Here is a 106,832-nt window from a genome sequence, read left to right as displayed (position 1 = left end):
CACAAATTCATGAAGATCAAGGTAATAGAAAAGTATATCCAGGTGATTTTGCACTTATTAATTCAGCTAGTGTTCATGAACTTGAAAGAACTGATTCAGATTATATCTACCATGGATATGCGATACAGATTTCATATCCATATCTATGTTATTTAATCGAGAATTTTGAAGAAATAACATTCACTCATGAATATTTAGAAGAAGATAAAAAGAAGATGACAGAACTATTGTGTCAACTTATAAAGGCATATGATAGTAACCTAGTGACTAGAAGATTAATTGTTATGACTGCACTGAATCATTTTCTAAGTATTTTATGTAATCGATATATGATTCAAAAAGAGAATAAAATCATCCCTAACGCTATAGATTTAATTACAAATACAATGCATTATATGTCGATACATGTATTTGAAGTCTTCAATGCAAAGAAGACGGCAGAAGCGATGAATGTATCATACGGTTATCTTTCAAGAAAGTTCAAAGAAGTATCTGGGTTTTCGTTAGGGGAGTACGCGACAAGAATTCGTCTACAAAAAGCAGAAGCTGAATTATTAGGAAATAGACATACAATTTCAGAAATTAGTGATATATGCGGATTTGCGAATGTAAAGTCCTTGGAAAGAGAATTTAAAAAGAAACATCATTGTAGCCCAACCAAATGGAAACAAGAACATCAATCGTTATAATTTGACTAATAATGGTTATAAAACAACTATAAGTAATCGCTTACATTCAATACACTTAACTACAGGAGGGTATTTGAATGAATAATACTTTTAAGATGATTCTTGCATGCGCATTGATGTTACCAATCGCAGGATGCGGTGCAGACAAGAAGTCTTCCGTAGCAGGAAGCGATGTAATTACAGGAGAATACGATATGACAATTACAGGATATGATTGGGGATGTGGAACAGATAGTATCATAATGAATTTAGATCATCCATTAGATGCAGTTTCAACAGATTCATTTACAGTAACAGAACATAAGCAAGCAACAAATTTCATGGCAGAGGGATTCCCAGTAGAGGAAGTTGATGTGCCACGTCAAGTTACGAATGCCTATCTTGTGGATGAGAGTGGTAAGAAGACAACAGAACCATCAACTCGTGTAAAGCTTGAACTCTACGTTTCACCAAATGATGGATCACCACTACTATTCTCATTTCCAAGCATGATGAATACATGGTCAAAACCATATACATTAACAGTTACAAAAGCAGATAATGCAAAGCTTACTAGCAAAGGCACAGAAGTAAAGGACTTTACAATTAGCGTTGATCCAGCATCTAAAACAACTTCTGCAGATAAATTTAAGTTGGATACCTTTAAGGCAAAAGATGGTGTAACGTACCAATACGCTTCCTATAAACCAGAAGGTGGAAGTAAAACATTGGTTGTTTGGTTACATGGTCTTGGTGAGGGTGGAACAGAAAATACAGATCCTTATGTAACACTGCTTGCAAATAAAGCGGCAGTTCTAGGGGATGAATCATTCCAATCAACAGTAGGTGGTGCAAATGTTCTTGTGCCACAATGTCCAACATACTGGATGGATAATGATGGTAAGATGACAAACTTTAGTGGTGGTGGTATTCAGGCAGATGGAACATCACACTATTTAGAATCCTTACATGAACTTATTGCAAAGTATAAAGAGGAAACTGGTTCTACAAAGGTTGTAATTGCAGGTTGTTCAAATGGTGGATATATGACAATGTTAATGGCGCTAAACTATCCAACAGAATACGATGCATATGTACCAATTTGTGAAGCACTTCCAAATGCATTAATTACTGATGAACAAGTGAAAACATTAGCTGACTTGAAGATGTATTATGTTTATTCTCAAGATGATACAACAGTTGTACCAGAACTTCATGAAGTACCACTTCTACAAAGACTAGAAGCAGCTGGAGCAAAACACACATATGCATCAGTAACTGAACATGTTGTAGATACAACAGGAACATACTACGCAGATGATAATGGACAACCAACATTAGAAAACACAGGAAAGCCATACCAATATATGGGACATTGGAGTTGGATTTATTTCTTCAATAACACATGTGATGCTAATGGCTTAAAGGCATGGGATTTTATTGCGAATGCTGTAAAATAAGCATTAATTTTGGATAAAAATATCTATTAACAAGGAAACCGATCTGAAAATGGTCGGTTTTAATCATTTATTTGTGGAGTCTGGCGTATTTTTTGTATAGAAATATTCTTACAATCAGAAATATAGAAGGGAGGTCTTTATTCGATATAAATATAGGAAACTATCAAAACGTTGTACAACGAATTAAGCAATCTGCTATCTTATCTATTTCTAATAAATTACATCAATTGTAGTAATTAGAGGTTTATGAGTTTTTTAAGGATTTCTATTTTTCAACAGTAGTATATATACCCAAATTATCAAAATCTACCCTCGCGAGAAAAACAGGGTGTTGTGTGCAGGAGGATAAAATTGTGCACAACAAAATAGATGAAATGGTATTGACTGTTCCCTTAGGGAACAGTACTACAGTTGAGATTGTAGAAAGCCAAGAAAAAGTGTTATCTGTAAATGAAGTATGTAAAATTGCGAATATCAGTCGTAAAACACTGTTTTATTACGATAAGATTGGTTTGCTATTACCAAAGAAAAGAATTGGTTCGCAACATACAAAAATGTATGACAAAACTGCAATCTATAAATTGCAGCAGATTCAAATGTACAAAAATGCTGGTCTATTATTACGAGAAATAAAGGAAATTTTGAATGATTCAAAAGAGCATACATACAAACAATTACAGAAAGCAAATGTCAGATTAACAAAAGAACTAGAGAAAATTAAGATACAAAAAGAGAATCTTAAGAAATTACTTCAGGAAACAAGGGGAGAATAATTATGACAAAAGGTTTAATTACTAAAATCATCGTATCTGTATTAACTATCCTAGTACTTGTACTAGGATACAAAATTGTACTTTCACCACGAGATGGAAAGATTACAATGACTTCTACAGAAATCAAAAATTCATTTAAAGAGATTGGCCAATTAGCAGTAGAGGAATATAACTTTACAAATGTCGGAAAGTTTAGCCAAGAAAATATGTCTGCATTTGGAATTTCTATTCCATTTACAGATAAGTCATTCTTAATGACTTATAGTGGTGTATGTAAAGCAGGTATCAAGGATATCTCTGAAATCAACATTGAAGTCAATCAAGCAGAAAAAAAGATAATCGTAGACTTACCAAATGTTGAAGTGTTAGATACATATATCGATGTAAATAGTATTGAAGTTTATGATCAAAGCTTTAATCCAATCAATCAGATTACTGTAAATGATGTGAAGAATTTCCAAGCTAATGAAACAGCTAAAGCTGAGGAAGTTGCAATCAAGAATGGTTTATTAGATAAAGCAAAAGTACGCATGGAAGAAGTTGTTAAGAGCCAAGTAAAGATGTTATTAAGCAACACAGAACAATCAGAATACGAAATTATCATTAACTGGAAGTAAATATTCATATAAAAATATATAAAGAGGATTTTAGAACTAGGAATTTAGAAAAATCCTCTTTAATTTTATTTATTATTACTTAATTTATGGTATGCATGATTGAGCATAAATGCTTTTGATAATTACTTATTTGTCATATTGTGACTTTTGTTATATTTCAATTTAAGTAAACTATTGTATGATATTAAAAGTGAGGGGACTAAAGTATGGAATACTTAGTAGAGACAAAGGGAAATGTAGAAGAGCGGATTTCCAAAGTATATTCAATATCTGCAAAAAATAAGAATGAAGCTGAACTCATTGCAAGGAAGCAGTTTAGAAATGAATATAATTCAGAGGTATTTGCTGTTGAACAGGTAAATGGAAAAACAAAGAATTTGATAGTCTCATTTATTCTTTTGGCTTTTCCGGTTTTCTTATCCTTGATTACATGGAGAAATGGAATTACAGCTGTCAAAATTAGTCCGGATTTTTTGTCAACAATATATGCAGTATTTATATATGGAGCATATTTCTTCCGGTTTAAATCAAATCATAGTTATGGGAGTGGGATAAAGATCAGGTTTGGAATGATGGATGGTATTTCTGCAGCATTGTTAATTGCATTATTTTCTTCTTTTGTTCAAATATTTTTGGCGGAAATAACAGTACCGTTTATTTCAGTTAAGGTAAATACGCAGTATTTACTTATCGTTTCGATTATTCTGATGTATGGTGGTATGAAACGGATAAGTGCTCTTTCATTTGTTGTTATCATGCTTATTGCGATGATTAAAATTGCTACTCTCAATACAGCAATGGGATTGTGGGGTTTTGTATATGTAATTACATCATTTTTAGGGTTGTTAATATTTATGATGGCAGAACCAGCATTTATAGAATTCACTAAGAATTTTGGACGTGGGACAACCTATATATTGAAGGAGAGTGTCAAAGTAAGTGGTAATACAGTTAAACAAGTTGCAACTTCTGCTAAAAATAAAATAGAGATGATGGCAGATGGAGTTAGTGATCATGAATAAATTATTTCGTAGAGTTACTATCATATTTGTTTTGTTAGTATTTATCCTTCCTGTTTTAGGTTGTAAGAAAAAGGATACTGCTACAAATCAAGAGGCAGAAAAGAAGAAGGAAGAAGAATTGTATCTAACAGTAATTAATGATACAGGGAATATTCTTACCAAAGTGGTTGTGACCATTGGGGAAGGCACTGAGATTCTTGAAACTGAGGATATAAATACAAATAGCTTTTCCTTATTAATTCCTGAAGAATTTAAAAATGAGGGTACTTTTAATATTACCTGTATAGATAATTATGAATTTAAATATGGAAAATCAATTGATGTAGAAGATAATCATGGACGCTATGAAGTGAAAATATCGAAAGATAATCGTATCCCTCAGGACGGTGACTGGTGGCGTGAGGTTGAGCAATTCTTTAATCAAAAATAAAGTTAGTTGTTTTTATTTCTTTTGAAGTGTTATTATGGTGGTGGCGAAATACTACGTGTGGACCGCTAAATTGGTCTGCGCTTGGTATTTCGCTTTTTATGCTTACAACTTATAAATTGTGTAGAATTTTTAAATATTACAAATTACAAATTTTATTTAAAATTGAATCATCCAAATTAATAAGAGGTGATAGTACTATTGCTATCACCTAAGATAAAGTGCTTTGAATGTACTGGTTCGCCACATCTAGGTATTTGCTTGCTTTACAAGACTAACGGTCACATAGCGATTTCTTCCGTCTCTACATTCTTGATAGTAATTATAGTATTAATAATTGTAGTTACAATAAACTACTAATTTAGCTTCTTTAATGAATATAATTGGTTAATAAAATCCTCAATTATTTTGTTATTTTTGAAACCTGGCGTATTTTTTGTATAGCACGATAGATAAAATATGAACTAATGATGAGAGTGTTTTTTGGAATGAAGAGAGAGATAAGTTTGTTATTACCAAGAAGTCATTAAATATTCAAATTTTAAAAGTTAAATTGAGTTACTTGTGACAAAAACACTTAGGTCTGACCACTTTTTAGACAAGGAAGGTATATTGTATTGTGGGGGTAGAATTATGAACAAGAAAAAACACACAAAAGCTGAGCGAAAAAGAGCATGGGATTGTTATGTTCGTAGACTGACATCGCCTATTGAAATACATCGTCCTACAAAAGAAGAAAAGGAAATGCTCAAAAAAGCAGGTTATATTATTAAATAGAAATTATATAGAATGATTTCTTGTCGAAGTGGGGGTTCTTTTCTCATATGTTTTGGCACCATCGAAATTTTTGCTAGGCTACAATGAATGATTATGGAGAAAATATTCATGTATTTATTTTGATAATTAAGTCATGGAAAGGATAGAAGATCATGGGAAAAAATATTTTAAATGATGAAACATTGAAACACATCCATTCACAATTAAAGAGATTAAAAAGTTTTGATATATTTTACTGTCAAGAATGTTATATAAAAGCTGGTAAAGTTGCAGGCAATATATATACATATGACTTTGAAAATTTAACAATTACCAATGACCGCAAAGATATTGAAATAAAATTTAATACAGAACAAGAAATGATTGCGCACAGGTTCAAAGATAGTACGTGTTTATTAGACTATGTGAATAAACATGGCGAAGTACCAGAAGGAATCTGGTTAATTGATGATATAAAAGTTTTTTTTGAGGAGGAGGAAGATGAAGATGAAGAATAAATCTTAATTGGCGGTGATTCTGCGAGTATCGAAATTTATGCCGGGCTACAACAGACTTGTTTTTCTAATTTTGAAACTTAATAGAAAGACTTCTCTTGCTGACTTGTATTTGACTTTTCAATGTGTTATATAATGAGTGAAAAGCAGTCATGGTCTGCGAAGCGTTTACCGCTTAGACCTACGGTTGCTTTTTGTTTTTTCCGTATCGATTCTTATTTTTGTTATGCCATTATAATTTTTGATTCTTATCACAATAATAAAAACTCGGTTGATCCGAGTTTTTTTACTTTTCAATATTTAATCTGTGTTTGCCATGGTATGTGATAGCCATGAAGTCTGGACCTACATGGCTTCCAATGACCGGTCCTAATTGCATGATGGAAATCTCTGTATCCTTGAACTGTGGATAGGTTTTGATAAAGTCATCACGGAATGCGACTGCATCTTCGTATGCATCTGCGTGGATAATTGAGATTTCTTCGTCTTTTGTATAATCGGCGATGTCATCTGCACATGAATCGATTAATGAATGCAGTGCTTTCTTTCTACCGCGTACTTGTTTAAAGGAAACAAGCTTTCCACTATCTGGAATATAGATGAGTGGTTTGATGGATAGAATTGTTCCAAGTAGGGCAGAAGCGTTGGATAATCTTCCTCCACGTCTTAACCATTGTAAGTCTTCAACCATGAAACGGTGAATGTACTCAAACTTATGTGCATTTCCCCATTCCACAAGTTGATCATAATCCCATCCTTCTTCATGACGTTTTACTAATTGCTTTAGGAAAAGGGCTAGACCACCTGTAACACAATAGCTATCTAATAGACTAATCTTACGATCAGGGAATTCTTCGCTTAGGCTCTTGATTGCGCGCTCTGCGTTATTAATAGAAGAGGATAAAGCGCGAGTCATATCAACAAATAGAACATCATTACCTGCATCAAGAATTTCTTTTAAGAATTCATAGTATGCATATTCTGTGATTTGAGATGTATTTGGTTGCTTACCTGCACGCATGGAAGTCATTAAGAAATTACGACTTTCTTCTGTGCAATCATCTATATAAACTTTATCGTCAATTGTGTATGTGTATGAGATAAAGGGGATATTGTGTTCTTTTAGGTACTCTGCTGGCAAATCCGAAGTAGAGGATGTTGCGATTACATATTTATTCATAGGGCCTCCAAGTATCATAAAAGTATTATAAATAATTAGAGATTTTTGTCTATTGAATTCAGACAAAATAATTAAAATGTCGTGAAATTTTCACAAAAGAATTATGTGAAAAATATCAATTAATTTTACTGAAAACATTGACAATGTTAGTTAGTGAGTCTAAACTAACATTAGTTAGAGTGCTCTAACTTTTGTTCATTTTTGTAAGGAGGCAAGCGATGATACCATTAGCTTTAGGAGTAATTGGTCAAGAATATAAGATTGTTAAAATTGGGGGGAGTGCGGAAGTGAAACAACACTTAGCAGACCTCGGTTTTGTCGTTGGTGGCTCTGCCACAGTTGTCTCAGAAGTCGGTGGAAACCTAATTGTAAACGTGAAAGAAACACGTATTGCGATTGGGAAAGAAATGGCTATGAAAGTCATGATATAAGGAGGGAAGAATGAATACATTAAAGGAAGTTACGATTGGCAGTTCTGCAAAGGTTTTGAAGCTTCATGGTGAAGGCGCTGTAAAGCGTAGAATCATGGACATGGGCATCACTAAAGGAGTTGAGGTTTATGTTCGTAAGGTTGCTCCATTAGGTGATCCAATCGAAGTGACTGTAAGAGGCTATGAATTATCCATCCGTAAGGATGACGCCGCAATGATTGAAGTCGAGTAATTCATAGAGAGATAAGGAGAAAGTAGAATGGCAAACGAAAGATTGAAGATTGCCTTAGCGGGTAATCCAAACAGTGGTAAAACGACCTTATTCAATGCCTTGACTGGTTCTAACCAGTATGTAGGTAACTGGCCAGGAGTAACTGTAGAAAAGAAAGAGGGTAAACTCAAGAAACATCCAGATGTAATTATTGAGGACTTGCCTGGTATTTATTCATTATCACCATATACATTAGAGGAAGTTGTTTCTCGTAACTATTTGATTGGTGAACATCCTGATGCGATTTTAAATATTGTAGATGGTACAAACTTGGAGCGTAACTTATATCTAACAACACAGTTACTTGAAATTGGTGTTCCAGTTGTAGTAGCTGTCAACATGATGGACCTTGTTAAGAAGGCTGATGATAAGATTAATATCAATGCTTTGAGCGAGAAGTTAGGCTGTAAGATTGTTGAAATCTCCGCTTTGAAAGAAACGGGCATTATGGAAGCTGCGGAAGCTGCGATTGCGGCTGCTGAAGCAAAATCAGCTACATCAGTTCATAAGTATGAAGATAAGATTGAAACAGCTCTTTCTAAGATTACAGATTCTGTATTAACTGATGTACCTGCTGATCAAAAACGTTGGTATGCAATCAAAGTATTTGAAAGAGATGAAAAAGTACTTGCAAGATTGAATCTCAATGAAAGCCAGATGGCTGAAGTAGAGAAAATTGTTTCTGCAGTAGAGAAGGATTTGGATGATGATGCGGAATCTATCATTACAAATGCTCGTTACACATTTATTACTGAAACACTAAACGGTATCTATACAAAGCAGAATGCTGGTAAGCTCAGTGTTTCTGATAAGATTGATAACATCGTTACAAACCGTTGGTTAGGTTTACCTATCTTTGCGGTAGTTATGTTTATTGTATACTTCGTATCTATCCAGACATTTGGTACAGGTGCTACTGACTGGGTAAATGATGGATTATTCGGTGATGGTTGGTTCTGGTTTGGCTTAGGACGTGCAGAATTTGATGAAGATTCTGGTACATATAAAGCAGACCAAGAAGCAAACCAAGCCTTCATTGATGAAGCAATTGAAAAGGGTTATATCTCTTCTAGCGAAAATGACGAAGGTGAAACAGAAATTACAGTTCTTAAACCAGAGCAGTTAGAGAACTTGGTTGTTTCAGCTGATATTCATAATGATGAAGGTGATGTAGAGGAAACTCGTGAAGTAACTTACTCTGATTATGAAATCTATTCAGCAGAAGAAGAACCTGAAGCTGCTACATATGGACCATGGCAAGATGGTTTACCAACAGTCATTGGTAACTTCTTGAAGTCAATTGAAGTTGCTGATTGGTTACAGAGTCTTATCCTAAATGGTATTGTTGCTGGTGTAGGCTCAGTTCTTGGTTTCTTACCTCAGATGTTAGTATTATTCTTCTTCCTAGCATTCTTGGAAGGCTGCGGTTATATGGCTCGTATTGCGTTCGTTATGGACCGTGTATTCCGTAAGTTTGGCTTATCTGGTAAGAGTTTTATCCCAATGTTAATTGGTACAGGTTGTGGTGTTCCTGGTGTCATGGCTTCACGTACAATCGAGAATGAGCGTGACCGTCGTATGACAGTTATGACTACAACATTTATTCCATGTTCTGCGAAGTTACCAGTTATCGCTTTAATCGCTGGTGCTTTCTTCCAGAAGTCTGGATTAGTTGCGACAAGTGCTTACTTCTTAGGCATTGCGGCTATCGTTATTTCAGGTATTACATTAAAGAAGACAAAGATGTTTGCTGGTGATCCTGCACCATTCGTAATGGAATTGCCTGCATATCACTGGCCAACTCCTTCTAATATCTTACATTCTATGTGGGAGCGTGGTTCTTCCTTCGTTAAGAAGGCAGGAACAATCATCTTACTAGCGACTGTACTTGTTTGGTTCATGCAAAGCTATGGCTTTACTGAAAATGGATTTGGTGCTGTAGAACAGTCTGAATCTATGCTTGCGGTAATTGGTAATGCAATCAAGTTTATGTTTATTCCTTTAGGTTGGGGTGATTGGCGTGCAGCTGTAGCTGCTATTACTGGACTAGTTGCGAAGGAGAACGTTGTAGGTACAATGGGTGTTCTCTATGGCGCTGGTGAAGTTGCTGAAAATGGATGGCAGATCTTTACATCTATGGCAAATGCATTCAACAATAACCCGATTGCAGGTTACTCATTCTTAGCATTTAACTTACTATGTGCTCCATGCTTTGCGGCAATTGGTGCTATCCGTCGTGAGATGAATAATGGTAAGTGGACATGGTTTGCAATTGCTTATCAGTGTACTTTAGCATACGTAATTGCACTCATTATCTACCAGGTAGGTTCTGCAGTTACAGGTAATATCCACCCAATTGGACTCGTTGTTGCGATTGTATTAATTGCAGCTATCATTTGGGGACTTGTACGTCCGGGTTACAAAGAAAAATAATGATTTACTATAAGGTGCAGGGCAACCTGTACCTTATTTAGAAAGGTGTATGTATAATGTCTATACACGAATTAACAGCAGCGAAGATTAAATATTTAGTTACATTACTTCGCTTAGATCCAAGTGGTAGAGGCGTACGTAGCGTAACACTGGCAAAAGAATTAAATGTTTCTAGACCAAGTGTATGTGCCATGTTAACCAAACTAGCACATGAAGGATATATCAACAAAGAACACTATGGCATTGTATACCTTTGTGAAAAAGGAAAAGAAATAGGTAAAACCTATAGTGCAGGTTAACTGCATTTAGAAAGAGGTAGTATGGGAACAATAGTAGTAGGTGGCGTATTAGTAGTTGTACTTGTAGTTGCAATCCGCTCCGTTATTAAAAGAGGAACTTCTGGTTGTTGTTCATCCGGTGGATCGTGTGGTGGAGGTTGTGGCTGTCATGCAAATGTAAAGGTTACAGATAAGAATCTTGCACATTATCCATTTGAAGCAGTACTTACTGTGGATGGTATGACTTGTGGACATTGCGCTTCAAAAGTTGAAAATGCATTAAACACAATAGAAGGTGTATACGCAGTAGTAGACTCTGATTTAAAGAAAGCACATGTTCATATGAAGTCTAAAGTAGATGAAACAGTATTACGTAAAGCAGTTAATGACTTAGGCGAATATACTGTACTGAGTGTTGATTGGATTAAATAAAAAAGTGGTCACTTCAATAGAAAGTGACCATTTTTTTAAAGCCAGGTTATTGGATAGAAGAGTGGAAGTAAGTAAAGGAAGAGAATGTAGTTTGTTACAAATGATGTAGTTATAAACTGAATTAAATTAAACTTCTTATGCATACGAATGATAATCAGTATAAGAGAAATTAAGATTGAAACCAGTAACCATAAAGCAATCACTCGACGTTCCGTATAGCCGTAGGTAAAGAAGTACAGGCCTAGTTTTAAACATGCAAGCAAGTTGAAACATAATGTTGTGAATAACAATATATATGTTTCTAGCTTTGTGTTTGTAGTATCTTCTTTTCTGACTAGGAAGTTTAATGCCAAAATTAATAGGATGTTTAATCCCATGATACGGAAGAAATTCCAAAAGCCCCGTACTGCATATACACATGAACTCTCTGCGCTAGGTGCAGCTAATACAGTAGGTAACTCTGATAACTGGAACATAAAGAATACAAGATAGAGTATAAGTAATACCAAATTTGTGATACGAATAGAAATAAGCGGAATCACTTTTTTCTTTAGGAAGAACTCTCTACAGCCATCATAGGATATAAAGGGTTTCTCACTCAGAATACAACTACTGATAAGTCCAAATAGATAGGCACCAACTGGTAAACTCCAAATGATACGGAAGAAATATATTGAATTTAGTGGATGGAAGATAAATCTAAAAAGACTTGTTGTTAGGTTTGCAAAGTTTTGGTCGATTGCGGATAGTTGTCCTAATGCGAAAAGTACAAGTGGAATTAAGATAATCAAACTAAATACTACTGTTTTTAGTTGCTTTGAATGAATGTATGTGCGTAGGTATTTGATGATATGTATGATACGTGCAAATAGATGTGAGAATGGCTGAATGATCCACCCCTCAAAAAAATCCAATAGGATTGTTTCACTTGTATTTGGAAGTGATAATTTCTGAAAACGACATAACGTATAGTAGATGACATTCGCGTGTAGTATCGCTACCTTTTCGAATTCAAAAGAACGATCAAATCCAAGAAGAATACCTTGAAATAATAGTAGACATGCCCATAGGATAGATTCTTTTGTGCGCTCTTTGTGAAGGGAAGCTGCGCTAACTTCTACGATCAGAATGTATAGTGCTGCTAACTTTGCAAAGGCAAAGTAGATTACAAAAAGTGAAGCATATAGATATCCAAATATATAAGTTGCAATTGCGATACAGAATAAGAGTGTATCAGGTGCAATCATCGTTTGTTTATTCTGGTTCATAGCTGAGTATATCTCCTGGTTGGCAATCTAGGGTTTTGCATAACGCCTCTAGCGTAGAGAAGCGGATTGCCTTTGCTTTTCCATTTTTTAGAATTGATAGATTTGCTGGTGTAATATCAATCTTTTCAGCAAGTTCACCTGCACTGATATGACGTTTTGCCATAATGACATTTAAATCAACATTGATAGGCATAAGTCACCTCATATTGTTAGGTCTAATTCGTCTTTCATACGAATTGCCTGTTGGAAAATATTTTGAATAATACGAATAATCAAAGCAAAGAAGATGGCCGCAAATACAATACTGTAGAATAGCTTAGACCAAATCGCTGCAAGTATAAAAGCAAGTACACTTCCTAACAAGCAACAAACACTTGCATGTCTTAATAGATTTATATTCTCTATAATAAACACATTTTCTTTAGAGATATTTACGAGAAGCTGATTGATAATGTATAGAAGGCGAAGTAATACTACAAAGCCAATATAGCCAATCCCGCAGGCGAGAATAATTTGATTCTGTGTAGATATTGAGGTGATATTTCGACTGTCAATAAACTCTTTGGCGATTGAAACACTATTGATGATGATATAGATTGCGATAAGCGCAATGAGTAATATCAATATGCGTGTAAGTAATATGCTGTTACGTATATGTTTTGAACTAGATTCCATAATCAAGTCCTCCTTGTGGAAGTATCATAGTATATATATTTCTGTAATTCAATAATTATTTATCGAAAAACAATAAATAATTATTATTGACAGGTGCATATTACTGTATTAATATAATACTGTATTAAGACAGTAATACAGAAGGAGAAATGATGAGTTGGGAATTTAGAAGTGATCAAGCAATTTATCCACAACTAGTCAGTATTATCAAACGAAGAATTGTGACGGGTGTATATCCAGCAGGTTCCAAGTTACCATCTGTTCGTGAATTAGCAGAAGAATCTGGAGTCAATCCAAATACGATGCAACGAGCACTGATAGGACTTGAACAAGAAGGGCTTGTATATACACAACGTACTGCAGGACGTTTTGTTAGTGAAGATAAATCCATGCTTGATGGTATCAAGGGTGAAGAGGCTAAAAGCCTAACCGCGGAATATTACGCAAAGCTAAAAAAGCTAGGATATTCCAAAACACAGATGATTGATTTTATTAATATGCAAGGAGAAGAATGATGAGTGTAATGTTTGAATGCAAAGGTTTAACAAAGAAATATGGTAATAAAGTAGCGTTAAATCATGTTGACCTTTCATTGGAGTCAGGACGTATCGTAGGTTTACTTGGTCCTAACGGTAGTGGTAAGACAACAATGTTAAAGCTTGCAAATGGCTTATTAACCCCAACAGAGGGCGGCATCTTTATCGATGGTAAAAAGCCAGGGATTGAAACTAAGGCGGTTGTGTCTTATCTACCTGATGCGGATTATCTATTAGATTGGATGAATGTTGGTGAACTGTTAAAGATGTTTAGAAGTTTCTATGATGACTTCCGTTATGATCGAGCACTAAAGATGTTAGATGAGTTACATATTCAACTAAAAGATAAGCTTAAGAATTTATCAAAGGGTAATAAAGAAAAAGTACAACTTGTACTTGCAATGAGTCGTGAAGCAAAAGTTTATTTCTTAGATGAACCAATTGGTGGTGTTGACCCAGCTGCTAGAGATTATATCTTACGTACGATTATCGGTAATTACAGTGAAAATGCATTGGTAGTCATTTCTACACATTTGATTGCGGATGTAGAGCCTGTATTAGATGAAGCAATCTTCATCCGTGATGGAGAAATCGTATTCCATCGCACGATAGATGATATTCGTGAAAAAGAAGGTAAGTCAGTAGACGCATTATTTAGAGAGGTATTCGCATGCTAGCTAAATTAATTCATTTTGAATTTAAATCAACATATAAATTATTTCTAATCTTGATTGGTGCTGAATTCTTATTATCCATCGTACTAGGTGTATCAGTGAACACCAATCTTAAAATCATGTCAGATAGATTGGCATATGATCCATTCTACACAAGTAACTCTTCGACAGTTTCGTTCATTTTGGTTTTGATGGTAGTAGGAATTGTATTTGCGACATTTATGATGATCTTTGGGTCTTCTGTACAGCGTTTCCACAAGAATCTATTATCTGGACAGGGATATTTGATGCATACATTACCAGTAACCACTTGGCAGCTTGTATTAAGTAAGGTTATTACATATATGATCTATGTTGTACTATTTGTACTCGCACAGCTAGCATGCCTAGTTGGTATGATTATCGGTACAGGTCAATTTATCGATTTTATTCGCAGTCTATATTTAAATTTTGATTGGCTACTTCGTGCAGTAAAGATTATATTAGATTTAGGATTTATAGAGTTATGTGCAACGTATCTATTCTCAGCTTCACAGTTCTTATTACTGATTTATCTATGTTATTCAGTTGGTAACTTATTCCCAGAACATCGTTTACTTGTTGGTATCGCTACATTTATTATCCTAGGTATTGTGGTTCCATCTCTATTCCAAGTTCCTTCTATCTTTGTAGTGACATTTGGTGCAGTGCAGGTTATGAATGCTCTTAACCAAATGAGTTATCAAACAATGACATTAATTTATTCAATTATTATGAATGTTATCTTCTTTGCGGCTAACGTATATATCCTACGTTACCATCTAAATTTGGAGTAATGATATATGATTCGACATATTGTAATGTTTAAACTTCAGGCTTTAAATCATGAAGAAAGTTTAAAAGAGGCAGTAACTCTTGCTAAAACACTTACAAGTTTAAAAGAAGTGGCTAGTGGTGAAGTAGTATGCAATCACAAGGATGCAGATCCAACAAATTATGATTTTGCCTTAGTGTTTGACTTTGTATCTTTTGAGGCATTAAATGCATACCAGGTTCATCCAGAACACTTAAAACTAAAAGCTTTATTAAAAGATAAGATTCAAGCTCGCTCTTGTATCGATTATGAGATTTAGAAGAAATTTTTCTAAATAAAATGAAATAGTGGTTTCGTAAACTCCCACTCTAAAATCAATAATAGGTTTTGAATAGTAGTACTGAAAGTTCATTTGAAGGATTTTGATAGCTATTGCGCAATGAATGTAGCAGTGATGAAGGATTAGTTGCTAGTTTGAGATCAATTTTACTGATAAAAAAGTCATATTAAACAGAATTATTAGAAAATTTGAAAAGAAAGTATATTGTTTGCTTGTTACATAAAAAGTTTAACAGTATACAAAATTGGAGTAATTAATATGCTAAAAATACAAAACTTAAAAAAATCCTATGGGAAGAGAACAGTATTAGATAATGTCAACATGAATATTCCGAAAGGTAAAGTTTATGGTTTGATTGGCCCAAATGGTGCTGGAAAATCTACTATTATGAAGATTTTGACTGGTTTAATTAATAAGACAAGCGGTTCTATTATTTTTGAAGGTAAAGAATGGTCACGTCGTGATCTTGAGAAAATTGGGAGTATCATTGAAGAACCGCCACTTTATAAGAATTTGAGTGCCTATGATAATATGAAAGTAGTAACAACAATGCTTGGGATTTCAGAAAGCACTATACTTCCATTGTTAAATAAAGTGGGTTTAGGAAATATTGATAAGAGACCAGTAAAACATTTCTCTCTAGGAATGAAACAAAGATTAGGTATAGCTATTTCTTTAATCAATTCACCTAAATTACTTATATTGGATGAGCCTACTAATGGCTTAGACCCAATTGGTATTCAAGAGTTAAGAGACATAATAGAGTCATTTAAATCTGAAGGAATGACAATCATGATTTCGAGTCATATTCTATCGGAAATTGAACATATAGCTGACTTCATTGGTTTTATCTATGAGGGAAAGATTGTACTAGAGAAAGAATATGATGGTTCCGAGAACCTTGAAGAGTTATTCAATAATCAAATATTATTGGAAAAGGGGAGAAAGGAATTATGAAACGAATATTTCTATCAAACTTGTTAAAAATAAAAAATACAAGTATTAATAAATTGATTATTCTTTTTCCCCTTATTTGTGCTTTGATATCCTTATTATTTTCGTCGCTGGGTGGTGAAAGCGTTCTAAGTTTAACTGTAGAAACAGCAGTGAATCAGTGGGGAGTTATTTGGATTAATGTTATTATTGCGGTAGTTTCTGGTTTACTAAATAAATTGGAATTAGATTCAAATAAGTATTCTATTTTCTTATCAAGAGATGTTGATTTAAAGATGGCAGAATTTTCAAGAATTATACTAGTAGCTTTTTTGAGTTTAGTAATTAGTATCATTCTGGGGTTGATACTTATTGTAATTAGCTTATTTTTACCGACACCAAGTCTTACAAGTCTAAGTAGAATTCTACTAACTGTTTTATTAATTTGGGTTACAACTTTATGGCAGATTCCATTTACTTTATGGCTTTCAAGAAAGACGAATCTTTATTTTTCTATGATTATTAATACTATAGCTCCACTGATTATTGGTACAAGTTTTTCTCTCTTAGATAACTGGTATATTTTCCCTTATGATTGGTCGCTAAAGTTGCTAGAACCAATGACGAAAATGAAAATAAATGGTATTCCTTTTGGGACTGAATATGTTCCTGATTATTCAATGATTTATATTTCATTATTCTTAGGAGTTATTTTATTCATTATTCTGTCAGAAATTTCTGCTATATCTTTTAAAAAACAGGTGAAATAGTTATGAAGTCGAATATATGTTCTAGTTTTTTGAAAATTAAAAATACGTCTTATTTACTAATACATGTCTTAGCAGCATTACTATTTCCTCTACTGTTATTCTTATATTGGAATCATCGTGGAGATTTACAAAGCAGGACAATATTATTTTCTTATTTTCAAATAGTAGGTGTACTTCTTCCATTTGCTTCTAGTATTGTCTGTATTCAATTGAAAAATTTGGAGGAATCGGCTGGTAAATATAAATATTTATTAGGATACTCGAAATCGAATTATAAGCCATTTTTTGTGGAAGTGATATTTCTATGGATTTGTTACTGTATAGTATTGGCGGTTTCAATTACTGTTTTGAGCTTTTTGTTGAAAACTGTAGGAGTAGATATATCGATTAGATTCATTATTTTAAATGTCTTATTCTATACTATTTTTTCTTTTGTTGTATATATGATGAATCATATTATCAGTTATTTATTTAGCACAGGAGTAGCGTTAGGTATTTCGATGGTAGGCGTTGTTGTAGCAGCATTATGTGAAACGAGTCTGGGTGATAAGATATGGTTTTTTATCCCATGGGCTTGGTTATTAAGGGTGTCGGATACTCTATTTCATCAACAGGAAATTACTGTCACTCCATTTATAACTGTATTTATTGTTTCTATCATAATAGGATTATTTCATATTTGTGTATTTAAAAGATGGAATCAGGATTGTCTAAAAACTAGTTGAATATGATTACTTCATCTATAAATCGTAAATGAGATCTAATTTATCCTACTAAGGATAAATACGAAATTTTACAGGTATTACAACTATATGTAAGGGTTTTATGTCAACGGGTAATTGATCATTTTTATCAAAAACTCTTTTATTTCATTTTATAGGTTTGAGCATATTCCTTGAAAATAGAAAACATTTCAACTATCTTATAGGTGACTACAGTCATAGGAGGAACTCGTTATGGAAAAGAAAGTTTCAAAACTAATCAACGACCAGATTAACAAAGAAATGTACAGTGCTTATTTATACCTGGAATTTGCAAACCATTTCACTGAAAAGGGATTAGATGGTTTCGCTAACTGGTATAACATCCAAGCTAAGGAAGAAATGGACCATGCGTTAAAGTTCATCGCTTATTTACATGACAATGATGAAAAGGTTACTTATGAAGCAATCGCTAAGCCAGAGTCAAAGTCAAAAGAAGATATTGATGTGTTAAAGGCTGCTTATGCTCATGAGAAGTTCATCACAGCATCTATCAATGCAATCTATGCTGAAGCAAGCAAGGTAAATGATTACCGTACAACACAGTTCTTAGATTGGTTTATCTCTGAACAGGCAGAAGAAGAAAAGAACGCTGCTGACTTAATTCAAAAGATGGAATTATTTGGAAGTGATCCTAAAGCCCTATACTTATTGGATCATGAATTCGCATCACGTTCCTATAAATCATCAGCCCAATAAATATTAGGAGGAAAGAGTGAACATGAAATTTTTTATTAACAGAACAACAAAAGAAATTATCGAAGTGGTATTAGGAAACGATACAACATTTACATCTGAAGGTAGCGAGATGGTTGAATTAAAGGCTAATTCAACAGATGCTGCAGGTGAAAAGCATGTACCAGTTATTACAGTTGATGGTAACAAGGTTCATGTGGTTGTTGGTTCTGTCATTCACCCAATGACGGAAGAACATTCTATTCAGTTCATCGCTTTAGAAACAAAGCAGGGTGTACAGCGTAAGGCACTATTACCTACAGATCAACCAGTTGCTGACTTCGTATTAGCTGAAGGTGATGAAGTTGTAGCAGCTTATGAATACTGCAACCTACACGGCCTTTGGAAGGTAGAAGCTTAGTCAAATCTATGAAGGAGAGAAATCTCCTTTTTTCATTGTATGAAAGTGATAGAATAAAGATGAAGTAGGTGGTGCTATGAAGAAAAAAGTAATGTTCTTATTCAATCCTGAAGCAGGTAACAATGCAATCGAAAAGATTGTCTTTGATATTATCAAGAATCTAACAATCTTTGATTGTGAAGTAACGGTGTTTCCAATCATGCCAGATAAAGGCTTGGGTTCTGAAGAGATATTAATTACTCACGCAGCTGAATTTGAAATAATAGTTGTATATGGTGGAGATGGGACACTCAACCGTGTTGTGAATATTATGATGCATCAAGATATTCACTTACCAATTGGTTATATTCCAGGTGGTACAACCAATGACTTTAGTAAAGCAATTGATGGAGAAGGCACAATTGAATCCTATTGTCGTACGATAGCCTTTGGTAAGCCATTCTCTTATGATGTAGGTTGCTTTAACGGTAAATATTTTAACTACGTAGCTGCTTTTGGAGCATTTACCGCAACGAGCTATGAAACATCTCGTGAATCCAAGAAGATACTTGGATATGGCGCATATGTACTCAATGCGTTAGGAAATCTTCCGGCAAGTCTTTCGAATCATACAAAGATGAAGTTTATTCATGATGGAGTTGAGGAAGAAGGTACATTTGTCTTTGGCGCTATTTCTAATTCACCATCTGTTGGTGGATTTAAGCTTCCATTCTATGAAGATTCCACACTAGATGATGGAAAGTTTGAAGTATTGTTAGTCGCTGCTTTAGATAATCTTGAAGTATTACATAACGTATTAACTGGCGTAGCGACAGGCAATATTGATCCTAAATATGTACATGCATTCAAAACAGATAAGATTGAATTTATCTGTGAAGAAGATACTGCATGGACATTGGATGGAGAGGACGGTGGTAAACATCGCGCAGTCACTATTGAAATTCATCCAAAATCAATGACAATTATGACAAGTAAGTCATGATAATGTATAATATGGACATTGGAGGGTTAGATATGGATAAAATTATTCGTATTGAAAATCGTATTGTATCCGTTGGTAAGACTGATGGAAGCTTAGAAGAATTCGATATTGCATACTTTAACTTCTCACCAAGAATTGGTGATTATGTTAATATCTATCGCAATGATGATAGTATCATTATCACTAAGGCTGAAAGTATTTTTACTAACCAAACGAATGGCCGTGGTGTCAATAAAATTGTGTACGCTCTTCTTGCGTTCTTCTTAGGTGTTTTTGGCGCCCAAGAATTCTATGCAGGAAATACGCGTGCGGGTATGCTTTCACTTATTTTCTGCTGGACAGGTATCCCAGCAATCTATGGAATTTATAAATTCATCATCGCGCTTTCTAAGCCGGCTGATGAGAATGGCTATATTGAAATGTAAAGCGGTATTCTTTGAATGCCGTTTTTCTGTTTAAATTGTTTATCAATCGTGTTTCATTAAGGAGGAGAACATTATGAAACAATATGCACCAATCAAAGAAGGCAAAGTACGTGAAATCTATGACGCTGATGATGCCTTAATTATGGTGGCGACCGACCGTATTTCTGCATTCGATGTCATTTTAAAGAATCAGGTAGTAAACAAAGGAATTGTTTTAACACAAATGTCACGTTTTTGGTTTGATCTAACAAAAGATATTGTAAAAAACCATATGATTACTACTGATGTACAACAGATGCCAGAATTTTTCCGTAATGAGAAATTTGCAGGTAGATCAATGATGTGTAAGAAGTTGGAGATGTTACCAATTGAATGTATCGTAAGAGGATATATCACAGGTTCTGGGTGGGTAAGTTATCAAAAGGATCAGACGGTATGTAATATTAAATTACCAGATGGTCTAAGAGAATGCGATCAACTTCCTGAGCCAATCTATACTCCATCTACTAAAGCAGAGATTGGTGAACATGATGAAAATATTAGTTATGAAAAGTCTGTGGAAATCTTAAAGAAGGCATACCCAGAACGTGGTGAAGAGTATGCACAGAAGTTAAGAGATTATACGATTGCACTATATAAGAAATGTGCTGAATATGCACGAACAAAGGGCATTATCATCGCTGATACCAAGTTTGAATTTGGCCTTGATGAACATGGCGAGGTTGTATTAGCTGATGAAATGTTAACACCGGATTCTAGCCGTTTCTGGCCAGTCGAAGGTTACGCTCCAGGGAAAGGACAGCCATCCTTCGATAAACAGTTTGTTAGAGACTGGTTAAAACAAAATCCAAATAGTGATTACTGCTTACCACAAGAAGTAATTGATAAGACAATTGCGAAGTACTTGGAAGCGTACCATCTATTAACGGGTAAAGACCTAACTTTTTAGCTGAGTGAAACTCAGCTTTTTCTATGGGAATCTATATGTAATCGTGTATAGAAAAAGTGGAGGGTCAGTATGTGTAGAAGGAAAGATTATTTTAGGGATATATGCAAAGCGTATCCACTACAAAAACAATTGCAACAAGCACTAGAAATGAAAATGAAACAATCATCAGATGAAATGCTTCAGAAACAATATCAAGCAGTTTTAAAACAAGTTGAACAAGTAGAGAAGATCATGCATTACATGAAAGTGGTACATGGGAAGATGGCAATGGATATGTTTGTGTCTTACTACATTGATGGAGTTAGACAAAAAGATATTGCATACCAGTATCATATGTCCTTGCGGACATTACAAAGACGTTTTCAAAACTATCGTTCTTTATTAGAAGAAGTATTTCGACATCGTATCGATTGTGCGTAGGAAGTGATATAATCCTGTCATTAGAACAGGAAGTATATATGAACAGAAGAAATCGTTTGATCGAACAATTACAATATCGTCTTAGAAGAAGTTACGGTATGGATCGTCTCAATACACATTTACTCATCATGATGGTAATAATCTTGGTATTGGGTTTATTTGTAAAAAATAGTATTCCGGTGTTACTTGCATTTGTGATCTTTGGCATATTTGTGTATCGCTTTACATCAAGAAATATCACGAAGCGCAGTATTGAAAATCGAAAGTATCAAGACACAAATCGTTTTGTGACAAGACAGTTTAAAGCAGTCAAAAATAATATCACAAATAAAGACTATAAGTACTTTGTATGTAAACGTTGCTATCAACTTATTCGTATACCAAGGGGGAGAGGAGAAGTTGTGATTCATTGTCCACATTGTAAACAGGAGTTTTCTGCAAAAAGTTAAGAATTTGTCAGTGTTTATTAATTGAAAAATAGATGAGTTAGTTATAACATACTACATAGAAAGAAGGTAATTAAAATGTCTAATATGAATCCTGTAACATTACAGAAAATTGATACATTACGTGAGAATTATTTAAAAGATGAAAAGGCAAGAGTTGTTCGCAATGCCTTGGTGAAGAATGATATCGGTACAATTAGTCGTAATTTTGATGCAGAAAGAAATAATCCTAATATCTTCTCAATTGATTTAAAAACAATGCCAGTCACAAATCAATACCAATCTGGTCGTTGTTGGATTTTCTCTTCCATGAATGTTTTAAGAGAACTGATTGCAAAGAAATATAACATGGCTGAGTTTGAGTTATCACAGAACTATATTGCTTTCTACGACAAACTAGAAAAGGCAAACTGGTTTATGGAGTGTACACTACAGGAAATTGATGGTCCTGTAGGAAGCGATAATATGCGTTTCTTATTAGAGTGGGCTGTTGGTGATGGTGGCCAGTGGAACATGTTAGTAAGCCTTGTTAAGAAATATGGTATTGCGCCAAAGAGTGCGATGCCGGATACTTACCAAGGTTCTCATACGTCTAAGATGAATGCAATTCTTAACCGTCGTTTACGTAAGTTTGCGGTGGATAGTCGCAAGTTAGCTCAAGCAGGTAAGAAGGATGAAATTCCAGCATTAAAGGAAACAGCACTCAAGGAAATCTATGGTTTGATTGCGTCTTGTTTTGGCTTACCACCAAAGGAATTTACATTCGAATACAACGATAAAGATGGTAACTATCATGCGGAATATCATGTAAAGCCATTAGATTTCTATGCAAACTTAGGAATTGATTTATCTGATTATATCAGTGTCATTCATGGGCCTACTGCAGATAAGCCATTCCATAAGACTTATACAGTTAAGTACTTAGGGAATGTCGTTGATGGAGAACAGGTAAAGTTACTGAACTTACCAATGGATGAATTAAAAGCAGCTGCGATTGCACAGATGAAGGATGGTTGTCCGGTATGGTTTGGTTGTGATTGTGGTAAGGATGCTGATCGTGATACAGGTCTTTGGGATAATGCACAGTATGACTATGCCAATACATTAGATATGCAATTGGATATGACAAAGGCTGAGATGCTAGACTATAAGGAATCCGCAATGAACCATGCGATGGTATTAACTGGTGTAAATCTTGTGGATGAAAAACCAACTCGTTGGAAGATTGAAAACTCATGGGGAGAAAAGATTGGTAACAAGGGTTACTTCATCGCATCTGATTCATGGTTTGATGAATATACATATGTTGTTGCTGTACATAAGAAGTACTTATCTGAAACTTCTCAAAAGACACTTTTAGAAGAGCCAAAGGAACTGTTACCATGGGATCCATTTGGTACATTAGCTGACTAATTCTATCGTAATGATTATTGACCAGAAGAAATTCTTCTGGTTTTTTCTTTCTGGTGCATTCATAAGCGATTCATAGTGTATAATAAAAATAATGAATTTTATTTGATCTGGAGGATGTATGAAGACATATATTGGAATTGACTTAGGTGGTACAAATGTACGTGTTGCGAAAGTAACTGAATTTGGTGAAGTACTATCTCAAGTAAAGGGACCATCATACGGTATGGAAGGGCCAACAAAGGTCATGTCTAACCTCAAAGAAATGGTAAGAGAGATTCCAGGATGGAAAGATTGTTCTGCGATTGGTGTAGGTGTACCAGGACCGGTTGATAAGAAGTCTGGAAGTATGGTATTAAGCACAAACCTAAAGGGATTTACAGGTTATCCGTTTGCGGATGAACTATCCAAGGAATTTGGTATGCCAGCATTTGTGGATAATGACGCAAACGTAGCAGGACTTGCGGAAGCCTTGGTTGGTGCAGGTAAAGATAAGAGTGTTGTATACTATGTAACGATTTCTACTGGTATTGGTGGGGCATTAATCGTTGATGGAAAGACAGTAAGTGGTAAGCATGGCTTTGGTGGTGAGATTGCAAATATCATCATCGACCGTAACCGTGAAAAGATTAATAACTTAAATGTTGGTGCAGTAGAAAATGAGGCAAGTGGTACTCATATCACACGCAAGGCAAAAGAAGTGATTAAAGATAAAGAAATCCTGCATGCAGGTAGTGTATTTGATTTAGCTGATGCAGGAGATGAAAGAGCTATTAAGATTGTTGATGAAGCCACAAGAGATTTAGGTCAAATGTTTGCGACTATTGCATGTGTATGTGACCCAGATATCTTTGTTATCGGTGGTGGTATGACAAAATCTGCAGATAAGTTCTTGCCAGCAGTGATTGAGAATTATAAATCAATGTCACATACAGCTTTGCATAACACACCATTTGTGATTGCGACGCTAGATGAACCTGGCATTATCGGTGCAGCAATGTTACCGATGAGTGAGGGTATTTAATAGAGGAGTTTTATGTTTCATATTTCTGATTTTAAGAAATATACGCGCTGTACCCGCTTATTTCTAAACGAAATGCAAGCGGAAAAGAGAAAGTTTCAGCCATTTGTAAGATTGGATGAAGAGGTTAGTGAGCTGGCTTGTGTGAAGCTAGGTGTAACTAACCATTTTCTTGGTAAACAGGGTGATGACGCAAGCTTAGCCATGAATGCTTTACAGGAGTATGACTGGCTTGTTAAAGCTCGTTTTGAGTATGAGCAGCTACGTATTAAAGCACCATTCTTACATCGCAATCAAGATGGATGGGATCTGTATTTTCTATTTGTTGGTTTATTTCCACATGCGGATGATATGCAGTTCTATTGTGATACGGTATGGGTATTAGAGGGATTAAATATTAGAATCAAAGATATTTATATGATCCATCTCAATAAAAACTACCGTAGAGGAAAAGAATTAGATCCACATGAATTATTTATCGTCAGTACATCTTTCTATAATGATAAAAATAATCCAACAGTAGATATCAAAGAAGCCATCTATGATAACTTACATGATTTGCATTATTTATTACAGCAGATGGAATCCTGTACGTTTGAAACGGTAGGAGAACCAATCCGGAAACCACAATGTATGACACGTCAAAAATGTTTATACTATGATGATTGTTTCCCACACGAAAAACAGTTACCGGATAATTCTATTTTGACACTGATTGCTTCAAGATTTAAGCGACAGATGTATGAAGAAGGAAGATTATATCTTAGAGATGCAGATCCAGAACGTATCGAAGGTTCTTCTCAACAGTTTGCGCAAATCCAAGCAGACCGAAATGGTGGACAATATGTTGACTACAATGCCTTGGCAAACTGGTTAGGTTACATTCATTATCCGATTACCTGTATTGATTTTGAATGGGAGCGTTTTGCGATTCCACCATATGAAGGAATGCACCCGTATGATGTATTGCCATTTGAATATTCTCTACATATCATGCATGAAGATGGTAGAATCGAGCACGAAGTCTATCTCAATATCCATGATAACCGTAAGGACATGGCAGAACATTTAATTCATTCGATTCCTAAGGAAGGAACGGTACTTGCTTATAACGCAGAAGGTGCTGAAAAGATTCGTATTCAAGAGTTAGCAGATATGTATCCAGAATACGCAAAGGACCTATTACACATCAATGCACGCATGGAAGATCTACAGTTGCCATTTTCAACAGGTATCATTTACGATACACGGATGAAGGGACAGTGGTCATTAAAAACCATTATGGCAATGATGGATGATCCAGGCTATCATGACCTAGATATCCAACAAGGTATGGATGCGGTATTTGAATGGCGTAATCTAGATAAGAATGTTGATACTGAAGATGTAGAAAAGAGTATCGCTGACTTAAAGGCATATTGCGGTATGGATACCTATGCGATGACAGTTGTACTAAAATGGCTATTTGAATTGGTTCAAAAAACTTCACTGTAAAAGGTGAAGTTTTTTATCACGGAATATTCACATCGAATACAAAAATAATTGTATTTATGTTGTATAATATAGGCATAAATACAAGAAGTGCAAAAGGTATCATTGAAAACATTAGTAGTTGTTTTGAGTGTATCTCGAGCACATACAGGAGGTATTTTATGAGATTTGAAATTGTAGGTAAGAATATCGCTGTTACACCAGCAATGCGTACAAAGATTGAGGAGAAATTATCTGCTTTAGATAAGTACTTACTCATCGATGAAAACACGATTGCGCGTGTACTTGCCAGAGTTTATCCAAACTCTCAGAAGGTAGAAGTTACAATCCCATCACGTGTAGGTATTTTAAGAGCAGAAGTTGTAAATAATGACTTCTATGCTGCAGTAGATTTAGCGATTGATAAGTTAGAAGACCAAATTCGTCGTCAAAAGACTAGACTGAATAAGAAGCATCGTGAACACCTTGCAAATGCATTTATTGATACAGATCTTGCGGAAGAAGAAAACTCAATTCCTGTTAAGACAAAGACTGTGAATGCGGAAGAAATGGATCTTGATACAGCCATCATGAAGATGGAACTCAGTGGACATAACTTCTACATCTATACAGATGATGAAACAGAAACTGTTTCTGTTGTATATCGTCGTTCCAGCGGTGGATATGGCTTACTAGAAGTTAGTAAATAACAAGTTTCAAAGATCGGGAGAAATCCCGATTTTTTGTTTAAAGAAACTACAGTCAAACTAGAACTTTAGAATAAGAGCAATAGGAATACTGGAAATTTAAACACTGTCGTAGGAAACTCCTTCATACTGTGTATATAGATTTAAGGGGATCTATGTCACATGAAATTACAACGTTTACCATACGATGAGAAAGTTAAACTATTAGAGAGTTTAGGAAGAATCTATCGCCGGGAGAAAACGCGAGAGTTAATTGGCGATAGTCATGAAGTTCATGAAAGAACAGTTGCTTATGTTCAAAGGGGAATAGGGCATATGATTGAACATGTCATGGAGAATTGTTCGTCGGATACTGTGTGTATCATCAAGCATGATTTTCTAAATCAATCACCAAGAAACTGGTACTGTAACTACTATGCAAAATCATCATATTATCGACTAAAAAAGGAAGCAGTTGAAGAATTCGTTCGTTGCCTAGATATTTGAAAAATGTTAAAATGAACTACAGATATAGATGTTCAAAAGGCTGTATTCATGCGGAAATTTTTACTTTTTATTTTGAAATAAAATGTAACCGTTTCCATTCTTGCAAACAGATATATCCTATACAACAAGGAGGTTCTAAGACATGTTGAAAGGTATAGCAGCATCACAGGGGATTGCAATTGCAAAAGTTTATAAGTTGGAACAACCAGTTCTCAAGATTGTACAGACAAGCGCAAATCCAGAGGAAGAATTAAAGAAGTTGGATAGTGCATTTACAAAGACAATCGCAGATATTGAACAGATTAAAGAAGTCGCATCAAAGACATTAGCAGAAGAAGAATTAGCTATTTTCGATGCACATCTTATGATGATAGGTGACCCAGAATTCCGTGCTTCAATTGAGAATGAAATTACATCAAATTCAGTAAATGCTGAATACGCAGCTGATTGTGTATCAAAGATGATGATTTCTATGTTTGAAAGCATGGATGATGAATACATGCGTGCAAGAGCAGCAGATATTAAAGACGTATCATTCCGCTTACTCTGCAATATCACAGGAAATGAAATTCCTAACCTAAGTACATTAAATGAACCAGTAGTTGTGGTTGCAAAAGACTTAACACCATCTGATACAGGTTCCTTAAATAAGGAATTCGCAAAAGGCTTTGCGACTGAAATCGGTGGACGTACAAGCCACAGTGCTATCATGGCACGTTCCTTAGAGATTCCAGCAATCGTTGGTGTAAATGAAATTCTAAATACATTAAAATCTGGTGATTTAGTAATCTTAGATGCTATCAATGGTGAAGTAATCACAAACCCAACAGAAGAACAGATTGCGGATTATACAAAGCGCGCTGAAGAGTTCCGTGCAAATAAGGAAGCTTTAAAGGCTTTAAAAGATAAACCATCCGTATCTGTTGATGGCCATAAGGTTGAACTGGTTGGTAATATCGGTTCACCAGCTGATGTTGATGCAGTAAACGCAAATGGTGGTGAAGGTGTAGGTCTATTCCGTACAGAATTCCTCTACATGAAGAGTGAAAATGATTTCCCTAACGAAGACATGCAGTTTGCGGCATATAAATCAGTTCTTGAAGGTATGAATGGCAAGCAAGTTGTTATTCGTACACTTGATATCGGTGGCGATAAGAAGTTAAGCTACTACCAATTTGAAGAAGAGATGAACCCATTCTTAGGTGTACGTGCTGTTCGTTTCTGCTTATCACGTAAGGATATCTTCCGTGTTCAATTGCGTGCACTATTACGTGCTTCCGCATTTGGTAAGTTATGCATCATGTTCCCAATGATTGCGACTGTCGCAGAATTCCGTGAAGCAAAGTCTGTATATGATGAAGAACGTGCAAAATTGATCGCAGAAGGTGTAACTGTCGGTGATGTACAAGTTGGTATCATGATTGAAATTCCTGCTGCAGCAGTACTTGCTGATCAGTTAGCGAAGGAAGCAGATTTCTTCTCCATCGGTACAAACGACTTGATTCAGTACTCCATGGCTGCTGACCGTATGAGTCAACCAGTATCGTATCTCTATCAGCCACTAAACCCATCTGTATTACGTTTAATCAAGATGGCAATCGATGGAGCGCACAAAGAAGGTAAATGGTGTGGTATGTGTGGTGAAATGGCTGGCGATGAGTTAGCTGCACCAGTATTACTTGGTTTAGGATTAGATGAGTTCTCTATGAGTGCTACTTCAATCTTACCAGCACGTAAGATCATTAACTCCTTAAGTTATGCTAAGATGAAGGAACTAGCTGAAAAGGCAGTTGCTTCATCTACAGAAGCAGAAGTTGTAGAACTGATCAAGAATACAATTTCAAAGTAATGTAATGAAAATGCTGTATAAGTGAAATGACCTATACAGCATTTTTTTCTATTATGAAGAAGTGTTATGTTCGATCCGGCTGTAAACTTGGAATATAGAATTCTTTTAAATCATCTAGGCGTAAACAACCTAAGGACTTACCAAATACACATCCACAATCAATATGATAGATTTGTTTATTCTTTCCTATGGCAATTTTTCCACGGTATTCATCGCCATAGCGGAAGGTAGGTGTATGGCCTACAATCATTGTCGTATCGTTGAAGGGATTTGCATCTAAACCTATCTTTTCCCATATTAGGGTGTGATGTGGTACAGAGGCGATGACAGTAGTAGGTTTCATATATTCTTCGCTAAGGCCAGCATGAACTAATAGGAATTTTTTGCCATGAACGGTTAATTCTTTGTAATACGGACAGTTTTCGAGATAAAGTTTAATGTCATAACATTCATGGTAATCTAAGTCCATAAATTGGTCAGAAGTGATGAGTCCTCCATTACGCAATGTCCATCGTAGATAATCATCATCTGCACGCTGTGCGCGAAAATCTCGTTTACAGTCGATCATGTATTGTGCATACTTTAATAGCCATACGTCATGATTGCCCATGACGAGGTGCATATTCTTGCTGGAGATAATCTTTTGTAATAACTCCATCGACTTAGGACCACGGTCACAAACATCACCAACAATCCATAGTTCATCATAGTCACTAAAAGAAATCAGATCTAACATCTGCATAAACTCATCGTAGCAACCATGTATATCACTCATTACATATATCGACATCTGTATTAACTCCTAATGCAAATATCATACCACAAACAGGATATAGGGATGTGGATTATGGTTAGACTTCAATTGTTTTTTCTTCACAATAAGACACAGTTTTGGTATAATATCAACGGCTATTTTTATGAAAGAAGGTATTGAATATGGGAAGAGCGCATGAAGTCCGTGCAGCCTCAATGGCAAAGACTGCTGCAATTAAATCAAAGTTATATTCACGTTTTGGAAAGGAATTATATATCGCTGCCAAGAGTGGTGTTCCTGATCCAGATATGAATCTTTCTTTAAAGAGAAAGATTGCTGAAGCAAAATCCAACCAAGTACCTGCCGATGTTATTAAGAGAGCAATCGACAAAGCGAAGGGTGGAACAGACGAAAACTATACAGAAGCACGCTATGAAGGATTTGGTCCTGGTAACTCTACTGTTATTGTAGATTGCTTAACAGATAATACAAATCGTTCTATGACAGAAGTTAAGACAGCATTCAATAAGTCAAAGGGTGCTAAGATGGTTAACGCTGGTGGTGTTTCTTACAACTATGAATCAGTTGGTCTATTTGTATTTAACTATGCGGATGAAGACGCAATGCTTGAGGCATTATTAGAAGCTGAGGTTGATGTTACTGACCTTACAATTGAAGATGGTGTGATGACTGTTAAGACAGCATTCACTGATTTCGGTAAGGCACAGGATGCGATTGAAAAACTATTGCCAAACATTGAATTTGAAACATGTGAAACAACAATGTTACCAAATGAATATGTAACACTTACAGATCCTGAAGAAATTGAAGCGTTCCATAAGTTAATGGATATGCTCAATGAAGCAGATGATGTAAATAAGGTGTACCATAACGCTATCATTAACGAATAACATGCATGAATACTCTTCCTAGTATGGAAGAGTTTTTCTTTTGTTGGGCTTGTGCTACTATGGATAAAGAGGAAGCGTTATGACGAGAATACTACTTGTGGAAGATGATTTCGCAATTGTTCATTCCTTACAGGAATATCTGAATCTAGAAGGATTTGCTTCAGATCATGCTAGTGGACAAAAGGAAGCGGAAGAACTATTAAAGACAAAACAATACCAATTATTGTTATTGGATGTTTCTTTAAAAGACGGTGATGGCTTTGCGGTATGTGATATGGCACAAAAGACTCAGTTGCCAGTCATCTTTTTAAGTGCGTCTTCAGATGAAGAGACAGTGGTGAGAGGGTTGAACATTGGTGCAGATGATTACATCACCAAACCATTTCGTCCAAAGGAGTTGCTCTCTCGTATCAAAAATGTCTTACGTCGTCATGCAGGACATCAAACAATTATCCTTTTAGATGACATACAAGTTGATACAGAAAAGGCTATTGTAAAGAAAAAGGATACTATCATCAATTTATCTGCACTTGAATATAAGTTACTCACACTCTTTATCGATCATCGTGGCAAGCTACTTACAAGAGATCAACTCCTCGATGAGATTTGGAATATTGCTGGTGATTTTGTGAATGACAATACGGTAACGGTATATATTAAACGCTTGCGTGAGAAAATTGAAAATGATCCTACAAATCCCAAGATTATTAAAACAGTGCGTGGACTAGGATATAGGATGGACTGATATGAAGTATTTACGTAATCAAGATGTTCTTCATGAGTTACTAATTTCTTTTGTGATTGGTATTGTATGCATGGTTATCACATATCCATTTTTTGGTGGATATGCATTCCTATTTCTATTCTTGATGCTTGTGCTTGTAGGAATACATTATTATTTCTCTATCAAGCGTTACGAGCAGATTGCACAGTTAAGTTTATCATTAGATAAGGTGCTACATGGCAGTGCAATCCGTATTGATGAGCAATATGAAGGTGAATTATCTATCCTTAGTGATGAGATTTCGAAGATGGTAATTAAACTCAATGAACAAACCGAACTACTACAAAAAGATAAAGTTCGATTAACTAACGCAATCGCGGATATCTTTCATCAGATGCGAACACCACTTACATCAATTAACTTATCGCTAACTGTTTTAAATGATGATCATCTTTCTAATGAGAAAGCACTCTATTATCGTCGAGATATCAAGAAACAGTTAGAGAAATTACAGTGGCTAATTGAAACATTACTGAAGATGTCTAAAATCGATGCGAAGACTGCTATCTTCCATCGACAAGAAATACTAGTAAAAGATATCTTAACAAAGGCAATAGAACCATTCGCAATTCCGATGGAACTAAAAGAACAAAAGTGTATTCTGAACTGTTCAGATGAAAAGATGTTCGTTGATGATCAATGGACAATGGAAGCTTTCAGTAATCTTATCAAGAATGCGATGGAACATACTCCAGATGGTGGTACGATTCAACTGAATGTCAGTGAAAATCCATTATACACAGAAGTGATTGTGCAAGATAATGGAGAAGGGATTTTGGAGGAAGATATCCCATACATGTTTGAACGCTTTTATAAGGGTAAAAACGCAAAACCGGAAAGCGTAGGAATTGGACTAGCTTTTGCCCGCATGATTATCACTGCTCAAAACGGAACCATCAGTGTTAAGAATCATCCAGATGGTGGTGCTTGCTTTACTGTACGTTTCTATAAACAAATTATTTGATCCTGTGAAAACAGGATTTTTTATCTTACAAAATGTCATCATTGTGTCACATTTGCTTTTTATACTGTAAGTATAAGGAGGGCTTTGATATGGAAGTCTTACGCGTCGAACACTTAACAAAAATTTATGGAAAAGGGGAAAATGAAGTAAAAGCTCTAGATAATGTTTCATTTAAGGTGGAACAAGGTGAGTTTGTGGCAATTATTGGTCCATCAGGATCAGGGAAATCAACACTACTACATATGCTTGGAGGTGTTGATAAACCAACACGCGGAAAAGTATTTGTAGGTGGACAAGATGTCTATGCACAAAATGAAGAACAACTAGCTGTATTTCGCCGAAGAAAAGTTGGTTTAATTTACCAATTCTATAATTTGATTCCTGTACTAAGTGCAGAGGAGAATATCACATTACCTGTGCTAATGGATGGAAAAGAAGTTAACAAAGAACGCATTGAAGAGTTATTGAATGTGTTAGGATTACAAGAAAGACGAAAAAATCTACCAAATCAACTTTCTGGTGGTCAACAACAACGTGTATCCATTGGTAGAGCGCTTATGAACGCTCCAGCTATCGTGCTTGCGGATGAACCGACAGGAAACCTCGATAGTAAAAATAGTCAAGAAATTGTTGAACTATTAAAACTATCAAATAAAAAATACCAACAGACAATGATCATCATTACCCACGATGAAAGTATTGCCTTACAGGCAGACCGTATTATCTCAATCGAAGATGGAAAGATTACAAGAGATGAAAGAATCCGTGAGGTGTAATCATGAGTATATTTACAAAACTTACACAACGCTATCTTTCCAAGAATAAGACAAGAACGATTGTGACTTTGATAGGTATTATTGTATCTATGGCTTTGTTTACTGCCGTTATTGAAGGTGCATACAGTGGATATCAGTTCTTAAAGAATCGTGAGATCGCTGTGACAGGTCAGTGGCAAGTCATCATGAATGATGTAAATCAAGAAGGTCTAGAAGAAGCGAAAACAAATAAACAAATTGATCAATACGAAAATATATATACGCTTGGTTGGGCAAAAGTTGATAATGAAAACGATGGCAAACCCTATCTTCTCGTACAATCCTTGGGTGATACGGAACATGCATTATTCCCAATCAATTTAGTTTCAGGTCATATGCCTGAAAAAGAAGATGAAATTCTATTGCCAGAGAACTTTATTGCGAATGCAAAAGAGAAGTATCAAGTAGGTGATACGATTACTCTAGAAACAGGACAACGTTTTATAGAGAAACAACAACTCTCTGAAAATACACCATACCAGGAAAAAGAGAGTTTGAAGAATACAACCAAACATACATTTACCATTGTTGGTATTATGGAACGTCTACCATTTGAGATTGAAGAATTCTCTTGTCCTGGATATACATGCATTACTAATGGTTTTCATACAGATAGTCAGAAACTATTCGTAACAATTCATTCACCAAGTAAAATGCAGGACTTCTTAATGCGTCAAACAATTTCAGATTCTTATGTTCCACATTCGGATTTATTACGTTTTTATGGTGCATTTAAAGCAAGCGGGGAACGTTCAGTATTGATTGGCTTAACAACAATACTTGTACTTCTCATTGCGTATGGTTCTATTTCACTGATTTATAATTCATTTTCTATTTCCATCAGTGAACGTATTCGTCAGTTTGGAATTATGAGGTCAATTGGTGCTTCCAATCGTCAGATTCGTCGCATGGTTCTTTTTGAAGCATTTCTACTCGCAATCATCGGTATTGTTTTGGGTGTCATTGTTGGATGCGTTGGAATTGGTGTGACACTTGCTTGGGTTCAACATAACTTTATTGTAAATATTGCGAATAAAGTTGGTGTTGGTTTACGTTTGGTGATTAGTCCATTACCAATTTTTATCGCAGTTATGATTTGCCTAGTGACGACGATTGTTGCGGCATATATTCCTGCATATAAAGCAATTCATAAATCTGCGATAGAGGCAATTCGCCAAAGCGATGAAATTATCATTAAACCAAACGAAGTGAAGACATCCAAACTTACTCAGAAAATGTTTGGATTTGCTGGTGTAATGGCTACGAAAAATTTTAAGCGTAATAAACGTAAGTATCGTTCAACGATTCTTTCATTAGCGTTAAGTGTCATTCTATTTATCTCTGCCGCATCATTAACACAGTATGTAAATAAGATGTTGCTGATTCAGAGTAGTAATGACCACAAGATGAATGTCATGTACAATGCATACACTGATGAACAAGAAGATGTTACCCAGCGTTTTAATGTCATTAAGGCAATACCAGAAATTCAAAATATCGCTATCACGCAGAAAATTTTCGATGAAGCCTATATTCAACGTAATTACATTGCGTCTGAATACTGGACAGCAGAGAACCAACAGTATCTTCGCCGTATCAAGGATGCGGTAGGTGTGAATGTTGAACTAGTTTTTGTGGATGATGATGCATTTAAGAATTTGTGTAAACAAAACAAGATAGATTCTTCCAGTTATTTTGATAAAAATAGTCCAAAGGGTTTACTGTATAATCACGTTATCCAACAATTTATTAGAGAAGACAAGGGTATTACGCGTGATGTATCCGTGATAGATACTAACGCAAACAATGTACCAATGTTTGTTCGTGAATACAAACAGATAGAAGGGTATGCAAGTTTACATGAGCCATATATTAAAGATGGTAAGCAGTATTATCTTTTCTATCCGATAGAGTATATTGAAGAAATGAAAGGCTACGAAAACTTAGACATGCGTAAAGCCAAACTCTACCCAGTTGAAGAAATTGATATTGATATTCCACTTGTGGCAGGAGCACAAATTGAAGAGAATCTATTTACATTAAGTCGTAATACAATGCAGCTAATCTATCCAAGAAGTATGGCGACGACACTATTTGAAAATACAGATACGAGCTATATTCAACGATTATCTAATCCAGAGATTGGTATACAAACAGATAATCATGCAAGTGTTGCTCAACAACTTGAAAAGATTCAAAAAGACAATGGTTGGAGTGCGGATAGAATCTATGACTTTGACCGTGAACGTCAAAATAATCGCATGTTTATCTTAGTGATAAATGTATTTTCCTATGGATTCATTCTTCTAATTGGCGTTATATCGATTGCGAATGTATTTAATACCATTTCGACAAACATCATTCTTCGAAGAAAAGAATTTGCGATGTTACGATCGGTTGGTATGTCTGAAAAGGGCTTCCAAAAAATGCTTAATTATGAGTGTTTAATCTATGGAGGTCGAAGCTTGGCCATTGGTCTTCCAATATCGTTTATCATTTCATTCTTTATCCATCATGTGATTAATCAAATGGTACAAGTTGATTACTTTATTCCTTATGTCAGTGTACTACTTGCAATCGCTATGGTATTTGTGGTTGTGTTTATCACCATGTTGTATACAACAAGAAAGATACGCAGAAATAATGTGATTGAAGAATTACGTATTGAAAATATTTAATTAGACACTACTTCTATATACCAGTTTAAGACAGGCTTATTTTGAAATATACCTGTCTTTTAATGTGATGAAAATAAGAAATAATTTTATTGATATTGTGATATTTAGGTAATGTACTATAATTCTTTTGAGTTCAATAATAGGGCCTAAATTTTTGAAATTTAGACTTAGATAATATATCTGGAGACTTTCTTGGAGAGATAGTTGAAGTAAAGATAATTGCTATAAAAATTGAAGTATATGTTCTATTCTGAATTGATATTGAGGGGGGTTATTATGAAATATATGCATTTTAAAGGTGGTTGCTCATATGCTGGTATAGCAAATATGTTGGAACTATCTGGTTATGATACAGAAGACTATATTATTGCAAATAAAATTAAATTACCATATATGTTTGATTATGTTGATGGAACATATCTTGCGGGAACGCGTCTTCAAAACCAAAAGTGGTTTAATTTATTTTTAAACCAGATTGGTTTTAGACTCGTTGAAGTTAAGATCTCTTCAACTGATCTAGTCAATTATTTACAAGAAGATAGACCTACAATGATAGGCATCATTTCTAATGAATCTAAGCATGCAGTTATTTACTATAAACATGATGAACATGATTTTTATTTCATTAATAACAAGTTTGAAAACGAACAGTGCCCAGAGTTGATAAAGATGAGTGCTACAAAACTTATTTCCAGCGTTCCGGACGTGTTGACTATTGGATATATGGAAAAGTGTAAAGTTGAAAATGTAGATATAATATCTCGGTTAATACATTCCGCTAAAACGCTAGAAAAAATGGATAGAGATTTATCATTATATTGTTCTACGTATCACAGTAAAAAAGATATACTGAGTTGTAGAGAGAACTTGTTTAGGGCACTATTTCTTGAAGCACCTATTATGTATCAATTAGAAAGCAACGAATATTTATATCGAAACCTTTGGGAATTACAGCGTAGTTTCATGCATGTATTATCCGTAGAAAATGATATTTTGTTATCTAATTATATTGATATGAAACTATTGAATGAAACAATAAAGTCAATTTTAAATGCTATCCATGACTTAATTGAAAATTCTTAAATATATAACTTAAAAAATAAGAAGTTAAATGAAAAGAACATTAGATATATCTAATGTTCTGAAGAGATATAGTGAGCACCACTGATTTCTAATTTTAGTAGGCGTTTTCTTTCTTCACTTGGTAATACACTGGTATAGAGTAGGGTGCTACGATATTCCAATGTTCTCCATGGGAATGGTACATCCGCAAATTTACTACAGATACGCATATCTTCCTTACGCATGTCATGGAGCCATTTCTTGCCAGTATCGTTGAAGGCAAGGATGCGTAAGTGGTCAAGTGCTGGTAGACGTTGTGCTTCATATTTTGTTAACTGTACCATCGCTTGTAAGATACTACGACGGATGCGATTGCTGGTATAACGATATGTAGTAGCATCCCTTAAGAAGCCTTCATACGTATCGTTATCTGTAGCACATTTACGTAGGTGATTTTCGATTCCTTCGTTAAATAAGAACAAGTCTTCTAATTGCTTGCGAGAAGAAGTTAATAAGTACGTACGCAAGTAAGGATAGAACTGTTCAGGATAAACCAGCGTACTTTTTTTCAGTATTTCTTCCATTGGTGTAGAACTTGCTAGGCTCTCATTATTTTTGAGTGCTTTACGAATTGCTAGGGCACTTGCATTTTCAGATATCTCAGGACTAAGATAACCACTTGTACGCTGTACAATCACTGGTTGAATATTAGATTCTTTTAGATGCTTTAAATAAGAAACAGCTAAGATATCATTTGGCTCCATGGAACCTGTTAGAAGACTATATGCGCGAGGGAAAGACATCCCTGTCTGCATGCTTTCTCTTAAGTTATCAGGATTAAGAGAAGTATCCGCAATCTCTTGTAAGTTTTCTAAATTCGCGCACTCACTACCAAAGGAGATATAGTCAACTTTCGCAATCTTTAAAAGTTCCACTGCACCATACGCAAACTTAGAAGCACTTTGGGTTGCGTAGAAATAAGGTAATTCGATCACTAAGTCTACACCATTTTCAATGGCTGCCTTGGCACGTTTCCATTTATCGATAATTGCTGGTTCTCCACGCTGTACAAAATTACCAGACATAACAGCGATAACCATATCACAACCACTCAGTTTTCTTGCTTGTTCGATTTGATAGCGATGTCCATTATGGAATGGATTATACTCCGCTATGATTCCACATACTTTCATTTCTTAAAATTCCTTTACAGTTGATATGATACAATGAAATCAATCAAACAAGAAAGGATATTTCTTTATGACAGAGTTAATTTATAAAATCATTAAACCTGAAACAGAAGTGAGGGCAACACTAGTCTGTGTACATGGTATGCAAGAACATCATGCCCGTTATATTTCCTTTGCAAGAGAGTTATCTAAGCAGGGTGTAGCGGTACTAATTTATGACTTACCAGGTCATGGGGATGCATTTAAAGATGAACTAGGATACTTCGCAGATCAAAATGGAGATGAAGTATTAATTCAATCAGTAGATACGATGGTTAAGAAGTTACATACAGAATTTCCTGATGTTCCACATTTCTTATTTGGACACTCCATGGGTTCTATCATCATACGCTTATATCTAGAGCGAAATAATGATTTTTCAGGCGTGATTCTTTGTGGTGCACCAAATTATCGGCCAGCAGCTGGCTTTGGTAAGAAACTTGCACAGTTACTAGTCAAGATGAAAGGACCTAAGGCAAAGACAAAACTATTAACAGCGCTTAGTGTTGGTGCCTTTAGTAAGGCTGTCAAGAATGCAAAGACACCAGTTGATTGGTTGTCCTATAACGAAGATAACGTAAACAAATTCTTGAACGATGAATTATGTGGTGTCCCATTTACAGATGCGGGTAACCGTGACTTATTTACAATGGTTGCTCACTTACATCATCCATTTACCGCGAAGAATCCATCTTTACCAATTCTATTTATCAGCGGTGAAGATGATCCATGTACGGGTGGAACACTGGGGTTAGTGGATAGTATTTCAACTTTACAGAAGAATGGATATGCAAATATCGAGAACATTACTTTCCCGAAAATGCGTCATGAGATTCTCAATGAAAAGGAGAATCATCTTGTAATCGAACAGATTATTAAATTTATTAACCAGCATCAATAAAAATTGAAACAAATATTTTCTGAAAGAAAAGGTTAATAGGGTATCTTCCATCATTTTTTCGCTTTTGGAAGCGTTTTTCGGGGGATATTTGATTGACTTTGAAGTGCGGTTTGTTATAATTTATAAGCGTTAACGAGCGAGGAGACTGCCGTGAAGTGGACAAAAACAGAGTTGCTGCGTGATTTGCAGAATGTAGATTTTGACGAAGATGTAGTAATTGAGAACGATGAACTGAAAAATGACACCGGTATCTTATCTGTTGAAGATGTTCATGTAGAAGGTCACGGTTATATCGACGATGAGGATGATCGCTTCTATGTAGATATGCATATTACAGGTACAATGATTTGTCCGGATGCTATCACAAATGAACCGATTGAAGTCCCTCTCGATGTCGAAAGTCAAGAAACATATGTCTTTGAAGAAACTGATGAAGATGGGGTACGCCTCGTTACCAGTGAAGTCGTTGATCTGATGCCTGCGGTGATAGATGCTATCCTGCTGGAGGTACCACTTCAAGTGACTGAAGCAATAGAAGGTGAATATCCGCATGGCGATGGCTGGCAGATATTTACAGAAGCTGAGTATCAGGAAAGCCGGAAAGATCAATTGGATCCGCGTCTGGCAGGACTGAAGCAATTCAAAAATGAATAGTAGGAGGTGCTAGACAATGGCTGTACAACAGAGAAGAAATTCCAAGACGAGAAAGAACAAGAGAAGAACACATTACAAGTTAAATGTACCTACACTCGTAAAGAATGCTGCAGGTGAATACGTTCGCCCACACCATGAAGGTTCTTACGTTAAGGAAACAACAGAATCCAAATAAGGTTGGAAATGAAGATGCTTAATAGCATCTTTTTCTATTGCTATATCAGAAGTCGTTTGATAAAGTCTATTTAAATTAAGGAGTTTCTATGAGTGTAAGAGCGGAAGTATTAAATATATTAGAGCGTGTATTTCGTCAACATGGTTTTGCGTCTTTACTATTAAGAAAGGCAAATATCTCGAAAGAAGAGATGGGCCTAGCAAGTGAAATCGTGTACGGTACGATACGGAATAAAACACTATTAGAAGAACAGTGGCGTCCATTTACAAAGCATGTTAAACCAAGAGTGTCTGCACTTCTTAATATGAGTGTGTATCAGTTACTCTTTTTGGATAGTATTCCTTCCTATGCCGTCATCTTTGAGGCGGTTGAGCTTGCCGGTAAATCGGAGAAAGAGTTTGTAAATGCTGTTCTTCGTAAGGTACAGGAACAGGGTCTAAAAAAGCCTGAAGGAAATACAATTGAAGAACTTGCGGTATTAACTTCTCATCCTCTCTGGATTTTACAGTTATGGAAGGCTCACTATGGTTTTGAAACAATGAAAGAGATTGCCTTACATAATCAAGAGCCTTCACTTGTATACGGTAGAGTGAATACCTTGAAGTGTAAGAAAACTGAGGTTGCTCAAATGCCGAATGTACGTATGCTAGAGGATGATTGTTTCTTCTATGCAGGTGTTTTACAGAGAACAGAACTATTCTCTAAAGGAATGGTATTAATACAAGATCGACATTCACAAAAAGTAGTGCGTAAGCTGGATGTTTTACCTGGTATGCAGGTGTTAGATGCCTGTGCAGCACCGGGCACAAAAACGCAACAAATCGCTTGCTTGATGAAGAATCAAGGTAAGATTATCGCTACGGATTTGTATGAAGCTCGTTGTAACTTGATTGATGAATTAATGAATCGTACAGGAGTATCTATTGTTTCTGCAAAGCAGAATGATGCAACAATCACAGGTAAATTTTCTAAGGAAAGTTTTGATCGTATTTTGATTGATGCGCCATGTTCAGGTCTAGGAGATTTGTCACACAAGCCAGAGATTCGTTGGCATCTAGAGCCCACATCAATCGATGAACTTGTACGTACGCAAGAAGCAATACTAGATGCGAATGCAGATTACTTACGTGTTGGTGGAATCCTTGTTTATAGTACATGTACGTTAAATCGTAAGGAAAACGAACAACAAATTAAAAAGTTCTTAGCAAAACATTCTGACTATGTCTTGCTAGAAGAAGAGACTTTATTTCCGATGATAGATGATGCCGATGGCTTTTATTACGCAAAATTAAAGCGTAACCAATAGGGATATTTGCGCTTGAAACATTGGATAAGATATCGAGAAATTAGTGTGATTGTGGTAATATATTAACTATGCAAAGTATATATGATTTAAATATGAAGATGGCGACAGAAATGCTCGCTGAAAAGGGACAAAAATCTTATCGTGCAAAGCAATTATTCCAATGGCTTTATCGTAAGCGTGTGGGTTCATTCCAAGAGATGACTGATATGCCTGCGAGTCTATTAGAAGATCTTGCACAGGAATATTCGATTGAACCTGTTAAGGAAATTACGCGTCAAGTTGCGCGTGATGGAACTACCAAATATCTTTTCCAGTTGGCGGATGGTTCCTCCGTTGAGACAGTCTTGATGCATTTCCACTTTGGGGAAAGTTTATGTGTAACAAGTCAGCTTGGTTGTAATATGGGCTGTACTTTTTGCGCTTCTGGTTTGTTAAAGAAACAGCGTGATTTAACAGCTGGCGAAATTGTTGGACAAGTTATGTTTGTCCAAAAAGAACTTGATAAAATTGGAAAGCGTGTTGATAACGTCGTTATTATGGGTACAGGTGAACCATTTGATAACTATGATAATGTGATGCGTTTCTGCGAAATTATCAATAGTGACTTAGGTCTAGCAATAGGCGCAAGACATATCACAATTAGTACTTGTGGTATTGTTCCACGTATTAAAGATTTTGCTAAGGGTCATTATCAATATAACCTGGCAATCTCTTTACATGCACCAAATGATGAATTACGTCGCAAATTAATGCCTATTGATCAAGCATATCCTTTGGATGTCTTGATGGACGCATTACATGAATATAGTGAAGGTAATAATCGTCGTATTACATTTGAATACATCTTATTGCATGGTGTAAATGACACGGATACACATGCAATACAGTTAGCGAATTTGATTCGTGGTATGAATGCCTATGTGAATCTCATTCCATATAACCAGGTTGATGAAAACGGATATGTTTCGACGAATGAGAAAGTCGCATTGCATTTTTATGATGTGCTAATGAAACATGGTGTAAAAGCTACCTTGCGTTCTAAACATGGTGATGATATTGATGCGGCTTGTGGTCAGCTTCGCGCAAAACATGAAAAGGGTAAACTTTAAACATGAAGTACTATGGAATAACAGATAAAGGATTGGTGCGTAAGAGCAACCAAGATAGTTATGTCATTGCGACAAATGTGGCTGGTGAAGTATTTGCGATTGTCGCAGATGGTATTGGCGGAAATTTAGGTGGGGATATTGCCAGTCGAATGGCGGTAGCCCATTTTTCGCGTGTATTCTCTGAGACAGAGCAGTTTCAAAATGTAGATGAAGTGAAACAATGGTTAAATCGCGAAGTGAAAATCTGCAATTCCGCAATCTTCGATTACGGTAAGGAACATGTTGATTTAAAGGGTATGGGTACAACACTATGTGCTACTTTGATTACACATATTGGTATCTTTATTGTAAATATTGGAGATTCTCGTGCATATGCTTGGTGGCATGCAGGTAAGATGCAACAGTTAACTGTCGATCATACTTTAGTTAATGACATGCTAATGCATCATGAGATTACACCTGAGGAAGCCAAAACGTTCCCACGTCGTAATGTTTTGACGAATGCTCTAGGTGTTTGGGAAGATGTAAAGTGCGATATTACACATCATATTGAAAAGATGGATGGCATTCTTTTGTGCAGTGATGGTCTGCATGGATACGTACCTGAAAAGACAGTGTTACGGGTTGTGATTGACCCACATAAAGATCCTTCGCTACGTGCACGTAAGTTAATTAAGCTAGCTTTAGAAGCTGGTGGTTTTGATAATACAACAGTCATTTTATTAGACTTTGCTGGAGGCTACACACTATGAACAAAAAGAATGTAGTCGCTAACCGTTATGAAGTTGTACAGCATATTGGTCAAGGTGGTATGGCTGATGTATTTTTGGCTATTGATACTATTTTAAATCGTCATGTCGCAATTAAGATTTTACGCTCTGATCAAAGTACAGATGCGATTAGTATCTTGCGTTTTGAACGTGAAGCACAAGCTGCCACGACTTTAGCACATCCAAATATTGTAGAAATCTATGATGTTGGTGAGTATAAGAATCATCATTATATCGTCATGGAATATGTGGCTGGTAAGACGTTAAAGAAAGTGATTCGCGACCGTGCACCTTTATTGAATCTAGAAGCGGTTGATACGATGAAACAATTAACTTCTGCAGTTGCGGAAGCGCATAAACGCGGTATTATTCACCGTGATATCAAACCACAGAATGTCATTGTTAAGTCTGATGGATCGTTAAAGATTCTTGACTTTGGTATTGCAACTGCCAAGGGTAGTGCACAATTAACACAGGCAAATAATGTTATGGGCTCAGTGCATTACTTAGCACCTGAACTTGCCAAGGGTGAACCAGCATCTCCCCAATCAGATATCTATGCTTTGGGTATTGTGTTCTATGAGATGTTAACGGGGGATGTTCCATTTAAGGCAGATCAGGCTGTACAGATTGCACTACAACATATGAGAGAACCTATGCCAAGTGTACGCAAAGCCAATCCAAATGTTCCACAATCTGTAGAGAATATCATCATTCGTGCAACGGCGAAAAATCCAAAATTGCGATATCAAAGTTGTGATGAAATGTTGAAAGACTTAGAGAAGTGCATGTTGCCAGAACATCAAAATGACAAGCCACTTAGTCTAAATGATCCAATTGATAAGACACCAACGAAACAAGAAAAAGAAGATACAAAAGTAGGGGTGACGAGAAGTACATCTCTTTCGCGCGTTGCAAATAAACGCACCAAAATATATATCACCGCAATCTTAGTGCTATTTGCAATGTTTGCGGTGATTGCGGGTTTATTTTTAGCAGGAATTCTGCCACCGAAGTCAAGGAATGTTACAGTTCCTAATGTATCAAATATGGATATTGCACAAGCAACATCAGCCCTAGAGAACGAAGATCTTGAAGTTGATACGGATAATATTACATATCAATTATCGAAAGATAGTATTGAGGGGGTTGTCATTGGCACAGAGCCTGCTAGCTCTAGTGAGGTAGAGCGTCATTCAAAAGTGAAACTCATCGTATCTAGTGGTGTTGGCGAAGAGATGCCAAATTATGTTGGAAAAAATATTGATGATGTAAAGGCGTCACTTCCTTCTTCGATTCATTTGATTGAGAAAGAAGAACAGAGTGATAAGAAACCGGGAACGATTATTCGTCAAGAAGGTGTTGCGGCTGGTGATCTATATGATACGGCTGGTGAAACAGATGTGACACTATACTACGTACCATATGTAAAAGTTACAATTCCAGCTGATATCGTTGGTAAACCGATTGAAGAAGCAACATCACAACTAGAAGCGATGGGAGTAACTGTTGTACGTGCACACCGTGATACATCCGCGTTATCACAAAGTGAAATTGATAAAATCAAAGTTGGTACAGTCATTGAGACAATGCCAGCTGCAGGTAGCGAATATACACAAAAAAAGGATAGTTATGTCACATTATACTTTTACTAAGGAGTGCCTATGATTGCACGAATCACGAAAATCGTATCGAAGAATTATCGTATCTTAACTTCTGACAAGAAATATTATGATGCGATTGTCATGGGTAAAGTGCGTCGCCAAGATGCGCCTGTTGCGGGAGATTTGGTAGAGTGTGAAGAGATCGATGGTCGCTATGTGATTCAAAAAATCATGCCACGAACCAATCGATTGATTCGACCGGCAGTAGCCAATGTTGACCAAGCACTCATTGTGATGAGTGTAAAAGATCCTGATTTTTCAACTGCTCTAATTGATCGATTAAGTATTCTTATCATGCATGCAGGCGTTGAACCTGTATTGATTATTACAAAATGTGATTTAGGTTTTAGCCAAGAAGTAGAAGAGCAAATTCAAGCATATGAACATGGTGCGATGAAAGTGATTCGTACTGCAAAGGGCAGTTTAGATCCTTCTATTGCAGGTCTTTTGACAAATAAGATTTCGGTATTAACTGGTCAAAGTGGAGCTGGTAAGAGTACATTGTTAAACCAATTAGAACCATCGTTCCATCTTGCGACACAAGAGATTTCTAAGGCACTTGGAAGAGGTAAACATACCACAAGACATAATGAATTACATGAGGTTGCAGGGGGACTTGTAGCGGATACACCAGGCTTTAGTTCCCTGGATTTTTCGCATATTCAAGCTAATGAATTAGCTGAATATGTACCAGACTTTGTGCCATACCTACATGATTGTCGCTTCAATGATTGTGTTCATCAAAATGAACCAGGTTGTAAAATTAAAGAAGCGGTAGAAGCAGGAAAAATATCCAAAGAACGCTATGAAAACTATCTAAGCGTTTTACAGATGATTCAAGAGAGAAGGGAGAAATACTTATGATTGTTGCACCATCCGTATTATCTTTAGATTACAGTCATATGACTGAACAATGTGAACTACTAAATTCCTCCAAGGCAGAGTGGATGCACTTTGATGTCATGGATGGACACTTTGTAAAGAACTTAACATTTGGACCAGACATCCTAAAAGGCTTTGTAAAACTATCACCATTATTCAAAGATGTTCACTTAATGGTTACAGATCCTAAGATGTTCGCCGATGTATTTATGAATGCTGGTGCAGATCAGATTACCTTCCACGTTGAAACAATCTACGACAAAGAAGAAATCAAAGCACTTGCAAAACATATACACGAACAAGGAAAGAAAGTCGGACTTACACTAAAGCCACAGACACCAATTGAAGTATTAAAACCATTCTTGCATGATTTTGACTTATTCCTAATTATGAGTGTAGAACCGGGTTTTGGGGGTCAGAAGTTTATGCCAGAGGCACTAGAACGTATTCGCACACTTCGTACATGGTTAAACGAAGAAGGTCTTGATACACATATTGAAGTGGATGGTGGTATCAACGAAGAAACAGGTGCTTTATGCGCTGAAGCAGGAGCGGATGTACTTGTGGCTGGCTCGTATGTCTTTAAGAATGATATCCACGAAGTATGTGAGAAATTATGGAAACTTCAGTAGCTGTTATCTTAAAACGTTGTACAACAATTCCGACTGCAGAAAACTATATTGGTGTAGATAAAGGGGCATTAACACTTGCTAGAAATGGTAAGAGAATGTTACTGGCGATTGGTGATTTTGATTCTGTGGAAGAAAGTGATTTATCTAGTATCAAGGACTATAGTGATACATTCATTCAATTAAATCCTATCAAGGATGATACAGATAGTGAGGCAGCAGTTATGTATGCCATCGAGAAAGGCTATCAAAAAATCCACCTCTATGGTGGACTTGGTGGAAGATTAGACCATGCGATGATTAATTTGCGTCTGGTATCACGTTTTCCTGAGACAGTATATCTCCATGATCAAAATAACTTTATCTATTCACTAGCTGAAGGTGTTCATTCCATTGATAAGCGTGATTATACATATATCTCATTCTTTACAGAGGATGAGGCAACCATTAGCTTAGAAGGATTTAAATATCCTTTAGATAAACAACAACTTACCAATAAAGATACCTATACCACTTCTAATGAGATTTTAGAAGATAAGGGTATCATCACTGTGCATGCAGGCAAGGTAACTGTTATACAATCAAAAGATGCATAAAAAAAATTCCCTTCGGGGAATTCTTTTTCATATAACCGGCGATTACTCAGCAGCTTTAGCCTTAGCTCCTGCCTTTAATGTCTTTAATGCGCGAGCTGAGATCTTAACTGTCTGTGGCTTGCCATCAACGATCATGTGAACCTTTTGTAAGTTCACATTCCACTTACGACGAGTAGCACGTAGGGAGTGGGAACGTCTGTTTCCTGACATTGCTTTCTTACCGGATACAGCACATACTCTGGACATACCATAACCTCCTTTACTTATAATTTGCTTACAAAAGATATCATAGATTACTTGTAAATGCAACCAAAAAAGTAGTAGTTAGATTCTGTTTTTCAAAGATTCCTATAGAAGATGCAGAAATGAATTATGTAAATTCTATGAAAATAGGCTGTTTATGGGTGGTAATCGACTACATTTTGAAATGTAAATGTGATAAAATACGAATATAACTGAAAGGAGACTTCACGGTGACAGATAAACAGATTTATGCAGCAATTGAAGCTGCTGACCATGAGGTTCGATTAGTAATTGGTGAGTTTTTCAACACCAGATTTAATATTATAAAGGTTGAAAGAGTACCATGTAGCGGACTCTCTTATAATGGCATTACAGACCAGCAGGCTTTGATTGGTTCCATTAAGCAGGCGGCAGCGTCTGCTAAAAAGATGGTGGGTGCTAGTGTACAACAGGTGATTCTTGCAATCCCTGCATTTAATTTGAAGCGTATCTCTTTGAAATCAACAGTTGATATTGAAGGTATTGATGGAACAGTAACAATTCAAGATGTACGTAATGCAATTAAGAAGGCTGAAGCGGTAAATATCGGTAATGATAGTGCTTTGATTCAGACGGTATGCGTGAAGTATACAGTGAATGGTATGACAACACGTCGTATTCCACTTGGAGAAAAGTGCTCTCAGTTAATCGTTGATATTGACTTATTGTGTGCTGATCGTAAATTTGCCTATGATTTAGTTGCTTGTGTAGAAAAAGCCGGACTAAAGGTAATGGATATCTTTGCGGATATCTACGCTGTCGGTAAAGAAGCTGCTTTATTTGAACAGTCCGTTGATCGCCAAGTAATTGTCTTAAAGGTAGAACGTGATGCGACAACATTAGGTCTACTTTATAAGGGAAGATTTGCGGCGTCTACAATCTTGCCTATGGGACTTGGAAATATCGCAAACGCAGCCGTTGAAAAATATGGTATTAATATGAAGAATGTTATTGAGTTAATCAAGTATAGTGCAAGACTTGATCAGACAGTATGTTCTTCGAATATTATCCATATTTGGAACGATAATGGTGAAAATAGAACTATCAGTGAGCAGGAGTTAGTAGACTGCATTAGACCTAATATTGAAACATGGCTGAATGCAATTACAGAAACTTGCGAAGGAATCTTGCAAGCAGGTGAAACAACTGTTATTATTACTGGTGAAGGTGGCGAAACTATAGGGTTAGAAAACCTTTTAAGCAAGCGCCTAAATGTAGAAGTTAGAGATTATATTCCGGAAACATTAGGGGGAAGAAATGCAGCATTAACCGCATGTCTCGGATTGTTCTATGCCTACCAAGATAGATTACCTATTATCGGTCAGACTGAAAACAGCTTAGATCTTGATGCTTTTATCAAAAACGTATCCTACCGCGACAGAAAGGTAGAGACTACGAAAGAAGATACCTTGACAAATAAACTCAAGGGATTGTTTCTCGATGGAAAGAAATAAATTGGAGAGGTAAACGTTATGGCAGAATTAACTTACAACCAGGTAGCAAAAATCAAGGTATTTGGTGTCGGCGGAGCAGGTAGCAACGCTGTAAACCGCATGGTACAGGAAGGCGTTCAGGGTGTTGAATTCTATATCGCTAATACTGATCTTCAGGCAATGGATATTTCTCCAGTTGCTAATAAGATTCAGTTAGGTAAAGAAGGTCTTGGTGCTGGTGGTAACCCAGATAATGGACGTAAAGCAGCTGTAGAAAGCGAAGACGCTATCCGTAAATCTATGGAAGGTGCCGACATGGTATTCCTTACAGCAGGTATGGGTGGAGGAACTGGTACAGGTGCAGCTCCATTATTCGCAAAGATTGCTAAGGAACTTGGATGCTTAACAGTAGGTATCGTTACAAAGCCATTCAATTTCGAAGGTAAGAGAAGAGAAAGAAATGCTGAGCAGGGTCTTGAACAGCTCAAAGAGTATGTAGACTCATTGATTATCATTTCTAATAATAAAGTATTAGAAGTAATTGGACATATTCCATTCCAGGATGCATTTAAGGAAGCAGATAATATCTTACGTCAAGGCGTACAGACAATTACTGACTTGATTGCTGTTCCTGCAATGATTAACTTGGACTTTGCAGATATTAAGAGTGTTATGGAAGGTCAAGGTTCCGCATTATTTGGTATCGGTATGGCTGATGGCGATGACAAGGCTAGAGAAGCTGCTGCACGCGCTATTCAATCTCCATTACTAGAAGCACAGATTGCAGGTGCCAAGAGTGCCATTATCAACGTTACTGGTGGTACAAGCATGTCCGCATTTGATGCATCTGAAGCAGTTGACTTCATTCGTGAAGCAGCTGGTAATGATATTGATATCATCTTCGGTGTAGCTATTAATGATAAGATTGGTGATGCAATTATCGTTTCTGTTATCGCTACAGGTTTCGAATTGTCTGAACCTAAGAAGGAAGAAGAAAAGAAGGTTGCTCCTTCTACAAAGCCAGCAAGTGGTGTTTCATTACAGAATGATGACTCTGCTGTATTTGGTTCTTCATCTTCTGATGCAAGTGACAGTATTCCTGGTTTCTTTAGAAGAGGTTAATTTAAGAGGGCTTATGTCCTCTTTTTTTATATCTATCATAAAGGGGAGGTAGTTATGCAGTACAATCATCATGTATCCGTAAGTGGTTTAATTGTGAATGAAAATGACGAAGTATTACTTGTCAAAAATGCATTCCGTGGGTGGGAGTGTCCAACAGGATTTGTGGCAGAACACGAATCGCTACAAAATGCCTTAGAAAGAATTATCTTTGATGAGACAGGTGTGAATATCACGATTCTTGATCTTGTTGGTATCAACAAAGACCTAACATTTAATAATGTTAATGTGGACTTTATCTGTAAGTATGAAAGTGGAGAACTTATAGCTAGTGGCAGTAGTCAAGAAGTTAAGTGGGTCAATAAAATGGATGCTAAACTCATGGTAAAAGATGCACTTGTACATGAAATGCTTCAAAACATGCTTTACTATCGTGGTAGAGTAGGTTGTTGGAATTTCAAAAAGAATCCATTTGAAATGATTGAAAAAGATGTTTATCCAAAGTTTTAAAAATTGATGAAAGATTAGATTTTACAGTCGCATACTCGCTATGCGACTTTTCATATACTTTTCAAAATGCGTCAAATGATATCCGATATAATGAAAGTGAAAGGTGGGTTTCGATATGGCATCTGGTGTAAAAGTTAATAAAAATGAATCAGCGATGGCATCTTTACAGAAACGATTACCTCATTGGATCCATCATACACGTGTTGATGAAAGTAATGTAAATGGAATGGTCTATTTACCGAAGTGTGATTGTTCGGAATGTGGATATACTGTAAGTTTTGAAAAGCCTATTTGTCCTCATTGTCATGTGAAGATGAACGTCTTTCAAAAGAAATAAATCTGATACATTTTCATGCTTTATTGCATGATTTTTCACTATTGTGGTATAATTCCAACATTAGTAAGAAAGGTGAGTGTTTATTTTGGAGGGTTCATCAGTTCCGCCGGAAGGCAATATATGTATTAAAATGACAAATGAAAGTGAGATCCGCATATGAATCAAGCAGGACAGTATATTCTAGCGATTATTGTGCTTGTTTTCTTTTCGGGTCTTTTTTCGGCTATAGAAACAGCATATTCCGTAGCGAGTAAGATTCGCTTAAAGAATATGTATAGTGATGGTGAGGAAAAAGCAGGTGAAGTATTAAAAGTTCTTGAAAACTTTGATCGCTTTTTAGTCACAGCGTTAATTGGTAATAATGTTGTTAATATTATTACAGCGACTGTAGGTACATTGTTATTTACAATGTGGGTTGGTACAAATGGCCCAACTGTATCAACGGCAGTTATTACAATCCTAGTATTGGTCTTTGGTGAAATCACACCGAAGTCACTTGCAAAGCAATTTCCAGAAAAGGTTGCGATGTATACAGTTGGATTTGTAAAGTTTGTACAAGTATTATTAACACCAATTACATGGTTGATGTTAGGTTGGCAATGGATTGTAAGTAAGGTGATTCATATTGAAGAAGATGATTCCGATATCGCAGATGAATTAATTACGATGGTAGATGAGGCAGAAAAGGATGGGGACCTAGAAGAACATGAGTCTGACTTGATTTCTGCAGCGATTGAGTTTAATGATCTTGAAGTTATGGATGTATTTACACCGCGTGTTGATATTATTGCGGTAGATATAAATGATCCAATTGAGAAGATTGAAGAAGTATATCGTCTGAATTCTTATTCACGTTTACCTGTGTATGAGTCTTCAATTGACCATATCATTGGTGTCATTCATGAAAAGGATTTTTATGAGTTGATTTATCGCAATCAAACATCTTTACGTAAGATTGTTAAACCAGTTGTTTATACAAGTCCAAACACAAAGATTTCTCAATTGTTAAAGAAGCTTCAAACAAATAAGACTCATATGGCGGTTGTCCTAGATGAATTTGGTGGTACAGACGGTATTATTACTGTCGAAGATATCATAGAAGAACTCGTGGGTGAAATTTGGGATGAACACGATATTGTCGAAGAATTCTATACAAAAATCAATGATACAACGTACCTCATTAAAGGTGATGCAGAAGTGGATGATATGTTTGATCGTTTCGACATCGAAGATGATGATGAAGATGAAGGATATATCTCTGTCTCTGGTTGGGTGATTTATCGTCTTGGTCACATTCCTGAAGTTGGAGAGTCATTTGATTATAAGAATCTGCACGTCACAGTAACAGAGGCAGACCAAAGAACTGTGTTACAGGTTAAAGTAACAATTCAAGAAACAGAAACAGAGAAAGAAGACGAGTAATTCGTTTTCTTTTCGATTATGGGAGGAGTTATGCAACAATACTTCAGTGATATACCACTTGTGGTTGGTCAAGAATACATCTTTAATAAGGATCAAGCGCATCATGCTAAGAATGTTGTTCGTTTACATCATGAAAAGATTCGATTGGTTTATGATGGAATTGGGTATTTTGCGGATGCCTATAACAAGGGTAAGGACTTTGTTGCGATGGTCTTAGAGGAAGATGAGCGTATCAATGAGATTGGTGTTGAAGTAACACTTGCGATGGGACTTATCCGTAAGGAGAAGTTTGAACTTGTATTACAGAAGGCTTGTGAACTTGGCGTAACACGTATTGTACCGTTTGAGTCTATGCGTTGTGTTGTGCGTGCTAAGAAAGAAAAAGAAGATAAGCAACAAGCACGTCGAATCGATATTCTCCAAGAAGCGGCAGAACAATGTAAACGAAATCGTATTCCGGAAATTACGCCAATCGTGCAACTAAAAGATTTAGTGAATTATCGTTCTGATGTTAATGTTTTGCCTTATGAAAATGCATACTCTAAATCAAAATTTATGACAGAAGTACTTTCACCAGGACAATCTGTCACATTTGTGATAGGACCAGAAGGTGGCTTTGCGCCAGAGGAAGTAGAGTTTTTAAAGCAGAATGGTTTTGAAGCCATTACATTAGGGAAACGTATTCTAAGAGCAGAAACGGCAGCGATGTATGCATGTGCTGTTATTAGTGAACAAAATGAAGCACATGAGAATATGCTTTAATAAAGGGTAAGATAAATGAAATTGACAGATTTTTTTGAAAACGTACCGGATATTGAAATTAAGAGTTTGATGGATGATAGTCGTAAGAAACGACCAGACTCAATCTTTTTCTGTGTTAAAGGACTTGTAAATGATGGTCATGAACATATTGATGAAGCGATTGCAAATGGCGCAATTGTCATTGTACATAGTGAGCCATTAGAAAAGATAAATCCTGATGTTACATACATCAAGGTGAAGAATGTCGTACATGTCTTTAATCAAGTTGCGGATAGTTTCTATGATTATCCTAGCCATCATATGACGATGTATGGTGTTACTGGTACAAATGGTAAGTCATCTGTAGCTTGGATTATTCGTAATATCTTAAATCAAATTGAACCAAGTGCATATGTTGGTACAATTTCCATTGAATATAACAATGTAAAACTACCACCACTAGTCGCTTCACCAAATATTGATGAAGTACACGGTATCTTGCGAGATATGGTAGATGCAGGAATTAAAAACTGTGCATATGAGGCTTCTTCTATCGCAATCGATCAGGGAAGATTGGATGCGATAGACTTTGATGTCGCAATCTTTACAAACCTGACGCATGATCACTTAGATTATCATGGTACGATGACAAACTATTTTAATGCGAAAAAGAAATTGTTTGATCAGTTGAAAGAAGAAGCAATAGCGATTGTAAATGTTGATGATCCAAGCGGTATGAAGATTGTACAAGATACACAAGCGAAGGTATTCACGTATGGTATTGACCATGAGGCTGATTATCGTGTTACAGATTATCATCTATTGAAAGATAGTACACGTTTTACTTTGCATGTTAATGATCAGGACTATCGTTTAGAGTCAAATCTCATTGCGCGTTTTAATATCTATAACCTTGTAGCTGCGATTGCGGCAGTACATCAAAAGGGTGTATCCATGGATGATATTGCAGGTTATATTCAGCACTTAAACCAGGTTGAAGGAAGAATGGAACGTATTCAAGATGGTCAACCGTTTAATCTCATTGTAGACTTTGCGCATACTGCGGATGGTATTGAAAAAGTATGTCAATACGCTTCTTCCATTACACCAAAGGATTGTCGAATTATTGCGATTACAGGTAGTGCAGGTAAACGTGATACGGCGAAGCGTCCAATATTCGGTGAGATATTAGATCGCTATTGTGATATGATTATCCTAACGGAAGATGACTCACGTGGTGAAAGTGTACGTGAAATCGCAGAAGATATTGCCAAAGGTATACATCATAAGAATTATGTGATTATCGAAGATCGTTATGATGCGATTCGACAGTCAGTTGAACTATGCTCAGAAGGAGATACCATTTTGGTATTAGGAAAAGGCAATGAAAAGTTCATGGCTCGTGAATTTGGACGTGAGCCCTATGAAGGTGATGATGTCATCTGCCATGAAGTATTGAAGAAATATTATTTTGGTGATGAAGGAGGATTAGATGAAACCGAGTAAGTATATCGACCATACAATTTTAAAACCTAACGCAACAAGTAATCAGATTATAAAGTTGTGTGAAGAAGCTGTCGCAAATGATTTTGCGTCTGTATGTATCAACCCATGTTGGATTCCAACAGCTAAGGCTGCCTTAGCAGGATCTGATGTAAAACTATGTGTTGTTGTGGGCTTTCCATTAGGTGCAATGACAACTGAAGCAAAAGTCTTTGAGACAAAAGACGCAATCGAAAAGGGCGCACAAGAAGTTGATATGGTCATCAATGTTGGTAAATTAAAAGACCACGATGATATTTATGTGACTAACGAGATTCGTCAAATTAAGAATGCATGCGGTAATATTACACTCAAGGTAATTATTGAAACATGTCTTTTAACAGATGAAGAAAAGGTACGTGCTTGTAAGGATGCAGAAGCAGCTGGTGCTGACTTTGTGAAGACATCTACCGGTTTTTCAACTGGTGGAGCAACAGTTGAAGATGTAAAACTTATGAAGAAAACTGTTGGTGATCGCTTAAAGGTAAAAGCTTCTGGTGGTATTCGTACGAAAGAAGACTTTAAGGCTATGATTGAAGCAGGTGCTGATCGTATTGGTGCCTCCGCAGGCGTTGAATTAATTAAGGAATAATTTCTATTCACAAAGTTAATAAACATAAAGGCAGAGACCTTACCCAGAAGGAACTCGCAATCAAAGCCGGATTGACCGATGCTGCCATACAAAATTATGAACTTGGAAATAGATTCCCAACAAAAGAACAAATACAAAAATAGTGTAGGCATTAGACTGTGATATTTCTACCCTTATAGACCATGAACCGAACTCCATTCACGACTTTATTCATATTATTTTTGACTATGAAAAAGAAATGCAGCTCAGACTACTGATAGATGAATCCACCAACGCCTTGCTGTCACACGATATGAACTTCAACGATTTTCTTGTAAAATGGGATGAGATGAGAAAAAACATTATAGTGGTGAAATCACAGACAAAGAATTTGAGGATTGGAAGCTATCCTATCTGAAGAAATCAAGATTCTTGAGGAAAAGTTGACTGACAAATAACAGCACCTATCTTCGAATGATTGTAGAGTTATGCAGTATAATATTTTTATATAACAAAAAAATTCAAAAACGCAATTTATGGAGCTATGCAATGGTAAAACTTATTATACTCAGAGGAAATTCGGGTAGCGGAAAAACGACAATTGCGAAAGAACTGCAACGCAAATTTGGCGAGAACACTATGCTTATTTCACAAGATGTAATTAGAAGAGAAATGCTTAGAGTGAAGGATGGACCAAATACACTCGCACTGCCACTTATAAAAGAGCTTTTGTTTTATGGTACTAGCCATAGTGATATTATTATTTTAGAAGGCATTATGTATGCAGATTGGTATAAACCTCTGTTTGAATATGCTATTCAATTATCTGACACCAAAGTATATGCATACTATTTTAATATACCTTTTGAAGAAACATTAAAACGCCACCTAACAAAACCTAATTGCAATGACTTTGGAGAGGAAACAATGCGTAGATGGTGGCGAGAAAAAGATATTTCTGATGTATTAAATGAAGTTTGTATTACAGCTGAAAGAGATATTGAAAATATTGTTAGCGATATTTATAGTGCTGTTATGAATAATTAAGTCAGAACTTACCAAAAATAACAAATCCACACAACAACTTCGCTTCCAAAGACAAAAAAGACCGCAGCACTCATGATTGCGAATATATCTGCTTTTTGATAGGAAATTATATATCGTAATTACGCAAAAAACCTGTGTAATAATCGTATAAATATCTTGCAATGGTGTAATGGATTTGGTATGATACTAATGCTTTATAAAAGAGAAAGGGGGGTTAGGAATGTCTAGAGTCGTCCTCAAAGAAAATGAGAATTTGGATGATGCGCTACGCCGTTTCAAGCGTCAGGTATCCCGCAATGGAACCCTCGCCGAAGCTCGTAAGAGAGAGTACTACGTTAAGCCTGGTGTTAAGAGAAAGCTTAAGATCGAAGCTGCTCGTAAAGCGAGAAGAAGAGGAAAATAAGGAGTGCGTAAGCATTTCTTTTTTTTATATTTTTTTACTATCTTGATTTGAGCTTGTTATAATTAACTTGCGACTAGTATTGAACCATAAATTATAATTTATTTAGGAAAAGGTGAATAATCATGTCTAAGAATGACTCAAGATTTCAGGTAAAGTTTATGTCTTTTATGTTTAAAGGCAAGGAAATTTTCAAACCTTTAAACACAGGTTTTATTGATGATAGAGTAAGTTGTATCCGAGAGTATGTCGCAAATATCTATTTCTATACTAAAGATGGCCATACGATTATGATTGATGCTGGCTATAACTATGATCGACTTGCAGAGAAGATGCAGTGGCTTGGTATCAATTCAAAGGATATTAAAGAGATTCTTGTTACACATCAGGATACTGACCATGTAGGCGCTATTGAACAAGGTAGCGATGAACTTTTTAGAGATGCGACAATCTATATTGGAAATATCGAAAATGAATATCTAGAAGGTCGAAAGCATCGTAAAGTTTTCTGGGGTTTAACAACATTACCACAGGTCATTATTGATAATCCTAAGATACTCATTGAAGATGGACAGATATTCTACATTGGTAATATTAAGATTGAAGCGTTTTTAGTACCTGGGCATACCTGGGGACATCTAGTGTATCTTGTCGATGATTGTTATCTATTTACTGGAGATACGATTTGGCTTGGGGCAGATGGAGGTTACGCATTCTTAAATACACTTGCGGAAGATCGTAGGCTTCAATGTAAATCATTACAGAGACTGAAGGAAATACTAGAAAAACGTAATCTACAATTAAAGATTATCACCGGTCATACAGGGTGGACAGATGACTTTACCTTTGCGTTTGCCCATATTGATGAAATCTGTAATTCACTAAAACGAAAGCCGAAAGTACATGACCCTAAGGCACCATATGATGGGTTTGATGAAAGCGAAGATACAGAAGAAAACGCAAGAAGTGGCTATCTTGCGCAGTGTTATAAAGCAATATAAATAACCTCCGAAATTCGGAGGTTATTTATCTAATAATTCGTTTAATCGTGTTTTATATTCTTCGATTTGTGCTTCTGTTATTTGTACCGTATGTGCATCGTAATCAAGACTTAACATGAAGTCTATCACTTTACCATCACGAATCACAGCTACATATGGAACATAAATCTTATTTGTACCATCACCTGAGACATCACCAAGTAGCTCTTGGAGTTTAACATAGGTCGGATTATTTTCGTTACGTAAATCACTTTCTTTTGTATTTTCTGGACGGACATTAACATACTTGATCTTAACATTCTTTTGGATTGCAACATCGTTTAAGATAGGCATTAAATCTTGACACCAAGGACAATCACGGAAGCCGAGAAATACGATGTGACTTTCTTTATTTTCAATATAGGAAACGACATCTTCCATTGTGGCTTTTTCAAATGGAGTGTTTTTAGCAGCTAGTAAATCCTCGTAGAGTTTAGCTTCGTCTTCGCTAGATTCACATTCCGCAAAGGCTGCACAACCACCAGAATTCTCGTTTGTGCTTGCGTTACTTGTATTTGAAGTATTTGATGTTTGAACGGTCTGTTTTGTGCATCCAGCTAATAACATCAAACTTAATAGAATCGCTATTCTTTTTTTCATTTGGAAGACTCCTTTTGTATTACAGTAGTTTAGCATAAAATCAAACTGAGCGTAAAATATTTTCAACGATGGCGATACCTGTTAAAATATTGTTACTAAGGAGACATTATTTTGGAAAATATAAAATCAATTCACTTAGAGGGAATGAAAGAGCAGATTGCGATGAATATCATTGGTAATCATGATAGAAATCTAATTGTTTTAAGTTCGCAATTTGAAAAAGATATTTCTTATCGAGATAATACATTTTTTGTTAGAAATTGTAGTGATGAAGAACTACTACTAATTCAACGTATTTTAACAGCACTTATGACACTTGCGGAACAGAATAAAGTCATTAGTGAACAAGATGTTATTTATGCAAGTCGCTTACTAGCGAAAGAGCAGACAATTGATTTTTCGCAAATGAGTTCTGAAATCATTGGTAGAACAATGAGTGGAAAGGTAATTGTGCCGAAGACGTTAGGACAGTATGCCTTTGCTAAAGCAATGGATAACGCAGCTGTGGTATTTGCGATAGGACCTGCAGGTACCGGTAAAACATTCTTGGCGGTTACCAAAGCTGTGAGTGCTTTGAAAAAAGGCGACGTAAAACGAATTGTTCTAACACGTCCTGCTGTAGAGGCGGGAGAAAGCTTAGGGTTTCTACCTGGTGATTTAAAGGAGAAGGTTGATCCATACTTAACACCTCTATATGATGCGTTACATAACATGTTGGGGAATGAACAGACAGAGAAGTTGATTGAAAAGGGTACGATTGAGATTGCGCCACTTGCGTATATGCGTGGTCGAACGCTAGATGATGCATATGTCATCTTGGATGAAGCACAAAATACAACTGCATCACAGATGAAGATGTTTCTAACAAGACTTGGTTTTGGATCTCATATGATTATCACTGGTGACGTTACTCAGATTGACTTAAATCATAACCAGACTAGTGGTCTAATTGAGGCTACTCGTATCTTAGGAGGTTTAAGTGAAATTAAAATTATGGAATTAAGTGCGGATGATGTTGTGCGTCATCCTATCGTACAGAAGATTATTGAACGCTATAGCAAAGAAGATGAACAAAGACGTAAATTGTCTTTAAAGAAGTGAGGTTAATATGGAAATCACATATATCAATAAAACGAACCAAGATATGCATGCATATGAGGAATTCTTCCGATCAATCGCAAAGCGTACAGAGAAGGAACTTAAACTAGCAAAAGATTTAGAAATCAGTGTTACGTTTGTTCGCTCTCGTACGATTCATATCATTAACCGTGATTATCGTGGGATAGATCGACCAACGGATGTCATTAGTTTTGCGATTCGTGATGGTTTAGAAGACTTCATCCCAGATGAAGAAAAAGACTTAGGTGACCTTTTTATCAATATTGATTATGCAAGAAAACAGGCGAGAGAATATGGTCACTCTGAAAAGCGTGAAATGGGATTCTTATTCACGCATGGAATTCTGCATTGCTTGGGCTATGATCATATGAATCCAGAAGATGAAAAGAAGATGTTTGCCTTACAGGATAGGATTTTAGATCCGATTATTAGTCGCAATGATAAATAAGTTCTATGTAGCATTTGTAGGTCTTGTATCTTCGTTTAAAGATAAAAGTATACAGATACAGTATGTTCTTGCGATACTGGCATGTATTGCGGCATGGATGATTGGTTGTAATTATTATGAGTGGCTTGCAGTACTTCTTTGTATTGGACTTGTAATCGTAGCCGAAATCTTAAATACATGTATTGAAAAACTATGTGATTTATATTCAACAGAAAAAAATGAAAAGATTAAGTATATTAAAGACTTAGCTGCTGGGGGTGTACTATTTGCGTCGCTCATTGCGCTAACCGTTGGTATCTTGATTTTTGTTCATCATCTATTTTAAAGGGGGTTATTATGACACGTGAAGAATTAATTGAAGAAGCATTTAAAGCAATGGAAAATAGTTACGCTCCATATTCTAATTATCATGTAGGAGCAGCTGTTCTAACCAAAGATGGAAAAGTATTCTGGGGAGCAAATATTGAGAATGCTTCTTTTGGAGCTACCAATTGTGGTGAACGTTCTGCAATCTTTGCGGCCTACTCCAATGGGTATCGTAAAGATACGATTGAAGCACTTGCAATTGTAAGTGATGGTGATCGTATTGCGGCACCATGTGGAATTTGTCGTCAAGTATTAAGCGAACTGATTACTGGTGATACACCAATCTATTTATCCAATCGTAAAGATGAGATGGATACATGCATGAATGAATTATTACCTTACCAATTTGCAACAGAGGATGTATGTCGATGAGAAGCGGTTTTGTTGCGTTAGCAGGTAGACCAAACGCTGGTAAAAGTACTTTAATCAACTCCTTGATTGGTGAAAAAGTGGCTATCGTATCTAGCAAGCCTCAGACAACACGTTCTGAGATTCGTGGTATTTATACAGATGAAAACTGCCAGATTATCTTTACCGATACACCTGGTATTCATAAACCTAAGTTTCGTCTCGAATCACGGATGAATAAAGAAGCTGCAGATGTAATCCAAGGTGTAGATTTAATCTATCTCGTAGTGGATGCGAGTGTTCCATACGCAAAAGGTGATGAGTTTGTCTTAAACATGGTTAAAAATACGGGCTTACCAGTATTTTTGGTCTTAAATAAGATTGACAAGATGAAGCCTGAGAAGATTGTAAAAGTGATTCAACAGTGGCAAGAACGCTATGACTTTGCGGAATACTTCCCATTATCCGCAAAATTTGGACGCTCCTTTGAAGATTTAATCAAGACTACAAGCAAATATCTTCCGGAAGGTGATTTATTATATCCAGCAGAGATGACGAGTGATGGCGCTGAAAACTTCCGTATTGCGGAGTTAATCCGTGAAAAGATTCTTACCCAAACAGAAGATGAAGTACCTCATGCGGCTGCAGTTATTATCGAAAATAAAGAATTCAAAAAGGACAAGGTTTATATCCAAGCAATGATACTTGTAGAGCGTGATAGCCAAAAAGGTATCATGATTGGCAAGCAAGGGCAGATGCTAAAGAAAATTGGTTCTTTAGCACGTGAAGATATCGAAAAATTACTGGGTAAGAAAGTATTCTTGGAATTGTTTGTACGCGTAGAAAGCGAATGGCGCTCACGTGATGCCCGTATTACGGAATACGGCTATGGTGGAGCAAGTCGAGATGAATGATCGTATCACTGGTTTTGTATTAAAGCAGAGTGACTATCGTGAGGCAGATGTGATACTGAGTGTGCTTACAAAAGAGTATGGAAAGTTATCTTTTGTGGCACAGGGTGTACGCAAAATGACTAGCAAAAATGCTGGCTCTATCATGCCTTATACAAAAACAGAAATCTTATTCGATTATAATGAAACAAAGACATTCTTCCGTTTGAAGAATGCACGTTGCAAGGAGTATTATCGCTCCATGCATGAAGATATCATAGCTTCTAGTGCAGCTGCAGTTGCGGCTGAACTCATCGATGTTTTAACACTACAAGCAACGAATGATATGTCGAACAATCATGAGTATGCATTTCTAGATATTGTTTTTTCAAAGTTAGATGAGGGATATGATCCAACTCTAGTACTATCATTACTATTTGTGGATATGCTTAATCTTGCAGGGTTATTACCAGATGTGGATGCATGCGTCACTTGTGGAAATACCCATGTCGTTACGGTAAGTCCGAAGGATGGAGGTTTCTTGTGTCAAGTACATGCAGAAGAACATCATATTCCATTTATGAAGACAGAAGACTTACGCCGCTTTCGTTTGTTATGTAAAGCCGGACTAGAAAAAATCGATATCGTCAACCAGTATATCGAAGGAGATATGAAGGACTTACAGTATTTCATAGACATCTTATATTTTCATGCGGACATTCAATTGAAATCGATGAATTTCTATATGCATTTACATACGATTGTATAGTCGTTTTAACCTCAAGAGAGATTTGGAAAATTTGGCTAAATCTCTTTTTCTTTTGGACTTAAGTATTTCATGAGATAGTATAACGACACTTTTTTACGTTGTGACGTATACTTAAAAGGTGAGGTGAAAATGATGGAAAAGAAAACAATCGATTTATCAAAAAGTGTATATGATATTGTAAATGCAAATCCTGAAGTAAAAGATATTATGTGTGATCTTGGTTTTACAGAAATAGTTAAGCCAATCATGTTAAATACAATGGGTAAGATGATGACTATCCCAAAGGGAGCAAGAGTAAAAGAAATTCCTCTTTCAACAATTATTGATGCTTTCGAATTAAGTGGTTTTGAAGTAATTAATACGCCTGAACAATTACAAAAACAACAGGAAGAAAAAATGAAAGCTTTATCTGCAGATTTAGGGAAGAGTAGTGATTTGAGTTCTAGTGACCGTGAGGCATTATTGAAATCCTATGTACAACGTCTCAGTAATGGTGAAGATATTGAGTCTGTAAGAAAAGATTTTGCAGCTAATTTCTCTGATGTTTCAGCTGTAGAAATTGCACGTGCTGAACAAACTCTTCTTTCAGAAGGTACAAAACTTAGCGATGTACAACGCTTGTGTGATGTCCATTCTGCGTTATTCCATGGCGCAACAAGAAGTGAAAAAATTGCGAATGCGGAGAAGGAAGTAGAACGTTCAGCAGAAGAGGAACGCGTTTTAGATACGATTGCTAGTTTTGATGAACAAACAGCAGATGCTACAACTGTATTAATGCGTACACCAGGGCATCCTTTAAATATTCTTGAATTAGAGAATGCACAGATTGAAAAGCGTGTTATAGCACTAGAGGAGAAACTCAAGGAAGATGTAAAGCCAGAAGATGTTCTAGCGGATGTAAGTGAACTACGCGCAATCGAATCTCATTATAAGAAAAAAGAAGAAACAATGTTCCCACTTCTAAAGGATAAATACAATTTCCCTGGTCCAAGTGATGTAATGTGGGGTGTAGAAGATGAAATTAAACAAGAATTAAAGAAGTTTGTAGTTGAAGACACTAAAGATATGGATTCATTGAGACGTGTTGTTAAGCGTATGAATGAAATGATTTTCAAAGAAAAGAATATCTTATTCCCACTAGTAACGAATTATTTTACTGAGGATGAATGGATTGCAATCGCAAGAGACTTTCCAATGTATGGGTATTGCTACCTTGCCAAAGAAGATGTACCAGTATGGGATAAGGTAAAAGAACTTAAACAACCAAGTATTATCCACAATGAAAATATCGAGATTTCAGGTGGACATATGAATCTAAAGCAGTTAAAGGCAATGCTGAATACACTACCTTTTGAAATTACACTTGTTGATGAAAATGACATAAACATCTATTTCAATGAAGGTGAGAAGGTATTTACACGTCCTCAAATGGCAATTGGTAGACCTGTATATTCATGTCATCCAAAGCGTGTCGAACCAATTGTACGTATGTTAATCAGTGATTTTAAGAAGGGTAAACGTGATAGTCTTACCATATTGTCTGAACGTTCAGGACATCCAGTTGTCATAAATTACTTTGCTTTACGTGATGATGATGGTACGTATCTTGGTACACTAGAAGCTGTACAGATTATTGATGGTCTAGCAGATGCAATCAGAAATAACAAAAAAGGACCTATTGATTTATAACGATTTCAATATCAGTTTTGAAGTGAAAATGTTGGATTCCTCTAGAGAAAACTGCTAGAGGAATTTTTATCTTTTTTAGGCGCGATATGGCATATCGTAAGATTGTAAAAATAGGTTGAAAATGCTATACTTTACAGGATATTATGGGAATATTTTGGAGGCTCATTTTCAATGGATAGACAGAAGACATTTGACTTAATTGTTTCGCATGCAAAGAATACAGGATTTGTATTTCAAGGCTCAGAAATTTATGGTGGTTTAAGTAATACATGGGACTTTGGTCCTTTAGGCGTTAACTTGAAAGATAACATCAAGCGTGCTTGGCAAAAGAAGTTTATACAAGAAGACCCAAACAATGAAGAGATTCAAGCAGCAATCTTAATGAATCCTAAGGTTTGGGAAGCATCAGGACACTTAAAGGGTTTCTCTGATCCTTTAATGGACTGCAAGCAGTGTCATACAAGACACCGTGCTGACCAATTAATTGAATCCTTCTCCAATGGAACAGTTAATCCAGAAGGTTGGAGTAATGAACAGATGGAACAGTACATCAAGGATAATAACGTTCCATGTCCTGATTGTGGTGGACATAACTTTACATCTATTCGTCAGTTTAACTTGATGTTTAAGACATTCCAAGGAACATTAGAAGATTCTAAGAATACAATTTATCTAAGACCTGAAACAGCACAGGGCATGTTTGTGGACTTCAAACAAGTGGCTCGTGCATATCGTAAGAAGTTACCATTTGGTATCTGCCAAATTGGTAAGTCCTTCCGTAATGAAATTACTCCAGGTAACTTTATCTTCCGTACACGTGAATTTGAACAGATGGAAATGGAATTCTTCTGCAAGCCAGGTACAGATGATGAGTGGTTCCCATATTGGCGTAATTTCTGCATGGATTGGATTGTGAAACTAGGCGGAAATCCAGAAAACTTACGTTTCAGAGACCACGAGAAGGAAGAGTTATCATTCTACTCCAAGGGCACAACAGATATTGAATATAAGTTCCCATGGGGTTGGGGTGAAGTCTGGGGTATCGCAGACCGTACAGACTACGACTTAACACAACACCAGAATACATCTGGTAAGGATTTAACTTACTTAGATCCAATTACAAATGAGAAGTATCTTCCATATGTAGTGGAACCAGCTGTAGGTGTTGAACGTTTATTCTTCATGTTCTTTACAGATGCATATGATGAAGAAACACTTGAGAATGGTGAGACACGTGTAGTAATGCGCTTTAACCCAGTGCTAGCACCTGTGAAGGCTGCAATCTTACCACTACGTAAGAAGTATGCTGAAAAGGCAGAAGAGATTCGTCATGAATTATCTTATGACTTTGCAGTGACATATGATGAAGCAGGTTCTATTGGTAAACGTTATCGCCGTCAAGATGAAGTTGGTACACCATTCTGTATCACAATTGACGAACAGACAATGGAAGATGGTACAGTCACAATTCGTTACCGTGATTCCATGGAACAGGAACGTATGACTGTAGAAGAAGTACGTAATAAGATTTGTAAGGAAATTCGTTTCTAAGAAGGAGGGAATATGGCAAAGATTAGTGATCATGATATAAATTCCATTCGTGAAAAAGCGGATATTGTCGATGTCATCGGTCACTATATTCAGGTTCATCGCAAAGGAAATTCGTATGTAGCGATTTGTCCTTTCCATGATGACCATGATCCATCGATGTCTATTTCATCAGAAAAGAAAATCTATAAATGCTTTGTTTGCGGTAATGGTGGTAATGTGTATACATTCGTACAAAACTACGAAAATATCACATTTCCCGAAGCCGTTGGTAGAGTTGCGTCTTTAATTAACTATCCTTTACAGGTCGATGTTGATATCGAACAGAGAACTAGTAAGGATCCACACAAAGAAGCACTTTACAATATTATGAATGCGGCGATTCAGTATATGATGTATCAACTTGATACACCTGAAGCCGCAAATGAAAAGAAGTATCTTGAAAAGCGTGGGATGACTGCTGATTTAATTCGTGAGTTTCAGATAGGCTATAACCCAAATCAGACAACGTTATATCACTTTCTACATGCCAAGGGCTTTAGTGATGCGGATATGAATCGTGCAAACTTAATACGTATCAATGAATCTGGTATCCATGATACTTTTGCGGGTCGTATTACTTTCCCAATTCATGATCAATACGGTAATCCGATTGGATTTAGTGCACGAATTCTAGATCCAAACAATCCTTCCAAGTATATCAATACAAATGAAACAGATATCTTTACCAAAGGTGATATTGTATATAACTATCACCGTGCAAAATCAGTTGCTCGTAAGGAAGGAAAGATTTACGTATGTGAAGGCGTAACAGATGTGATTGCTTTTGCTAAAGCTGGCATCTTCAATGCAGTATGTACACTTGGAACATCCTGTACAGAAAGACAGATTCATCTGTTAAAGAATATCGCTGCGAAGATTGTATTCTGTTATGATGGTGACCGTGCTGGACAGTCTGCTACCTTACGTGCAGTACATATGGCAAGAAAAGCAGGTTGTGATGTATCGGTCATTCGCAATCTGACTGGCAAAGATCCAGATGAACTTGTGCGTGAACAAGGAGCTGAAGGTTTAAAGAGTGTTCTCAAAGATGAAGTAACTTGGATGGAGTTTGTGATTGAGTATCAAGTTTCACAGACAAATCTAAATAACTACTCGGATAAAAAAGAATTGGTTCGCAAGGTACAAGCAGATATTGCAACATTACCTGATGAAGTAGATCGCCGCTACTTTACACAACAATTAGCGGAAATGACACATATGCCAGTTGACTATGTGCCACAAACAATCAATCGACCAATCAATCAAACCGTACAGAAGAAACTATCGATTCCGGATGGTTCCCTAGATGCGGAAGATTTAATACTAATGATGATGATGAAGTCGGCTGCCCATGCCCATACATTTGAAGTTGAGCTAGGGTATCTAAATGACAAGACACATAAGTTACTAGCAATGTTAATTATTGATGGTTTACATACATTTCAAGATGCTGATCTAAGTCATTTAATTGACCGTACGGATAAGCAAGAAGTAAAGGATTTACTAACAAGACTGGTATCCATGCCTGCATATGATATCGACTATGACGAAGCGGTCCTAAAAGGAGCCATTCGCAAGGTAAAAATTACAACATTGCAGAAGGAGAGAGATGCGTATTACGAACAACTCTCACAAGCCGGTCTTAACGATATGAGTCAAAAGGTGCTTATGGAAAAATACCAAAAGTGCATTCAAGAACTGAGGAGGTATCTCGATGAAGAAGGAAACAAGTAAAACTACGAAAGCTTCAAAGAAAGAAAAAGAGGAAGTTGTAGTAGAAAAAGCAACTTCCAAAAAGACAAAGGGAGTTGCGACTGAAGAAAAAACTCCAAAGAAGACAAAAGAAGTGAAAGAGAAAAAAACAAAAGTGAAAGACGACAAGAAAGACACAAAAGAAATTGAAACATATAAGCGTTCAGGTAAGGTAAAAGAATTAAAGAACCTTGATGAACTCAAAGAAGATTATAAGGAAATTGCGAAGAAGAACGGTTCCATCGCACAGAAGGATGTCATGGCATCTTTAGAGCACTTAGATATGTCTGATGATGACATGGATGAACTCTGGGATTGGTTCAATACAGAGAATATCCAGATTGTTGAAGATGAGGATATTGAAGAACTCACCGCTACAGATGACGATGATCTAGACTTACTAGACGATGATGTTGATGATGTAGAAGATGAAGATGATGACAATAAAGATCCTGATCTTGATGAGGATGATGAAGAAAAACCTTTGTCTAGACTACTTGATTTATCATCATTCTCTTCAGGTGGTAATGTACAGCTAAATGACCCTGTTAAGATGTACCTAAAGGAAATTGGACGTGTACCACTCTTAAAGCCAGAAGATGAACCTGAGATTGCAAAGCGTATTGAAGAAGGTGATGAAGAGGCTAGAAACATCTTAATCTCCAGTAACTTACGTTTAGTTGTATCTATCGCTAAGAAATATGTTGGTAGAGGTATGTTATTCCTAGATTTAATCCAGGAAGGTAACATGGGTCTTGTAAAGGCAGTTGAAAAGTTCGACTATACTAAGGGATTCAAGTTCTCTACATACGCTACATGGTGGATTCGTCAGGCCATTACACGTGCGATTGCAGACCAAGCTAGAACAATTCGTATTCCAGTACATATGGTAGAAACAATCAATAAGTTAACACGTGTTCAGCGTCAATTGGTGCAGGAATTAGGACGTGATCCTTCAGCAGAAGAAATCAGCCAACGTATGGAAGGTATCTCTCCTGAAAAGGTAAGAGAAATCCAAAAGATTGCCCTAGAACCTGTATCACTTGAAACACCAATTGGTGAAGAGGATGATTCTCACTTAGGTGACTTTATTGAAGATAAGGAAGCACTCAGTCCTGATCAATACGCAAGTAATCAGTTATTGAAGGATGAAATCAATAGCGTTCTCAGTGGTCTAACAGAACGTGAAGAAAAGGTATTACGCTTACGTTTTGGTTTATATGATGGACGTACACGTACACTGGAAGAGGTAGGACGTGAATTCAACGTTACACGTGAACGTATTCGTCAGATTGAAGCAAAAGCACTACGTAAATTGAAACATCCATCACGCTCAAAGAGATTAAAGGATTTCTTTGACAAGTAAGATGAATTTACGTATCCAGAAAATTGCGGATATGATAAACAAAGGCGTGGTCTTGGCAGATATTGGTACAGACCATGCCTTTCTTCCTATCCTAGCAATCAAACATAAAAAGGTACAAAAAGCATACGCTTGTGATATTGCAAAGGGACCATTAGAGATTGCGAAACGCAATATCCAAGCGGAGAACCTTGATACTCAAATTGAAACAATCTTGTCCAATGGATTTGACCATGTACCGCAAGACGTTGATGTTGTGGTGATTGCCGGTATGGGCTACTATACCGCAAAAGATATCTTAGAAGCCGCAGGAGAAAAACGTTTAAGTACTTGCAAACAGTTGATAGTCGAAGTCAATCGTAAGCCAGAGTTACTACGTAAATGGATTAGTGATCATCATTATACGATTGATCAAGAAGAGTTAATTACAGAGCGTGAATTTGACTATATCGCAATTAGTTTTACCACAGATTATCATGAATCATATCGTGATGATGAGATTCTCTGTGGAGTTTATCTCCAACAAAAAAAGGGGAAAGAATATCTTTCCTATTGTAATCGACAGATAGCCTTTATTGATGGGGTTTTAGCAAAATATCCACATGATGATGACTATCGTAAAGAATTATTACAACAAAAGAAATATTGGTTAGAGGCAAAATAAAAACGCGGTTCCTAGAGCCACGTTTTTTATTTCTGAATGGAATTGACAGCCTTAGCGAGTCTTGACTTCTGACGAGCAGCATAGTTGTTATTCTTGATATGAGATACAACTGCCTTGTCTAAGCACTTATTTGCTGTGTTGTAAGCAGCAGTAGCAGCTTCAACGTCCTTAGCTTCTACAGCTAAAAGAACCTTCTTGATTGCTGTCTTTAGTTCGCTCTTCTGTCCAGCCTTCGCATTCTGTCTTTTCAGATTAGTTAGTGCGCGCTTCTTCTGTGACTTGATATTTGCCATGAGTACACCTCCTGTCCACTTATTAGCATTAGGATTATATCAAAGTGAAGTGTAAAATGCAATGAAAACCCCAAAAAAGTAGGGTATAATATCACGGTGGAGGTATGAGAGATGAAACAGACACGAATTATATTTTTTGGTACAACAGAATTTGCCAGCGGTATATTACAGACCTTAATCGATGAAGGATATAACGTCGTAGCCGTTGTTTCCCAACCAGATAAACCGGTTGGTAGAAAACATACCATCCAAATAACACCAACACATGCTTTAGCTGATCAATATCAGATTCCAGTAATCCAACCTGATATCTTGAAGGAACATGTGGATGATGTTTTACGATATGAACCAGAGTTAATCTTAACTTGTGCGTATGGACAATTTGTACCAGTACGCATATTAGAATATCCACGGCTTGGTTGTATTAATGTACATCCATCACTTTTACCAAAATATCGTGGAGGTGCACCAATCCATCACGCAGTTATGGGTGGTGAAACAGAAACTGGTGTAAGTCTAATCCAAATGACAAAGGCCATGGATGCAGGAGATATCTATGCTAGAGCTACAACACCACTTGGTAAAGATGAAACGATGGCAGAATTAAATCAGCGTTTACTAGTATTAAGTAAGCAATTAGTAAAGGATAATTTAGAAGATTACATTGCAGGAAAATTAGTGGGAGAACCACAGGATGATAGTAAAGTAATCCTAGGATTAAATATTACAAAGGAAGAAGAGAAGGTACAGTTTGCAGTAGAGGATGTACAAACTCTATATAACCACATTCGTGGTTTGATTGATTGGCCAATGCCATATGGTGTAGTTGATGGAAAGCGCATCAAGTTCTGCAAAGTTAGAATGAGAAAAGAAGACCATCAATCAAAACCTGGAGAAATCTTAGGTTTTAAGAATCACGCGATGGAAGTTGCAAGCATTGGCGGTATTATTGAAGTTTATGAACTACAACCAGAAGGCAAGAGCAGAATGACAGCAGATGCTTATGCCAATGGTGCAGGTAGAAATATGATAGGGAAGGTATTTGAGTAAATGGACCAAAAGCACATACGAAATTTCTGTATTATTGCCCATATTGATCATGGCAAATCAACATTGGCAGATCGTATTCTTGAAATGACAGAAACGGTAAAAGAACGTGATATGAAAGCTCAGATTCTGGATGAAATGGATCTAGAAAGAGAACGTGGTATCACCATTAAACTAAATGCAGTACAGCTAAGCTATACCGCTAAAGATGGACAAGAGTATCTCTTTAACTTGATTGATACACCAGGTCACGTCGACTTTACATACGAAGTATCACGCTCACTAGCGGCTTGTGAGGGTGCGATTTTAGTCGTTGACTCTACCCAAGGTGTACAAGCCCAAACCCTCGCAAATACCTATCTAGCATTAGACAATAACCTAGAAATTTTACCTGTTATTAACAAAGTAGATATGATGAATGCACAACCTGATGTCACAATCCGTGAGATTGAAGATATCATCGGCTTGGATTGTAGTAATGCGCCACTCATCTCTGCACGTAGTGGATTAAACGTTGATAAAGTTTTAGAACAAATTGTTTCTCATATCCCTGCGCCAAATGGAGATGAAAACGCAGCACTACAAGCGTTAGTATTCGACTCATTCTATGACCCATACCGTGGAATCATCGCATTAATTCGTATCCGTGAGGGTAGTCTTTCGGTCGGTGATAAGATTCGCTTTATGGCAACAGGCGCAGAATACGAAGTACTAGAAGTAGGTATTCGTAATCCACGTGAAGTAAAGATGAATACATTAATGTGTGGTGACGTAGGTTGGTTTGCAGCTTCAATCAAGTCCATCCAAGATGTACGTGTCGGTGATACGGTTACGAAAGTAGAAAATCCCGCAGAGAAACCATTATCTGGATATCGCAAGTTAAACCCAATGGTATATTGTGGTCTATATCCAACTGATGCGGCAAAATATGGTGACTTACGTGAAGCGTTAGATAAACTACAGTTAAATGACGCATCTTTACAGTATGAACCAGAAACATCTCAAGCATTAGGCTTTGGTTATCGTTGTGGATTTTTAGGACTTCTACACATGGATGTTATCCAGGAACGCTTAGAAAGAGAATATAACCTCGATCTAATCGCAACTGCACCATCTGTTATCTACCATGTCTACCTAACGGATGGGTCAATGATTGAAATTGATAACCCTGCAAGAATGCCAGATGCGGCTAGAATTGACCGTGTTGAAGAGCCATATGTAAAAGCAAGTATTATGGTACCTGATACATATATCGGTGCCATTATGGACTTATGCCAGAATAAGCGTGGTATCTATCAGACAATGGAAATCATCGATACTGGTAGAAACATGATTATCTATGAATTACCACTTTCAGAAATCATCTTTGACTTCTTTGATAAGTTAAAGTCATGTTCAAAGGGATATGCTTCATTAGACTATGAACTCATTGGTTACCGTGCACAAGATCTTGTACGTATGGATATTCTACTGAACGGTGAAAATGTCGATGCATTATCAGTAATTATTCACCGCTCTGAAGCGTATGCACGTGGTTCTTCAATCACAGTAAAGCTGAAGGAACTTATTCCTAAGCAACAATTTGAGATTCCTGTACAGGCTGTCATTGGTGGAAAGATTATCGCTAGAACAAACATCAAGTCTTTGCGTAAAAACGTACTTGCCAAGTGCTATGGTGGTGATATTTCCCGTAAGAAAAAACTTCTAGAGAAACAAAAAGAAGGAAAGAAGAGAATGAAGGCGGTAGGATCTGTAGAGATTCCGCAGGAAGCGTTTATGTCTGTTCTATCAATGGATGATGATAACTAAACCAAAGCATCTTTACTTGCATGTACCATTCTGTAGAACGATTTGTTCATATTGTGATTTCTGTCACGTAGGCTATCAAGAAACAGTCGCAAATCAATGGTTAGACACAATCAAAGCCGATATTCAAAACCGTCATCTCAATGAGAATCTAGAAACAATCTATATCGGTGGTGGTACACCAACTGCACTATCTTCATCACAACTAGATCAATTGCTTTGCTTGTTGGATCCTTATGCAAGCATGGTGCAGGAATATACGATTGAAATTAATCCGGAAACGTTTGATGAAGACAAAGCAAAGATATTACAAAAACACGGTGTAAACCGTGCAAGCATAGGCTTTCAAACATCAGATGAAAGATTACTACAGATGATGAACCGACATCATCGATTAGAAGATGTCGCAGAAACAATGAAACTATTACGTAAGTATGATATTGATAACATCTCACTAGATTTAATGTATTCTTTGCCTACACAGACAATGGAATCATTAGAGAAGTCTTTGCAGGATGCGATTGCATTAGAACCTACACATCTATCGTTATATTCTTTAACGATAGAGCCAAATACGGTTTTTGCGAAAAAGGGATATGAACACCTTGATGATGATATGGAAGCAGATATGTATGAGTGGATTTGTAAGATACTTCCAAAGTATGGCTTTGTGCAGTATGAAACCAGTAACTTTGCGAAAGCAGGTATGATTTCACAACATAACTGTGCGTATTGGAATTATCAAGATTTCTATGGTATTGGTTGTGGTGCCAGTGGTCTAGAAGGAAGCACACGTTATGATATTCCAAAGAACGTAAGAAGATACATCGAAGATTCATCTATCAAAGACACAATTGATTTATCACTCCAAGAACAAATGTTTGAGGCAGTCATGATGGGATTACGTTTGAAAGAAGGAATGAATATCCAATTCTTTGAAGAAAGATTCCATACATCTGTATTAGAAGTCTATCGCACTCAGATTAATAAGTTACTTAACGAAGGAAAACTCATCCTTGAGAAAAACCGTCTTCGTTGTAGTGAAAAAGGATTTGAAATCTTAAATAGTATCTTATTAGAGTTTATGTAGTATCAATCGGTATTAAATATTGCATACATAGTGATTATATGCTATTATCTAAAGGCTTTCTTGCTGGGGATGACGTATCCTCAAAAGTTATGCTCGGTTTGGAAGTTCTATAGAAAGAAAGAGGAAAATAAAATGTTAACAAAGGAAACAGTAGCACAGATTACTAAAGATTTTGGACGTAAGGAAGGCGACACAGGTTCTGTTGAAGTACAGGTTGCTCTATTAACATACCAGATCAACACATTAACAGTACACATGCAGGCTAATAAGAAGGACTATTCTTCTAACCGTGGTCTATTAAAGATGGTTGGTCGTAGAAGAAAGATGCTCGACTACCTTAAGAAGCATGATGTTAACCGTTACCGTGAATTAGTTCAGAAGTTAGGATTAAGAAAGTAATTGTGAAAGCAGTCATTGAACTGCTTTTTTTGTACTTCAGGTGTACAATTAGATAGGAAAAGAGACATAAGACATGAGCTATATTACATTTCAAGAAGTGAGAAAAACATATCATGTTGGTGAAATTGATATTCATGCATTGGATGGTGTCAACTTTGAAGTAGAAAAGGGACAAGTTGTCATTGTGGCTGGTGCTAGTGGTGCTGGTAAGAGTACAATTTTAAACATCCTCGGTGGAATGGATACTGTCACAAGTGGATCTGTTATTGTGGATGGAAAACATGTTGATGCGATGAATGAAAAAGAGTTAACGGACTATCGTCGTTTTGATATTGGTTTTGTTTTCCAGTTTTATAACTTAGTACAGAATCTAACTGCTCTAGAGAATGTAGAACTAGCATCAGAAATCTGTAAAAACCCTCTGGACCCAAGAAAAGTTTTGGCACAAGTGGGCTTACAAGATCGTATGAATAATTTTCCTGCACAATTATCTGGTGGAGAACAACAGCGTGTAGCGATTGCTAGAGCGATTGCTAAAAATCCGAAGTTACTCTTATGTGATGAGCCAACTGGTGCACTAGACTATGTAACAGGGAAACAGATATTACAATTACTACAGGATACAGCACGTAAGCATGGTATGACGGTTATTATCATTACACATAATCTAGCCATCTGTCCGATGGGAGATTTAGTCTGCCATGTGAAAAATGGAAAAGTCATCTCTATGGAAAAGAATGATCATCCAAAGGATATAACGGAGATAGAGTGGTAATGGCGAAAAAAGTATTTCATAAAAATGTATTTCGCTTAATTAAATCGACAAAAGGCCGGTTCTTTTCGCTATCCGCAATTGTATCGATTGGTGTTGCGTTCTTTATTGGTGTTAGTGCTAGTGCACCGATGATGGCTGCTAGTGTTGATTCCTATGATGATAGTTATGAACTAAAGGATTTTACAATCTATTCCAATTATGGTTTCCAAGAGGATGATATTGAAGCTTTAAAGAAAGTTGATTCAGTACATACAGTTGAACCTGCATACTTCGTAGATGAAATTGCGACAGATGAAAAAGGGACACAGCTTGTTCGTATACACTCATATGATTCAACACATACAATTAATCGTTTTAAACTTGTAGAAGGTCGTATGCCTGAAAATGACCATGAGGTTGTTGCGGAAAGAAACGGAAATATAAAGTCTGGTTTTGAAGTAGGAGATACAGTAAAACTATCGCTTCCAGATGGCTCTCGAAGTGGGGTTTTACCTGTGCAGGAAGTGACTGTAGTTGGTGTTATTGATACACCGTTGTATCTCAACATGTCTAAGGAAACTAGTACATTGGATAACTTGCCAATTAATTCGTATCTATACATTCCTTCGACTGCGTTTGACTCTTCAAATTATTTAGAAGTAAATATTTTAACAGATGATGGCAAAGGTCTATCTTCTTTTTCGGATTCATATGAAACATATATCGCAAATGTCAAAAAGAAGATTGAAGAACTTGCAAAAACACAAGAAAAAGCAACTGCACTTAAAATTAAAGAAGATGCAAAGCATGAATATAACGATGGTATGCAGAAGTATATCGATGGGACAAAACAATACCAGGACACATTAGATGCCTATCAAAAAGAGATTGCGGATGCGCAACAAAAATTATCTGACAGTAGAGCGAGTGTATCAGCTGGCGAAGTAGAGATTGCAAATGCCAAAGAGAATCTAAACAATGCACAGAGTACATTAAATACAGAAAAGGTGAATCGACAGACAGAGATTGATAATCAACAAGCAATTCTCAACCAGAACCGTGCAACACTACAATCCAGTCAGCAATCTTTAAATACCCAAAAGACAAGTCTTGAACGGAATGAACAAGACTTAACAACAGCCTTAGCTGCGCTTCCAGATGCGATTACGTTATATCAAACAGAAATTCAATTTCGTCAGGGAATCGCACATTATGGAATCAGTCCATCAACATCTTTATCGCTTTTAATTATGTTTCGTTCTGATTTAAGACAGCTTTGTGATGCAATGTTTCCAGAAGGATATGCTGGTAAAACAATCGGTGATTTACAAACTGCTTTGGATAATCGCTTACAACAAATTGACCAGAACTTCTCTTTAACCGCATCTACTAAAGAAGATCGATTGGTTGAGTTACAAAACTTACAAGCGCAATATACTACTAACTTAGCTACAATTCAGAATGCTTTGACGGTGATAATTCCTGCATCCCAACAACAAATCACAGATGGATTGGCTGCAGTTAACCAAGGTCAACAACAACTTGATCAAGGACAAGCAACACTTAATCAAAAGATTGCGGATGGTCAAGCTACGATTGATGCTGGTTGGCAAGAAATATTCGCAAACGAAAATAAGCTAGCAGATGCTAGAGTTCAGATTGCGGATGGAGAAGCGCAATTAAATACTGCAATTACAGAAGGTACGAAGAAGTTAAATGATGCATTAGAAGAATTGAATCTATCTAAGGCAAAACTAGCGGATGCGAAAAAGAAAATTGATGATTTAGCAGAAGGTAAGTGGACGATACTCGACCGTAAATCTCATTATGCAAGTGTGACTTTCAAAAATACGATTCATCAAATGGAAGCTATCTCTCATGTATTCCCAGTATTTTTCATTTTAGTTGCGGCTCTTGTATGTTTGACGACAATGACACGTCTTGTTGAAGAACAACGTAATGAAATTGGTACTCTACGTGCGCTTGGTTATACAAGGTGGCAGTGTACATCGAAGTATTTATTTTATGCAATTTTCGCAACGATTATCGGTATTGTTGTAGGAAGTATTCTAGGACTCAGCTCTTTTCCACTGATTATTTATCATGCATGGAGAATGATGTATATCTTACCTTCGATTCGTTTTGTTGTTCCAATGGGACTCATTGGGTTTACTGCGATGTTATTTATCTTTGCGATGGGTATTGCGACTTGGTTTGCATGCAAGGCAGATACACAGGATGTTCCATCACAACTGATGCGCCCGAAAGCACCACCAATGGGTAAGAAGACGTTCTTAGAAAATATTCCATTGATTTGGAATCATCTTAGTTTTACAGATAAAGTAACAATGCGTAATCTCTTTCGTTATAAGAAGCGTTTCTTTATGACAATCATTGGTGTAGCAGGATGTACTGCACTCATGTTAATTGGATTTGGTATTCGTGATTCCATTTCTAACATGGTTGATATTAATTTTAAAGAAATTATCCAGTATGATGGCATGGTTAGTTTTGAAGATGACGCAAGTAATCAAGTAAAAGCAGAGGCACTAAAACAGATTCAATCAACTGAGAATGTTACGGATGCACAGATGGGTTTTGTTTATACGACAAAAACATATGATGATAAAGTAGATGAGACGGCAACTGTGCATGTGTTTGATAAAGAAAATGTAAGTCGCGAGTTTAACTTGCGTACACGTGTTGGTCATAAATCTATTTCACTTACAGATGATGGCGTTATCATCAACGAGAAGTTGGCGGAGAATCTGGGGGTACATATTGGAGATAAGATTACAATTGAAGATGTGGAAGGAAATCCCCATGAGGTAAACATCACTGGTATCACTGAGATGTATGTCAATCACTTTGTCTTGATGAGCCGCAAATATTATGAAGAAGTATTTGGCAAGGATGCTGGTATTAATACTGTTTATCTATCTACAATGGGTGATGAGGCAGCACAGAAGTTATTGGCAAATCAGATATCAACAATACAAGGTGTTGAGGGTGTTACTTTATACAGTGGACTACTGGATAACTTCTATTCTATGGTCAAAGGTTTAAATGGAATTATCTGGGTACTTATCTTCTCGAGTATGTTACTGGCATTTGTTGTACTCAGTAATTTAATTACTGTCAATATTAGTGAAAGACAGCGTGAAATTGCGACCTTAAAAGTTCTTGGCTTTAGAAGAAATGAAGTAAAGAAGTATATCTTTAAAGAAAATAATTTGCTTGCTGTAATTGGTGGTATTGTTGGAATTCCGGTAGGTATTGCATTACATCGTTATATTATGCGTACGGTTGAGATGGACTATTTGATGTTTGGTAGAACTATCAAATGGATAAGTTTCTTATATGCATTTGTTTTAACGATACTATTTAGTGTGATTGTAAATCGTATGATGACAAAGAGACTAAATGACATCCAGATGGTAGAGAGTCTAAAGAGTGTGGAATAATGAATTATACCTACATATTAGAATGTGAAGACCATACGTATTACACAGGATGGACCAATGATTTAGAAAAAAGATTTCAGTCTCATCTGAATGGAAAAGGGGCAAAGTATACAAAGTCACATCGTCCTTTACGCATCGCATATTATGAAATGCATGCGACAAAGAAGGGAGCGATGCGAAGAGAATGGAGGATCAAACAAATGACAAAGAAAGAAAAAGCACAGTTGATTAAAAGTCCATTAACAAATGTGGAACTATTTGATAAAGAGAAATTTAAAAGAGCAAAGTTCAACCGTGGATTACACATTCTCTATGCGCCAAGTAGCGGTAAGGTCATCATGGAGATGAATGATGTGGCTGCAGAGATTTTATGTAAGGACGAAGTATTTGTTGAATTGCCGGTTCAAAATAACGAAGATTGGGAAACTCATGAACCGGTTATCAATCGTAATGGAGATTTTTTCTCGGTGAATATTGCCAGTGATGATCATCCAATGGAAGTTGACCATCATATTGCCTTTGTGATTTTACAATATGAAAAGGGTTATCGTGTTGTATATTTTGATGAAGGTGAAAAACCAGAAGTAAAGTTCTATCAAGATGAGCCTGTCATTGCGGTCTATGCATACTGTAATCAACATGGTCTTTGGTGTATCGAAGCATAATAAAGACATATTCAATTTACAGTGTGGCTGTGATACAATGGGAATGTTGAAAATTTGAAAAGTCGAGAACAGACAGAGGTTAGAAGAAAAATGGAAAAGTACAAGAAGAGTTGGGAATTTCATGGCCGTACATTGACAGTCGAAAACGGTGAAATTGCCAAACAAGCAGGAGGTTCTGTAGTCATTCGCTATGCGGATACAACAGTACTATCTACAGCAACAGCAAACAACCAAGCAAAGGATACAGATTTTTTCCCATTAACAGTTTTATATCAGGAAAAGATGTATGCGGCTGGTAAAATTCCTGGTGGGTTTACACGTCGTGAAGGTAGACCAACAGAACATGCAACATTGACAGCACGTTTAATTGATAGACCAATTCGTCCTTTATTTGCGGAAGGTTTCCGTAATGAAGTACAAATCGTTAATACAGTTTTATCATGCGATCCAGACGCTAGTTCTGAGATGGCATCCTTATTCGGTTCATCATTAGCACTATGTATTTCAGATATTCCGTTTAACGGACCTGTAGCTGGTGTAATGGTTGCTCGTGTTGATGGTGAATACATCATTAACCCAAGCGTTGAACAGGAAAAGAATTCTGATTTAAATGTAACAGTTGCTGGTACAAAGAACGCCATCAACATGGTTGAAGCAGGCGCTAAGGAAGTATCAGAAGAAGATATGCTTAAGGCATTGATGATTGGTCATAACGCAATCAAGGAATTATGCGCTATTCAAGAAGAAGTTATTGCTGCTTGCGCAAAGGAAAAGATGGAAGTCTCCTTATATGAAATCAACCCAATTGTTAAGCAACTGGTTGATGAAAAGGGTGCACAGCGTATTCGTGAAGCAGTTTCTATCAAGGGTAAACTTGAACGTTACGGCAAGATTGATGAATTGATTGCCGAAATGGAAGAAGAAGTTGCGAAGTTAGAATGGGAAGATGATAAGGCACGTGAAAAGGCTGTTAAACAAGCACATGAATATGGTGTTGAAGTTGAAGCAGGTGAAGTACGTCGTTTAATCTCTGAAGAAAAGATTCGTCCAGATGGACGTGGATTAGATGAACTTCGTCCGCTGGATTCACAGGTTGATTTATTACCACGTGTACACGGTTCTGCAATGTTTACGCGTGGAGAGACACAGGTATTATCTGTAACAACATTAGGTCCATTAAGCGATGCACAATTGATTGATGACTTAACAACAGAAACAGAAAAGAGATTTATGCATCAATATAACTTCCCACCATTCTCTGTTGGTGAAGTTGGACGTATGTCTTCTCCTGGACGTCGTGAAATTGGTCATGGTGCTTTAGGTGAAAGAGCGCTCTTGCAGGTATTACCTACAGCAGAAGAATTCCCATATGCAATTCGTACCTGTGCTGAAGTATTAGAATCAAATGGTTCTTCTTCACAGGCAAGTATTTGTGCAGGCACAATGTCATTAATGGCTGCTGGTGTTCCTATTAAGGCAATGGTAGCTGGTGTAGCGATGGGACTAATTACAGTTGGAGATACATATTCTATCTTGACAGATATTCAAGGTATGGAAGACCACTATGGTGATATGGACTTTAAGGTAGCTGGTACACGTAATGGTATCACTGCATTACAGATGGATATCAAGGTAACTGGTATTTCTGAAGAAATCTTACGTGAAGCTTTAGCACAAGCACATAAGGGCCGTATGGAAATCTTAGACAATATGGAAACAGCAATTTCTGCACCACGTGATCACGTATCCGAATGGGCTCCAAAGATGGCTCAGATGATGATTCCAGTAGAGAAGATTCGCGTTGTTATCGGTAAGGGTGGCGAACAGATTGATAAGATTATCGCTGCTTGTGATGGTATCAAGATTGATATCACAGATGATGGTAAGTGCGTATTCTATCATACAAAACAGGATATGATTGATAGGGCAATGCAGATTGTTGGTGACTTAATTCGTGAAGCGAAGGTTGGTGATGTCTATGATGCGACAGTATCAGAAGTACGTGAATCATTTGCTTTTGTAACATTGTTCCCAGGAACAGATGCATTACTCCATGTCAGTGAACTTGCTTGGACTCGTGTAGAGAAGATTCAGGATGCATTACATATAGGTGATGTAATTAAGGTTAAAGTTACTGGCGTTGATGCAACAGGTAAGGTTAAGGTTTCTGCCAAGGAATGTCTAGAGAAGCCAGAAGGCTATGTAGAACCAAAGAAGAACTTTAAACCACAAGGTAAACCAAATTTCCATGAAAAGCGCGAAGGTGCTAACGTGGAACGCAGAGTTTTCAAGAAAAAAGAAAACGCTGAATAATCAATAAAAGAAGGCGTACAGCCTTCTTTTTCGGAGGGAAAGTAACTATGCGTATGCGTAAAAAGAAGTGGGCAGAACCATGGATTGAAGAACATCGAGATTTTGTCTATCAAAACCCAGTGGAAAACAAAGGTAAGTGGAAAGAGTTACTACAACGCGACACATTACATTTAGAGATTGGTACTGGTAAAGGTGGATATCTTAACGGTATGGCTAAACTTTATCCTAATGAAGCGTGGGTAGGAATTGAAAAAGATGTCAGTGCTGGTGCAGTTGCTGCACGTCATGCGGTAGAGGAAGAAAATCCACTCCTAGAGAATAAACGCTTTATCATTGCCAATGCCGAACAATTACAGGAGTGGTTTACGACTGGAGAAGTTGATGTCATTCATTTAAACTTCTCTGATCCATGGCCAAAGAAAGGCAATCATAAACGTCGTCTTAGTAGTGCAAAGTTTTTAGAGATGTATCGCAATATCCTCACAGAAGATGGATATATCCGTATGAAGACAGACAATAAAGATCTATTTGAAGATTCGGTATTGTATTTCTTACAGAATGATTTTACACTCACAGAATTCTCTGTAGATTTCCGCCGTAAAGACCATGCGGAAGACGTGATTACTGAGTATGAAACACGTTTTATGGAACTTGGACAACCAATTTATCAACTTTGTGCCAAGCCATGCAGACATAAATAAACTGTGATACGATAATGCAAAGGGGTAAGATATGGGAAAGAAGATTTTAACAGTCCTATTATGTATTGTATTAACTGGTTGTATGCAATCTAGTCAAACTATGCAAGAAAGACTGGATGAAGAGATTGCAGCAGTGAGTGCTTTACCTGTCCCAAGTGCAAGTCATCGAAAACCATTTTATACTTACTATACAGAACCATCGATTGGACATTATCGTTCAACTGAAACATCGAATGCGTTTAGCTATCAATCCACAAAGTTTGTGATGAATCTAAATGTTCAAGCAATTATGGATTCTTCAACTGATATTGCACAATCCATCTATACACAAAAGCCGATTGCGAAAAATACAGGAAGCTTTCAAAATACGTTAGATGAATCGGTAAGTTATGTATGTGAAATTTATCAGGTTGATCGTCATTACGCTGTGTTTTTTACATCATCAACTGTGAATTTTTTTGGGGTTACATATGCTGGTGATGCAACAGAACTAGCAGGAAAAATGTACTCTATTGCTCGTAGTGTAATTGTACGTAAAGATGTTGTTTTACAAGTGTATTCACATGAAAGCGCAATCGATTATGAAGGGGAAGCAATTAATCTTTATAAGGATATTGCACCTGAAGAAGGTACCTTGCAAGAACTGATTGAGGATAAAACACATATTGATAATAAAAAAGATAAGAATAAAACAACGGATAATTGATGAAATCATAAATAAAACGCTTTGTTTTATGATAATATATAACTTAACAAGGAAAGAGAAATAGAATAAAATACTATTGTATATAAGAAAGGATAGACCTTATGCTCAAGAAATTACAAAACTTATTATTTGAGGATGATGACGAATTTGTAGAAGACAACACTGAAGTGGAACAAGTTTCAGCCTCTGCTCCAGTTACACCTGCTGTACAACCACAAGTAACTCCTGTAGAGGAGACAGCACAAATTCCAGTTCAGCCTGAGCCAGTTTCTGAGATTCCACCAGTACCAACAACACCGGTTGAACCAGAACCTGTAAAAACATCCTCAGTATTTTTAGATAATGAACCTAAGAAGTCAACAATGATTAATCTTGATGATGAGGATAGTAAACCAGTAGAAAAGAAGCCAGCTGTTAAGCCAGAGGTAAAACGTGAAGAAGTTAAACCTTCTAAGGAATATCGTTTTAACCCAGTAATCAGTCCTATCTTTGGTATCGATGAAAAAGATATGGATGCGGTTAAGACAACTACTTCTAAACTCACTGAAAAGGAAAAAGCTAAGTTTGAAAAGAATGTGACACCAATTCTTTCACCTATGTATGGTATCGCTGTTGAAAAGCCAGTTAAGCCAGTTGTGAAGGTTGAAGAATCTGTTGTGACTGAAACAGTGAAGAAGAGTGAACCTGTAAAGATTCCATCACCTACAGTTGAGGATGAGATTCCAGAATTCTCTTTAGATGATATTCTAAATACTCGTGATCAAGAACCAAAGCAGGAAGATGATGACTTGTTTGGATCTACAGCAACTTCTGAGTTTGATTTTGGTAATGATGACCAATTATTCCCAAATCTAAGCTTTGGTGATTTGGAAAAAGAAACTGCTGAAGATAGCACAACCATTATCTCTCGTTCAAAGTTGAACGATCACAGTTCACATAAATAGTTAATCAAAACGGTCGTTAACGTTTGAAAGAGATTCGCTTTCGATGTCGACCGTTTATTTTATGGAGGTCTTATGGAAAGATATACATTAGATTTTAATTTGCCAGTACATATCTTCTTTATTGGTATTGGTGGTATCAGTATGAGTGGTCTTGCGAAAGTGTTGGTAGATCGTGGCTTTCATGTAAGTGGATCAGATAACCACGAAACAGAACTAACTAAGATGTTAGAACAACATGGTGCGAAGGTATTCTACGGTGGCCAAAAGAAAGAGAATATTACAGATGATATTGATGTTGTTGTATATACAGCTGCGATTCATCCAGATAATCCTGAGTATGTAGCAAGTGTAGAAAAGAAGATTCCTATGATGACACGTGCAGAATTACTTGGAGAGCTGATGGAAAACTACAAGAGCAGTATCGCTGTCAGTGGTACACATGGTAAGACAACTACAACATCGATGTTAAGCTATATCTTGATGGCAGCTAATACAGATCCAACGATTAGCTTGGGTGGTATGCTTGCACATATTGGTGGTAATATTCGTGTTGGAAGAGGAGAGACATTCCTAACAGAAGCTTGTGAATACACAAATAGTTTCTTAGAACTAAAACCACTTGTTGGAATCATTTTAAACGTTGAGGCAGACCATTTAGATTTCTTTAAAGATATAGATGATATTCGTTTATCATTTAGAAAGTTTGCGTCTGGCATTAAAGAAGGTGGAACACTTGTTATCAATCATAGTATTCATGATAAAGAATATATAATTGGTGATTTTAAAGGGACAGTCATTTCCTTTGGCGAAGATGGTGATATGCATGCAAGAAATATTGTGTACGATGCATTAGGAAACCCTGGCTTTGAGGTATATTACAAGGATGAAAAATTGGGTAATGTACAACTACTTGTTCCAGGCAAGCATAATGTAGATAATGCGTTGGCTGCGATTGCGACTGCATATAGTATCGGTATCGATTTCGCTGCCATTAAACAAGGTCTGGTAAGTTATAGTGGTGTTGATCGTCGTTTCCAATATAAGGGTAAGTGTAATGGTGCGACAGTTATCGATGACTATGCACATCATCCACAGGAAATTGAAGCAACACTCAATGCCGCAAAGCACTACCCACACAAAAAGTTATATGTTGTATTCCAACCACATACGTATTCACGTACAATTGCGTTATTACCTGAATTCGCAAAAGCTTTAGAGAATGCGGATGTAGTAATACTTGCAGAAATTTACGCTGCTCGTGAAGTGAATACAACAGGTGTTAGTGCAGAAGATATCTCGAAGTTAATGGATCAAAGTAAAGTAACTTCCTTCTACTTACCAACGTTTGAGGAAATTGAAGACTATCTACGTAGTCATCTTGAAGAAGGCGACTTATGTATTACCATGGGCGCTGGTAATGTAACTGATATTGGGCCAAAACTTGTACAATAGTGATTGACCGATTGGAGATTATCCAGTCGGTTTTTGTTTACATATATAACTTTAAAATCTTGTTATTTATTCAATCTTAAGATGTTTATCATTACATAAAATACAATATGTATGCTATGATGACTTTGCAAAAAGTATATGAAACTACTTGGGACAACTTTTCTCATATTATTAGTATACTCAATGCAAAACTCTACTATTTGTATTAGAGCTACGATCAAAATTGTTCGAGAAAAGGAGGACATACTATGTCATTGAATGATAAAATCGATCAAGTAAAAGGTGCAGTAAAAGAAGAAGTAGGCAAATTAACTGGTGATGTGAAAACAGAAAAAGAAGGATTTGCGGAAAAGGTAACTGCTAAAGTTAAAGAAGTAGCTGAAGGTGTTAAGGATACTTTTGAAGGAACAGTAGATGGCGTTAAGAATATTGTTAACGAAAATAAGGATGATGTTGCTGAAAAGGTAAATAACTTCGCTAATAATGTAAAGGATGCTGTTGAAGGTACCATTGACGGTATCAAAAATATCGTTAACAAAGACAAAGAATAATCTATTTAACAAAGAGCCTTGTAATGTATTAAATAATTTACAAGACTCTTTTTTAATTGCCTATAATATGCATTAGAAATTTATATTGCATGAATGATAGACCGTAAATATGATTTAAATATATTTGCTACAAATTATCGTAAGCGTAACCACTTATTTTTGAAATTCTTTCATATATATGATAATTAAACGGATGTTCATGTTGAAACTTACAATCGAATAATAAGTAGATAATTGCACCGAAAATATTAAATAATGTTATAAAAATGCGAATTTATCAATTGTGAGGATTATTTGAAATAGCATATTCTATGATTGAAAACTTTTTCATAAATGACTATAATGGTGGAAAGAGGTAATCATATGGATCAATTGATACAAGATTTACAAATCGTATGTACACAACTATTACCAATTATAGGAGCAGTAGCGTTGGTGTTTTTGTGTATCTTATTACGAAAGCTGTGGCAGACTATCGACGCTTTAAGGAAAACAATTGAAGGTTTAGATCCTACGTTACGTTTAGTGGATAAGAGTATCGAGAAGGTTCAAGCACCATTAGATACTGTTGCTAAATACAGCAAGACCTTTGATAAGGTTCATGACAAGACATCTGCTGCGATTGGCAAGATGACAGATTTTGCAAATGATAAATTAGATTCATTGAAACAAACAATTAAGACTGGTGTAAATCCAGAGGAAGATCTTCCTGTACAAGTTCAGGAAGTTGAAAAGGAGACTACAAATGGCTGATGAATTAAAGAAAGATGAAAAATCCACATTCAACGAGTTTGATGACAGTACTGAGCCTATTGAATCAATTCAAAAGACAGTTGAGGATCTTAAACGTAAAATTCAAGAACTAAGTACGGAAGAAGAAGGAAAGACTACAACTGAGGAAACTTCTGAAAAAGAAGATGAACAGTTTAAGATTCCTGATTTTATTGCACCACATGCGGAAACATTACAACAGATGAAGGATACCACTGTGAAGACTTTTAATACGGTTAAAGAGGAAGTTGTCGATAAGACAAAGAAAGCAGCGTCTGCTGTAAAGGAAAAGGCTGAAAAGCTTAACGAAAACGAAGATATCCGTAAGACATTAGATTATATTAAAAAGAATGCGACTAAGGCTTATGATACAGCGATGATTAAACTTGATGAACTCAAGCAGGACCCTAAAGTTAAGGATGTATCAGATAAGGCTAGTGATGCTTATCAACAAGCCAAAGATTATATCGTACCTAAGACAAAAGAAATTACAAATGTTATCAAGGATACAACACAAAAGACAATTACGAAGGTAAATGATTTTGTAAGTCGTCCTGATGTGCAAGATACGATTCAAAAAGTGAAGGATACTACAAAACAAGCTGTAGATAAGGGTATTGAAACAGTAAGAAATATGATTCATTCAAAGGATGAGAAGTAGGAGGTATACGATGAAACGAGTAACAATCTACGATGTCGCTAAAGAAGCTGGCGTTTCGCTGGCTACCGTTTCCCGTGTAATCAATGGTTCAAACGTTGTAAAGGCACCTACGAAGGAGCGTGTTGAAGCTGCTGTTGAAAAGTTAGGTTATAAACCAAATGCGATTGCGCAAGGTCTAGCATTACAGAAGTCTACTTCTATCGGTTTAGTGGTTCCTGAAGCAAGCTTTACATATACAGGCCAAGTTATTAATGGCTTAATTGATGTAGCTAAGATTTATAACTACAATATCATGTTACATACAATCACTGCTGGTATTACAGATATTAATACTGTGATTGAAGACATTATCAAGTCACATGTGGATGGTGTTGTTATCTTCAATGATAAGTTAGTAGCTGGTGATATGGATGCGCTAAGCAAATACAATATCCCAATCGTTGTGATTGGTAATAAGATTAACGGTAAGGGTATCAGTAGTGTTTATGTCGATATTAAGAAAGCTGTCTATGAACTTGTTTCGAAGTTCTTAGAAGAAGGTAAAGATAACATTGGTATCTTAGAAGATCGTAAGAATCCACAGCAGTATGAAAAGATGGTTGCTGGAGCGAAGAAAGCATATGAAGCTCGGGGTAAGAAGTTTACTGGCGCAATTTCGATTCCTGCTGATGCACGTACATCTTATGCATTCTTATCAAAGTGGATGAAAGACCATCGTTATGATGTTGTTATCGCAAATAGAGATTCCCAATGTTTCGCATTGTTAAATGCTAGTAGAGAAAACAATATTTCCATTCCAGATGAAATGGAAGTTGTATGTGTACTCGATACGAAGTATAATTCCATGGTACGTCCGCAGATTTCTAGTTTCTCCATTCCATCTTATGACTTAGGCGCAGTTTCAATGCGTGTTATGACAAAGTTATTGCAGAATGAAGAAGAAAATCACGAAGAAAAGGGCGAAAGCATTGAATTAAGTTATCTGTTTACTCCAAGACAGACAACTAAGAACTAAAAGCGTTGAATAGAATGAGTAGTCACATGTATGCATGTGTAGAGAGATTCCGGTTGGTGAAAGGAATTCTGTATCGGTGATGAATACATCTAGGAGCTGTTTATCTCAAAAGGTAAACCGTTACTCTGCGTTAAAGAGAAATGAGTGTACGATGATTCGTAAACTAAGGTGGTACCGCGCTGAGGCGTCCTTAGAAATATGGGCGCCTTTTATTATGGCGCTAGGAAAGGATTAGTATATGAATTTTATTGAAGAATTACAGTGGCGTGGCTTAGTCAAAGATTGCACAGATAAAGAAGGACTAGGCGAACAACTTAAGAATCCAACAACAATCTATTGTGGATTTGATCCTACAGCAGATTCTCTCCATGTAGGACACTTACAACAAATCCTATTGTTACGTCGTTATCAATTACAAGGACATCAACCAATTGCACTATGTGGTGGTTTTACAGGTATGATTGGTGATCCACGTCCTACAACAGAAAGAAAACTATTAACACATGAAGAAGTACTTCATAACGCCGAGTGCATTCGTGAACAGTTAGCTAAATTCTTATCCTTCGAGGGTTCTAACGCAGCCATCATGGAGAACAACAATAACTGGTTGGGTGAGATGAACTTATTAGCCTTCTTACGTGACTATGGTAAGTTATTTAACATCTCTTACATGTTACAGAAGGATACCATCAAGAAGAGATTAGATTCTGGTATTTCTTACACAGAATTTAGTTATACGATCTTACAGTCTATCGACTGGTATAACTTATTCAAGAAGTACAACTGTCAGATTCAGATTGGTGGTTCTGACCAATGGGGTAACTTAACTTCAGGTATGGAACTTATTCGTAAGATGGAAGGAGATAATGCGAAGGTATTTGGTATTACTTCTCCATTAATCACAAAGAGTGATGGCTCTAAGTTTGGCAAGTCGGAAGGTAAGAATATTTGGTTGGACCCAACTCGTACAAATGCGTATGAATTCTACCAGTTCTGGTTAAATACACCAGATGCGGATATTGTAGACTACCTGAAGAGACTTAGCTTCCATACACCAGAAGAGATCATGGGTTACGAGGAATCTCTTAAGAGTGCACCTGAAAAGCGTGAAGGTCAGAAAGCACTCGCTGCTGAACTCACAGAACTAGTTCATGGAAAAGATGGTTTAGAGAAGGCATTACGTATCACTGAGACATTCTTCAAGGGTGATATTATGACTCTATCTCCAGAGGAGATGAAGGAAGGTCTAGCAGATGCCAAGAAGGCAGCTGTAGAAGATGGTGTAACTTTGATTGATGCGCTTGTGACTGCAGAAGTTTGCAAGTCTAAATCAGAAGCACGTAAGCTAATTGAACAAGGTTCAGTATCAGTAAACGGTAATAAGGTTACAGATATTCAGGCTGTATTACATCAGTCAGAAGCTATTAATAAAGAATTCTCTATCCTTAAAAAAGGTAAAAAGAATTACTTTGTATTAACATTCTAAAGCATGCGGATAGTCAAAAGGCTATCCGTTTTTATAACTGTTCTATGGTATAATTACAAGCGAGGTATTTGTATGTATAGATATTTATTGGTCATTGCAATCTGTATCTGCATGTTATCTGGCTGTGCTAAAAAAGACACAGAAACAAATGCGGCTATGGAATTATATGAAAGTTATTATACGGAAGTTCTAAATACAAAAAACTATCTAGAATCTAGTGATTATTTTTCAATTAGTACAGAGATGACACAGTTATCTGATGGTACCTATCGTTATTATGTGATTATAGATAATCCCAAGACAGAGATGTATCATTGCCGTATTTTTGCGGTGGAAAATGATATTGCGTTTGCGGATAATGACAAGATGATGCCATCATTAGGTATCTTCGATACGGATGTATCACTTGTGCCAAATCGAGTGGATAAATCGAAAGGTCTAATGAAAGGGCTTGTCATCAGTGGTGAAAGTTCTGAAGATCATATCAACTTGAAATTTGTTGTGGAATGGCGTGATCAAGCAAATAAACAAGTTGTCAAACAATATATACAAAAAGAGTTGAAATATGAGAAGTAAGAGGAGTTGGATACATGAAAGAAACAAATACAATTAAAAAATCGTTTATTGCCAGTTCCTTAACGACTTCTGCTGGTATCTTTATTACAAAGTTAATCGGTTTATTCTATATTGTCCCATTTAAAGCAATCGTTGGTCAGCAGGATATGATTTATTATTCTGCAGCGTTTGACTATTATACGATTCTATTACAAATCTGCAGTGCGGGTATTCCGTTTGCTTTAGCGGCTCTTGTCGCAAAGTATCTTTCTAAAAATGACTATAAGACAGTTGTGCTAGTACGTATCTTAGCGACAAGTTTATTAATGGTTTCTGGCTTTGTAATGGCTGTATTGTTTATTGGATTTTCAGGTCCTTTAGCAGCTCGCGCATTAGGTGGTACATCGTATTCAGCTAATGAACTTGCGGCAATGCAAAACTCATTTGTGATTCTTGCGATGGCTTTATTTTTGGTATCTGTTTTATATAGCTATCGTGGATATTATCAAGGTGCCAAGGAAATGCAGCAGTATTCTTTATCACAGGTGATTGAACAATTTGTACGTGTAGGATTCTTACTTGGTGCAGGTTGGTTTGTTGTGTATATTCTGCATCTTCCAAAGATTGTATATATCTATACAGCAGTTGGTGGTACTGGTGTCGGTGCGATGGTTGCCTTACTGCAGTTTATGAACTTTGACCGCAAACACTTCAAGGATGTACAACAAAAGGCGAAACTACAATCTACAAATTCAGTCGCAATCAAAGAGTTGATTCATGAGTTTGTGATGTATGTAATTCCATTCCTATTAAGTTCCATCTTGGCAAACTCACAGGTACTTGTGAATACAAACTTCTTCGTATCTGTGATGGAAGGCTTAGGCACGCAACATAGCCAAGCAACAATGTTATTGAGTATTATCCAGACAAACTGTGATAAGTTAACTTCCATCCCACAGGTTATCGGTAATGGTTTTGCGGCTGGTGCTGTTCCATTTATCACTGTTTCTTTGGTTCATGCGGATTGGAAGGGACTACGTAAGTCTCTAGAAGACTGTCTTGGTACAGTGTTCTATATTGTCATTCCAGTATGTGTATCGATGGCTGCTTTATCAGGTCCTATCTATTACATCATGTATGGTGCTAAAGAGCTAGAGTATGGACAAGTAGCTTTATTCTGGTCTAGTATCTTAGCGTTTGGAACTACAGTGACGCCTGTATTACTATCCATATTATTGTCCTTAAAGATGAGAAGACATACTCTGATATACTTTTCAATTGGATTCTTGGTTAAGGTTATTACATTTTATCCATGTTGTTATTTATTTGGATATTCTGGTGCAATTATCTCTAGTATTCTTTGTGAAATTACATTCATTGCACTGAGTATCTATAAGATTCAAAAGACATATCCTGTACGTGTGAAGAATATGATCATTCGCTTAGTGAAGATTATTATTTGTTGCTTTGCAATGAATGGCATCTATGTTATTGTACGTTGGATTGGCATTGATCCTACACAGTATTCTCGCTTAGTTGCGATTGTATTCGTTGGTATTATTGGAACATTCGGAATGGGTGTATACTTTGCAAGTAGTGAATTATTCCGTCTTCCTAAGTCAATCTTCCATCGCGACTTACGTGGAATGTTTAATCGCATTCTTCATAGAGGTGCCTAAATGTTACGTTTAGATCGTATTCTAGCAAATGCACGTGTTGGCAGTCGTAGTGAAGTTAAGAAACTCGTTAAAGAGAAACGTGTACGTGTCAATGGTGAACTCGCAAAGTCTTCTGACATGCGTGTTGATGAAAATACAGTGGAGATCTTTGTGGATGATATACCGGTGGTTTATGAAAAATATGTTTATTACATGTTAAATAAACCAGCTGGTTATATCAGTGCTACAGAAGGGAAAAACTGTCCCACAGTATTAGATCTAATTGCGGAAGACTATAAAGGCATGTTTCCGTGTGGACGTTTAGACAAAGATACTGAAGGCTTACTGATGATTACCAATGATGGTCCTTTGGCACATGAACTCTTATCACCAAAGAAACATGTTGAAAAAGAGTATTATGTCGAACATACACTGCCGCTAACAGAAGAGGATATTGTTAAGATTGAATCTGGTGTTACATATAATGGTGTAAGTTATAAACCGGCAATATATAAAAAAATCTCTGATACTTCTTGTACACTGATTATTCAAGAAGGGAAGTACCATGAGATTAAATTCATATTCAATTCTGTTGGTGATAAAGTTGTTTATCTGAAACGTCTTCGTATGAAGAATCTTGTTTTAGATGAAACTTTAAAACCAGGTGAATATAGACCTCTTACAAAAGAGGAATTAGAAGATCTTAGATTAATTGCACGTTAACAGTCTCTGGTAATTGCCAGATGCCTGTGCGTGCATATTCGTTTAAAAAGTCAACGACTTGGTCGGTGATAGAGTTTGGTGTAGAAGAACCACTTGTAATTGCGATACGCTTATGTCCATCAATCATAGATGGAGTTAAATCTAGAACACTATCGATAAGATGGGATTCTTGGATACCTGCGTGCTTAGCAATCTTGGCAAGTTGATTGGAGTTATTGGAACGTGCATCCCCAACAACAATAAGTAAATCAACATTCTGTAGTTGAAGCACAGCTTCTTGACGCTTGCTAGTAGCGTTACAGATTTCCTTTGCGACAATTGCGTCAGGGAAGAGTTTTTTACAGTGTGCGATGATTTCTGCTGTATCTAACATGGAAAGTGTTGTCTGATTGGTAATGAGAATATTCTCAAGAGATACATTCTTGAGTGCATCGACATCTTCAATGGATGTCACAAGATGAATCTTATCTGAAATACCAACTGTTCCTTCAGATTCGGGATGATTCTTCTTACCGATATAGATGATGTCACCAACTGCACTATGTTCCTTAACAAGGTTATGTGTACGAATGACATCAGGACAAGTCGCATCAACGCAAGTAAGTCCCTTGGCTTTCGCAGCTGTGATGACATCATCACTTACACCATGAGCAGTAAAGATAACGATACCACTTGGAATTTCTTCTAATAGTTCCATGCGAGTCTTATTTTTATCCTCAACAAAGTTGATACCTAACTTGCGACAAGCATCAACTACAAATTGATTATGTACAATCATACCCAACATTGTGACAGGGGTATCTGGGTTTTCCTTGACAGTTTTTTTGGCAATGAGAATTGCGCGAACAACACCTTGGCAATACCCTCTAGGGATGACTTTTATGATTTCCATATCAGAGTCCTTTCAAACCGTAAATAAAATCGGTTATACTAATTATAGGTGATAAGATGAAAAAATTTGAAGATTTTAATCTAAAAGATACAACAATGGCCTTTATTGAGAAAAACCATTTCAAACAACCAACACCAATTCAAGAACAGGTGATTCCAGCTGCTTTACGTGGCAAAGATGTGATTGGTCTTTCTAGTACGGGTTCTGGTAAGACACATGCATACTTAATTCCAATCATGGAGAAGGTAGATCCTACTAAGGATGAAGCACAGGTTGTTATTACTGCACCTACACGTGAACTTGCGACACAGATTTATGAGATGGCGAAAGTCATGACTGAGATTGTGCCAGAAATACGTGTACGTTTATATGTTGGTGGACGTGAGAGAAGTAAGGATATTGAACAACTTGAAAAATCTCAACCACATATCGTTATCGGAACACCAGGTAGAATTAAGGACTTATTCTTAAATGGTGGCGCATTGCGTATCGATAAAGCAAATATGCTTGTGGTCGATGAAGCGGATATGACTCTAGAATATGGATTCTTAGATGAGATTGATGCCTTTGCAGGTAGACTTGGCGAACATTTACAGATGCTAGCATTCTCTGCTACAATGCCAGATCAGCTAAAGCCATTTATCAATAAGTACATGCATCATCCAATTACATATCAGATTGGTGAGAAGGTACGCTTTAATCCAGATATTAAACACGTGCTAGTACCTTGTTATCATCATAGTTATGCAGAGACAATTTTATCAATCCTACCAGGCTTTCAGCCTTATGTATGTTTGATCTTCGCTAATACACGTCAAGAAGCGTCTGCGATTGCGGAAGAGCTTCGTAAGAATAAAGTGTCTGTGAGTGAAATTCACGGTGACCTTACAAGCCGTAAGAGAAAGCAAGCCATGAAGAGTATCGCTAATGCAGAACATACATACGTTGTGGCTACTGACTTAGCTGCGCGTGGTATCGATATTGGAGAAGTAACACATGTTATCTCCTGTGGATTTCCAGAAGACTTAGAATACTATATTCATCGTGCAGGAAGAACAGGTAGAGCAGGTTCTACAGGTACATGTTATGCCTTGTATCAAGAAAGTGATGATCAAGCAATTCGTTCCTTACAAAAGCGTGGCATTAAGTTTGATCATGCCCGTCATCGTACAACGGGATGGCAGACATTGCATCCATACGGACAAAGACGTCTTAAGACAGATGATGAGCTAGAGAAGAAGATAGCCATGATTATGACGAAGAAGAATACAAAGGTTAAGCCAGGCTACAAGAAGAAACGTGCAGCCGCAATTGATCGTGTACATCGTCAGAAGAAACGCGAAATGATTCGTAGTAAAATCCGTGAAGAAAAGAAGGCTATGTACAAAGAACGTGCAAGAAAAGATAGAGAAGGACTTTCATAAGTCTTTCTTTTTTTGACTAAAATAAAAAAATCGACTGTAGTCGATTTAGCAGTGACGCGTACGGGATTCGAACCCGTGAATGCCGCCTTGAGAGGGCGGTGTGTTAAGCCGCTTCACCAACGCGCCGTTATTGAAGCTTGCTAATAGATTATACTAAATGAGAATCGATACTTCAATAAAAAGTTTTGGAAAATGCTTGTTGGAAGGGGCGAGTAATCAATAGATATATATGATATACTAACTAATGCAAATATGTTTGTGTAAAGGAGTGGTTCTATGTGTGGAATAGTAGGATTTGTAGATAAAAAAACACAGAGTGAAAAAGCAGTGATTATTAAGGACATGATGGATGCGATTATCCACCGTGGTCCAAATAGCGCTGGTCAATATATTGATGATGATGCGGCTTTAGGTTTTCGTCGTTTGAGTATTATCGACTTGGAAGGTGGTAGTCAGCCATTATATAACGAAGATAAAACAAAAGTTTTAACTTTCAATGGTGAGATTTATAACTATCAGTCTATCCGTAAGGAACTAGTTGAAAAGGGGTATCACTTTAAAACGAATACTGACTCTGAAGTGTTGATCCATGGTTACCAAGAGTATGGTGTAGCACTTTTACAAAAGTTGCGTGGTATGTTTGCCTTCGTTATCTGGGATACAGAGAAGAAGGAATTGTTTGGTGCTCGTGACCACTTCGGGATTAAGCCATTCTATTACTACAATACAGATGAAGTATTTATGTATGGTTCTGAAATCAAGTCTTTCTTACACCATCCATCCTTTAAAAAGGAATTGAATAAGGAAGCATTAAAACCATATTTAACATTCCAATATCCAGCAATCAAAGAGTGTTTCTTTAAGAATGTATATCGTTTACCAGAAGGACATTATTTCATCTTGAAGGATGGTAAGTTAGATATTCAACAGTATTGGGACCTACATCAAGAAGAAAAGGATATGACTCTAGAAGAGGCTGTAAACTTTATTGATGAAACCGTACAGGAGTCTGTCGCTACACATAAGATTGCGGATGTAGAAGTGGGTTCGTTTTTATCCTCTGGTGTAGACTCTAGTTTGGTTGCGTCTATCTTGAAACCTGCGAAGACTTACTCTGTTGGTTTTGGAACATCGTACAATGAGTCTACAGAAGCAAAAGCTCTAACAGATATTTTGGGGTTACACAATACATCTCGTACATTAACTGGTGAAGAGGCATTCCAATACTTCCCACAGATTCAATATTACTTAGATGAACCAGATTCCAACCCATCAGTAGTTCCACTGTTCTTCTTATCAGAACTCGCTGCACGCGATGTGAAGGTTGTTATGAGTGGAGAAGGTGCCGATGAATTATTTGCTGGTTATATTGATTATGGTTGGCATTCTAACTCTATGACGGTACGCAAACTTGGTGAAGCTCTAAAGAAGTTATCCCAAAGTAAGCGTCATAAGTTATCTGAGTACTTAAAGAAGTTGCCTAACTTTCCAGGTAGGTTACATTTATTAAAGGCTGTTCAACCAGCTGAAGAATACTTTATTGGCCAGGCACTTGTGTTTACAGAAGAGGAAGCTTCCGCGATTGTAAAACCGGAATATCGTAAGTCACCATCTGTGAAAGATATCGTGATGGATAAGTATGCTAAAGTTAAGAACTTATCTGAAATCAAGAAGATGCAGTACTTAGATATGCATCAATGGATGCCTGGAGATATTTTGTTGAAGGCTGATAAGATGTCCATGGCACATTCCCTTGAATTACGTGTTCCATTACTTGACAAGAAGATGATGGAATGTGCACAGGTAATTCCTACAAAGTATTTATTCAATGAGCACAATACGAAGTATGCTTTCCGTCAAGCTGCGTTCCGTCATATTCCTAAGGAGTGGGCTGCACGTCCTAAGCTTGGTTTCCCAGTTCCTATCAAAGACTGGTTACGTACTGAGAAGTTCTATCAGATTGTACGTGAAGAATTATCAAAAGACTTCGTTGGTGAATTCTTTGACCAGAAGGCGGTGTTACAACTATTAGATGACAACTTCCAAGGTAAGGTGGATGCTCGTCGAAAGATTTGGACACTCTATACATTTATCACTTGGTATGATGTATACTTCATCCAAGGTGGCAACAAACCTCAAGTTGCTTAATCGACGCAGATGCGTCGATTTTTAAAAGGAGATATGCATGCAGGTTTTTAAAAAGAAAAATATAAAATGGGTTATTGTGCTGATTTGTATCAGTATCTTCGTATATTTGATGCAAGCAGTATGGGGTAGTCATGTATTACCGATTGATACTTCTGTCTATAATTTTATAACAAAGCATTTTATATCAGATACCTTAACCCCAATTATGAGAGTCATTACACAGTTTGGTGGTACGATTTTGATGATTGTTTGGGCTATTGCTTCATTAGTTCTCATTACAAATAAAAGAATCGCGGTCAGTGTCGTATCAAACTTGGTGTTGATTGCACTATTAAATAACATATTAAAATTAATCGTACGTCGTGCTCGTCCTACTGGATTTCGTTTGATTACAGAAACGGGGTATAGTTTTCCATCGGGCCATTCTATGGTTAGTATGGCATTCTATGGATATCTAATCTATTTGATTCACAAAAATGTAAGAAATACGAAATTACGTTGGACTTTGATGACAGGTTTTGGTCTATTGATTTTCATTATTGGTATGAGTCGTATTTATTTAGGTGTTCATTATACATCTGATGTATTTGCAGGATTCTTGTTTTCGCTTGGATACTTGGTTGTTTATATCAAGATGACTGATCTAATCGTATTTCAAACGAAATAAAAAACAGAGAAGCTATTTTTGGCTTCTCTGTTCTTCTATAATTTTTTCGATTTCTTCAATTAATGCTTGTTTGATTTCTGCTTGTGGAACAGTGCGGATTACTTTTCCTTTACGGAAGAGGATACCTGACTTGGATCCACCCGCAATACCAATATCGGCACGGCTAGCTTCTTGCATACCATTAACAGGACAGCCCATGACTGCGACTGTGATATTCGCTTTGATACTGTGGAGATAATCTTCCATCTCTTTGACAAGTGGAATCATATCATACTGGATTCTTCCGCATGTAGGACATGCGACTAAATCGGGTACATCTTCAATTAACCGGAAACTACGTAGTAATGCTTTTCCGATAATCAATTCATCTTTTGGCGGACCGGATACAGAGATACGAATTGTATCACCAATTCCTTCATGTAAGAGCACACCTAATGCGGCAGAAGATTTTACAGCAGAATCTGCAAATCCACCAGCTTCTGTAACACCTAAATGAAGAGGGTAGTTAAACGTTTTTGCGGCAAGTTCATACGCATCAATCGTAAGTTCTACATTTGAAGATTTGAATGAGAGACAGATATCATAGAAATCCATACTCTCAAGAATATCAACATGACGTTTCGCACTTTCGACAAGAGCCTCTGCACATGGACCACCATATTTCTCTAAGAGTTCTCTTTCTAAAGAACCAGCGTTAATACCAATACGAATTGGTACATGTTTCTCTTTACATTTGGCAACGACAGCTTCTGTATTTTTACGAGAGCCGATGTTACCAGGGTTGATACGAATTGCGTCAATACCACCATCTAGACAGATGAGGGCGAGTAGATAGTTAAAGTGTATATCTGCGATTAGAGGAATGTTAATGCGGGCTTTGATAGCTGGAATAGCACGAGCATCTTCTTCATCTAATACTGCTGTTCTGACAAGTTCACAGCCATTTGCGGCTAGTTCATTGATCTGTGCGACTGAGCGCTCTACATCTTTTGCAGGAACGTTTGTCATGGATTGTAAGACACATTTATTTTGACCGCCAATTTGGACATTTCCTACAAATAAAGCACGTGTTTCAGTACGTTTCATTATTTCGTCTCCTTTATGAGTACTATTATCCCACGATTATAAAATTTTATCGAGTTTTTCATCTTATAAAATCATAAAGCACTTGGAATTGATTTGTGAATATGATATACTCATCATGCAAAATCTTAGGAGGATTATTAACAATGGCAAGAGAGAATGTAATCTTGGTATGCACAGAATGTGGTGAAGAAAACTACATCACTACAAGAAATAAGCGTAAGCACCCAGAAAAGTTGGAAGTTAAGAAGTACTGTCCACGTTTACGTAAAATGACATTGCATAAGGAGAAGAAATAACCTTTGTTGGTTATTTTTTTATATTTTGTATGAGATTAGATATATTACCAATAGGTCAATTTGAAGAAAATTCTTATGTGTTACATGATAATGGTCATGTGCTTTTTGTTGATCCTGGAAGATATTATAAGAAGATTATAGAATGTGTTGGTAAGGATGAGGTTGTTGATGGTATTGTTTTGACACATGGACATTCTGATCATACTGGGGCAGTGGATGATTTGTGTGATGTATACAACTGTCCTGTTTATATGGACCATCATGATTTACCACTTGTATCACCAAGTAATGCTGGACATTATGGCTATAGTGCACCTGTATATGCGCCAATACATGATTTAAATGAGAAACAGGTTAAGATTGGAACATTTTCTTTAGAAATTCATCATACACCTGGCCATACGGATGGTAGTATCTGTGTTCGCTATAAGAATATTCTTTTTACAGGCGATACGCTATTTGCGTCTAGTTGTGGTAGAACAGATTTATATTCTGGTAGTGATGAAAAGATGCGTCACACACTAGATTATCTCAAGACCCTTCCACATGATTTACAAATCTACCCAGGACATGGACCTGCGAGTACAATAGGAATTGAAGTTCGTAATAATCCCTATATGATTTCTTACTTTTAAGAATAAATCAAAGTTGTTTTGTCTTAGTTTCGTGTAGAATAGAAGCGAGGAAGTAATATGAAGAAATTTTTGATTGGTTTATGTTTGAGTTCGGTATTACTAGTAGGTTGTCATCAAGAAAGATCAAGCTACGTAGCAAAGGAAGATAAGATTGCAATTTCTACAACTGATTTTAAAGATGAAGATGCACAAAAACTAGTGGAGTCTGTATTGAAGAAACAGTTTCCGCAATATGAATGTACTGTCACCCAGACAATTATTAAGGGGAACAATGTTTATGGTATATACACATATCAGAAAAATGGACGTACAATGACCCAACAGGTCTCTCTCTATACAGTTTCCGTCAATAAGAATGACCATGATGATATTATCTACCTACAGAGTTCCTTTGGAGCTGTTGATCATCGTATCACACAGATGATTGAGGAGAAGACAATTCCTACTGATAATACGGTTGAAAAACCGAAAGATGAAAAAGAAAAGGAATTTGATTTACCGACAACGGTCGATGATCCAGATTCTGCCACAAGTAAACAGGCAACTGAGATTCAAAATTCTGGTGGACTCTACATTGTGCGTTTCTATCTTAATGCAGGAAGTCTAAGAATCTATGGTAAGCATACAGGACAAGGTACTTTTGTGGCAAAACTATATGATTTAGAACAGAACCTCGTTGCGGAAATGGTAAATATTGAAGGATATGGAGAATATGATCAAACGACACAGACGCCTCCAGGTTACTATTATCTGATTGTACAGAAGTCAGATGGGAAATTTGATTTAAATTATGAATACTAATGTTCGAGAAATCGAACATTTTTTTTATGGACTTTTTGTACTCCTAGTGAATATAGAAGTGCGAGGACTACTATGGAAGAACGATTGATTGAATGTTTAAAAATAGCGATGGAATTTCATGTGACGGATATCCATTTTCATCTAAAAACATATCCGAAAGAAAGTTTGAGTATCGAGATGAAGATTGAGCAAGATGTTAGGCAAATGGTACCAAAAGAAGATGATATTCGTTTATTTCGTTATCTGATGTATAAAGCGAATCTAGACCTATCAGATATCCATCATCCACAAACGGGAAGATTTGAGATGGAAATTGATGGGCAACCAGTATCTTTACGCTTTGCGCTAGTTTCAAGTTATCACAATACATCAGGTGTGTTACGTATTCTGAATCAACATTCGCCACTACATATTGAAGATTTAACAATTGATTATGATACTTCGATATGGCTAAGGAATATTACAAAACATACATCCGGACTTTTTATATTTTCTGGGCCAACCGGTTCTGGCAAGACAACAACGCTATATACCATTCTCAACGAAACTAAGGGGAAGAAGATATTTACACTGGAAGATCCTGTTGAGGTATATCACGAAAACTATGTACAAATACAAATCAATGACCACCAACATTTATCTTATGATGAGGGTATCAAACAACTCATGAGACATGATCCAGATATCATCATGATTGGTGAGATTCGTGATAGTCAAGCCGCCTTAATGGCTGTACGTAGTGCATTAACGGGACATTTAGTCGTAACTAGTTTACATAGTCAAAATTGTATGTCTGCGATTGACCGTCTATTAGATTTAGGGGTGGATATGTATCAATTAAAAGATGTACTGATAGGTATTTCTAATCAGCGTTTATTTAATTTAGGTGATGGAAAACGCTCAGGTGTGTATGAATACATGAATCGAAAGGAGGTGGCTTATGCCTTGGAACATCGATGTGTTTCTGAAACGTTTATATCACTTCAAAAGCAATTACAAAGCGCTGTTAAGAAGGGATATATTGCGTCAGATTGTCTTGAGGAATACACGCTTTGATAAACTAGAATGCCAAGGAATTGTAAGTTTGATGGAAAATGGATTTAGTTTTACTGATACATTACAAATTTTAAAGACAAAAAGAAATGAACGACATATTGTGTATGTATTAGAAAAGCTAGAACAAGGGCAGACATTCAACGATGCATTCTCCTCGCTATTACCGGTTTGTTATGGAAAGTACTTCAGTAACTTTATCCGTTATCTACCAGTACTAGAAAGTTTGCGGATTTCAATAGAACTATCAAACCATGAGGAACAAACGAAACAGAAGATGATGAAGGATATGATCTATCCGGTTGTCATGTTGTTTGTAATGTTTTTTGGAATGTATTTGTTTAATGGTTTTGTCTTTCCGCAGATGATTACATTAATGAATAGTTTTGAGGTGAATGTCAAAAGTTATTACTTCTTACGAAGTTTGATTCAATTATTATCATGGTTAGCGACTTTTGTAATTGTTATAGGAATCTTGTTGTGGATTGTGTTTCAACATCCGCAAAGAAAGTGTTGGTTATATCGTTTGCTTGTAAAGCACATGCCAGACTCACTAATGGTTCAAAAAGCATCTGCAGAATTTGCAAGATACTTCCTTGAATGCGTAAGGGTGCGTATCCCAACAATACAAACAATGAAAATATTGTTAGATATGAAAGAAAAAGATTTGGTATGCTTGATTGCCCATGAACTAAATGAGTCTCTATGCAAAGGCGAATCATTTGAAAATACATTACATACACCATATGTAGAACATGCATTACAACAGTTTTTTCAAATCGCTTTACATGGGTCAAACTGCGAGAAGATGCTAGAAGGATATCTAGTGATGAACCAGCAACGACATATCAAACAAGTACGTATCTTTACGCGTAGCGTACAACTATCTTGCTATGGGGCGATAGGACTAATACTGCTTGTAATATATCAGATATTAATGTTACCAATGCAGATGTTACAGAATATATAGGAGGTGAGTGATGAATAAAAAAGGATTTACATTACTAGAGATGACGATTGTTATCTTAATTATTTCAATACTGTTTTTATTAGTAATACCAAATATTAAAAAGACACTAACGATTGTAAATGACAAAGGTTGTAAGGCTTTGGAGAAGATTGCGGACTCTGCGATTATCCAATATAAACTAGAATATGATAGCTATCCTGGAAGTGTTAGTGATTTAGTGAATGCGGGGTTATTAACGGAACAGCAGATTACCTGTGATGGGGAAAAGAGTCTTGTAATTAGTGATGGACATGCGTATATCGAATAAAGGTTTTAGCTTGCTAGAAATGTGTGTACTTCTTTTTGTGATATCGGTATTTATGATGTTATTACCAACGAGCATACATATACCAGATACTGAATATTATGCGTTTGTGGATAATTATCTGTACTTACAAAGTACCGCAATGAAACAAGCAAAAAGTATTTCTTTTGAAGAATATAATGTACGTTTTAATCAGAAGGGAAATGTGAATCAAGCAAAGACAATTTATTTTAAAAATGAACGTACAATCATTGTAGAACTTGGTGGTGGTCGACTTGCGATTCAATAAAAAGGGATTATTTACAATGGAAGCATTCGTTAGTTTAAGTATCACATTATTGTTAGTTGGTTTGATTACAAGTATCATACAAGCAAATTACGCCAAACATACTGTATATGAAAGAAAGATACGTGAAATGGAAGAAGCGTTGGTGGAAGCAATGAATGATATAGAAGGGTGTTTACAAGAATGTCAAAAAGAAGAGGATTTGCACTCATTGAAATCTTAATTTGTATTTTAACAGTATGTATCTGCATTCCGATAACAGTACAAGTTTTATCTATTGTGCGTAGTGTCTTGAAAGATAAAACTCCATTACAAGATCAGATTGCGCTAGTGCAATTAAGACATTATCTAGCTGTAGCATATGACATTGAATTAGAACCAACAACAATCTCATTTCAAAGACAACAGGAAGAAATGAGATTACGTCTTGTAAATCAAAATCTCATCATACAGCCAGGTACACAAATATTCTTAATGAATATAGAGAATGCAATGTTTTACTTAGAGAAAGATAGTGTGATTCTAAGATATGTTAGAGATAACCACGAATATGAAGTATTCTTATGTAAACAATAAGGGCTTTATCAGTGTATATTTTCTCGTTATCTTTCTATATGTGATAACACTTGTGACAGTAATTAGCGTCAATTTGGATAACCAAGCAAAAACACTAGAAAACTTAGAAATAATCTATTCCTATCAACTAGAAGAACTTTCAGCAATTGCTAGATTAAAAAAAGAATTATGTACTGAAATACATTTAGAAGAAAAATATCAAATCAAGGATCAATATATCTATATCCAACTAACGAATGAGACCCTTATTGTGGAATATGATGCGGATAAAAAAATTGTGTTAGATTATGAGGTCAACCGATAAAGTAACGATTTTTAAGATTCTTCATAATTAAGAGTGTTATAAGATAGGCTTTTTGTTTATAATGAAACTACTGGAGGCGAGTTTCATGGAGAAAGTAAGATTTATTGGCAGTAAAAGAAGAATAAATACTCCTATTAGCTATCGTCAGCGTGTTGTGCAGTATCGTCATAGACCGTTTCAACAACATGCAATTTATAAAAGTGAGAAATTATCTAAGCCAGAATCAGTTGTTAATCAATTGATTCCTCAGAAGTTTGTTGAAGATATCAAATTTGATGAGAATTTTAATAAAGCAAAAAATGCACTTGGCGATGTAGGTGGAAAGATGAAATCTTTCTTATCAGATGCTGGTAATAAGGCAAAAGAATCTTCTCAGCATGCATGGCAACTATTACAAGAAAAATATGCATCGCTGAAAGATGATTTTCAAAAGAGTAAAGAAGAACGCTTAGATAAACAAAAGAAGGCACTCCAAACTCCGAAAACAAAAGCAGCAGATAGCAAAGAAACGACTGTAGAAGAAAAGTCTAAGCCTGTTAAGATGACGCGAAAAGAAAGATTGATTGCGGATGCAGATAGAGATATTAGTACTGCAAAGACAGACTTCTTAACAAGACTGTTATTCCCAGCATATGCGATTGATCGTCTTGCGAAAAACCATGATGACTTTATGATGTTCATAGGTGTTGCGATTCGTAATTCAATTCATTGGATTGCATTTGCGTATTTCTTATCTGCAATGCTTGCTGGTTATATTAATCTTTCGCCATTTGGGTTTACTAGAATGAACTTTAGTGACACGTTTATCATGTCGTTAAAACTAGCATTTTTATTCATTTTATTTGAAGGAATCTATTTGGTGATCAGTGGGTATATCGCAAATATCAAGGTATCTTATAACTATCGTCATCAACTTGCGTCATTAACTTCTATCGCAAGTTTACTTCCAACAGTGATTTATATTCTGGCGATTCTATTGTTATCTAAGTCTATGTTAGTAGGATTCCTGCTAGGAACTCTGGGTATGGTGGCTGGTGTATATCTGCGTATTCAGGCATATATAAAGTCCGCACCATTTGCGACAAGTGCGCAGATGATTGTCCTGATGTTTGTGGTTGCAGGATTTATTTGTACAGCATATTTCTATATTCCACTGACAATGCAAAGTACAGTGGAAATGCTAAAAACATTATTAAATATCTAAGGAGGAGAAATCCTTCTTTCTTTTTACTGGTAAGTGTAAGTAAACTGGTATATACTAAAGAAGATAAAACTCAGGGCAGGGTGCAATTCCCGACCGGCGGTATACCCCGCGAACCGAAAGGTTGAATCGGTGCAATTCCGATGGCGACAGTACAGTCTGGATGGAAGAGTAGGAAGTTTTTCATCATCAATTTTTACCCGAGGTGTTATCTTAGATAGCCTCTTTTATTTTGAGGCAAGGAGATGAAACCATGTCAGGAAGTAAGAAAGTTTTAACAACAAAATTTATTGCGAATGTAGCGGTCCTCAGTGCAGTAGCGTTTGTGCTGATGCTGTTTGATTTTCCGTTACTATTTATCGCGCCTAACTTTTACAAGTTAGATTTTAGTGAAGTCAGTGTATTGATTGGTGGATTTGCGTTTGGACCATGGGCAGCAATTCTGATTGAAGCAATCAAAATCATCTTGAAATTATTATTTAAGCCTACACAGACGATGTTTGTAGGTGAACTTGCAAACTTCATTATCGGTGTTGCATTCACTGTGCCAGCTGCGATTGTTTACCGTAAGCATAAGTCTAAGAGAAATGCTTTAATTGGTATGGTAGTGGGTACACTTGTAATGGCTGCTGTTGGTATTCTAGCGAATTATTTTGTGCTATTACCGTTCTATTCAACACTATATGGAATGCCTATTGATGCGTTTGTTAAGATGGGTGCAGCAATTTTCCCATTTATTAAGAGTGTATGGGGATTGCTCTTTGTTTGTGTATTACCATTTAACTTAATCAAGGGCTTTGTTGTAAGTGTCATCACTAGACTACTGTACAAGCGTATCTCAGGTTTTTTACATTAATTTGAAAATTCAGTGAAAAGGCGTAATAACACGCCTTTTTTCGTGTGTAAATGATAAAAATGTCCAAGCGAGTAAGTGAAATAAATACGGATATGGTATAATATTTCTGTTTATTGGGAGATGTACATATGGCTGAATTATCACGTATTAAGAAATATAAAGATTTGCGCGAGAAAATTGCGCAAGATTTAGATAGTAACGACGTAACAACAACCAAGGAATTATCTCGTTTTCAAAAGAGATTGAATCAGATTGATGCGAATAATTTCCATAGAAGTGGAGATTATACAGAGAGTGCTAACGAAGGTGTTCACCGCCGTGTAAGTGCTCCAATCAAAGATGTAGAACCTGCTAAACCAGTGATTTCTGAACCAGTCACTTCTTTTGAACATGAAGAACCAGCACCAACATTGGCAAACTTTGAGGCTGGTGCTTTTACGACTGTAAATGACTTAGCGGGATATGACAATGACTATCTAGATCAGTATATTCGTGAAGTTAAACAATATAATATCGAACAGGGAAACTCTTCTTTAGAAAATACATCCATGGATATCTTACGTAAGATAAAGGGTGATTCTATTGCGAATAAGAAGATTCAAGAAGCGCGTAAAGCACCTGTCAAAAAGCCATATTCTAATAGTACAGGTACAACTGACATTCCATTTATGTCATCAAACAAACAACGTACATCTCAACCTGCAAAACCTGTAACTCCATCAAAGCAGGATAATCTGTTTGATGTACCTTATACAGGTGATAACAACCATATTAATGATCCGATGAGTCTTACAAAAGAAGACATCATGGCGGAAGTAAAGAATCTAATGAACGAGAAGAGATCTAATCCAGAAAATTCTCTTCCAGAGATTCCTGCTTTTACACCACGTGTTAGTCATATGGATTCTAGAGACTATATGAGTCAGAATACAACTAGTTTCCCACCACTTGAAAATACTGCGCAGTTTAGTGATGCATTTGGTGATTTAATGAATCCACAAGAACCACGTAGAGAAGCACAAACAAGTCAGACAACTAATGATGATGCGTTTGCGATGTTTCCAAGAAAGACGGAGAATT

General features: G+C 36.4%; 119 protein-coding genes, 1 tRNA gene, 1 riboswitch and 1 other annotated feature (1 of these 122 cut by a window edge). Of the genes, 108 read left to right on the top strand and 12 right to left on the bottom strand.

Annotated elements, in window-relative coordinates; all coding sequences use genetic code 11:
* From RWM19_RS01390 to RWM19_RS01355, 8 genes are all read left to right on the top strand, one after another.
* Nucleotides 1–689: helix-turn-helix domain-containing protein (locus tag RWM19_RS01390; RefSeq protein WP_313982885.1), on the top strand; the 689-nt coding region annotated here is incomplete at its 5' end.
* Between the two features lie 77 nt (nt 690–766).
* Nucleotides 767–2,128, top strand: a complete 1,362-nt coding sequence (locus RWM19_RS01385) for a hypothetical protein (RefSeq protein WP_313982883.1) — start codon at nt 767–769, stop codon at nt 2,126–2,128.
* Nucleotides 2,129–2,481: 353 nt separating this feature from the next.
* Nucleotides 2,482–2,901 (top strand): MerR family transcriptional regulator, encoded by a 420-nt coding sequence (locus RWM19_RS01380; protein ID WP_313982881.1) that lies wholly within the window; start codon nt 2,482–2,484, stop codon nt 2,899–2,901.
* 2 nt (nt 2,902–2,903) lie between these two features.
* Nucleotides 2,904–3,518, top strand: coding sequence for a DUF4230 domain-containing protein (locus RWM19_RS01375; protein WP_294021415.1), 615 nt, complete (start codon nt 2,904–2,906; stop codon nt 3,516–3,518).
* 206 nt (nt 3,519–3,724) lie between these two features.
* Nucleotides 3,725–4,540, top strand: a complete 816-nt coding sequence (locus RWM19_RS01370; RefSeq protein ID WP_313982878.1) for a hypothetical protein — start codon at nt 3,725–3,727, stop codon at nt 4,538–4,540.
* Nucleotides 4,533–4,970: a hypothetical protein gene (locus RWM19_RS01365; RefSeq protein ID WP_313982876.1), complete on the top strand. Its 438-nt coding sequence runs from the start codon at nt 4,533–4,535 to the stop codon at nt 4,968–4,970. The genes RWM19_RS01370 and RWM19_RS01365 overlap by 8 nt, the downstream gene beginning before the upstream one ends.
* 630 nt (nt 4,971–5,600) lie before the next feature.
* A complete protein-coding gene (locus tag RWM19_RS01360; protein ID WP_313982874.1) occupies nt 5,601–5,744 on the top strand; it encodes a hypothetical protein in 144 nt (47 codons plus the stop codon).
* A gap of 152 nt (nt 5,745–5,896) precedes the next feature.
* Nucleotides 5,897–6,241 carry a hypothetical protein gene (locus RWM19_RS01355; protein WP_294020931.1) on the top strand — a complete coding sequence of 115 codons (345 nt, stop codon included), beginning with the start codon at nt 5,897–5,899 and terminating at the stop codon, nt 6,239–6,241.
* A gap of 283 nt (nt 6,242–6,524) precedes the next feature.
* Here the strand turns inward: RWM19_RS01355 and RWM19_RS01350 are convergent, their stop codons facing one another.
* On the bottom strand, nt 6,525–7,418 hold the full coding sequence (locus tag RWM19_RS01350; RefSeq protein ID WP_313982871.1) for a DegV family protein: 894 nt from the start codon (nt 7,416–7,418) through the stop codon (nt 6,525–6,527).
* Between the two features lie 218 nt (nt 7,419–7,636).
* Here RWM19_RS01350 and RWM19_RS01345 point away from each other — a divergent pair, with 218 nt between their 5' ends.
* Genes RWM19_RS01345 through RWM19_RS01325 form a run of 5 tightly spaced genes read left to right on the top strand, consistent with a single transcriptional unit; the run spans nt 7,637 to nt 11,263 of the window.
* Nucleotides 7,637–7,849: a FeoA family protein gene (locus RWM19_RS01345; RefSeq protein WP_294020929.1), complete on the top strand. Its 213-nt coding sequence runs from the start codon at nt 7,637–7,639 to the stop codon at nt 7,847–7,849.
* Nucleotides 7,850–7,859: 10 nt separating this feature from the next.
* Nucleotides 7,860–8,081 carry a ferrous iron transport protein A gene (locus RWM19_RS01340; RefSeq protein WP_313982869.1) on the top strand — a complete coding sequence of 74 codons (222 nt, stop codon included), beginning with the start codon at nt 7,860–7,862 and terminating at the stop codon, nt 8,079–8,081.
* A 27-nt stretch (nt 8,082–8,108) separates the two neighbouring features.
* The gene (gene feoB / locus RWM19_RS01335; RefSeq protein ID WP_313982867.1) at nt 8,109–10,553 is read left to right on the top strand and encodes a ferrous iron transport protein B; all 2,445 of its coding nucleotides are present in this window, start codon (nt 8,109–8,111) and stop codon (nt 10,551–10,553) included.
* Nucleotides 10,554–10,609: 56 nt separating this feature from the next.
* Entirely contained in the window at nt 10,610–10,852 is a 243-nt protein-coding gene (locus RWM19_RS01330; protein ID WP_294020925.1) for a metal-dependent transcriptional regulator, read from the top strand.
* Nucleotides 10,853–10,873: 21 nt separating this feature from the next.
* A complete protein-coding gene (locus tag RWM19_RS01325) occupies nt 10,874–11,263 on the top strand; it encodes a heavy metal-associated domain-containing protein (protein ID WP_313982864.1) in 390 nt (129 codons plus the stop codon).
* Between the two features lie 35 nt (nt 11,264–11,298).
* Here RWM19_RS01325 and RWM19_RS01320 read toward each other — a convergent pair whose 3' ends face one another.
* The 3 genes from RWM19_RS01320 to RWM19_RS01310 are packed head-to-tail and all read right to left on the bottom strand — an operon-like array spanning nt 11,299 to nt 13,206.
* On the bottom strand, nt 11,299–12,531 hold the full coding sequence (locus RWM19_RS01320; RefSeq protein WP_313982862.1) for a DUF4153 domain-containing protein: 1,233 nt from the start codon (nt 12,529–12,531) through the stop codon (nt 11,299–11,301).
* Nucleotides 12,518–12,724 (bottom strand): helix-turn-helix transcriptional regulator, encoded by a 207-nt coding sequence (locus tag RWM19_RS01315; protein WP_294020921.1) that lies wholly within the window; start codon nt 12,722–12,724, stop codon nt 12,518–12,520. Before RWM19_RS01315 ends, RWM19_RS01320 begins: the two co-directional genes overlap by 14 nt.
* A gap of 8 nt (nt 12,725–12,732) precedes the next feature.
* Nucleotides 12,733–13,206, bottom strand: coding sequence for a DUF2975 domain-containing protein (locus RWM19_RS01310; RefSeq protein WP_313982859.1), 474 nt, complete (start codon nt 13,204–13,206; stop codon nt 12,733–12,735).
* Between the two features lie 149 nt (nt 13,207–13,355).
* Between RWM19_RS01310 and RWM19_RS01305 the strand changes: the two genes are divergently transcribed.
* The 20 genes from RWM19_RS01305 to ptsP all read left to right on the top strand — a co-directional run bounded on the left by RWM19_RS01305 (nt 13,356) and on the right by ptsP (nt 29,274).
* Complete coding sequence (locus tag RWM19_RS01305) at nt 13,356–13,721, top strand: GntR family transcriptional regulator (protein ID WP_294023700.1); 366 nt, start codon at nt 13,356–13,358, stop codon at nt 13,719–13,721.
* On the top strand, nt 13,721–14,419 hold the full coding sequence (locus RWM19_RS01300; protein WP_294023713.1) for an ABC transporter ATP-binding protein: 699 nt from the start codon (nt 13,721–13,723) through the stop codon (nt 14,417–14,419). Before RWM19_RS01305 ends, RWM19_RS01300 begins: the two co-directional genes overlap by 1 nt.
* Nucleotides 14,413–15,231, top strand: coding sequence for a hypothetical protein (locus tag RWM19_RS01295; RefSeq protein ID WP_313982856.1), 819 nt, complete (start codon nt 14,413–14,415; stop codon nt 15,229–15,231). Before RWM19_RS01300 ends, RWM19_RS01295 begins: the two co-directional genes overlap by 7 nt.
* A 6-nt stretch (nt 15,232–15,237) precedes the next feature.
* On the top strand, nt 15,238–15,528 hold the full coding sequence (locus RWM19_RS01290) for a Dabb family protein (RefSeq protein WP_294020915.1): 291 nt from the start codon (nt 15,238–15,240) through the stop codon (nt 15,526–15,528).
* A 279-nt stretch (nt 15,529–15,807) separates the two neighbouring features.
* On the top strand, nt 15,808–16,506 hold the full coding sequence (locus RWM19_RS01285; RefSeq protein ID WP_294020914.1) for a lantibiotic protection ABC transporter ATP-binding protein: 699 nt from the start codon (nt 15,808–15,810) through the stop codon (nt 16,504–16,506).
* Nucleotides 16,503–17,252: a lantibiotic immunity ABC transporter MutE/EpiE family permease subunit gene (locus tag RWM19_RS01280; protein WP_294020913.1), complete on the top strand. Its 750-nt coding sequence runs from the start codon at nt 16,503–16,505 to the stop codon at nt 17,250–17,252. Before RWM19_RS01285 ends, RWM19_RS01280 begins: the two co-directional genes overlap by 4 nt.
* Before the next feature lie 2 nt (nt 17,253–17,254).
* Nucleotides 17,255–17,977, top strand: coding sequence for a lantibiotic immunity ABC transporter MutG family permease subunit (locus RWM19_RS01275; RefSeq protein WP_294020912.1), 723 nt, complete (start codon nt 17,255–17,257; stop codon nt 17,975–17,977).
* Between the two features lie 231 nt (nt 17,978–18,208).
* Complete coding sequence (locus RWM19_RS01270) at nt 18,209–18,712, top strand: ferritin (RefSeq protein ID WP_294020911.1); 504 nt, start codon at nt 18,209–18,211, stop codon at nt 18,710–18,712.
* Between the two features lie 22 nt (nt 18,713–18,734).
* Nucleotides 18,735–19,109, top strand: coding sequence for a desulfoferrodoxin family protein (locus RWM19_RS01265; RefSeq protein WP_294026743.1), 375 nt, complete (start codon nt 18,735–18,737; stop codon nt 19,107–19,109).
* A gap of 76 nt (nt 19,110–19,185) precedes the next feature.
* Nucleotides 19,186–20,091 (top strand): YegS/Rv2252/BmrU family lipid kinase, encoded by a 906-nt coding sequence (locus tag RWM19_RS01260; RefSeq protein ID WP_313982850.1) that lies wholly within the window; start codon nt 19,186–19,188, stop codon nt 20,089–20,091.
* Between the two features lie 32 nt (nt 20,092–20,123).
* Entirely contained in the window at nt 20,124–20,516 is a 393-nt protein-coding gene (locus RWM19_RS01255) for a TM2 domain-containing protein (RefSeq protein WP_313982848.1), read from the top strand.
* A 73-nt stretch (nt 20,517–20,589) separates the two neighbouring features.
* Entirely contained in the window at nt 20,590–21,465 is an 876-nt protein-coding gene (locus RWM19_RS01250) for a phosphoribosylaminoimidazolesuccinocarboxamide synthase (protein ID WP_294023690.1), read from the top strand.
* Nucleotides 21,466–21,534: 69 nt separating this feature from the next.
* Complete coding sequence (locus RWM19_RS01245; protein WP_294020903.1) at nt 21,535–21,885, top strand: hypothetical protein; 351 nt, start codon at nt 21,535–21,537, stop codon at nt 21,883–21,885.
* 38 nt (nt 21,886–21,923) lie between these two features.
* The gene (locus tag RWM19_RS01240) at nt 21,924–22,334 is read left to right on the top strand and encodes a hypothetical protein (protein ID WP_313982844.1); all 411 of its coding nucleotides are present in this window, start codon (nt 21,924–21,926) and stop codon (nt 22,332–22,334) included.
* 75 nt (nt 22,335–22,409) lie between these two features.
* Nucleotides 22,410–23,744, top strand: a complete 1,335-nt coding sequence (locus RWM19_RS01235; protein WP_313982842.1) for a C1 family peptidase — start codon at nt 22,410–22,412, stop codon at nt 23,742–23,744.
* A 118-nt stretch (nt 23,745–23,862) separates the two neighbouring features.
* Complete coding sequence (locus RWM19_RS01230; protein ID WP_313982840.1) at nt 23,863–24,765, top strand: ROK family protein; 903 nt, start codon at nt 23,863–23,865, stop codon at nt 24,763–24,765.
* A 12-nt stretch (nt 24,766–24,777) separates the two neighbouring features.
* Complete coding sequence (locus tag RWM19_RS01225; protein WP_313982838.1) at nt 24,778–26,256, top strand: DUF2779 domain-containing protein; 1,479 nt, start codon at nt 24,778–24,780, stop codon at nt 26,254–26,256.
* Between the two features lie 158 nt (nt 26,257–26,414).
* Entirely contained in the window at nt 26,415–26,942 is a 528-nt protein-coding gene (gene hpf / locus RWM19_RS01220) for a ribosome hibernation-promoting factor, HPF/YfiA family (RefSeq protein ID WP_294023889.1), read from the top strand.
* A 159-nt stretch (nt 26,943–27,101) separates the two neighbouring features.
* The gene (locus RWM19_RS01215; RefSeq protein WP_294023887.1) at nt 27,102–27,425 is read left to right on the top strand and encodes an MG284/MPN403 family protein; all 324 of its coding nucleotides are present in this window, start codon (nt 27,102–27,104) and stop codon (nt 27,423–27,425) included.
* Nucleotides 27,426–27,567: 142 nt separating this feature from the next.
* A complete protein-coding gene (gene ptsP / locus RWM19_RS01210) occupies nt 27,568–29,274 on the top strand; it encodes a phosphoenolpyruvate--protein phosphotransferase (protein ID WP_313982835.1) in 1,707 nt (568 codons plus the stop codon).
* 64 nt (nt 29,275–29,338) lie between these two features.
* On the opposite strand, the gene RWM19_RS01205 is transcribed toward ptsP, so the two are convergent.
* Nucleotides 29,339–30,064 carry a fructose-bisphosphatase class III gene (locus RWM19_RS01205; RefSeq protein WP_313982833.1) on the bottom strand — a complete coding sequence of 242 codons (726 nt, stop codon included), beginning with the start codon at nt 30,062–30,064 and terminating at the stop codon, nt 29,339–29,341.
* A 146-nt stretch (nt 30,065–30,210) separates the two neighbouring features.
* On the opposite strand from RWM19_RS01205, the gene RWM19_RS01200 reads away from it, so the two are divergent.
* The 6 genes from RWM19_RS01200 (at nt 30,211) to RWM19_RS01175 (ending at nt 37,263) form a co-directional block, all read left to right on the top strand.
* Nucleotides 30,211–30,939, top strand: coding sequence for a YebC/PmpR family DNA-binding transcriptional regulator (locus RWM19_RS01200; protein WP_313982831.1), 729 nt, complete (start codon nt 30,211–30,213; stop codon nt 30,937–30,939).
* A gap of 79 nt (nt 30,940–31,018) precedes the next feature.
* On the top strand, nt 31,019–31,684 hold the full coding sequence (locus RWM19_RS01195; RefSeq protein WP_313982829.1) for a response regulator transcription factor: 666 nt from the start codon (nt 31,019–31,021) through the stop codon (nt 31,682–31,684).
* A gap of 1 nt (nt 31,685) precedes the next feature.
* Complete coding sequence (locus tag RWM19_RS01190; RefSeq protein WP_313982827.1) at nt 31,686–32,687, top strand: HAMP domain-containing sensor histidine kinase; 1,002 nt, start codon at nt 31,686–31,688, stop codon at nt 32,685–32,687.
* An 89-nt stretch (nt 32,688–32,776) separates the two neighbouring features.
* The gene (locus RWM19_RS01185) at nt 32,777–33,463 is read left to right on the top strand and encodes an ABC transporter ATP-binding protein (protein WP_313982825.1); all 687 of its coding nucleotides are present in this window, start codon (nt 32,777–32,779) and stop codon (nt 33,461–33,463) included.
* A 2-nt stretch (nt 33,464–33,465) separates the two neighbouring features.
* Complete coding sequence (locus RWM19_RS01180) at nt 33,466–36,180, top strand: FtsX-like permease family protein (RefSeq protein WP_313982823.1); 2,715 nt, start codon at nt 33,466–33,468, stop codon at nt 36,178–36,180.
* A gap of 276 nt (nt 36,181–36,456) precedes the next feature.
* Entirely contained in the window at nt 36,457–37,263 is an 807-nt protein-coding gene (locus RWM19_RS01175; protein ID WP_313982821.1) for a hypothetical protein, read from the top strand.
* A gap of 50 nt (nt 37,264–37,313) precedes the next feature.
* Here RWM19_RS01175 and RWM19_RS01170 read toward each other — a convergent pair whose 3' ends face one another.
* A complete protein-coding gene (locus RWM19_RS01170; protein ID WP_313982819.1) occupies nt 37,314–38,435 on the bottom strand; it encodes a nucleotidyltransferase family protein in 1,122 nt (373 codons plus the stop codon).
* 67 nt (nt 38,436–38,502) lie between these two features.
* On the opposite strand from RWM19_RS01170, the gene RWM19_RS01165 reads away from it, so the two are divergent.
* The 10 genes from RWM19_RS01165 (at nt 38,503) to RWM19_RS01120 (ending at nt 47,157) form a co-directional block, all read left to right on the top strand.
* Nucleotides 38,503–39,372 carry an alpha/beta hydrolase gene (locus RWM19_RS01165; protein WP_313982817.1) on the top strand — a complete coding sequence of 290 codons (870 nt, stop codon included), beginning with the start codon at nt 38,503–38,505 and terminating at the stop codon, nt 39,370–39,372.
* 150 nt (nt 39,373–39,522) lie between these two features.
* A complete protein-coding gene (locus RWM19_RS01160; RefSeq protein WP_294023479.1) occupies nt 39,523–40,026 on the top strand; it encodes a DUF177 domain-containing protein in 504 nt (167 codons plus the stop codon).
* A gap of 16 nt (nt 40,027–40,042) precedes the next feature.
* On the top strand, nt 40,043–40,201 hold the full coding sequence (gene rpmF, locus RWM19_RS01155; protein WP_006525411.1) for a 50S ribosomal protein L32: 159 nt from the start codon (nt 40,043–40,045) through the stop codon (nt 40,199–40,201).
* 88 nt (nt 40,202–40,289) lie between these two features.
* Nucleotides 40,290–41,507 (top strand): 16S rRNA (cytosine(967)-C(5))-methyltransferase RsmB, encoded by a 1,218-nt coding sequence (gene rsmB / locus RWM19_RS01150; RefSeq protein ID WP_313982813.1) that lies wholly within the window; start codon nt 40,290–40,292, stop codon nt 41,505–41,507.
* A 68-nt stretch (nt 41,508–41,575) separates the two neighbouring features.
* A complete protein-coding gene (gene rlmN, locus RWM19_RS01145; protein WP_313982811.1) occupies nt 41,576–42,616 on the top strand; it encodes a 23S rRNA (adenine(2503)-C(2))-methyltransferase RlmN in 1,041 nt (346 codons plus the stop codon).
* Nucleotides 42,617–42,618: 2 nt separating this feature from the next.
* Nucleotides 42,619–43,368, top strand: a complete 750-nt coding sequence (locus RWM19_RS01140) for a Stp1/IreP family PP2C-type Ser/Thr phosphatase (protein WP_313982809.1) — start codon at nt 42,619–42,621, stop codon at nt 43,366–43,368.
* Nucleotides 43,365–45,041 carry a Stk1 family PASTA domain-containing Ser/Thr kinase gene (pknB, locus tag RWM19_RS01135; RefSeq protein WP_313982806.1) on the top strand — a complete coding sequence of 559 codons (1,677 nt, stop codon included), beginning with the start codon at nt 43,365–43,367 and terminating at the stop codon, nt 45,039–45,041. Before RWM19_RS01140 ends, pknB begins: the two co-directional genes overlap by 4 nt.
* Nucleotides 45,042–45,050: 9 nt before the next feature.
* Complete coding sequence (gene rsgA / locus RWM19_RS01130) at nt 45,051–45,914, top strand: ribosome small subunit-dependent GTPase A (RefSeq protein WP_313982804.1); 864 nt, start codon at nt 45,051–45,053, stop codon at nt 45,912–45,914.
* Complete coding sequence (gene rpe, locus RWM19_RS01125) at nt 45,911–46,564, top strand: ribulose-phosphate 3-epimerase (protein ID WP_313982802.1); 654 nt, start codon at nt 45,911–45,913, stop codon at nt 46,562–46,564. Before rsgA ends, rpe begins: the two co-directional genes overlap by 4 nt.
* Nucleotides 46,549–47,157 carry a thiamine diphosphokinase gene (locus RWM19_RS01120; RefSeq protein ID WP_313982800.1) on the top strand — a complete coding sequence of 203 codons (609 nt, stop codon included), beginning with the start codon at nt 46,549–46,551 and terminating at the stop codon, nt 47,155–47,157. The genes rpe and RWM19_RS01120 overlap by 16 nt, the downstream gene beginning before the upstream one ends.
* Before the next feature lie 42 nt (nt 47,158–47,199).
* Here the strand turns inward: RWM19_RS01120 and rpmB are convergent, their stop codons facing one another.
* Complete coding sequence (gene rpmB / locus RWM19_RS01115; protein WP_040627416.1) at nt 47,200–47,403, bottom strand: 50S ribosomal protein L28; 204 nt, start codon at nt 47,401–47,403, stop codon at nt 47,200–47,202.
* Nucleotides 47,404–47,630: 227 nt separating this feature from the next.
* Here rpmB and RWM19_RS01110 point away from each other — a divergent pair, with 227 nt between their 5' ends.
* The 12 genes from RWM19_RS01110 (at nt 47,631) to RWM19_RS01055 (ending at nt 57,562) form a co-directional block, all read left to right on the top strand.
* Nucleotides 47,631–48,893, top strand: a complete 1,263-nt coding sequence (locus tag RWM19_RS01110; protein ID WP_313982797.1) for a cell division protein FtsA — start codon at nt 47,631–47,633, stop codon at nt 48,891–48,893.
* Nucleotides 48,894–48,911: 18 nt separating this feature from the next.
* Nucleotides 48,912–49,994, top strand: a complete 1,083-nt coding sequence (gene ftsZ, locus RWM19_RS01105; protein WP_294022109.1) for a cell division protein FtsZ — start codon at nt 48,912–48,914, stop codon at nt 49,992–49,994.
* 54 nt (nt 49,995–50,048) lie between these two features.
* The gene (locus RWM19_RS01100; protein ID WP_313982795.1) at nt 50,049–50,501 is read left to right on the top strand and encodes an NUDIX domain-containing protein; all 453 of its coding nucleotides are present in this window, start codon (nt 50,049–50,051) and stop codon (nt 50,499–50,501) included.
* A 115-nt stretch (nt 50,502–50,616) separates the two neighbouring features.
* Nucleotides 50,617–50,838: a hypothetical protein gene (locus tag RWM19_RS01095; protein WP_313982793.1), complete on the top strand. Its 222-nt coding sequence runs from the start codon at nt 50,617–50,619 to the stop codon at nt 50,836–50,838.
* Nucleotides 50,839–50,994: 156 nt separating this feature from the next.
* On the top strand, nt 50,995–52,260 hold the full coding sequence (locus RWM19_RS01090) for a hemolysin family protein (protein WP_294023959.1): 1,266 nt from the start codon (nt 50,995–50,997) through the stop codon (nt 52,258–52,260).
* A gap of 30 nt (nt 52,261–52,290) precedes the next feature.
* Nucleotides 52,291–53,022 carry an RsmE family RNA methyltransferase gene (locus RWM19_RS01085; RefSeq protein WP_313982790.1) on the top strand — a complete coding sequence of 244 codons (732 nt, stop codon included), beginning with the start codon at nt 52,291–52,293 and terminating at the stop codon, nt 53,020–53,022.
* A 15-nt stretch (nt 53,023–53,037) separates the two neighbouring features.
* A complete protein-coding gene (locus RWM19_RS01080) occupies nt 53,038–54,507 on the top strand; it encodes a UDP-N-acetylmuramoyl-L-alanyl-D-glutamate--2,6-diaminopimelate ligase (RefSeq protein ID WP_313982788.1) in 1,470 nt (489 codons plus the stop codon).
* Nucleotides 54,494–55,135: a deoxyribose-phosphate aldolase gene (gene deoC / locus RWM19_RS01075; RefSeq protein WP_313982786.1), complete on the top strand. Its 642-nt coding sequence runs from the start codon at nt 54,494–54,496 to the stop codon at nt 55,133–55,135. The genes RWM19_RS01080 and deoC overlap by 14 nt, the downstream gene beginning before the upstream one ends.
* Before the next feature lie 71 nt (nt 55,136–55,206).
* On the top strand, nt 55,207–55,278 hold the full coding sequence (locus RWM19_RS01070; RefSeq protein ID WP_294023641.1) for a hypothetical protein: 72 nt from the start codon (nt 55,207–55,209) through the stop codon (nt 55,276–55,278).
* A 385-nt stretch (nt 55,279–55,663) separates the two neighbouring features.
* On the top strand, nt 55,664–56,161 hold the full coding sequence (locus RWM19_RS01065; RefSeq protein WP_294023637.1) for a kinase: 498 nt from the start codon (nt 55,664–55,666) through the stop codon (nt 56,159–56,161).
* A 220-nt stretch (nt 56,162–56,381) separates the two neighbouring features.
* Nucleotides 56,382–56,564 (top strand): 30S ribosomal protein S21, encoded by a 183-nt coding sequence (gene rpsU, locus RWM19_RS01060; protein ID WP_006525429.1) that lies wholly within the window; start codon nt 56,382–56,384, stop codon nt 56,562–56,564.
* Nucleotides 56,565–56,686: 122 nt separating this feature from the next.
* The gene (locus tag RWM19_RS01055) at nt 56,687–57,562 is read left to right on the top strand and encodes an MBL fold metallo-hydrolase (RefSeq protein WP_313982783.1); all 876 of its coding nucleotides are present in this window, start codon (nt 56,687–56,689) and stop codon (nt 57,560–57,562) included.
* Between the two features lie 21 nt (nt 57,563–57,583).
* Here the strand turns inward: RWM19_RS01055 and RWM19_RS01050 are convergent, their stop codons facing one another.
* Nucleotides 57,584–58,201 (bottom strand): hypothetical protein, encoded by a 618-nt coding sequence (locus RWM19_RS01050; protein ID WP_313982781.1) that lies wholly within the window; start codon nt 58,199–58,201, stop codon nt 57,584–57,586.
* A gap of 144 nt (nt 58,202–58,345) precedes the next feature.
* Between RWM19_RS01050 and RWM19_RS01045 the strand changes: the two genes are divergently transcribed.
* From RWM19_RS01045 to RWM19_RS00995, 11 genes are all read left to right on the top strand, one after another.
* A complete protein-coding gene (locus RWM19_RS01045) occupies nt 58,346–59,302 on the top strand; it encodes a PhoH family protein (RefSeq protein ID WP_313982889.1) in 957 nt (318 codons plus the stop codon).
* Between the two features lie 7 nt (nt 59,303–59,309).
* Complete coding sequence (ybeY, locus tag RWM19_RS01040) at nt 59,310–59,768, top strand: rRNA maturation RNase YbeY (protein WP_313982778.1); 459 nt, start codon at nt 59,310–59,312, stop codon at nt 59,766–59,768.
* Entirely contained in the window at nt 59,758–60,093 is a 336-nt protein-coding gene (locus RWM19_RS01035) for a diacylglycerol kinase family protein (RefSeq protein WP_313982776.1), read from the top strand. The genes ybeY and RWM19_RS01035 overlap by 11 nt, the downstream gene beginning before the upstream one ends.
* 11 nt (nt 60,094–60,104) lie before the next feature.
* Complete coding sequence (gene cdd / locus RWM19_RS01030; RefSeq protein WP_294021261.1) at nt 60,105–60,506, top strand: cytidine deaminase; 402 nt, start codon at nt 60,105–60,107, stop codon at nt 60,504–60,506.
* On the top strand, nt 60,503–61,396 hold the full coding sequence (era, locus tag RWM19_RS01025) for a GTPase Era (RefSeq protein WP_313982773.1): 894 nt from the start codon (nt 60,503–60,505) through the stop codon (nt 61,394–61,396). The genes cdd and era overlap by 4 nt, the downstream gene beginning before the upstream one ends.
* The gene (gene recO, locus RWM19_RS01020; protein WP_294023631.1) at nt 61,389–62,141 is read left to right on the top strand and encodes a DNA repair protein RecO; all 753 of its coding nucleotides are present in this window, start codon (nt 61,389–61,391) and stop codon (nt 62,139–62,141) included. The genes era and recO overlap by 8 nt, the downstream gene beginning before the upstream one ends.
* 129 nt (nt 62,142–62,270) lie before the next feature.
* Nucleotides 62,271–63,830: a DUF438 domain-containing protein gene (locus RWM19_RS01015; RefSeq protein ID WP_313982770.1), complete on the top strand. Its 1,560-nt coding sequence runs from the start codon at nt 62,271–62,273 to the stop codon at nt 63,828–63,830.
* 171 nt (nt 63,831–64,001) lie between these two features.
* Nucleotides 64,002–65,381: a glycine--tRNA ligase gene (locus RWM19_RS01010; protein WP_294021256.1), complete on the top strand. Its 1,380-nt coding sequence runs from the start codon at nt 64,002–64,004 to the stop codon at nt 65,379–65,381.
* Nucleotides 65,382–65,393: 12 nt separating this feature from the next.
* Nucleotides 65,394–67,154: a DNA primase gene (gene dnaG, locus RWM19_RS01005; RefSeq protein ID WP_313982767.1), complete on the top strand. Its 1,761-nt coding sequence runs from the start codon at nt 65,394–65,396 to the stop codon at nt 67,152–67,154.
* A gap of 163 nt (nt 67,155–67,317) precedes the next feature.
* On the top strand, nt 67,318–68,538 hold the full coding sequence (gene rpoD, locus RWM19_RS01000) for an RNA polymerase sigma factor RpoD (RefSeq protein WP_399553426.1): 1,221 nt from the start codon (nt 67,318–67,320) through the stop codon (nt 68,536–68,538).
* Complete coding sequence (locus RWM19_RS00995; RefSeq protein WP_313982763.1) at nt 68,528–69,199, top strand: class I SAM-dependent methyltransferase; 672 nt, start codon at nt 68,528–68,530, stop codon at nt 69,197–69,199. The genes rpoD and RWM19_RS00995 overlap by 11 nt, the downstream gene beginning before the upstream one ends.
* A gap of 26 nt (nt 69,200–69,225) precedes the next feature.
* Here the strand turns inward: RWM19_RS00995 and rpsT are convergent, their stop codons facing one another.
* Nucleotides 69,226–69,492: a 30S ribosomal protein S20 gene (rpsT, locus tag RWM19_RS00990; RefSeq protein ID WP_006525443.1), complete on the bottom strand. Its 267-nt coding sequence runs from the start codon at nt 69,490–69,492 to the stop codon at nt 69,226–69,228.
* Nucleotides 69,493–69,603: 111 nt separating this feature from the next.
* Here rpsT and fmt point away from each other — a divergent pair, with 111 nt between their 5' ends.
* The 20 genes from fmt to RWM19_RS00890 all read left to right on the top strand — a co-directional run bounded on the left by fmt (nt 69,604) and on the right by RWM19_RS00890 (nt 92,253).
* Nucleotides 69,604–70,542, top strand: coding sequence for a methionyl-tRNA formyltransferase (fmt, locus tag RWM19_RS00985; protein WP_313982760.1), 939 nt, complete (start codon nt 69,604–69,606; stop codon nt 70,540–70,542).
* Nucleotides 70,543–72,348 carry a translation elongation factor 4 gene (gene lepA / locus RWM19_RS00980; protein WP_313982758.1) on the top strand — a complete coding sequence of 602 codons (1,806 nt, stop codon included), beginning with the start codon at nt 70,543–70,545 and terminating at the stop codon, nt 72,346–72,348.
* The gene (hemW, locus tag RWM19_RS00975) at nt 72,338–73,435 is read left to right on the top strand and encodes a radical SAM family heme chaperone HemW (protein WP_313982756.1); all 1,098 of its coding nucleotides are present in this window, start codon (nt 72,338–72,340) and stop codon (nt 73,433–73,435) included. Before lepA ends, hemW begins: the two co-directional genes overlap by 11 nt.
* 132 nt (nt 73,436–73,567) lie before the next feature.
* A complete protein-coding gene (rpsO, locus tag RWM19_RS00970) occupies nt 73,568–73,834 on the top strand; it encodes a 30S ribosomal protein S15 (RefSeq protein ID WP_313982754.1) in 267 nt (88 codons plus the stop codon).
* A 73-nt stretch (nt 73,835–73,907) separates the two neighbouring features.
* The gene (locus tag RWM19_RS00965) at nt 73,908–74,609 is read left to right on the top strand and encodes an ABC transporter ATP-binding protein (protein ID WP_313982752.1); all 702 of its coding nucleotides are present in this window, start codon (nt 73,908–73,910) and stop codon (nt 74,607–74,609) included.
* Complete coding sequence (locus RWM19_RS00960) at nt 74,609–78,052, top strand: FtsX-like permease family protein (RefSeq protein ID WP_313982749.1); 3,444 nt, start codon at nt 74,609–74,611, stop codon at nt 78,050–78,052. The genes RWM19_RS00965 and RWM19_RS00960 overlap by 1 nt, the downstream gene beginning before the upstream one ends.
* Nucleotides 78,052–78,717, top strand: coding sequence for a GIY-YIG nuclease family protein (locus tag RWM19_RS00955; protein ID WP_313982747.1), 666 nt, complete (start codon nt 78,052–78,054; stop codon nt 78,715–78,717). The genes RWM19_RS00960 and RWM19_RS00955 overlap by 1 nt, the downstream gene beginning before the upstream one ends.
* Before the next feature lie 90 nt (nt 78,718–78,807).
* Nucleotides 78,808–81,030: a polyribonucleotide nucleotidyltransferase gene (gene pnp, locus RWM19_RS00950; RefSeq protein WP_313982745.1), complete on the top strand. Its 2,223-nt coding sequence runs from the start codon at nt 78,808–78,810 to the stop codon at nt 81,028–81,030.
* 47 nt (nt 81,031–81,077) lie between these two features.
* Nucleotides 81,078–81,731 (top strand): tRNA (guanosine(46)-N7)-methyltransferase TrmB, encoded by a 654-nt coding sequence (gene trmB, locus RWM19_RS00945; RefSeq protein ID WP_294024888.1) that lies wholly within the window; start codon nt 81,078–81,080, stop codon nt 81,729–81,731.
* 31 nt (nt 81,732–81,762) lie between these two features.
* Nucleotides 81,763–82,437 (top strand): hypothetical protein, encoded by a 675-nt coding sequence (locus tag RWM19_RS00940; protein ID WP_313982742.1) that lies wholly within the window; start codon nt 81,763–81,765, stop codon nt 82,435–82,437.
* 101 nt (nt 82,438–82,538) lie between these two features.
* Nucleotides 82,539–83,381: a hypothetical protein gene (locus RWM19_RS00935; protein WP_313982740.1), complete on the top strand. Its 843-nt coding sequence runs from the start codon at nt 82,539–82,541 to the stop codon at nt 83,379–83,381.
* 72 nt (nt 83,382–83,453) lie between these two features.
* A complete protein-coding gene (gene murC / locus RWM19_RS00930; RefSeq protein ID WP_313982738.1) occupies nt 83,454–84,833 on the top strand; it encodes a UDP-N-acetylmuramate--L-alanine ligase in 1,380 nt (459 codons plus the stop codon).
* A gap of 248 nt (nt 84,834–85,081) precedes the next feature.
* On the top strand, nt 85,082–85,384 hold the full coding sequence (locus RWM19_RS00925) for a CsbD family protein (RefSeq protein WP_294023089.1): 303 nt from the start codon (nt 85,082–85,084) through the stop codon (nt 85,382–85,384).
* Between the two features lie 363 nt (nt 85,385–85,747).
* Entirely contained in the window at nt 85,748–86,137 is a 390-nt protein-coding gene (locus RWM19_RS00920; RefSeq protein WP_294023090.1) for a DUF948 domain-containing protein, read from the top strand.
* The gene (locus RWM19_RS00915; protein ID WP_294023091.1) at nt 86,130–86,816 is read left to right on the top strand and encodes a hypothetical protein; all 687 of its coding nucleotides are present in this window, start codon (nt 86,130–86,132) and stop codon (nt 86,814–86,816) included. Before RWM19_RS00920 ends, RWM19_RS00915 begins: the two co-directional genes overlap by 8 nt.
* Before the next feature lie 10 nt (nt 86,817–86,826).
* Complete coding sequence (locus RWM19_RS00910) at nt 86,827–87,831, top strand: LacI family DNA-binding transcriptional regulator (RefSeq protein ID WP_294023092.1); 1,005 nt, start codon at nt 86,827–86,829, stop codon at nt 87,829–87,831.
* Nucleotides 87,828–88,026: a binding site (T-box leader), on the top strand. Its footprint overlaps the gene before it by 4 nt.
* A gap of 43 nt (nt 88,027–88,069) precedes the next feature.
* Complete coding sequence (tyrS, locus tag RWM19_RS00905; protein WP_294023093.1) at nt 88,070–89,317, top strand: tyrosine--tRNA ligase; 1,248 nt, start codon at nt 88,070–88,072, stop codon at nt 89,315–89,317.
* Nucleotides 89,318–89,389: 72 nt separating this feature from the next.
* A complete protein-coding gene (locus RWM19_RS00900) occupies nt 89,390–89,893 on the top strand; it encodes a hypothetical protein (RefSeq protein ID WP_294023094.1) in 504 nt (167 codons plus the stop codon).
* Nucleotides 89,894–89,907: 14 nt separating this feature from the next.
* Nucleotides 89,908–91,551: a polysaccharide biosynthesis C-terminal domain-containing protein gene (locus tag RWM19_RS00895; RefSeq protein ID WP_313982732.1), complete on the top strand. Its 1,644-nt coding sequence runs from the start codon at nt 89,908–89,910 to the stop codon at nt 91,549–91,551.
* Complete coding sequence (locus RWM19_RS00890) at nt 91,552–92,253, top strand: pseudouridine synthase (protein ID WP_313982730.1); 702 nt, start codon at nt 91,552–91,554, stop codon at nt 92,251–92,253. It abuts the gene before it with no gap.
* Here the strand turns inward: RWM19_RS00890 and ispH are convergent.
* Nucleotides 92,234–93,145 carry a 4-hydroxy-3-methylbut-2-enyl diphosphate reductase gene (gene ispH, locus RWM19_RS00885; RefSeq protein ID WP_313982728.1) on the bottom strand — a complete coding sequence of 304 codons (912 nt, stop codon included), beginning with the start codon at nt 93,143–93,145 and terminating at the stop codon, nt 92,234–92,236. The two genes, RWM19_RS00890 and ispH, sit on opposite strands and share 20 nt — an antisense overlap.
* A 56-nt stretch (nt 93,146–93,201) precedes the next feature.
* On the opposite strand from ispH, the gene RWM19_RS00880 reads away from it, so the two are divergent.
* Nucleotides 93,202–94,569, top strand: a complete 1,368-nt coding sequence (locus RWM19_RS00880) for a DEAD/DEAH box helicase (protein WP_313982726.1) — start codon at nt 93,202–93,204, stop codon at nt 94,567–94,569.
* Nucleotides 94,570–94,621: 52 nt separating this feature from the next.
* Here the strand turns inward: RWM19_RS00880 and RWM19_RS00875 are convergent.
* A tRNA-Glu gene (locus RWM19_RS00875) sits at nt 94,622–94,695 on the bottom strand.
* A 150-nt stretch (nt 94,696–94,845) separates the two neighbouring features.
* On the opposite strand from RWM19_RS00875, the gene asnB reads away from it, so the two are divergent.
* Together asnB and RWM19_RS00865 are read left to right on the top strand one after the other, a co-directional pair.
* A complete protein-coding gene (asnB, locus tag RWM19_RS00870) occupies nt 94,846–96,717 on the top strand; it encodes an asparagine synthase (glutamine-hydrolyzing) (RefSeq protein ID WP_313982724.1) in 1,872 nt (623 codons plus the stop codon).
* Nucleotides 96,718–96,754: 37 nt separating this feature from the next.
* Nucleotides 96,755–97,384 (top strand): phosphatase PAP2 family protein, encoded by a 630-nt coding sequence (locus RWM19_RS00865; RefSeq protein WP_313982722.1) that lies wholly within the window; start codon nt 96,755–96,757, stop codon nt 97,382–97,384.
* 12 nt (nt 97,385–97,396) lie between these two features.
* On the opposite strand, the gene ispG is transcribed toward RWM19_RS00865, so the two are convergent.
* Nucleotides 97,397–98,470: a flavodoxin-dependent (E)-4-hydroxy-3-methylbut-2-enyl-diphosphate synthase gene (ispG, locus tag RWM19_RS00860; protein WP_313982720.1), complete on the bottom strand. Its 1,074-nt coding sequence runs from the start codon at nt 98,468–98,470 to the stop codon at nt 97,397–97,399.
* 143 nt (nt 98,471–98,613) lie between these two features.
* On the opposite strand from ispG, the gene rpmG reads away from it, so the two are divergent.
* From rpmG to RWM19_RS00795, 13 genes are all read left to right on the top strand, one after another.
* Nucleotides 98,614–98,766, top strand: coding sequence for a 50S ribosomal protein L33 (gene rpmG, locus RWM19_RS00855; protein ID WP_006525470.1), 153 nt, complete (start codon nt 98,614–98,616; stop codon nt 98,764–98,766).
* 29 nt (nt 98,767–98,795) lie between these two features.
* Nucleotides 98,796–99,401 (top strand): MBL fold metallo-hydrolase, encoded by a 606-nt coding sequence (locus RWM19_RS00850; RefSeq protein WP_313982718.1) that lies wholly within the window; start codon nt 98,796–98,798, stop codon nt 99,399–99,401.
* A gap of 57 nt (nt 99,402–99,458) precedes the next feature.
* The gene (locus RWM19_RS00845; RefSeq protein WP_313982716.1) at nt 99,459–100,202 is read left to right on the top strand and encodes a hypothetical protein; all 744 of its coding nucleotides are present in this window, start codon (nt 99,459–99,461) and stop codon (nt 100,200–100,202) included.
* Between the two features lie 72 nt (nt 100,203–100,274).
* Nucleotides 100,275–101,258: an ATPase, T2SS/T4P/T4SS family gene (locus tag RWM19_RS00840; protein WP_313982714.1), complete on the top strand. Its 984-nt coding sequence runs from the start codon at nt 100,275–100,277 to the stop codon at nt 101,256–101,258.
* On the top strand, nt 101,224–102,225 hold the full coding sequence (locus RWM19_RS00835; protein ID WP_313982712.1) for a type II secretion system F family protein: 1,002 nt from the start codon (nt 101,224–101,226) through the stop codon (nt 102,223–102,225). The genes RWM19_RS00840 and RWM19_RS00835 overlap by 35 nt, the downstream gene beginning before the upstream one ends.
* Nucleotides 102,226–102,235: 10 nt before the next feature.
* On the top strand, nt 102,236–102,532 hold the full coding sequence (comGC, locus tag RWM19_RS00830) for a competence type IV pilus major pilin ComGC (protein WP_006525475.1): 297 nt from the start codon (nt 102,236–102,238) through the stop codon (nt 102,530–102,532).
* Nucleotides 102,516–102,818, top strand: coding sequence for a hypothetical protein (locus RWM19_RS00825; protein ID WP_313982708.1), 303 nt, complete (start codon nt 102,516–102,518; stop codon nt 102,816–102,818). Before comGC ends, RWM19_RS00825 begins: the two co-directional genes overlap by 17 nt.
* Complete coding sequence (locus tag RWM19_RS00820) at nt 102,805–103,038, top strand: hypothetical protein (protein WP_313982706.1); 234 nt, start codon at nt 102,805–102,807, stop codon at nt 103,036–103,038. Before RWM19_RS00825 ends, RWM19_RS00820 begins: the two co-directional genes overlap by 14 nt.
* Complete coding sequence (locus RWM19_RS00815) at nt 102,999–103,391, top strand: competence type IV pilus minor pilin ComGF (protein WP_313982704.1); 393 nt, start codon at nt 102,999–103,001, stop codon at nt 103,389–103,391. The genes RWM19_RS00820 and RWM19_RS00815 overlap by 40 nt, the downstream gene beginning before the upstream one ends.
* A complete protein-coding gene (locus RWM19_RS00810) occupies nt 103,366–103,695 on the top strand; it encodes a hypothetical protein (RefSeq protein WP_313982702.1) in 330 nt (109 codons plus the stop codon). Before RWM19_RS00815 ends, RWM19_RS00810 begins: the two co-directional genes overlap by 26 nt.
* 85 nt (nt 103,696–103,780) lie before the next feature.
* A complete protein-coding gene (locus tag RWM19_RS00805) occupies nt 103,781–104,899 on the top strand; it encodes a stage II sporulation protein M (RefSeq protein WP_313982701.1) in 1,119 nt (372 codons plus the stop codon).
* 62 nt (nt 104,900–104,961) lie between these two features.
* Nucleotides 104,962–105,075, top strand: a riboswitch (FMN riboswitch).
* 74 nt (nt 105,076–105,149) lie between these two features.
* Nucleotides 105,150–105,752: an ECF transporter S component gene (locus RWM19_RS00800; RefSeq protein WP_313982699.1), complete on the top strand. Its 603-nt coding sequence runs from the start codon at nt 105,150–105,152 to the stop codon at nt 105,750–105,752.
* A 128-nt stretch (nt 105,753–105,880) separates the two neighbouring features.
* A protein-coding gene (locus tag RWM19_RS00795) for a hypothetical protein (protein ID WP_313982697.1) crosses the window boundary here: on the top strand, nt 105,881–106,832 show its 5' portion. Its footprint extends 209 nt past the window's final position; only the first 952 of its 1,161 coding nucleotides appear in the window; its start codon is at nt 105,881–105,883; its stop codon lies off the right edge, out of view.

Origin of the sequence: uncultured Solobacterium sp., assembly GCF_963517755.1 — a bacterium.
Taxonomy (GTDB): domain Bacteria; phylum Bacillota_I; class Bacilli_A; order Erysipelotrichales; family Erysipelotrichaceae; genus Bulleidia.
This window is presented reverse-complemented; position numbering and strand designations above follow the sequence as displayed.

What these genes read in the sequence shown, in the direction of transcription:
- RWM19_RS01240 (WP_313982844.1), top strand. Translation starts at nt 21,924, where the DNA reads ATGAACAGAAGAAATCGTTTGATCGAACAATTACAATATCGTCTTAGA.
- RWM19_RS01055 (WP_313982783.1), top strand. Translation starts at nt 56,687, where the DNA reads ATGTCTAAGAATGACTCAAGATTTCAGGTAAAGTTTATGTCTTTTATG.
- RWM19_RS01185 (WP_313982825.1), top strand. Translation starts at nt 32,777, where the DNA reads ATGGAAGTCTTACGCGTCGAACACTTAACAAAAATTTATGGAAAAGGG.
- RWM19_RS00895 (WP_313982732.1), top strand. Translation starts at nt 89,908, where the DNA reads ATGAAAGAAACAAATACAATTAAAAAATCGTTTATTGCCAGTTCCTTA.
- RWM19_RS00940 (WP_313982742.1), top strand. Translation starts at nt 81,763, where the DNA reads ATGGGAAAGAAGATTTTAACAGTCCTATTATGTATTGTATTAACTGGT.
- RWM19_RS01295 (WP_313982856.1), top strand. Translation starts at nt 14,413, where the DNA reads ATGCTAGCTAAATTAATTCATTTTGAATTTAAATCAACATATAAATTA.
- RWM19_RS01280 (WP_294020913.1), top strand. Translation starts at nt 16,503, where the DNA reads ATGAAACGAATATTTCTATCAAACTTGTTAAAAATAAAAAATACAAGT.
- trmB (WP_294024888.1), top strand. Translation starts at nt 81,078, where the DNA reads ATGCGTATGCGTAAAAAGAAGTGGGCAGAACCATGGATTGAAGAACAT.
- RWM19_RS00960 (WP_313982749.1), top strand. Translation starts at nt 74,609, where the DNA reads ATGGCGAAAAAAGTATTTCATAAAAATGTATTTCGCTTAATTAAATCG.
- RWM19_RS01090 (WP_294023959.1), top strand. Translation starts at nt 50,995, where the DNA reads ATGAATCAAGCAGGACAGTATATTCTAGCGATTATTGTGCTTGTTTTC.
- pknB (WP_313982806.1), top strand. Translation starts at nt 43,365, where the DNA reads ATGAACAAAAAGAATGTAGTCGCTAACCGTTATGAAGTTGTACAGCAT.
- RWM19_RS01355 (WP_294020931.1), top strand. Translation starts at nt 5,897, where the DNA reads ATGGGAAAAAATATTTTAAATGATGAAACATTGAAACACATCCATTCA.
- rlmN (WP_313982811.1), top strand. Translation starts at nt 41,576, where the DNA reads ATGCAAAGTATATATGATTTAAATATGAAGATGGCGACAGAAATGCTC.
- RWM19_RS01315 (WP_294020921.1), bottom strand. Translation starts at nt 12,724, where the DNA reads ATGCCTATCAATGTTGATTTAAATGTCATTATGGCAAAACGTCATATC.
- asnB (WP_313982724.1), top strand. Translation starts at nt 94,846, where the DNA reads ATGTGTGGAATAGTAGGATTTGTAGATAAAAAAACACAGAGTGAAAAA.
- RWM19_RS01350 (WP_313982871.1), bottom strand. Translation starts at nt 7,418, where the DNA reads ATGAATAAATATGTAATCGCAACATCCTCTACTTCGGATTTGCCAGCA.
- RWM19_RS01365 (WP_313982876.1), top strand. Translation starts at nt 4,533, where the DNA reads ATGAATAAATTATTTCGTAGAGTTACTATCATATTTGTTTTGTTAGTA.
- RWM19_RS01065 (WP_294023637.1), top strand. Translation starts at nt 55,664, where the DNA reads ATGGTAAAACTTATTATACTCAGAGGAAATTCGGGTAGCGGAAAAACG.
- RWM19_RS00825 (WP_313982708.1), top strand. Translation starts at nt 102,516, where the DNA reads ATGCGTATATCGAATAAAGGTTTTAGCTTGCTAGAAATGTGTGTACTT.
- rpe (WP_313982802.1), top strand. Translation starts at nt 45,911, where the DNA reads ATGATTGTTGCACCATCCGTATTATCTTTAGATTACAGTCATATGACT.
- RWM19_RS01300 (WP_294023713.1), top strand. Translation starts at nt 13,721, where the DNA reads ATGAGTGTAATGTTTGAATGCAAAGGTTTAACAAAGAAATATGGTAAT.
- RWM19_RS01225 (WP_313982838.1), top strand. Translation starts at nt 24,778, where the DNA reads ATGTTTCATATTTCTGATTTTAAGAAATATACGCGCTGTACCCGCTTA.
- RWM19_RS01085 (WP_313982790.1), top strand. Translation starts at nt 52,291, where the DNA reads ATGCAACAATACTTCAGTGATATACCACTTGTGGTTGGTCAAGAATAC.
- RWM19_RS01010 (WP_294021256.1), top strand. Translation starts at nt 64,002, where the DNA reads ATGGATAGACAGAAGACATTTGACTTAATTGTTTCGCATGCAAAGAAT.
- RWM19_RS00955 (WP_313982747.1), top strand. Translation starts at nt 78,052, where the DNA reads ATGAATTATACCTACATATTAGAATGTGAAGACCATACGTATTACACA.
- RWM19_RS01270 (WP_294020911.1), top strand. Translation starts at nt 18,209, where the DNA reads ATGGAAAAGAAAGTTTCAAAACTAATCAACGACCAGATTAACAAAGAA.
- RWM19_RS01370 (WP_313982878.1), top strand. Translation starts at nt 3,725, where the DNA reads ATGGAATACTTAGTAGAGACAAAGGGAAATGTAGAAGAGCGGATTTCC.
- RWM19_RS01250 (WP_294023690.1), top strand. Translation starts at nt 20,590, where the DNA reads ATGAAACAATATGCACCAATCAAAGAAGGCAAAGTACGTGAAATCTAT.
- RWM19_RS01325 (WP_313982864.1), top strand. Translation starts at nt 10,874, where the DNA reads ATGGGAACAATAGTAGTAGGTGGCGTATTAGTAGTTGTACTTGTAGTT.
- rpmB (WP_040627416.1), bottom strand. Translation starts at nt 47,403, where the DNA reads ATGTCCAGAGTATGTGCTGTATCCGGTAAGAAAGCAATGTCAGGAAAC.
- RWM19_RS01360 (WP_313982874.1), top strand. Translation starts at nt 5,601, where the DNA reads ATGAACAAGAAAAAACACACAAAAGCTGAGCGAAAAAGAGCATGGGAT.
- RWM19_RS01205 (WP_313982833.1), bottom strand. Translation starts at nt 30,064, where the DNA reads ATGTCGATATATGTAATGAGTGATATACATGGTTGCTACGATGAGTTT.
- RWM19_RS01255 (WP_313982848.1), top strand. Translation starts at nt 20,124, where the DNA reads ATGGATAAAATTATTCGTATTGAAAATCGTATTGTATCCGTTGGTAAG.
- rsmB (WP_313982813.1), top strand. Translation starts at nt 40,290, where the DNA reads ATGAGTGTAAGAGCGGAAGTATTAAATATATTAGAGCGTGTATTTCGT.
- RWM19_RS01345 (WP_294020929.1), top strand. Translation starts at nt 7,637, where the DNA reads ATGATACCATTAGCTTTAGGAGTAATTGGTCAAGAATATAAGATTGTT.
- RWM19_RS00800 (WP_313982699.1), top strand. Translation starts at nt 105,150, where the DNA reads ATGTCAGGAAGTAAGAAAGTTTTAACAACAAAATTTATTGCGAATGTA.
- RWM19_RS00900 (WP_294023094.1), top strand. Translation starts at nt 89,390, where the DNA reads ATGTATAGATATTTATTGGTCATTGCAATCTGTATCTGCATGTTATCT.
- RWM19_RS01140 (WP_313982809.1), top strand. Translation starts at nt 42,619, where the DNA reads ATGAAGTACTATGGAATAACAGATAAAGGATTGGTGCGTAAGAGCAAC.
- ispH (WP_313982728.1), bottom strand. Translation starts at nt 93,145, where the DNA reads ATGGAAATCATAAAAGTCATCCCTAGAGGGTATTGCCAAGGTGTTGTT.
- ftsZ (WP_294022109.1), top strand. Translation starts at nt 48,912, where the DNA reads ATGGCAGAATTAACTTACAACCAGGTAGCAAAAATCAAGGTATTTGGT.
- RWM19_RS01120 (WP_313982800.1), top strand. Translation starts at nt 46,549, where the DNA reads ATGGAAACTTCAGTAGCTGTTATCTTAAAACGTTGTACAACAATTCCG.
- hemW (WP_313982756.1), top strand. Translation starts at nt 72,338, where the DNA reads ATGATAACTAAACCAAAGCATCTTTACTTGCATGTACCATTCTGTAGA.
- rpmF (WP_006525411.1), top strand. Translation starts at nt 40,043, where the DNA reads ATGGCTGTACAACAGAGAAGAAATTCCAAGACGAGAAAGAACAAGAGA.
- recO (WP_294023631.1), top strand. Translation starts at nt 61,389, where the DNA reads ATGAATGATCGTATCACTGGTTTTGTATTAAAGCAGAGTGACTATCGT.
- rpsO (WP_313982754.1), top strand. Translation starts at nt 73,568, where the DNA reads ATGTTAACAAAGGAAACAGTAGCACAGATTACTAAAGATTTTGGACGT.
- RWM19_RS00890 (WP_313982730.1), top strand. Translation starts at nt 91,552, where the DNA reads ATGTTACGTTTAGATCGTATTCTAGCAAATGCACGTGTTGGCAGTCGT.
- rpsU (WP_006525429.1), top strand. Translation starts at nt 56,382, where the DNA reads ATGTCTAGAGTCGTCCTCAAAGAAAATGAGAATTTGGATGATGCGCTA.
- RWM19_RS01190 (WP_313982827.1), top strand. Translation starts at nt 31,686, where the DNA reads ATGAAGTATTTACGTAATCAAGATGTTCTTCATGAGTTACTAATTTCT.
- rpmG (WP_006525470.1), top strand. Translation starts at nt 98,614, where the DNA reads ATGGCAAGAGAGAATGTAATCTTGGTATGCACAGAATGTGGTGAAGAA.
- RWM19_RS01275 (WP_294020912.1), top strand. Translation starts at nt 17,255, where the DNA reads ATGAAGTCGAATATATGTTCTAGTTTTTTGAAAATTAAAAATACGTCT.
- cdd (WP_294021261.1), top strand. Translation starts at nt 60,105, where the DNA reads ATGACACGTGAAGAATTAATTGAAGAAGCATTTAAAGCAATGGAAAAT.
- RWM19_RS01215 (WP_294023887.1), top strand. Translation starts at nt 27,102, where the DNA reads ATGAAATTACAACGTTTACCATACGATGAGAAAGTTAAACTATTAGAG.
- ybeY (WP_313982778.1), top strand. Translation starts at nt 59,310, where the DNA reads ATGGAAATCACATATATCAATAAAACGAACCAAGATATGCATGCATAT.
- RWM19_RS00920 (WP_294023090.1), top strand. Translation starts at nt 85,748, where the DNA reads ATGGATCAATTGATACAAGATTTACAAATCGTATGTACACAACTATTA.
- RWM19_RS01235 (WP_313982842.1), top strand. Translation starts at nt 22,410, where the DNA reads ATGTCTAATATGAATCCTGTAACATTACAGAAAATTGATACATTACGT.
- RWM19_RS01100 (WP_313982795.1), top strand. Translation starts at nt 50,049, where the DNA reads ATGCAGTACAATCATCATGTATCCGTAAGTGGTTTAATTGTGAATGAA.
- RWM19_RS01175 (WP_313982821.1), top strand. Translation starts at nt 36,457, where the DNA reads ATGAAATATATGCATTTTAAAGGTGGTTGCTCATATGCTGGTATAGCA.
- RWM19_RS01285 (WP_294020914.1), top strand. Translation starts at nt 15,808, where the DNA reads ATGCTAAAAATACAAAACTTAAAAAAATCCTATGGGAAGAGAACAGTA.
- RWM19_RS01305 (WP_294023700.1), top strand. Translation starts at nt 13,356, where the DNA reads ATGATGAGTTGGGAATTTAGAAGTGATCAAGCAATTTATCCACAACTA.
- rpsT (WP_006525443.1), bottom strand. Translation starts at nt 69,492, where the DNA reads ATGGCAAATATCAAGTCACAGAAGAAGCGCGCACTAACTAATCTGAAA.
- RWM19_RS01045 (WP_313982889.1), top strand. Translation starts at nt 58,346, where the DNA reads ATGAAAGAGCAGATTGCGATGAATATCATTGGTAATCATGATAGAAAT.
- RWM19_RS01165 (WP_313982817.1), top strand. Translation starts at nt 38,503, where the DNA reads ATGACAGAGTTAATTTATAAAATCATTAAACCTGAAACAGAAGTGAGG.
- rsgA (WP_313982804.1), top strand. Translation starts at nt 45,051, where the DNA reads ATGATTGCACGAATCACGAAAATCGTATCGAAGAATTATCGTATCTTA.
- RWM19_RS01340 (WP_313982869.1), top strand. Translation starts at nt 7,860, where the DNA reads ATGAATACATTAAAGGAAGTTACGATTGGCAGTTCTGCAAAGGTTTTG.
- RWM19_RS01330 (WP_294020925.1), top strand. Translation starts at nt 10,610, where the DNA reads ATGTCTATACACGAATTAACAGCAGCGAAGATTAAATATTTAGTTACA.
- RWM19_RS00845 (WP_313982716.1), top strand. Translation starts at nt 99,459, where the DNA reads ATGAAGAAATTTTTGATTGGTTTATGTTTGAGTTCGGTATTACTAGTA.
- RWM19_RS01195 (WP_313982829.1), top strand. Translation starts at nt 31,019, where the DNA reads ATGACGAGAATACTACTTGTGGAAGATGATTTCGCAATTGTTCATTCC.
- RWM19_RS00925 (WP_294023089.1), top strand. Translation starts at nt 85,082, where the DNA reads ATGTCATTGAATGATAAAATCGATCAAGTAAAAGGTGCAGTAAAAGAA.
- RWM19_RS01245 (WP_294020903.1), top strand. Translation starts at nt 21,535, where the DNA reads ATGTGTAGAAGGAAAGATTATTTTAGGGATATATGCAAAGCGTATCCA.
- RWM19_RS01170 (WP_313982819.1), bottom strand. Translation starts at nt 38,435, where the DNA reads ATGAAAGTATGTGGAATCATAGCGGAGTATAATCCATTCCATAATGGA.
- pnp (WP_313982745.1), top strand. Translation starts at nt 78,808, where the DNA reads ATGGAAAAGTACAAGAAGAGTTGGGAATTTCATGGCCGTACATTGACA.
- RWM19_RS01385 (WP_313982883.1), top strand. Translation starts at nt 767, where the DNA reads ATGAATAATACTTTTAAGATGATTCTTGCATGCGCATTGATGTTACCA.
- hpf (WP_294023889.1), top strand. Translation starts at nt 26,415, where the DNA reads ATGAGATTTGAAATTGTAGGTAAGAATATCGCTGTTACACCAGCAATG.
- RWM19_RS00880 (WP_313982726.1), top strand. Translation starts at nt 93,202, where the DNA reads ATGAAAAAATTTGAAGATTTTAATCTAAAAGATACAACAATGGCCTTT.
- dnaG (WP_313982767.1), top strand. Translation starts at nt 65,394, where the DNA reads ATGGCAAAGATTAGTGATCATGATATAAATTCCATTCGTGAAAAAGCG.
- RWM19_RS01260 (WP_313982850.1), top strand. Translation starts at nt 19,186, where the DNA reads ATGAAGAAAAAAGTAATGTTCTTATTCAATCCTGAAGCAGGTAACAAT.
- deoC (WP_313982786.1), top strand. Translation starts at nt 54,494, where the DNA reads ATGAAACCGAGTAAGTATATCGACCATACAATTTTAAAACCTAACGCA.
- RWM19_RS00810 (WP_313982702.1), top strand. Translation starts at nt 103,366, where the DNA reads ATGAAGTATTCTTATGTAAACAATAAGGGCTTTATCAGTGTATATTTT.
- RWM19_RS00850 (WP_313982718.1), top strand. Translation starts at nt 98,796, where the DNA reads ATGAGATTAGATATATTACCAATAGGTCAATTTGAAGAAAATTCTTAT.
- RWM19_RS01320 (WP_313982862.1), bottom strand. Translation starts at nt 12,531, where the DNA reads ATGAACCAGAATAAACAAACGATGATTGCACCTGATACACTCTTATTC.
- RWM19_RS00935 (WP_313982740.1), top strand. Translation starts at nt 82,539, where the DNA reads ATGCTCAAGAAATTACAAAACTTATTATTTGAGGATGATGACGAATTT.
- RWM19_RS01080 (WP_313982788.1), top strand. Translation starts at nt 53,038, where the DNA reads ATGAAATTGACAGATTTTTTTGAAAACGTACCGGATATTGAAATTAAG.
- lepA (WP_313982758.1), top strand. Translation starts at nt 70,543, where the DNA reads ATGGACCAAAAGCACATACGAAATTTCTGTATTATTGCCCATATTGAT.
- RWM19_RS01200 (WP_313982831.1), top strand. Translation starts at nt 30,211, where the DNA reads ATGGGAAGAGCGCATGAAGTCCGTGCAGCCTCAATGGCAAAGACTGCT.
- RWM19_RS01015 (WP_313982770.1), top strand. Translation starts at nt 62,271, where the DNA reads ATGATGGAAAAGAAAACAATCGATTTATCAAAAAGTGTATATGATATT.
- ptsP (WP_313982835.1), top strand. Translation starts at nt 27,568, where the DNA reads ATGTTGAAAGGTATAGCAGCATCACAGGGGATTGCAATTGCAAAAGTT.
- RWM19_RS01230 (WP_313982840.1), top strand. Translation starts at nt 23,863, where the DNA reads ATGAAGACATATATTGGAATTGACTTAGGTGGTACAAATGTACGTGTT.
- RWM19_RS00865 (WP_313982722.1), top strand. Translation starts at nt 96,755, where the DNA reads ATGCAGGTTTTTAAAAAGAAAAATATAAAATGGGTTATTGTGCTGATT.
- RWM19_RS01265 (WP_294026743.1), top strand. Translation starts at nt 18,735, where the DNA reads ATGAAATTTTTTATTAACAGAACAACAAAAGAAATTATCGAAGTGGTA.
- feoB (WP_313982867.1), top strand. Translation starts at nt 8,109, where the DNA reads ATGGCAAACGAAAGATTGAAGATTGCCTTAGCGGGTAATCCAAACAGT.
- murC (WP_313982738.1), top strand. Translation starts at nt 83,454, where the DNA reads ATGGAAAGATATACATTAGATTTTAATTTGCCAGTACATATCTTCTTT.
- RWM19_RS00840 (WP_313982714.1), top strand. Translation starts at nt 100,275, where the DNA reads ATGGAAGAACGATTGATTGAATGTTTAAAAATAGCGATGGAATTTCAT.
- ispG (WP_313982720.1), bottom strand. Translation starts at nt 98,470, where the DNA reads ATGAAACGTACTGAAACACGTGCTTTATTTGTAGGAAATGTCCAAATT.
- era (WP_313982773.1), top strand. Translation starts at nt 60,503, where the DNA reads ATGAGAAGCGGTTTTGTTGCGTTAGCAGGTAGACCAAACGCTGGTAAA.
- RWM19_RS01050 (WP_313982781.1), bottom strand. Translation starts at nt 58,201, where the DNA reads ATGAAAAAAAGAATAGCGATTCTATTAAGTTTGATGTTATTAGCTGGA.
- RWM19_RS00965 (WP_313982752.1), top strand. Translation starts at nt 73,908, where the DNA reads ATGAGCTATATTACATTTCAAGAAGTGAGAAAAACATATCATGTTGGT.
- RWM19_RS01310 (WP_313982859.1), bottom strand. Translation starts at nt 13,206, where the DNA reads ATGGAATCTAGTTCAAAACATATACGTAACAGCATATTACTTACACGC.
- tyrS (WP_294023093.1), top strand. Translation starts at nt 88,070, where the DNA reads ATGAATTTTATTGAAGAATTACAGTGGCGTGGCTTAGTCAAAGATTGC.
- RWM19_RS01290 (WP_294020915.1), top strand. Translation starts at nt 15,238, where the DNA reads ATGATTCGACATATTGTAATGTTTAAACTTCAGGCTTTAAATCATGAA.
- RWM19_RS00910 (WP_294023092.1), top strand. Translation starts at nt 86,827, where the DNA reads ATGAAACGAGTAACAATCTACGATGTCGCTAAAGAAGCTGGCGTTTCG.
- RWM19_RS01180 (WP_313982823.1), top strand. Translation starts at nt 33,466, where the DNA reads ATGAGTATATTTACAAAACTTACACAACGCTATCTTTCCAAGAATAAG.
- fmt (WP_313982760.1), top strand. Translation starts at nt 69,604, where the DNA reads ATGAAACAGACACGAATTATATTTTTTGGTACAACAGAATTTGCCAGC.
- RWM19_RS01035 (WP_313982776.1), top strand. Translation starts at nt 59,758, where the DNA reads ATGATAAATAAGTTCTATGTAGCATTTGTAGGTCTTGTATCTTCGTTT.
- RWM19_RS01375 (WP_294021415.1), top strand. Translation starts at nt 2,904, where the DNA reads ATGACAAAAGGTTTAATTACTAAAATCATCGTATCTGTATTAACTATC.
- RWM19_RS00805 (WP_313982701.1), top strand. Translation starts at nt 103,781, where the DNA reads ATGGAGAAAGTAAGATTTATTGGCAGTAAAAGAAGAATAAATACTCCT.
- RWM19_RS00815 (WP_313982704.1), top strand. Translation starts at nt 102,999, where the DNA reads ATGTCAAAAAGAAGAGGATTTGCACTCATTGAAATCTTAATTTGTATT.
- RWM19_RS00915 (WP_294023091.1), top strand. Translation starts at nt 86,130, where the DNA reads ATGGCTGATGAATTAAAGAAAGATGAAAAATCCACATTCAACGAGTTT.
- comGC (WP_006525475.1), top strand. Translation starts at nt 102,236, where the DNA reads ATGAATAAAAAAGGATTTACATTACTAGAGATGACGATTGTTATCTTA.
- RWM19_RS01095 (WP_313982793.1), top strand. Translation starts at nt 50,617, where the DNA reads ATGGCATCTGGTGTAAAAGTTAATAAAAATGAATCAGCGATGGCATCT.